Origin of the sequence: Pseudomonas sp., from assembly GCF_030150285.1 — a bacterium.
Taxonomy (GTDB): Bacteria; Pseudomonadota; Gammaproteobacteria; order Pseudomonadales; family Pseudomonadaceae; genus Aquipseudomonas.
Map to the genome: position 1 here is coordinate 1 of NZ_JASLGE010000094.1, position 95,075 is coordinate 95,075.

The 95,075-nt window shown below is 58.2% G+C and carries 97 protein-coding genes and 2 pseudogenes; 49 read left to right on the top strand and 50 right to left on the bottom strand.

What is annotated here, in order from left to right:
• Positions 1 to 477: 477 nt before the first annotated feature.
• Positions 478 to 2,064 (top strand): ABC transporter substrate-binding protein, encoded by a 1,587-nt coding sequence (locus Q1W15_RS21880; RefSeq protein ID WP_300732346.1) that lies wholly within the window; start codon positions 478 to 480, stop codon positions 2,062 to 2,064.
• Between the two features lie 3 nt (positions 2,065 to 2,067).
• On the opposite strand, the gene radC is transcribed toward Q1W15_RS21880, so the two are convergent.
• A complete protein-coding gene (radC, locus tag Q1W15_RS21885) occupies positions 2,068 to 2,742 on the bottom strand; it encodes a DNA repair protein RadC (RefSeq protein ID WP_300732349.1) in 675 nt (224 codons plus the stop codon).
• A gap of 122 nt (positions 2,743 to 2,864) precedes the next feature.
• On the opposite strand from radC, the gene coaBC reads away from it, so the two are divergent.
• From coaBC to argB, 4 genes and pseudogenes are all read left to right on the top strand, one after another.
• On the top strand, positions 2,865 to 4,073 hold the full coding sequence (coaBC, locus tag Q1W15_RS21890; protein ID WP_300732352.1) for a bifunctional phosphopantothenoylcysteine decarboxylase/phosphopantothenate--cysteine ligase CoaBC: 1,209 nt from the start codon (positions 2,865 to 2,867) through the stop codon (positions 4,071 to 4,073).
• A 5-nt stretch (positions 4,074 to 4,078) separates the two neighbouring features.
• Entirely contained in the window at positions 4,079 to 4,534 is a 456-nt protein-coding gene (gene dut / locus Q1W15_RS21895) for a dUTP diphosphatase (RefSeq protein WP_300732355.1), read from the top strand.
• A 71-nt stretch (positions 4,535 to 4,605) separates the two neighbouring features.
• A pseudogene (locus tag Q1W15_RS21900) lies at positions 4,606 to 6,009 on the top strand (phosphomannomutase/phosphoglucomutase); the annotation flags it as partial.
• Between the two features lie 25 nt (positions 6,010 to 6,034).
• Positions 6,035 to 6,940, top strand: coding sequence for an acetylglutamate kinase (gene argB, locus Q1W15_RS21905; protein WP_300732358.1), 906 nt, complete (start codon positions 6,035 to 6,037; stop codon positions 6,938 to 6,940).
• Between the two features lie 79 nt (positions 6,941 to 7,019).
• Here the strand turns inward: argB and pyrE are convergent, their stop codons facing one another.
• A complete protein-coding gene (pyrE, locus tag Q1W15_RS21910) occupies positions 7,020 to 7,661 on the bottom strand; it encodes an orotate phosphoribosyltransferase (RefSeq protein WP_300732361.1) in 642 nt (213 codons plus the stop codon).
• Positions 7,662 to 7,744: 83 nt separating this feature from the next.
• Between pyrE and Q1W15_RS21915 the strand changes: the two genes are divergently transcribed.
• Entirely contained in the window at positions 7,745 to 8,524 is a 780-nt protein-coding gene (locus Q1W15_RS21915) for an exodeoxyribonuclease III (protein ID WP_262201981.1), read from the top strand.
• 503 nt (positions 8,525 to 9,027) lie between these two features.
• Here the strand turns inward: Q1W15_RS21915 and Q1W15_RS21920 are convergent.
• Together Q1W15_RS21920 and rph are read right to left on the bottom strand one after the other, a co-directional pair.
• On the bottom strand, positions 9,028 to 9,396 hold the full coding sequence (locus Q1W15_RS21920) for a DUF4870 domain-containing protein (RefSeq protein ID WP_300732377.1): 369 nt from the start codon (positions 9,394 to 9,396) through the stop codon (positions 9,028 to 9,030).
• 35 nt (positions 9,397 to 9,431) lie between these two features.
• Entirely contained in the window at positions 9,432 to 10,154 is a 723-nt protein-coding gene (gene rph, locus Q1W15_RS21925; protein WP_300732380.1) for a ribonuclease PH, read from the bottom strand.
• Between the two features lie 265 nt (positions 10,155 to 10,419).
• Between rph and Q1W15_RS21930 the strand changes: the two genes are divergently transcribed.
• From Q1W15_RS21930 to Q1W15_RS21955, 6 genes are all read left to right on the top strand, one after another.
• Positions 10,420 to 11,283 carry a YicC/YloC family endoribonuclease gene (locus Q1W15_RS21930; RefSeq protein ID WP_300732383.1) on the top strand — a complete coding sequence of 288 codons (864 nt, stop codon included), beginning with the start codon at positions 10,420 to 10,422 and terminating at the stop codon, positions 11,281 to 11,283.
• 13 nt (positions 11,284 to 11,296) lie between these two features.
• The gene (gene gmk / locus Q1W15_RS21935) at positions 11,297 to 11,917 is read left to right on the top strand and encodes a guanylate kinase (RefSeq protein ID WP_300732386.1); all 621 of its coding nucleotides are present in this window, start codon (positions 11,297 to 11,299) and stop codon (positions 11,915 to 11,917) included.
• Between the two features lie 167 nt (positions 11,918 to 12,084).
• Positions 12,085 to 12,348: a DNA-directed RNA polymerase subunit omega gene (gene rpoZ / locus Q1W15_RS21940; protein ID WP_300732388.1), complete on the top strand. Its 264-nt coding sequence runs from the start codon at positions 12,085 to 12,087 to the stop codon at positions 12,346 to 12,348.
• 60 nt (positions 12,349 to 12,408) lie between these two features.
• On the top strand, positions 12,409 to 14,514 hold the full coding sequence (gene spoT / locus Q1W15_RS21945) for a bifunctional GTP diphosphokinase/guanosine-3',5'-bis pyrophosphate 3'-pyrophosphohydrolase (RefSeq protein WP_300732391.1): 2,106 nt from the start codon (positions 12,409 to 12,411) through the stop codon (positions 14,512 to 14,514).
• A 36-nt stretch (positions 14,515 to 14,550) separates the two neighbouring features.
• On the top strand, positions 14,551 to 14,931 hold the full coding sequence (locus Q1W15_RS21950) for a RidA family protein (RefSeq protein WP_019828190.1): 381 nt from the start codon (positions 14,551 to 14,553) through the stop codon (positions 14,929 to 14,931).
• Positions 14,932 to 14,997: 66 nt separating this feature from the next.
• The gene (locus Q1W15_RS21955) at positions 14,998 to 15,735 is read left to right on the top strand and encodes a hypothetical protein (RefSeq protein WP_300732396.1); all 738 of its coding nucleotides are present in this window, start codon (positions 14,998 to 15,000) and stop codon (positions 15,733 to 15,735) included.
• 45 nt (positions 15,736 to 15,780) lie between these two features.
• On the opposite strand, the gene Q1W15_RS21960 is transcribed toward Q1W15_RS21955, so the two are convergent.
• Complete coding sequence (locus Q1W15_RS21960; RefSeq protein WP_300732398.1) at positions 15,781 to 16,632, bottom strand: SDR family oxidoreductase; 852 nt, start codon at positions 16,630 to 16,632, stop codon at positions 15,781 to 15,783.
• A gap of 187 nt (positions 16,633 to 16,819) precedes the next feature.
• Here Q1W15_RS21960 and exbB point away from each other — a divergent pair, with 187 nt between their 5' ends.
• The 6 genes from exbB (at position 16,820) to Q1W15_RS21990 (ending at position 23,713) form a co-directional block, all read left to right on the top strand.
• Entirely contained in the window at positions 16,820 to 17,803 is a 984-nt protein-coding gene (gene exbB, locus Q1W15_RS21965; RefSeq protein ID WP_300732401.1) for a tonB-system energizer ExbB, read from the top strand.
• 6 nt (positions 17,804 to 17,809) lie between these two features.
• Positions 17,810 to 18,235, top strand: a complete 426-nt coding sequence (exbD, locus tag Q1W15_RS21970) for a TonB system transport protein ExbD (protein WP_019828186.1) — start codon at positions 17,810 to 17,812, stop codon at positions 18,233 to 18,235.
• A complete protein-coding gene (locus Q1W15_RS21975; protein ID WP_300732411.1) occupies positions 18,232 to 18,978 on the top strand; it encodes an energy transducer TonB in 747 nt (248 codons plus the stop codon). The genes exbD and Q1W15_RS21975 overlap by 4 nt, the downstream gene beginning before the upstream one ends.
• Positions 18,979 to 19,228: 250 nt before the next feature.
• Positions 19,229 to 20,149, top strand: a complete 921-nt coding sequence (locus Q1W15_RS21980) for a hydrogen peroxide-inducible genes activator (RefSeq protein WP_300732414.1) — start codon at positions 19,229 to 19,231, stop codon at positions 20,147 to 20,149.
• An 8-nt stretch (positions 20,150 to 20,157) separates the two neighbouring features.
• Positions 20,158 to 22,233 (top strand): ATP-dependent DNA helicase RecG, encoded by a 2,076-nt coding sequence (gene recG / locus Q1W15_RS21985; protein WP_300732417.1) that lies wholly within the window; start codon positions 20,158 to 20,160, stop codon positions 22,231 to 22,233.
• A 79-nt stretch (positions 22,234 to 22,312) separates the two neighbouring features.
• Positions 22,313 to 23,713, top strand: a complete 1,401-nt coding sequence (locus Q1W15_RS21990) for an aminoacyl-tRNA deacylase and HDOD domain-containing protein (protein ID WP_300732420.1) — start codon at positions 22,313 to 22,315, stop codon at positions 23,711 to 23,713.
• 37 nt (positions 23,714 to 23,750) lie between these two features.
• Here the strand turns inward: Q1W15_RS21990 and Q1W15_RS21995 are convergent, their stop codons facing one another.
• The 4 genes from Q1W15_RS21995 to Q1W15_RS22010 form a co-directional block, all read right to left on the bottom strand.
• Entirely contained in the window at positions 23,751 to 24,131 is a 381-nt protein-coding gene (locus Q1W15_RS21995; protein ID WP_300732422.1) for a helicase, read from the bottom strand.
• Between the two features lie 194 nt (positions 24,132 to 24,325).
• A complete protein-coding gene (locus tag Q1W15_RS22000) occupies positions 24,326 to 24,601 on the bottom strand; it encodes an HU family DNA-binding protein (RefSeq protein ID WP_300732425.1) in 276 nt (91 codons plus the stop codon).
• Positions 24,602 to 24,790: 189 nt separating this feature from the next.
• Positions 24,791 to 25,939, bottom strand: coding sequence for an FAD-dependent oxidoreductase (locus tag Q1W15_RS22005; RefSeq protein ID WP_300732427.1), 1,149 nt, complete (start codon positions 25,937 to 25,939; stop codon positions 24,791 to 24,793).
• Positions 25,940 to 25,974: 35 nt separating this feature from the next.
• Positions 25,975 to 26,142: a rubredoxin gene (locus Q1W15_RS22010; protein ID WP_003437744.1), complete on the bottom strand. Its 168-nt coding sequence runs from the start codon at positions 26,140 to 26,142 to the stop codon at positions 25,975 to 25,977.
• A 203-nt stretch (positions 26,143 to 26,345) separates the two neighbouring features.
• Here Q1W15_RS22010 and Q1W15_RS22015 point away from each other — a divergent pair, with 203 nt between their 5' ends.
• Together Q1W15_RS22015 and ubiA are read left to right on the top strand one after the other, a co-directional pair.
• Complete coding sequence (locus Q1W15_RS22015) at positions 26,346 to 26,909, top strand: chorismate lyase (RefSeq protein ID WP_300732431.1); 564 nt, start codon at positions 26,346 to 26,348, stop codon at positions 26,907 to 26,909.
• Positions 26,909 to 27,799: a 4-hydroxybenzoate octaprenyltransferase gene (gene ubiA, locus Q1W15_RS22020; RefSeq protein ID WP_300732434.1), complete on the top strand. Its 891-nt coding sequence runs from the start codon at positions 26,909 to 26,911 to the stop codon at positions 27,797 to 27,799. Before Q1W15_RS22015 ends, ubiA begins: the two co-directional genes overlap by 1 nt.
• Before the next feature lie 151 nt (positions 27,800 to 27,950).
• Here the strand turns inward: ubiA and Q1W15_RS22025 are convergent, their stop codons facing one another.
• Together Q1W15_RS22025 and Q1W15_RS22030 are read right to left on the bottom strand one after the other, a co-directional pair.
• Positions 27,951 to 30,338, bottom strand: a complete 2,388-nt coding sequence (locus Q1W15_RS22025) for a penicillin acylase family protein (RefSeq protein ID WP_300732436.1) — start codon at positions 30,336 to 30,338, stop codon at positions 27,951 to 27,953.
• Positions 30,335 to 30,931 carry a DUF6436 domain-containing protein gene (locus Q1W15_RS22030; RefSeq protein WP_300732439.1) on the bottom strand — a complete coding sequence of 199 codons (597 nt, stop codon included), beginning with the start codon at positions 30,929 to 30,931 and terminating at the stop codon, positions 30,335 to 30,337. Before Q1W15_RS22030 ends, Q1W15_RS22025 begins: the two co-directional genes overlap by 4 nt.
• Positions 30,932 to 31,039: 108 nt before the next feature.
• Here Q1W15_RS22030 and Q1W15_RS22035 point away from each other — a divergent pair, with 108 nt between their 5' ends.
• Positions 31,040 to 31,981, top strand: coding sequence for an alpha/beta hydrolase (locus tag Q1W15_RS22035; RefSeq protein ID WP_300732442.1), 942 nt, complete (start codon positions 31,040 to 31,042; stop codon positions 31,979 to 31,981).
• A 55-nt stretch (positions 31,982 to 32,036) separates the two neighbouring features.
• Here Q1W15_RS22035 and Q1W15_RS22040 read toward each other — a convergent pair whose 3' ends face one another.
• Positions 32,037 to 32,789: a hypothetical protein gene (locus Q1W15_RS22040; RefSeq protein ID WP_300732445.1), complete on the bottom strand. Its 753-nt coding sequence runs from the start codon at positions 32,787 to 32,789 to the stop codon at positions 32,037 to 32,039.
• 151 nt (positions 32,790 to 32,940) lie between these two features.
• Between Q1W15_RS22040 and Q1W15_RS22045 the strand changes: the two genes are divergently transcribed.
• The 3 genes from Q1W15_RS22045 (at position 32,941) to Q1W15_RS22055 (ending at position 34,846) form a co-directional block, all read left to right on the top strand.
• Positions 32,941 to 33,576, top strand: a complete 636-nt coding sequence (locus Q1W15_RS22045; RefSeq protein ID WP_300732451.1) for a 2OG-Fe(II) oxygenase — start codon at positions 32,941 to 32,943, stop codon at positions 33,574 to 33,576.
• Entirely contained in the window at positions 33,573 to 34,067 is a 495-nt protein-coding gene (locus Q1W15_RS22050) for a DUF523 domain-containing protein (protein WP_300732454.1), read from the top strand. The genes Q1W15_RS22045 and Q1W15_RS22050 overlap by 4 nt, the downstream gene beginning before the upstream one ends.
• A 65-nt stretch (positions 34,068 to 34,132) precedes the next feature.
• Positions 34,133 to 34,846 (top strand): carbonic anhydrase, encoded by a 714-nt coding sequence (locus tag Q1W15_RS22055; RefSeq protein WP_300732456.1) that lies wholly within the window; start codon positions 34,133 to 34,135, stop codon positions 34,844 to 34,846.
• A 42-nt stretch (positions 34,847 to 34,888) separates the two neighbouring features.
• Here Q1W15_RS22055 and Q1W15_RS22060 read toward each other — a convergent pair whose 3' ends face one another.
• Positions 34,889 to 35,536 (bottom strand): hypothetical protein, encoded by a 648-nt coding sequence (locus Q1W15_RS22060; RefSeq protein WP_300732459.1) that lies wholly within the window; start codon positions 35,534 to 35,536, stop codon positions 34,889 to 34,891.
• Positions 35,537 to 35,953: 417 nt separating this feature from the next.
• Between Q1W15_RS22060 and Q1W15_RS22065 the strand changes: the two genes are divergently transcribed.
• On the top strand, positions 35,954 to 36,592 hold the full coding sequence (locus tag Q1W15_RS22065) for an SCO family protein (protein WP_300732462.1): 639 nt from the start codon (positions 35,954 to 35,956) through the stop codon (positions 36,590 to 36,592).
• 56 nt (positions 36,593 to 36,648) lie between these two features.
• Here the strand turns inward: Q1W15_RS22065 and Q1W15_RS22070 are convergent, their stop codons facing one another.
• The 7 genes from Q1W15_RS22070 to Q1W15_RS22100 all read right to left on the bottom strand — a co-directional run bounded on the left by Q1W15_RS22070 (position 36,649) and on the right by Q1W15_RS22100 (position 42,233).
• Positions 36,649 to 37,419: a MetQ/NlpA family ABC transporter substrate-binding protein gene (locus tag Q1W15_RS22070; RefSeq protein ID WP_300732464.1), complete on the bottom strand. Its 771-nt coding sequence runs from the start codon at positions 37,417 to 37,419 to the stop codon at positions 36,649 to 36,651.
• A 78-nt stretch (positions 37,420 to 37,497) separates the two neighbouring features.
• Positions 37,498 to 38,172 (bottom strand): methionine ABC transporter permease, encoded by a 675-nt coding sequence (locus tag Q1W15_RS22075; protein WP_300732466.1) that lies wholly within the window; start codon positions 38,170 to 38,172, stop codon positions 37,498 to 37,500.
• Complete coding sequence (locus Q1W15_RS22080) at positions 38,172 to 39,179, bottom strand: methionine ABC transporter ATP-binding protein (RefSeq protein WP_300732469.1); 1,008 nt, start codon at positions 39,177 to 39,179, stop codon at positions 38,172 to 38,174. The genes Q1W15_RS22075 and Q1W15_RS22080 overlap by 1 nt, the downstream gene beginning before the upstream one ends.
• Positions 39,180 to 39,427: 248 nt before the next feature.
• Complete coding sequence (locus Q1W15_RS22085; RefSeq protein ID WP_300732472.1) at positions 39,428 to 40,144, bottom strand: PA5502 family lipoprotein; 717 nt, start codon at positions 40,142 to 40,144, stop codon at positions 39,428 to 39,430.
• Between the two features lie 37 nt (positions 40,145 to 40,181).
• Positions 40,182 to 40,970, bottom strand: a complete 789-nt coding sequence (gene znuB / locus Q1W15_RS22090) for a zinc ABC transporter permease subunit ZnuB (protein WP_300732476.1) — start codon at positions 40,968 to 40,970, stop codon at positions 40,182 to 40,184.
• Positions 40,963 to 41,751, bottom strand: a complete 789-nt coding sequence (gene znuC / locus Q1W15_RS22095) for a zinc ABC transporter ATP-binding protein ZnuC (RefSeq protein ID WP_300732479.1) — start codon at positions 41,749 to 41,751, stop codon at positions 40,963 to 40,965. The genes znuB and znuC overlap by 8 nt, the downstream gene beginning before the upstream one ends.
• Positions 41,751 to 42,233 carry a Fur family transcriptional regulator gene (locus Q1W15_RS22100; protein ID WP_300732482.1) on the bottom strand — a complete coding sequence of 161 codons (483 nt, stop codon included), beginning with the start codon at positions 42,231 to 42,233 and terminating at the stop codon, positions 41,751 to 41,753. The genes znuC and Q1W15_RS22100 overlap by 1 nt, the downstream gene beginning before the upstream one ends.
• A gap of 66 nt (positions 42,234 to 42,299) precedes the next feature.
• On the opposite strand from Q1W15_RS22100, the gene znuA reads away from it, so the two are divergent.
• The gene (gene znuA, locus Q1W15_RS22105; protein WP_300732485.1) at positions 42,300 to 43,220 is read left to right on the top strand and encodes a zinc ABC transporter substrate-binding protein ZnuA; all 921 of its coding nucleotides are present in this window, start codon (positions 42,300 to 42,302) and stop codon (positions 43,218 to 43,220) included.
• A 519-nt stretch (positions 43,221 to 43,739) separates the two neighbouring features.
• On the opposite strand, the gene Q1W15_RS22110 is transcribed toward znuA, so the two are convergent.
• Positions 43,740 to 44,690 (bottom strand): homoserine kinase, encoded by a 951-nt coding sequence (locus Q1W15_RS22110; RefSeq protein WP_300732488.1) that lies wholly within the window; start codon positions 44,688 to 44,690, stop codon positions 43,740 to 43,742.
• Between the two features lie 58 nt (positions 44,691 to 44,748).
• A complete protein-coding gene (locus Q1W15_RS22115; RefSeq protein WP_300732494.1) occupies positions 44,749 to 45,039 on the bottom strand; it encodes a DUF2782 domain-containing protein in 291 nt (96 codons plus the stop codon).
• 74 nt (positions 45,040 to 45,113) lie between these two features.
• On the opposite strand from Q1W15_RS22115, the gene polA reads away from it, so the two are divergent.
• A complete protein-coding gene (polA, locus tag Q1W15_RS22120) occupies positions 45,114 to 47,885 on the top strand; it encodes a DNA polymerase I (protein WP_300732497.1) in 2,772 nt (923 codons plus the stop codon).
• 263 nt (positions 47,886 to 48,148) lie between these two features.
• Here the strand turns inward: polA and yihA are convergent, their stop codons facing one another.
• Positions 48,149 to 48,793 (bottom strand): ribosome biogenesis GTP-binding protein YihA/YsxC, encoded by a 645-nt coding sequence (gene yihA / locus Q1W15_RS22125; protein WP_300732500.1) that lies wholly within the window; start codon positions 48,791 to 48,793, stop codon positions 48,149 to 48,151.
• 191 nt (positions 48,794 to 48,984) lie between these two features.
• Between yihA and Q1W15_RS22130 the strand changes: the two are divergent.
• The 7 genes and pseudogenes from Q1W15_RS22130 to Q1W15_RS22160 all read left to right on the top strand — a co-directional run bounded on the left by Q1W15_RS22130 (position 48,985) and on the right by Q1W15_RS22160 (position 55,255).
• Positions 48,985 to 49,274 (top strand): annotated as a pseudogene (locus Q1W15_RS22130) (cytochrome c5 family protein).
• A 45-nt stretch (positions 49,275 to 49,319) separates the two neighbouring features.
• Positions 49,320 to 49,940, top strand: a complete 621-nt coding sequence (locus tag Q1W15_RS22135; protein ID WP_300732503.1) for a c-type cytochrome — start codon at positions 49,320 to 49,322, stop codon at positions 49,938 to 49,940.
• A gap of 201 nt (positions 49,941 to 50,141) precedes the next feature.
• The gene (locus Q1W15_RS22140) at positions 50,142 to 50,771 is read left to right on the top strand and encodes a thiol:disulfide interchange protein DsbA/DsbL (protein ID WP_300732506.1); all 630 of its coding nucleotides are present in this window, start codon (positions 50,142 to 50,144) and stop codon (positions 50,769 to 50,771) included.
• Positions 50,772 to 50,784: 13 nt separating this feature from the next.
• The gene (locus tag Q1W15_RS22145) at positions 50,785 to 51,663 is read left to right on the top strand and encodes an endonuclease/exonuclease/phosphatase family protein (RefSeq protein WP_300732509.1); all 879 of its coding nucleotides are present in this window, start codon (positions 50,785 to 50,787) and stop codon (positions 51,661 to 51,663) included.
• A complete protein-coding gene (locus Q1W15_RS22150) occupies positions 51,660 to 53,669 on the top strand; it encodes a diguanylate cyclase (protein ID WP_300732512.1) in 2,010 nt (669 codons plus the stop codon). The genes Q1W15_RS22145 and Q1W15_RS22150 overlap by 4 nt, the downstream gene beginning before the upstream one ends.
• A 281-nt stretch (positions 53,670 to 53,950) precedes the next feature.
• Positions 53,951 to 54,352 carry a hypothetical protein gene (locus Q1W15_RS22155; RefSeq protein ID WP_300732515.1) on the top strand — a complete coding sequence of 134 codons (402 nt, stop codon included), beginning with the start codon at positions 53,951 to 53,953 and terminating at the stop codon, positions 54,350 to 54,352.
• 120 nt (positions 54,353 to 54,472) lie between these two features.
• Positions 54,473 to 55,255, top strand: coding sequence for an N-acetylmuramoyl-L-alanine amidase (locus tag Q1W15_RS22160; protein ID WP_300732650.1), 783 nt, complete (start codon positions 54,473 to 54,475; stop codon positions 55,253 to 55,255).
• Positions 55,256 to 55,263: 8 nt separating this feature from the next.
• Here the strand turns inward: Q1W15_RS22160 and Q1W15_RS22165 are convergent, their stop codons facing one another.
• Positions 55,264 to 57,054 (bottom strand): ATP-binding protein, encoded by a 1,791-nt coding sequence (locus Q1W15_RS22165; RefSeq protein WP_300732518.1) that lies wholly within the window; start codon positions 57,052 to 57,054, stop codon positions 55,264 to 55,266.
• Positions 57,055 to 57,064: 10 nt separating this feature from the next.
• On the bottom strand, positions 57,065 to 58,411 hold the full coding sequence (algB, locus tag Q1W15_RS22170) for a sigma-54-dependent response regulator transcription factor AlgB (RefSeq protein ID WP_300732521.1): 1,347 nt from the start codon (positions 58,409 to 58,411) through the stop codon (positions 57,065 to 57,067).
• 434 nt (positions 58,412 to 58,845) lie between these two features.
• Between algB and Q1W15_RS22175 the strand changes: the two genes are divergently transcribed.
• From Q1W15_RS22175 to Q1W15_RS22190, 4 genes are all read left to right on the top strand, one after another.
• Positions 58,846 to 59,130 carry a hypothetical protein gene (locus Q1W15_RS22175; protein WP_300732523.1) on the top strand — a complete coding sequence of 95 codons (285 nt, stop codon included), beginning with the start codon at positions 58,846 to 58,848 and terminating at the stop codon, positions 59,128 to 59,130.
• Positions 59,131 to 59,215: 85 nt separating this feature from the next.
• Positions 59,216 to 59,377, top strand: coding sequence for a DUF1328 domain-containing protein (locus Q1W15_RS22180; protein ID WP_300732526.1), 162 nt, complete (start codon positions 59,216 to 59,218; stop codon positions 59,375 to 59,377).
• 667 nt (positions 59,378 to 60,044) lie between these two features.
• Complete coding sequence (gene gltP / locus Q1W15_RS22185; protein WP_300732528.1) at positions 60,045 to 61,364, top strand: glutamate/aspartate:proton symporter GltP; 1,320 nt, start codon at positions 60,045 to 60,047, stop codon at positions 61,362 to 61,364.
• Between the two features lie 107 nt (positions 61,365 to 61,471).
• On the top strand, positions 61,472 to 62,701 hold the full coding sequence (locus Q1W15_RS22190) for a nucleoside recognition domain-containing protein (protein WP_300732531.1): 1,230 nt from the start codon (positions 61,472 to 61,474) through the stop codon (positions 62,699 to 62,701).
• A 73-nt stretch (positions 62,702 to 62,774) separates the two neighbouring features.
• Here Q1W15_RS22190 and Q1W15_RS22195 read toward each other — a convergent pair whose 3' ends face one another.
• The 7 genes from Q1W15_RS22195 to Q1W15_RS22225 all read right to left on the bottom strand — a co-directional run bounded on the left by Q1W15_RS22195 (position 62,775) and on the right by Q1W15_RS22225 (position 69,741).
• Positions 62,775 to 63,401: an ABC-type transport auxiliary lipoprotein family protein gene (locus tag Q1W15_RS22195; RefSeq protein WP_300732537.1), complete on the bottom strand. Its 627-nt coding sequence runs from the start codon at positions 63,399 to 63,401 to the stop codon at positions 62,775 to 62,777.
• Positions 63,398 to 64,336, bottom strand: a complete 939-nt coding sequence (locus Q1W15_RS22200) for an MlaD family protein (RefSeq protein ID WP_300732540.1) — start codon at positions 64,334 to 64,336, stop codon at positions 63,398 to 63,400. Before Q1W15_RS22200 ends, Q1W15_RS22195 begins: the two co-directional genes overlap by 4 nt.
• Position 64,337: 1 nt before the next feature.
• Complete coding sequence (locus tag Q1W15_RS22205) at positions 64,338 to 65,141, bottom strand: ABC transporter ATP-binding protein (protein WP_300732542.1); 804 nt, start codon at positions 65,139 to 65,141, stop codon at positions 64,338 to 64,340.
• Positions 65,138 to 66,280 carry an ABC transporter permease gene (locus Q1W15_RS22210; protein ID WP_300732653.1) on the bottom strand — a complete coding sequence of 381 codons (1,143 nt, stop codon included), beginning with the start codon at positions 66,278 to 66,280 and terminating at the stop codon, positions 65,138 to 65,140. Before Q1W15_RS22210 ends, Q1W15_RS22205 begins: the two co-directional genes overlap by 4 nt.
• A gap of 67 nt (positions 66,281 to 66,347) precedes the next feature.
• On the bottom strand, positions 66,348 to 67,388 hold the full coding sequence (locus Q1W15_RS22215; RefSeq protein ID WP_300732545.1) for a DUF5924 family protein: 1,041 nt from the start codon (positions 67,386 to 67,388) through the stop codon (positions 66,348 to 66,350).
• 172 nt (positions 67,389 to 67,560) lie between these two features.
• Positions 67,561 to 68,226: a fumarylacetoacetate hydrolase family protein gene (locus Q1W15_RS22220; protein ID WP_300732546.1), complete on the bottom strand. Its 666-nt coding sequence runs from the start codon at positions 68,224 to 68,226 to the stop codon at positions 67,561 to 67,563.
• Between the two features lie 120 nt (positions 68,227 to 68,346).
• Positions 68,347 to 69,741 carry an FAD-binding oxidoreductase gene (locus tag Q1W15_RS22225; protein WP_300732549.1) on the bottom strand — a complete coding sequence of 465 codons (1,395 nt, stop codon included), beginning with the start codon at positions 69,739 to 69,741 and terminating at the stop codon, positions 68,347 to 68,349.
• 207 nt (positions 69,742 to 69,948) lie between these two features.
• Here Q1W15_RS22225 and serA point away from each other — a divergent pair, with 207 nt between their 5' ends.
• Positions 69,949 to 71,178 carry a phosphoglycerate dehydrogenase gene (gene serA / locus Q1W15_RS22230; protein WP_300732552.1) on the top strand — a complete coding sequence of 410 codons (1,230 nt, stop codon included), beginning with the start codon at positions 69,949 to 69,951 and terminating at the stop codon, positions 71,176 to 71,178.
• Between the two features lie 122 nt (positions 71,179 to 71,300).
• Here the strand turns inward: serA and Q1W15_RS22235 are convergent, their stop codons facing one another.
• Positions 71,301 to 71,726, bottom strand: coding sequence for a DUF4399 domain-containing protein (locus Q1W15_RS22235; protein ID WP_300732555.1), 426 nt, complete (start codon positions 71,724 to 71,726; stop codon positions 71,301 to 71,303).
• Between the two features lie 328 nt (positions 71,727 to 72,054).
• On the opposite strand from Q1W15_RS22235, the gene Q1W15_RS22240 reads away from it, so the two are divergent.
• Entirely contained in the window at positions 72,055 to 72,693 is a 639-nt protein-coding gene (locus Q1W15_RS22240; protein WP_300732558.1) for a dual specificity protein phosphatase family protein, read from the top strand.
• Here the strand turns inward: Q1W15_RS22240 and Q1W15_RS22245 are convergent.
• The gene (locus tag Q1W15_RS22245) at positions 72,662 to 73,726 is read right to left on the bottom strand and encodes an aminopeptidase (protein ID WP_300732560.1); all 1,065 of its coding nucleotides are present in this window, start codon (positions 73,724 to 73,726) and stop codon (positions 72,662 to 72,664) included. The two genes, Q1W15_RS22240 and Q1W15_RS22245, sit on opposite strands and share 32 nt — an antisense overlap.
• Before the next feature lie 147 nt (positions 73,727 to 73,873).
• Between Q1W15_RS22245 and Q1W15_RS22250 the strand changes: the two genes are divergently transcribed.
• Complete coding sequence (locus Q1W15_RS22250) at positions 73,874 to 74,290, top strand: hypothetical protein (RefSeq protein WP_300732563.1); 417 nt, start codon at positions 73,874 to 73,876, stop codon at positions 74,288 to 74,290.
• 3 nt (positions 74,291 to 74,293) lie between these two features.
• On the opposite strand, the gene Q1W15_RS22255 is transcribed toward Q1W15_RS22250, so the two are convergent.
• A complete protein-coding gene (locus Q1W15_RS22255) occupies positions 74,294 to 74,527 on the bottom strand; it encodes a DUF1161 domain-containing protein (protein ID WP_300732567.1) in 234 nt (77 codons plus the stop codon).
• Between the two features lie 148 nt (positions 74,528 to 74,675).
• Positions 74,676 to 75,107 carry an OsmC family protein gene (locus tag Q1W15_RS22260; RefSeq protein ID WP_300732570.1) on the bottom strand — a complete coding sequence of 144 codons (432 nt, stop codon included), beginning with the start codon at positions 75,105 to 75,107 and terminating at the stop codon, positions 74,676 to 74,678.
• A gap of 214 nt (positions 75,108 to 75,321) precedes the next feature.
• On the opposite strand from Q1W15_RS22260, the gene Q1W15_RS22265 reads away from it, so the two are divergent.
• Positions 75,322 to 76,326 (top strand): LLM class flavin-dependent oxidoreductase, encoded by a 1,005-nt coding sequence (locus tag Q1W15_RS22265; RefSeq protein WP_300732576.1) that lies wholly within the window; start codon positions 75,322 to 75,324, stop codon positions 76,324 to 76,326.
• Between the two features lie 59 nt (positions 76,327 to 76,385).
• Here Q1W15_RS22265 and Q1W15_RS22270 read toward each other — a convergent pair whose 3' ends face one another.
• Both Q1W15_RS22270 and Q1W15_RS22275 read right to left on the bottom strand, forming a co-directional pair.
• The gene (locus tag Q1W15_RS22270) at positions 76,386 to 76,613 is read right to left on the bottom strand and encodes a DUF1161 domain-containing protein (protein WP_300732578.1); all 228 of its coding nucleotides are present in this window, start codon (positions 76,611 to 76,613) and stop codon (positions 76,386 to 76,388) included.
• A gap of 119 nt (positions 76,614 to 76,732) precedes the next feature.
• Entirely contained in the window at positions 76,733 to 76,948 is a 216-nt protein-coding gene (locus Q1W15_RS22275) for a dodecin (RefSeq protein ID WP_300732581.1), read from the bottom strand.
• A 151-nt stretch (positions 76,949 to 77,099) separates the two neighbouring features.
• On the opposite strand from Q1W15_RS22275, the gene Q1W15_RS22280 reads away from it, so the two are divergent.
• A complete protein-coding gene (locus tag Q1W15_RS22280; RefSeq protein ID WP_300732584.1) occupies positions 77,100 to 77,426 on the top strand; it encodes a YqjD family protein in 327 nt (108 codons plus the stop codon).
• Here Q1W15_RS22280 and Q1W15_RS22285 read toward each other — a convergent pair.
• The gene (locus Q1W15_RS22285; RefSeq protein ID WP_300732587.1) at positions 77,423 to 78,319 is read right to left on the bottom strand and encodes a LysR family transcriptional regulator; all 897 of its coding nucleotides are present in this window, start codon (positions 78,317 to 78,319) and stop codon (positions 77,423 to 77,425) included. The two genes, Q1W15_RS22280 and Q1W15_RS22285, sit on opposite strands and share 4 nt — an antisense overlap.
• A 117-nt stretch (positions 78,320 to 78,436) precedes the next feature.
• On the opposite strand from Q1W15_RS22285, the gene trpB reads away from it, so the two are divergent.
• Both trpB and trpA read left to right on the top strand, forming a co-directional pair.
• A complete protein-coding gene (gene trpB / locus Q1W15_RS22290) occupies positions 78,437 to 79,663 on the top strand; it encodes a tryptophan synthase subunit beta (RefSeq protein WP_300732596.1) in 1,227 nt (408 codons plus the stop codon).
• Entirely contained in the window at positions 79,663 to 80,472 is an 810-nt protein-coding gene (trpA, locus tag Q1W15_RS22295; RefSeq protein ID WP_300732600.1) for a tryptophan synthase subunit alpha, read from the top strand. The genes trpB and trpA overlap by 1 nt, the downstream gene beginning before the upstream one ends.
• Before the next feature lie 70 nt (positions 80,473 to 80,542).
• Here trpA and Q1W15_RS22300 read toward each other — a convergent pair whose 3' ends face one another.
• From Q1W15_RS22300 to Q1W15_RS22340, 9 genes are all read right to left on the bottom strand, one after another.
• The gene (locus Q1W15_RS22300) at positions 80,543 to 81,001 is read right to left on the bottom strand and encodes a transposase (RefSeq protein ID WP_300732605.1); all 459 of its coding nucleotides are present in this window, start codon (positions 80,999 to 81,001) and stop codon (positions 80,543 to 80,545) included.
• Positions 81,002 to 81,183: 182 nt separating this feature from the next.
• Positions 81,184 to 81,399, bottom strand: a complete 216-nt coding sequence (locus Q1W15_RS22305; RefSeq protein WP_003444581.1) for a molybdopterin-binding protein — start codon at positions 81,397 to 81,399, stop codon at positions 81,184 to 81,186.
• 35 nt (positions 81,400 to 81,434) lie between these two features.
• Positions 81,435 to 82,241: an aliphatic sulfonates ABC transporter ATP-binding protein gene (gene ssuB / locus Q1W15_RS22310; protein WP_300732615.1), complete on the bottom strand. Its 807-nt coding sequence runs from the start codon at positions 82,239 to 82,241 to the stop codon at positions 81,435 to 81,437.
• A complete protein-coding gene (gene ssuC / locus Q1W15_RS22315) occupies positions 82,238 to 83,044 on the bottom strand; it encodes an aliphatic sulfonate ABC transporter permease SsuC (protein WP_300732618.1) in 807 nt (268 codons plus the stop codon). The genes ssuB and ssuC overlap by 4 nt, the downstream gene beginning before the upstream one ends.
• A gap of 7 nt (positions 83,045 to 83,051) precedes the next feature.
• Positions 83,052 to 84,200: an FMNH2-dependent alkanesulfonate monooxygenase gene (ssuD, locus tag Q1W15_RS22320; RefSeq protein ID WP_300732622.1), complete on the bottom strand. Its 1,149-nt coding sequence runs from the start codon at positions 84,198 to 84,200 to the stop codon at positions 83,052 to 83,054.
• Between the two features lie 31 nt (positions 84,201 to 84,231).
• Positions 84,232 to 85,209 carry a sulfonate ABC transporter substrate-binding protein gene (locus Q1W15_RS22325; protein WP_300732625.1) on the bottom strand — a complete coding sequence of 326 codons (978 nt, stop codon included), beginning with the start codon at positions 85,207 to 85,209 and terminating at the stop codon, positions 84,232 to 84,234.
• A 100-nt stretch (positions 85,210 to 85,309) separates the two neighbouring features.
• On the bottom strand, positions 85,310 to 85,903 hold the full coding sequence (gene ssuE, locus Q1W15_RS22330; protein ID WP_300732628.1) for an NADPH-dependent FMN reductase: 594 nt from the start codon (positions 85,901 to 85,903) through the stop codon (positions 85,310 to 85,312).
• A 501-nt stretch (positions 85,904 to 86,404) separates the two neighbouring features.
• The gene (locus Q1W15_RS22335) at positions 86,405 to 87,043 is read right to left on the bottom strand and encodes a peroxiredoxin (RefSeq protein ID WP_300732631.1); all 639 of its coding nucleotides are present in this window, start codon (positions 87,041 to 87,043) and stop codon (positions 86,405 to 86,407) included.
• Between the two features lie 291 nt (positions 87,044 to 87,334).
• Entirely contained in the window at positions 87,335 to 88,702 is a 1,368-nt protein-coding gene (locus Q1W15_RS22340) for an OprD family porin (protein WP_300732632.1), read from the bottom strand.
• Between the two features lie 486 nt (positions 88,703 to 89,188).
• Between Q1W15_RS22340 and tauA the strand changes: the two genes are divergently transcribed.
• From tauA to tauD, 4 genes are read left to right on the top strand one after another with little or no spacing between them, the layout of a single operon-like run.
• Positions 89,189 to 90,169, top strand: coding sequence for a taurine ABC transporter substrate-binding protein (gene tauA / locus Q1W15_RS22345; RefSeq protein ID WP_300732634.1), 981 nt, complete (start codon positions 89,189 to 89,191; stop codon positions 90,167 to 90,169).
• 26 nt (positions 90,170 to 90,195) lie between these two features.
• Positions 90,196 to 90,990: a taurine ABC transporter ATP-binding subunit gene (tauB, locus tag Q1W15_RS22350; protein WP_300732637.1), complete on the top strand. Its 795-nt coding sequence runs from the start codon at positions 90,196 to 90,198 to the stop codon at positions 90,988 to 90,990.
• Positions 90,987 to 91,823, top strand: a complete 837-nt coding sequence (tauC, locus tag Q1W15_RS22355; RefSeq protein WP_300732639.1) for a taurine ABC transporter permease TauC — start codon at positions 90,987 to 90,989, stop codon at positions 91,821 to 91,823. The genes tauB and tauC overlap by 4 nt, the downstream gene beginning before the upstream one ends.
• 55 nt (positions 91,824 to 91,878) lie before the next feature.
• The gene (gene tauD, locus Q1W15_RS22360; protein ID WP_300732640.1) at positions 91,879 to 92,712 is read left to right on the top strand and encodes a taurine dioxygenase; all 834 of its coding nucleotides are present in this window, start codon (positions 91,879 to 91,881) and stop codon (positions 92,710 to 92,712) included.
• Positions 92,713 to 92,893: 181 nt separating this feature from the next.
• Here tauD and Q1W15_RS22365 read toward each other — a convergent pair whose 3' ends face one another.
• Together Q1W15_RS22365 and Q1W15_RS22370 are read right to left on the bottom strand one after the other, a co-directional pair.
• Entirely contained in the window at positions 92,894 to 93,565 is a 672-nt protein-coding gene (locus Q1W15_RS22365) for a TetR/AcrR family transcriptional regulator (RefSeq protein ID WP_300732643.1), read from the bottom strand.
• 108 nt (positions 93,566 to 93,673) lie between these two features.
• Positions 93,674 to 95,050: a glutamine synthetase family protein gene (locus Q1W15_RS22370; RefSeq protein WP_300732645.1), complete on the bottom strand. Its 1,377-nt coding sequence runs from the start codon at positions 95,048 to 95,050 to the stop codon at positions 93,674 to 93,676.
• Between the last annotated feature and the right edge of the window lie 25 nt (positions 95,051 to 95,075).

Genomic DNA, 95,075 nt, shown 5'->3' on the forward strand with positions numbered 1-95,075 from the left:
AACCCGGCATGGGTTGGCCGCTTAATCTCTCAGTCATTTGGCGCTAGGCGCCGCGTTTCTTTAAGGGTCTTACCGGCTACACCTACAAACGAAGGAACCGGGCCCCTAGAAAAGAGCGCTGCTTTATACCAGAAAGACTAAAGCGCAACAACAAGCAGTGTGATTTGCTGCGTTGAATCAATCGCCTATTTGTGTGCCAACCGAGAGCAAAGCCCATGTTTGGTGGGCTGCAACCGCTCGTCGCGAGATGAAAGGTTTCAGGTGGTATGAGCCCGCAACGCAAACCGGCAATCGAATTAGAAGCTACCGGGTAGCCGCTTAATTCAAGGCCCTTTCGCGTTTTTGCAGCGTATTTATCAGATTTACCGAGCCATCAGGCGTATTAAAAGTAGTCATTTTGCTATCAGCCAACTAGGGTAGGACTTTTCCAGACTGCGCTTGCAGATGGGCCTCATCGACTTGCAAAGGAAATAGATCATGCGTCTCGCTGCCGCCCCCTTTTTTCTCACGTTGTGCTTGAGCCCGTTGGCCCAGGCGGCCGCGTTGAGTGTGTGTACTGAGGCCAGCCCGGAAGGGTTTGATGTGGTGCAGTACAACTCGCTCACCACCACCAATGCCTCGGCAGACGTGCTGATGAACCGGTTGGTGGAGTTCGATGCCCAGGCCGCCAAGCTGGTGCCTGGCTTGGCACAGAGCTGGTCGGTGTCCCCGGATGGTCTGGTCTACGATTTCAAGCTGCGCCCGGGCGTCAAATTTCACACCACGTCTTATTTCACCCCGAGCCGTGAATTGAATGCCGATGATGTGCGTTTCAGCTTCGAACGCATGCTGGACCCGACCAACCCGTGGCACAAGGTTGCGCAAAGCGGCTTCCCCCATGCGCAGTCATTGCAACTGCCTGAACTGATCAAAAAAATTGAAACGCCGGACCCTCTGACCGTGCGCTTTACCCTCAGCCGTCCGGACTCCACGTTCTTGCCCGCGTTAAGCATGGGGTTTGCCTCGATTTACTCGGCCGAATACGCGGACAAACTGCTCAAGGCCGGTAAACCTGAGTTGATGAACAGCCAGCCGATCGGCACCGGGCCTTTTGTGTTCTCGCGCTTCCAGAAAGATGCGGTGGTGCGCTACAAGGCCAACCCGGATTACTTCGCAGGAAAGCCGGACGTTGACCCGCTGATTTTTGCCATTACCCCGGACGCCAACGTGCGGCTGCAAAAATTGCGGCGCAACGAGTGCCAAATCGCCCTGTCGCCCAAGCCACTGGATGTTGAAGCCGCCGCCAAAGAACCGGCATTGGCGATCGCTAAAACACCGGCCTTTATGACGGCCTTTGTGGCCATAAATAGTCAGCACCCGCCGCTGGACAAGCCCGAAGTGCGTCAGGCGATTAACCTGGCGTTCGACAAAAAAACCTACCTCAAGAGTGTGTTCGAAGACAGCGCGCAGGCTGCCAACGGCATTTTTCCGGACACGACCTGGAGCTACGACAAGGCATTGAAAGGGTATGCCTATGACCCGCAACAGGCGCGTGACTTGCTGGCCAAGGCGGGCCTTAAAGACGGTTTTAAAACCACGATCTGGACACGCCCGACCGGCAGTGTGTTGAACCCTAACCCAAGCCTGGGCGCGCAATTGCTGCAGGCGGACCTGGCAAAAATAGGCGTGCAGGCCGATATTCGGGTGATTGAGTGGGGCGAATTGATCCGCCGCGCCAAGGCGGGTGAACACGACCTGCTGTTTATGGGGTGGGCCGGTGATAACGGCGATCCCGATAATTTCCTGACCCCCCAATTTTCCTGCGCAGCCGTGCAATCCGGAACAAACTTTGCGCGTTATTGCGACAAGACCCTGGACCGCTTGATCAGCGAGGGCAAAACCCTCACCGATCAGGACAAGCGCAGCGCGCTGTACCAGCAAGCCCAGGCGCTGATTCAACAGCAAGCCTTGTGGCTGCCGCTGGCGCACCCGACGGCTTACGCGCTCACCAATAAAAACGTACAGGGTTATCAGGTAAGCCCGTTTGGTCGTCAGGACTTTTCAACGGTCAGTGTTAAGCCGTGAGCGTCACATCCAGCCGTGTTCGACCATCGAAAACGGCTCCCCGTCACCGACGATAAAGTGATCCAGTGCCCGCACCTCAATCAGATCCAGCGCCTCAGTCAGGCGCTGGGTCAGGATGCGGTCGGCCTGGCTGGGTTCGGTGATGCCAGAGGGGTGGTTGTGGCAAAAGATTACTGCGGCCGCGTTATGAGCCAAGGCGCGTTTGACCACTTGGCGTGGGTAAACGCTAGCACTGTCGATGGAGCCTCTAAACAGCACTTCAAAGGCCAGCATTCGGTGTTTGGAGTCCATAAACAGGCAGCCGAACACTTCGTGGGGCTCGTGGCGCAGCAACGACTTCAAGTAGTCGCGCACCGCTTGCGGGCTTTCCAGGGCCGAATCCCGGCGCAAGCGTTCTGCCAGATGCCGGCGCCCCATTTCCAATACGGCCTGCAACTGACTGAACTTGGCAGGCCCCAGCCCGAGCTGCCGGCAGAAGGCGTTCAAGTCCGCTTCGAGCAAGGCCCGCAGGCTGCCAAATTCGGTGATTAAATGGCGCGCCAAGTCGACGGCGCTTTTGCCTGAAACCCCGGTGCGAAGAAAAATGGCCAGCAACTCGGCATCGGACAGGCTGGCCGATCCCTGCTCTAAAAGCTTCTCGCGTGGCCGCTCGGCGGCGGGCCAATGTCTGATACTCATAACACCTCCGTGTGAGTGAGCGCCGCTGTTCCCTTGCAGGCGCTGTGTTATCTTAGCCGATCATTTAAGCGTGGCATTTGGCCATTTTCCGCGCAGTTATCATTGAACTAAAAGGCAGGCCTATGCAGCGGCTGTATCGAAAACGCATTGTTTTGGGCGTCGGCGGCGGCATTGCTGCTTACAAGAGTGCAGAGCTGGTTCGTCGCCTGCTGGATCAAGGCGCTGAAGTGCGCGTGGTCATGACCCGCGGCGGCAGCGAATTCATCACGCCGCTGACGATGCAGGCGTTGTCTGGGCACCCTGTTCACCTGGATTTGCTGGACCCGGCGGCAGAAGCCGCCATGGGGCATATCGAGCTGGCCAAATGGGCTGACCTGGTGCTGATTGCGCCCGCCACGGCTGACCTGATCGCCCGTCTGGCTCAGGGCATTGCCAACGATTTACTGACCACCCTGGTGTTGGCCACAGACGCGACGGTGGCCATCGCCCCAGCGATGAATCAGGCCATGTGGCGTGACCCGGCGACCCAAGCCAACACCCAGTTGCTCCAGAGCCGTGGCCTGAAAGTCTTTGGCCCGGCCTCCGGTAGCCAGGCCTGTGGCGATGTGGGCTTTGGCCGGATGCTGGAAGCCGATGACCTGGTGAATTGCGCTGCCGAGTGTTTTCAGCGCTTGGTACTGACCGGCAAGCATGTCTTGATCACGGCAGGCCCGACCCAGGAAAACATCGACCCGGTGCGCTACATCACGAACCACAGCTCCGGGAAAATGGGCTTTGCCCTGGCCGAAGCAGCGGTCGAAGCCGGTGCCCGTGTGACCCTGATTACCGGGCCCGTGCATTTGCCCACGCCGGACCGGGTGACGCGTATCGACGTGGTCAGCGCCCGGGACATGCTTGCGGCCTGTGAAGCGGCGATCCCGTGTGACGTATTTATTGCGTCTGCGGCGGTCGCGGATTACCGCCCGGAAGTCGTTGCCCCACAAAAACTCAAGAAAGACCCTGCCAAGGGTGACGGCCTGTTGTTGCAGATGGTGCGCAACCCCGACATTCTGGCCACCATTGCGACGCGCCCTGACCGCCCCTTCAGTGTGGGTTTTGCCGCAGAGACTGAGCACTTGCTCGACTACGCGGCACGCAAGCTTAAAGACAAAAACCTCGACCTGATTGTGGCCAACGATGTGGCGAACCCCAGCATTGGCTTCAACAGCGAGGAAAACGCGTGCAGTGTGATTGACCGTCAATTGCATGCCACCGTGTTTGCCCAGACCAGCAAGGGCAAGATTGCCCGTCAGTTGGTCACTTTTATCGCCGAACGTCTGAACCAGGTTTAACTCGAATGCACGCTTTACAAGCCAAAATCCTTGACCCCCGCATTGGTAACGAATTTCCGCTGCCGCAATACGCCACCCCGGGCTCCGCAGGCCTGGACTTGCGCGCCATGCTCAAAGAAGACACCGTTCTGGAACCGGGCCAGACCCTGCTGATCCCGACCGGTCTGTCGGTGTACATCGGTGATCCCGGCCTTGCCGCGCTGATCCTGCCGCGCTCTGGCCTTGGCCACAAACACGGCATCGTGCTGGGTAACCTGGTCGGCCTGATCGACTCGGATTACCAGGGCGAACTGATGGTGTCGTGCTGGAACCGCGGCCAAACGGCGTTCAACATCACCATTGGCGAACGTATCGCGCAATTGGTGTTGGTACCGGTGGTGCAGGCGCACTTTGAGCTGGTCGAAGCGTTCGACGAAAGCCAGCGTGGCGCGGGTGGTTTTGGTCACTCCGGCAAACTCTGATTTCGCAGTGCCCGGCCAGGCATTCTGCTTGGCCTTCAGTGCCTTACTGTTTTCTCTGAGCGTGGAGTCCCCCTGCAATGAGTAGCCCCGCTGCGGTCCCGCCTGTACTCCCTGACAGCATTTTTCGCGCTTACGACATTCGTGGCGTAGTTCCGGCTACCTTGAACGCTGAAACCGCCTACTGGGTAGGCCGTGCGGTGGGGGCCGAGAGCCTGGCCCAGGGTGAGCAGAATGTGGCGGTGGGCCGTGATGGGCGCCTGTCGGGCCCGGAACTGGTCAAACACCTGATACGTGGCCTGGCGGACAGTGGCTGTAATGTCAGCGATGTTGGCCTGGTGCCAACGCCTGCGTTGTATTACGCCGCGACCGTGCTTGAGGGTAAGTCGGGCGTGATGTTGACCGGCAGCCACAACCCACCGGATTACAACGGCTTCAAGATTGTGATCGCGGGCGATACGTTGGCCGACGAACAAATTCAGGCGCTGCACACGCGGCTGAAAAAAAACGACCTGACGTGGGGTAAAGGCCGCATTGCTGCCGTCGATATTCTGCCGCGCTACAGCGCTGAAATAACCCAAGGCATCACGCTGGCCAAGCGCCTTAAAGTGGTGGTGGACTGCGGCAATGGCGTGGCGGGCGTGATTGCGCCGGCATTGATCGAAGCCTTGAATTGCGAGGTGATCCCACTGTTCTGCGAGGTGGACGGTCACTTTCCGAACCATCATCCGGACCCGGGCAAGCCCGAAAACCTGCGGGACCTGATCGCCAAGGTCAAAGAAACCAGGGCTGATATCGGGCTGGCCTTTGATGGCGACGCCGACCGTGTGGGCGTGGTCACGGACGCGGGCACGGTGGTGTTCGCCGATCGCCTGTTGATGCTGTTCGCCCAGGACGTGTTGGCGCGTAACCCGGGTGCCGACATCCTCTTTGATGTGAAATGCTCGCGCCGCCTGATTCCGCTTATCAAGGACCATGGCGGCCACCCGGTGATGTGGAAGACCGGCCATTCATTGATGAAAAAGAAAATGAAAGAAACCGGTGCTTTGCTGGCCGGTGAAATGAGCGGGCATATCTTCTTCAAGGAACGCTGGTTCGGCTTCGATGACGGTATTTATAGCGCTGCGCGCCTGCTGGAGATCCTCAGCCGGCAGTCCGTCACGGCTGAAGCGCTGTTTCAGACCTTCCCGAATGATATTTCGACGCCCGAGCTCAATATCGATGTGACGGATGAGCGCAAATTCCGCATCATTGAGGCTCTGCACGATGCTCAATGGGGTGAAGCCGCCGAGCTGACCACCCTTGATGGTGTGCGGGTCGACTACCCCTATGGCTGGGGCCTGGTTCGCGCGTCCAACACCACGCCGGTGTTGGTGCTGCGATTTGAGGCGGATACCGAAGCCGAACTGCAACGCATCAAGGCCGTTTTTCGCGCTCAACTCAAGCGTGTCGTGCCTGATCTTCCACTACCGTTTTGACCGACTTGTTCTACCGGAGCCCTGAATGACCCTCGAACGTGATGCCGCCTCCAACGTCGCCAAGGTTTTGTCCGAAGCGCTGCCCTACATCCGCCGCTACGTCGGCAAGACGCTGGTCATCAAGTACGGCGGCAACGCAATGGAGAACGATGACCTGAAAACCGGTTTTGCCCGTGACATCGTGTTGATGAAAGCCGTGGGGATCAACCCGGTTGTCGTGCACGGTGGCGGCCCGCAAATCGGCGACCTGCTCAAGCGTTTGTCCATCGAAAGCCACTTTATCGACGGCATGCGCGTGACCGACTCCGAGACCATGGATGTGGTTGAGATGGTGCTGGGCGGCCATGTGAACAAGGAAATCGTCAACCTGATCAACCGTCATGGCGGCAGCGCGATTGGCCTGACCGGCAAGGATGCAACGCTGATCCGGGCCAAGAAAATGCTGGTAACCCGCCAGACACCTGAGATGACGCAGCCAGAAATCATCGATTTTGGGCATGTGGGTGAGGTCACCGGGATCAACACCGATTTGCTGGATATGCTGACCAAGGGCGATTTCATTCCTGTCATCGCGCCAATTGGTGTGGGCCCTAACGGCGAGTCCTACAACATCAACGCCGACCTGGTGGCGGGCAAAGTGGCCGAGGCGCTCAAAGCCGAGAAGCTTATGCTGTTGACCAACATCGCCGGCCTGATGGACAAGGAAGGCAACGTGCTGACCGGGCTCACCACTGCCCAAGTGGACGACCTGATCGCGGATGGCACCATTTACGGTGGCATGCTGCCCAAGATCCGTTGCGCGCTGGAAGCGGTGCAAGGCGGCGTGACCACGGCGCATATCGTTGACGGTCGTGTGCCGAACGCCGTGCTGCTGGAAATCTTCACCGACACCGGTGTTGGCACGCTGATCACCAACAGCAAGCCTGCTTAAGCCCGTCGGGCCAAAAAAATCCCCCGTCCGGTTTGCCCGGGCGGGGGATTTTTTATGTGCGGGTAGGGCGCAAACGCAATCAGATACCGTATTGCGCCCGGTACGCTTCAACCGCGGGCAGGTATTGCTTGAGGGTTTCGTCTTCGGCCAGGAACTGCAGAACCTGGTTCAAGGAAACGATGCTGACAACGGGAATACCGAAGTCGCGCTCCACTTCCTGAATGGCCGATAGCTCACCGTTACCACGCTCCTGACGGTTCAACGCAATCAGCACGCCTGCTGCTTTTGCGCTTTGGCTCGAGATGATCTGCATGACTTCACGGATGGCAGTGCCCGCCGTGATCACATCGTCAATGATCAAGATATCGCCTTCAAGGGGCGAACCCACCAGGCTGCCGCCTTCGCCGTGAGCCTTGGCTTCTTTGCGGTTAAAGCACCAGGGCACGTCGCGCTCATGATGCTCAGCCAGTGCGACGGCCGTAGTGGCAGCCAGTGGGATGCCCTTGTAGGCCGGGCCAAACAGCACGTCGAAGGCAATACCGCTGTCGACAATGGCGGCCGCATAGAAGCGCCCCAGTTGAGCCAGCGCGGAACCTGTATTGAACAGGCCGGCATTGAAGAAGTAAGGGCTGGTGCGCCCGGACTTCAGGGTGAACTCGCCGAAGCGCAAAACGCCGCGATCGATGGCAAAACGGATGAAATCGCGCTGATACGCTTGCATGAAAAAAAGCCCCTGATACCGCGGATTTAGCTAAATAGTAAGACGGCGTGTATCATACACTCACGAGATTTTTGGGGCCATTTATGCGGATCATCAGTGTGAACGTTAATGGTATTCAGACGGCAGTCGAGCGCGGTTTGCTCAGTTGGCTGCAAGCTCAGAATGCCGACGTTATTTGCCTGCAGGACACCCGCGCCTCCGCCTTTGAATTGGACGATCCGGCTTACCAGCTGGATGGCTACTTTCTTTATGCCTGCGATGCTGAAGTGCCCGCCCAAGGCGGCGTGGCTTTGTATTCGCGGTTGCAGCCGAAAGCAGTCATCACTGGGCTTGGCTTTGAGACGGCTGATCGCTACGGGCGCTACCTGCAAGCCGATTTCGATAAGGTCAGCATCGCGACCTTGCTGCTTCCTTCGGGGCAGAACGGCGATGAAGACTTGAATCAAAAATTCAAGTTGATGGACGACTTTGCACGCTATCTGGATAAACAGCGTCGCAAGCGTCGCGAGTACATCTACTGCGGCTCGCTGTATGTGGCGCAGCAAAAGCTCGACATTAAAAACTGGCGCGATAGCCAGCAATCACCGGGTTTCCTGGCACCTGAACGGGCCTGGATGGACGAGATTGTCGGCAATATGGGCTATGTTGATGCTCTGCGCGAAGTCAGTCGTGAAGGCGACCAGTACAGCTGGTGGCCCGATAACGAACAAGCCGAGATGCTGAATCTGGGCTGGCGTTTCGACTACCAACTGTTGACGCCGGGCTTGCGCCGCTTTGTACGCAGCGCCCGTTTGCCACGTCAGCCGCGCTTCTCGCAACATGCGCCATTGATCGTGGACTACGACTGGACACTGACGATTTAAGTGTTTTTCGTGGTCAATAAAAATGCCCGTATTGAACGATACGGGCATTTTTTTGGCCTAAGCAAAGGTGGCAGCGAGAGGCTAAACAGAAGCCGTCCAACTTTTTGGGCGCACTTCAGGCACCTGTAGGAGTGAGCTTGCTCGCGATCTTTTGATCTTTAAAAGCTCAATGACAGCCGCGCTATCGTGCAGCAATCTTATCCATTGCTGCGGCGTCCTGCCGGGTTACCCACTGCGCAAAACCTGCGTTCGGCCAGCGTGGCTTAAGGGGGCCCTTTTAGATCAAAAGCCAGATCAAAAGATCACGAGCAAGCTCGTTCCTACAAACTCTGCTATCCGTAGGAGGGGCCCCGTCTTCGACGCCGCGCTGTCGCGCAAAGAACCAAGGGTACGCCGCAGTGATCGATACCTAAAAATGAGTAAAAAATGCATTTTCAGGATCAATGACTTAGCGTTTTTTTTATAGAAGCGGCTAAACGCTCTGGCTGCAGGTGTTCACAGGGTTACTTGATCAGGCGCCAGGTGAAAGGATAGCGGTAGGCCACCCCGTCATTGGCCTTGACGCCTGCAATCACGACCAGCACGACTGCGCCGATCAGTACCAGGCCAAGCAAGGCGAAACCCACCAGGACGAACATCAGCACGTAGCAAATGGCGGAGACAAGGGCGACCGTGATCTGAAAGTTCAGGGCCTCCTTGCCTTGCTCGTCAATAAAGGGATCGCTCTCGCGCTTTACCTGCCAAAGGATCAGCGGGCCGATCAGGTTGCCAAACGGAAACCACATCCCCAGGAAAGCTGCAAAGTGACAAAACATGGCCCATTTTCGAGCTTCGCGGCTCGGTTTAGGGTTTGAAAGGTCTAATTCGCTCATGGTGCTCTCCGGGTGATGATTGACGGTTTAGACCCTCAATCGGCCAATGCGGCTTGCTGCAAGGCAAAAATTTCTGTCATGCCTTTTTGAGCCAGTGCAAGCATGGCATTGAGCTCTTCAGGCTGGAACGGCGCGCCTTCGGCGGTGCCCTGAACTTCAATGAAGCCGCCGGAGCTGGTCATGACCACGTTCAGATCGGTTTCGGCAGCCGAATCTTCAGGGTAGTCCAGGTCGAGTACCGGCACGCCTTGGTACATGCCCACCGAGACAGCTGCAATCATTTGTTTTACAGGGTCGCCGCCCTTGAGGCCGCCCCGTTTCTTGATGACTTTCAACGCATCGACCAGAGCAACCATCGCGCCGGTAATAGAGGCTGTGCGGGTGCCGCCGTCGGCCTGGATGACATCGCAGTCGACGTACAGCGTAATGTCGCCCAACTTGGACATGTCCAGAGCGGCGCGCAGCGAGCGGCCGATCAGGCGCTGAATTTCCAGGGTGCGGCCACCTTGCTTGCCACGGCTGGCTTCGCGCTGGTTACGCTCGCCAGTGGCGCGTGGCAGCATGCCGTATTCGGCGGTCAGCCAGCCTTGGCCCTGGCCTTTGAGGAAGCGCGGAACGCCGTTCTCGACGCTGACGGTGCAGATGACTTTGGTGTCACCGAACTCGACCAGTACAGAACCCTCTGCGTGTTTGGTGTAGTTGCGGGTGATGCGGATCGAGCGTAGCTGATCGGCAACGCGACCACTTGGACGTTTCATGTGGGATACCTGTACGGGACGGAAAACTGCCGAGCATTATAAAGGCCGCGATCGATCAGGGCACATTTAAAACGCACACCTGAAGCCGCAGTCGCTGCCGAAGGGCTGCGCAGCAACCATTTTTCCAGAGCGCGCCGCCATCGCCATCGGCCTTTATCTTTAGTGCTTTACGACAGACGTCATTTGGGGCACCCGCTGCACTGCGTTACAATCCGCCGCCTTAATGGCCATCAGGCTTCATTCATTGAATTGCGAGGTACCGTCCATGGTGCACAGCATGACCGCCTTTGCCCGTGTTGAAAGCGCTGGCACTCAGGGCACCCTGAGCTGGGAGCTACGCTCGGTCAACAGCCGTTACCTGGAACCGCACCTGCGCTTGCCTGAATCGTTCCGCGACCTTGAAGGTGCCGTGCGAGAGGCTCTGCGTCAGGGAATATCCCGAGGCAAACTCGAATGCACGTTGCGTTTCACTGAGGAAACCACGGGCAAACCGCTGCAGGTCGACCGTGAGCGTGCGGCACAACTGGTCGCGGCGGCCGAAACCATCGCCAGCCTCATCCAGCAGCCTGCTGCACTCAACCCGCTGGAAGTCCTGGCCTGGCCCGGTGTGTTGGTGGCGGATGCGAGCGACCCCCAGGCGTTGAACGCCCAGGCGCTTGCACTGTTCAAGCAAGGGTTGCAAGAGTTGAAAGATGGCCGCGAGCGTGAGGGCGCAGAGCTGGCTCGGTTGATCAGCGAACGCCTGACGTCGATCGAAAGCGATGTTGAGACCTTGCGCGAGTTGGTGCCTCAGATGCTGGCCACCCAGCGCCAAAAAGTGCTCGACCGCTTTGCCGATATGAAGGCAGAGCTGGATCCGCAGCGGCTTGAGCAAGAAATGGTCATGCTCGCGCAAAAAAGCGATGTGGCTGAAGAGCTTGACCGTCTGAGCACCCATATTCTGGAAGTGCGCCGCGTGTTGAAATCCGGCGGTGCCGCCGGCCGTCGTCTCGACTTCCTGATGCAAGAGCTTAACCGTGAGGCCAATACCCTGGGCTCAAAAGCATTCGATCCGCGCAGCACCCAAGCGGCGGTCAACCTCAAAGTGTTGATCGAGCAGATGCGCGAACAAGTACAGAATATTGAGTAAGGCTCTCCCTGACATGACCCACAGTACTGGCACCCTTTACATTATTTCCGCCCCTTCCGGCGCGGGGAAAAGCAGCTTGGTCAAGGCGCTGATCGACGTTGAGCCACAGATTCGCGTTTCAGTCTCGCACACCACCCGAGCCATGCGCCCCGGTGAAGTGAACGGCGTGCATTACCATTTCGTCGAGCGCGAAGACTTCGTGAAAATGATCGAGCACGGTGATTTTCTGGAGCGTGCGGAAGTATTTGGCAACCTTTATGGCACGTCGCAGAGCTACTTGCAGCAGACCCTGGATGAAGGGCACGACCTGATTCTGGAAATCGACTGGCAAGGTGCCGAGCAAGTCCGCAAATTGATGCCCCAGGCGCGCTCTATCTTCATTCTGCCGCCGAGTCAGCAGGCTTTGCGTGACCGGCTGGACAACCGCGGGCAGGACAGCGCCGAGATCATTGACGGGCGCATGCGTGAGGCCGTGAGTGAAATGAGCCACTACGTCGACTACGACTACCTGATCATTAACGACGATTTTGCGGTAGCGCTTGATGATTTGAAGGCCATTTTCCATGCCAATCGACTAAAGCAGAAACGCCAGCAGCAGCGTTTCGGTAAATTGCTGGCCGAATTGCTTGGTTAAACAACGCTTCACAAAGGCCCTGTAAGGGCTTTACATTGGCGCTTGTAGAGGTTTTGGGAGCGTGCTCGAAAAAACAGCGCTTCCCTAATCGCTGGTGATTTTTTAAACTGTTGAGTCCGCTCGCCCATCCGGGCAGCGCGCATATTGCATTTGCTACGAGGAAGACCATGGCCCGCGTAACCGTTGAAGACTGCCTAGAACACGTGGATAACCGCTTTGAGCTGGTCATGCTGTCTACCAAGCGTGCCCGCCAACTGGCCACCGGTGGTAAAGAGCCTTTGGTTCAGTGGGAAAATGACAAGCCTACCGTTGTTGCCCTGCGTGAAATCGCAGAGGGCCTGATGAGCTACGAGTTTATCGCCAACGCTGAAATCGTCGAAGACGAACCGCTGTTTGCAGCGTTCGAGGACGAGAACAACGAGGCGAACTAAGCCTATGCCCGGTCGACGTAGTACGGCGAAGGGTTCACAGTTTTGGCAGGAGGCTCCCTCGTGCCGAGCATAGACGCCCTCGCCGATCGCTTGTCGGCCTACCTCAGTGCGGACCAGGTCAATCTGGTCCGACGAGCGTATTTCTACGCAGAACAAGCCCACGACGGCCAACGCCGGCGTAGCGGCGAACCTTACGTTACGCACCCGCTGGCAGTCGCCAATATCCTTGCCGATATGCACATGGACCATCAAAGCCTGATGGCGGCCATGCTCCATGACGTTATCGAAGACACGGGTATTGCCAAGGAAGCGCTGGTTGCGCAATTTGGCGACACGGTTGCCGACCTGGTAGATGGGGTCAGCAAACTGACCCAGATGAACTTCGAAACCAAGGCCGAAGCCCAAGCGGAAAACTTCCAGAAAATGGCAATGGCCATGGCGCGGGACATTCGCGTCATTCTGGTAAAGCTGGCTGATCGCCTGCACAACATGCGGACGCTCGAAGTGTTATCCGGCGAAAAGCGCCGGCGCATTGCCAAGGAAACCCTGGAAATCTACGCGCCCATCGCCAACCGGCTGGGTATGCACAACATTCGTATCGAATTTGAAGATCTCGGTTTCAAGGCGATGTACCCAATGCGCTCCGCGCGCATTTACCAGGCGGTCAAACGTGCCCGGGGCAACCGCAAAGAAATCGTCAATAAAATTGAAGAGTCGCTCAGTCACTGCCTGGCCGTCGATGGCATTCAAGGTGAAGTGAGCGGTCGCCAAAAGCACATTTATGGCATCTACAAAAAGATGCGCGGCAAGCGTCGTGCCTTCAACGAAATCATGGACGTGTATGCGTTCCGGATCATCGTCGACAAAGTAGACACCTGCTACCGTGTGCTGGGCGCTGTACATAATTTGTACAAGCCCCTGCCGGGGCGCTTCAAGGACTACATCGCGATTCCTAAGGCCAACGGCTATCAGTCGTTGCATACCACGTTGTTTGGCATGCATGGCGTACCGATCGAAATCCAGATCCGTACCCGTGAAATGGAAGAAATGGCCAACAACGGCATCGCCGCCCACTGGCTGTATAAATCCAGTGGCGACGAGCAGCACACCGGCACTCACGCCCGGGCGCGACAATGGGTCAAGGGTGTGCTGGAAATGCAGCAGCGCGCCGGCAACTCCCTCGAATTTATCGAGAGTGTGAAAATCGACCTGTTCCCGGACGAGGTCTACGTTTTCACCCCCAAAGGCCGGATCATGGAGTTGCCCAAAGGCTCCACAGCGGTCGATTTTGCCTATGCGGTGCACACCGACGTGGGCAACAGCTGCATTGCGTGCCGTATCAATCGCCGCCTTGCACCGTTGTCTGAGCCCCTGCAAAGCGGTTCCACGGTCGAGATCGTCAGCGCGCCGGGTGCACGCCCCAACCCGGCCTGGCTCAACTTTGTGGTCACCGGCAAAGCCCGTACGCACATCCGCCATGCCCTCAAGCTGCAGCGTCGTTCTGAATCGGTAAGCCTGGGTGAGCGTTTGCTCAACAAAGTGCTGAACGGTTTCAACAGTGCGTTGGACAAAATTCCGGCCGAGCGCATCCAGGCCATTCTCAGCGAATACCGGCTTGAGCAGGCAGAAGACCTGCTTGAGGACATTGGCTTGGGCAACCGCATGGCCTACGTCGTGGCGCGGCGTTTGCTGGGCGAAGGTGAGCAATTGCCAAGCCCTGAAGGCCCGCTGGCCATTCGCGGTACTGAAGGCCTGGTGCTTAGCTACGCCAAGTGCTGCACGCCGATCCCGGGTGACCCGATTGTGGGCCATCTGTCGGCAGGCAAAGGCATGGTTGTGCACCTGGACAACTGCCGCAATATCAGTGAAATCCGGCATAACCCCGAAAAATGCGTTCAGTTGTCGTGGGCCAAGGACGTGACCGGCGAATTCAACGTTGAATTGCGTGTCGAACTGGAGCATCAGCGTGGCCTGATTGCGCTGCTGGCAAGTAGCGTCAACGCGGCTGACGGCAATATCGAGAAAATCAGCATGGACGAGCGGGATGGTCGCATCAGCGTGGTCCAGCTGGTGGTCAGCGTACACGACCGTGTGCACCTGGCCCGCGTGATCAAAAAACTGCGTGCCCTTGCCGGGGTCATTCGCATCACTCGCATGCGTGCGTAGCTCGCTCACAAAGCCGCTCATTACAAGGAGTCATTCATGACCAAGACTGTTATCACCAGCGACAAGGCACCTGCTGCCATCGGTACTTACTCCCAGGCAATCAAGGCTGGCAACACGGTCTATATGTCGGGTCAGATCCCGCTGGACCCAAAAACCATGGAGTTGGTTGAAGGCTTTGAAGCGCAGACCATTCAGGTGTTTGAAAACCTGAAGTCGGTGGCTGAAGCTGCCGGTGGTTCGTTCAAGGACATCGTCAAACTGAACATTTTCCTGACGGACCTGAGCCACTTTGCCAAGGTCAACGAGATCATGGGCACCTACTTCGAACAACCTTACCCCGCGCGCGCAGCCATCGGCGTTGCAGCCCTGCCGAAGGGTTCGCAGGTTGAAATGGACGCTATCCTGGTGATTGAGTAACACCCTCGGCGCAGCGCCTTCATGCTGCGCCAACCCCCCGCTCTCTCGCGTTAAAAGGATCCCACCATGCGCCATGCGCTCGCTCTCTCATTGCTCACCCTTTTTCTGAGTGGCTGTGCCAGCGAACCCGCCAACCGCGATATCAGTGGCGTTTGGGTCAATCAGGCTGCCATCGATGCGGCGGCAAAGGGTGGTCATTTGCGCGAAGCCCTGCTGGCCAACGGGCCTACGCTTGAGTGGGACATCGACACCCAAAGTGCCCAAGCCCGCTATACCAACGGTTTTGAAAACGTCGAAGGCAAGCTGACACCAGAGGCCCGTGATACCTGGCAGGTCAGCTTTTATGGCAGCTCGGCTACGACGTTGTCCCTGGAGGGCGATGAATTGGTTCAGGCCGCGTCAGAGGCGGATCCCCAGCAGGTGTTTCGCCGTTCGGCGGCGAGCGTCGCCCGCGAACCTTTGGGAACGCGTTTTGATACAGCACTCAAAACGGCTTATCTGGGCGGGCAATGGCGTGTTGTCAGTGGTCAGGGGCAAGGCCGTTCGGTGACGTTCATGCCGAGTGGCCAACTTGTAGGGCTACCGGGTATCACGGCTTACGCGCTGTGCCTGGCGGGGGACTGTGCGTCAATGAGTGGCGAGTACGACAGCCTTTGGCTGGAGCAGGGCTCGACCGGCGCGGCGCATCTCTTTGTGCGAAAGGGTCGTCAGTTAGAGATTTTCGAAGCGCTGGATGCTTCTGAGCCAGACGAAATGCCTCAGTTTTACCCCGGTAAACGCGAGTGGTTGCTGGAGAAGCAGTAGCCGCCTACGTCAGCAGGAGCGCCATTCAGCGCTCATGCACAGGCTTCAACCCTTCAATATCTCGGCATAGCCTTCGCGGTAGCTTGGGTAGCGCGGCTCCCAGCCCAATGCCTTGGCGCGTGCATTGCTGCAACGCTTGCTGCCTGCCCGGCGGATGCTCGCCTCTTCAGCCCATTCGGTAACACCCAGGCGCTCACGCAGCCAGCCTACGACTTCGGCCAAAGGGGCCGGGTCGTTATCGACGCCAATGTAACAATTTTCCAGCTTCAGGCCTTTTCGGTCAGCCTCAAGCAAAAACGCAAGTAACCCGCCAGCATCGTCTGCGTGAATCCGGTTGGCATAGACCGGTGGATCGACCGCGACGCGGTAGCCTTTGCGCACTTGGCCCAGCATCCATTCGCGGCCCGGTCCGTAGATTCCGGTCAGGCGCACAACCGTAGCAGGCAGGCCGCTTTCAAGCGCTACGCGCTCAGCGTCTAGCATGATACGGCCTGAGTAATTTGTCGCTTGGGCCGGTGATGCTTCATCCACCCATTCAGCATTTTTTTGTACATAAACCCCGCTGCTGGACACAAACAACAGGCGTTTGGGGTGCTGGTCGTGTTGCTTTAGCCAGCTCAGCGTATGTTGCAGGCCGTCCACGTAAGCCGCTTGGTAACCTGCCTCATCGTGAGCGGTGGCGGCCGTGCTGTACACCACGTAATCGATAGGGCCCGTTGGCCACTGTGCTGGGCACTGAGTGTCGAACAGGTCGCCCGCGATGCCGTGCACGCCGGCCGGCAAGCGGTCGATGGAGCGTCGCAGCCCGTAGACATGCCATTCATTGGCCAGCAATTGAGTCGCCAGGCGGCTCCCGATATCACCGCATCCAACGATCAAAACAGACGGTTTGGACATTCAAAACTCCAAATGAGGGGTCACAAAACTGTAGGAAAAGCTTCGACCTTGGTAGGTCATTTCGAAAAAAACAAAGGCAATTGCTTTTGTTAACAAGAATTACTTGCAATAATAACGCATCGTTTGCCCAGGGTATTAAGCCGCGTTGTAGGGCAGTTCATCTATTCTCTCTTCAGGTCCGGCTAGCATGACACGCAATCAACCCACCGCTTCGCCAACCCCGCTTTCGAGCCCTAAACGCGTCTGGCGTGGGCTTGCAGTGCTGATGTTCAGCCTGTTGCTGGCACCTGCTGCCACCTTCGCCGACGAGCCGGCGGCGGCCGCTGCACAGCCGACGACTGAAGCCGTAGCCCCGGCACCGGCCTTGGCTGCTCCGGGTGTTGCTGATCCGGCCGAGTCTGAAGGCTCTGTAGTCTCTGGTGAAGATGCGCCTCAAGTGATCGCTGAAGAAGACAACAGCTTGGGCATGGCCCATGATCTGTCGCCTTGGGGTATGTACAAAAACGCTGACATCGTCGTGAAAATCGTCATGATCGGCTTGGCGATTGCATCGATCATCACTTGGACCATCTGGATTGCCAAAGGCTTTGAAGTCTTGGGTGCCAAGCGTCGTTTGCGCGCCGAAATCGTAAGCCTCAAGAAAGCCCGCACACTGAAAGAAGCGAGCGAATCCGCTACAAAAGAAGGTACGTTGGCGCATCTGTTGGTGCAAGACGCCCTGGAAGAGATGCGTTTGTCGGCTAACAGCCGCGAAAAAGAAGGTATCAAGGAGCGCGTAAGCTTCCGTCTCGAGCGTCTGGTAGCGGCGTGCGGTCGTAACATGAGCAGCGGTACGGGCGTCCTTGCGACGATCGGTTCGACAGCACCGTTTGTCGGTCTGTTCGGTACGGTATGGGGCATCATGAACAGCTTTATCGGCATCGCCAAAACCCAAACCACCAACCTGGCCGTTGTGGCTCCTGGTATTGCCGAAGCGCTGCTGGCCACGGCTTTGGGTCTGGTTGCCGCCATTCCGGCAGTGGTGATTTACAACGTATTTGCCCGCTCCATCACCGGCTACAAAGCCCAGGTGGCAGACGCGTCGGCCGAAGTGTTGTTGTTGGTCAGCCGTGACCTCGACCACTTGCCGCCCGAGCGCAACTCGCAACCGCACATGGTGAAAGTGGGGTAATCGGCCATGGGCCTGCATTTAAAAGAAGGCGATGACGATCTCGCCGAGAACCATGAAATTAACGTCACCCCTTTTATTGACGTGATGCTGGTGCTCTTGATCATCTTCATGGTGGCTGCCCCGTTGGCCACTGTGGACATCAAGGTTGACCTGCCCGCTTCGACCGCCAAACCGGCGCCTCGGCCTGAGAAACCCGTGTTTCTCAGCGTCAAGGCTGACCAGCGGCTGTACCTGGGCGAAGAACCGGTCACGGTTGAAGCGCTGGGCCCGACCCTGGATGCCAGGACGCATAACAACAAAGACACGACGATCTTCTTCCAGGCCGACAAAGGTGTGGATTACGGTGACTTGATGAGCGTGATGGATGCATTGCGCGCAGCCGGTTATTTGAAGGTGGGTCTGGTCGGACTTGAGACGGCAGCCAAGAAATGACCATAGCGCGCCAACAGACGACGCGTTACGGACTCAGCCTGGTCGCGGTGTTGGCTGTCCATGCAGTGGCGGTGATCCTTGCCCTGCAATGGTCCAACCCGCGGGCTATCGAACTGCCACCGCAAGCGATGATGGTTGACCTGGCACCGATGCCAGCACCGCCACCGCCGGCGCCGCCAAAAGTGGTGACACCACCACAACCCCCGGCCCCTGTGGAAGAGTTGCCGATACCCAAGCTGGCCGAAGCGCCCAAGCCGAAGATTGCGGTTCCGAAACCGGTCAAACCCAAGCAGAAGCCTCAACCGCCCAAGCCTGTGGAAAAACCTGATCCGGTCAAAGAGAAGCCTTCAGAAGAGAAACCCAGCGACGCGACGCCCACCAAGGCACCGAGCGAAAAGTCTGCAGCACCGGCCCCAGGGCCGTCACCGCAACAGTTGGCGGCTAAAGCCAGTTGGGAAGGCACGCTGCTGGCTCATTTGGGCAAGTACAAGAAATACCCGCCAGCCGCTCAATCGCGAGGCAAGGAAGGCCTGAACCGTCTGCGCTTCGTCGTCGATGCTGAAGGCAAGGTGTTGTCCTACGAACTGGTAGGCCGCTCAGGCAACGCGGATCTGGACCGGGCCACCCTGGAAATGATTCGCCGGGCACAACCCTTGCCCAAGCCACCGGCTGATATGTTGACCAATGGCAGCATTGAAATCGTTGCACCCTTCGTTTACTCCATTGATAAACGGCGGCGTTAACACCAAAAAGGGCACCTCAGGGTGCCCTTTTTGCCTATCGGATCCGTCCTTGTAGTTGCTGCCGAGGGAGGAAGGCTGCGATGCAGGTTGTAGGGCCGCCGTCCGGGGTCGCTTGGTAACCCCTCGCAGCCTCATGCTGGGTCCGCGACGACAAGGGCTGCTGATTAAACCTTGTGTGGGCATTGTCTGATAACGTGCGTCTATCGATTGCAGCCGTTATGCTTGGCCCGTCAATACAGGGACGCCCGCTATGACTCTTACCGAATTGCGCTATATCGTTACGCTCGCCCAGGAACAACACTTTGGCCATGCCGCCGAGCGTTGCCACGTCAGCCAGCCGACGCTGTCGGTGGGCGTGAAGAAACTGGAAGACGAACTCGGTGTGCTGATTTTCGAGCGCAGCAAAAGCGCTGTGCGTCTCACTCCTGTGGGTGAAGGCATCGTTGCCCAGGCGCAAAAGGTACTTGAGCAAGCCCAAGGGATCCGCGAGCTGGCTCAGGCCGGCAAGAATCAACTGACCGCACCGCTGAAAGTGGGGGCGATTTATACCGTCGGCCCGTACCTTTTCCCTCACCTTATTCCGCAACTGCATCGGGTTGCCCCGCAAATGCCGTTGTATATCGAAGAAAACTTCACCCACGTGCTGCGCGACAAGCTGCGTAATGGTGAACTGGACGCGATCATCATCGCCTTGCCGTTCCAGGAAGCCGACGTGCTGACCTTGCCGCTCTACGATGAGCCGTTCTACGTGCTGATGCCGAGTGAGCACCCGTGGAGTAAAAAAGAAACTATCGACGCCAGCCTGCTCAACGACAAGAGCCTGCTGTTGCTGGGAGAAGGTCACTGCTTCCGCGACCAGGTGCTGGAGGCGTGCCCTACCCTGACCAAAGGCAGTGATGGTGCCAAGCACACCACGGTGGAATCCAGCTCCCTGGAAACCATCCGCCACATGGTCGCCTCGGGCCTGGGCATTTCGATCCTGCCGTTGTCGGCTGTCGACAGCCATCACTATGCGCCGGGCATTCTGGCCGTTCGCCCGCTCACCCCGCCAGTGCCGTTTCGTACGGTGGCCATTGCCTGGCGCGCCAGTTTCCCACGGCCCAAGGCGATTGAAATCCTCGCGGACTCTATCCGCCTGTGCTCGGTGGCTAAACCGCCGGCGGCGAAGTAAGCCTGCCGATGACCGAGTTGTCGAAGGTGTCGGTCACTGCGCTCAAGGGCGTGGGCGAAGCCATGGCCGAGAAACTGGCCAAGGTGGGGTTGGAAACCGTACAGGATGTGCTCTTTCACCTGCCGTTGCGCTATCAGGACCGCACCCGTGTGGTGCCGATTGGCGCGCTGCGCCCAGGCCAGGATGCCGTGGTCGAAGGCCGGGTGATTGGCGTCGATGTTGTCATGGGCAAGCGCCGCAGCCTGCTGGTACGCATCAACGATGGTACCGGCGGCTTGAGCCTGCGTTTCTACCACTTCAGCAATGCGCAAAAAGAAAGCCTTAAACGAGGCACTGAAGTGCGCTGCTATGGCGAAGCGCGGCCCGGTGCTTCAGGGCTGGAGATTTATCATCCGGAATACCGTGCTATCACCGGCGATGAGCCGCCCCCGATCGACACGACCCTGACGCCGATTTACCCCACCACCGAAGGCCTGACCCAACAACGCTTGCGCCAGCTCAGCCAGCAAAGCCTGGCGATGCTGGGCCCGCGCAGTCTGCCGGATTGGTTGCCCGCAGAACTGGCCAAAGAGCATCAATTGGCACCTTTGGATGAAGCCATCCGCTATTTGCATCAGCCGCCCGCCGATGCGGATGTGGAAGAGCTCGCGCTGGGTCATCACTGGGCGCAACATCGCTTGGCATTCGAAGAGCTGTTGACGCATCAGTTGTCGCAACAACGACTGCGCGAGAGCCTCCGTTCCCAACGCGCGCCCGCCCTGGCCTTGGCCCGCCAGTTGCCCAAACAGTTCCTAGCCAACCTGGGCTTCCCCCCCACCGGGGCGCAAGTACGGGTCGGCAACGAAGTGGCCTACGACCTCAGCCAGCCGGAACCCATGCTGCGCTTGATCCAGGGGGATGTGGGCGCGGGCAAGACCGTAGTGGCCGCTTTAGCCGCTTTGCAAGCGCTGGAGGCCGGTTACCAGGTGGCGCTGATGGCCCCGACCGAGATCCTGGCGGAACAACACTTCATCAACTTCAAGCGCTGGCTGGAACCGTTGGGGCTTGAAGTGGCCTGGCTGGCGGGCAAGCTCAAGGGCAAGGCGCGAGTGGCGGCGCTTGAGCACATCGCCGACGGTGCGCCCATGGTCGTCGGCACCCATGCCCTGTTCCAGGAACACGTGCAGTTCAAGAACCTGGCGCTGGTGATCATCGATGAGCAGCACCGTTTTGGCGTTCAGCAGCGTCTGGCCTTGCGTAACAAAGGCGTGGGCGGCGTGATGTGCCCACACCAGTTGATCATGACCGCCACGCCGATTCCGCGCACGCTGGCCATGAGCGCTTATGCCGACCTGGACACCTCGATCCTCGATGAGTTGCCGCCGGGGCGCACGCCGGTCAATACCGTGCTGGTGGTCGACACGCGCCGCGTCGAAGTGATTGAGCGCGTGCGCGCGGCCTGCGCCGAAGGCCGACAGGCCTATTGGGTGTGCACGCTGATTGAAGAATCTGAAGAGATGACCTGTCAGGCGGCTGAAACTACATTCGAAGACCTGTCCAGTGCGCTGGGTGAGTTGCGCGTAGGCTTGATCCACGGGCGCATGAAGGCGGCTGAAAAGGCGCAGGTCATGGCCTGCTTCAAGGCGGGTGAGTTGCAGTTGCTGGTGGCGACGACGGTCATCGAAGTGGGCGTCGACGTGCCGAATGCCAGTTTGATGATTATTGAAAACCCAGAGCGCCTGGGCTTGTCCCAGTTGCATCAATTGCGTGGGCGTGTCGGTCGGGGCAGTGCCGTTAGCCATTGTGTGCTGTTGTATCACCCGCCGCTGTCGCAAGTCGGTCGTCAGCGCCTGGGCATCATGCGTGAGACCAACGACGGCTTTGTCATCGCTGAAAAAGACCTTGAACTACGCGGCCCGGGCGAAATGCTGGGCACGCGGCAAACCGGTCTGTTGCAATTCAAGGTCGCGGACCTGATGCGTGACGCCGACTTGCTTCCTGCCGTGCGTGACGCAGCGCTGACCCTGATTGAGCGTTGGCCGGCCCATGTCAGCCCTTTGCTTGATCGTTGGCTGCGCCATGGTCAGCAATACGGGCAGGTATAAAAGACCGTTCAGTAAATTGAACTGCGGCCGATCAAGTAGCCGGTTATCCAATTTGAGTTGCAGGAATCGAATGCAGAGCATGAACGAAGTCTCCCGCGCCCCAACCGTTCCCGATACGCCTCCCGCTGTGCAGCGCCTGCTCGATGAGTGGGCGATTCCCTACGCCAAGGTTGTTGATCATCCTGCACTTGATCCGGCCAGCAAAGTGCAGGCGGTGTTGCTGGATGACGCCGTAGGCGTCTTGATGGTGCTGTTTGCGCAAAGCCATTTGCTTGACCTCAACCGCTTGGCTGACTTGATTGGGCGTCGCATGACGGCAGTGGTGCCCGAGCGCCTGCAGCGTCAGCTCGACCGGCATGCACTGCGCCAGTTGCCCGGCCTACCGTTGCTCAGCGGCGCGTCCTGCCTCTACGAAGAGCAACTGATGTTACAGCCGCAGTTGTTGATCAGTTCAGGAGAGCCGGGGCTGCTGCTGGGCATCGCCCGCGAAGACTTCAAACGTGTGTTGCGCAACGCTTCGGCGGGCCGCTTTGCAGAGCCGCTGGACGCGATCAGGCTCAGCGGTGCCGGCCCGGATGACGACGGTGCGGCCATTACACAAGCCGTTCAGGTGTTTACGGCGCGGCGTATCCAGCAACGGCTTGAAGCCACCATCGAGATCCCGCCGCTGGCCGAGAGCGTGCGCAAGATCATGCGTTTGCGGGTGGACCCCGACGTGTCTATTGATGAGATCACCAGTGTTGTCGAAATCGACCCGGCCTTGGCAGCGCAAGTCATGAGCTGGGCGTCGTCTTCGTACTACGCTTCGCCGACCAAAATCCGTTCGGTCGAAGATGCCATTGTGCGTGTGCTGGGGGCTGATCTGGTCATTAACCTGGCGTTGAGTCTGTCGTTAGGCAAAACCTTGAGCCTGCCCAAGGATCACCCGCAATCAAGCGCGCCTTACTGGCAGCAGTCGATTTACACCGCCGCCGTGATTGAAGGCCTGACCCGTGCCATGCCGCTTGCGAAACGGCCAGAAGCCGGCCTGACGTACTTGGCCGGTTTGCTGCACAATTTTGGCTACTTGCTGTTGGCCCACGTGTTTCCGCCGCACTTCTCGCTGATTTGCCGCCACCTGGAAGTCAACCCGCATGTGAGTCACTGCCTGATCGAGCAGCATTTGTTGGGTATCAGCCGCGAACAAATGGGAGCCTGGCTGATGCGGTATTGGGGCATGCCGGATGAACTGGTCAGCGCGTTGCGTTTCCAGCATGACTCGACGTACACCGGCACCCATGCTGAATACCCGAACCTGGTGTGCGTGGCGCTGGAGTTGTTGCGCAGCCGCGGGATCGGCCACGGCGCGAGTAGCCCGGTGCCTGATGCGCTGCTTGAGCGGCTAGGCGTGACACGTGCCAAAGCAGAAGATGCCGTCAATAAAGTGCTCGAGGCTGAACTGCTGCTGCGTGAACTGACACATCAGTTCAGCCCGGCGTGAATCCATAAGAAGCCCCTGTCGCAAGGGGCTCTTGGCCTTACGCTTTCGGCTTTTTACGCGGTTTGAGGTACTTGGTCAGGCCCTGGAACCAGATCACCAGCGCGGGATTGCCCTTGATCTGAATCGATTTGTCTTGAATCCCGGTCATAAATGCCAGTTGCTTGTTCTTCGCTTGCAACGTGTCGAAACCGTAGGCGGCGTCTTTAAAGGCAATGGCGAAGGCCGGCTCCGGGTAGAGGCCCGAATGGCTGGTGATACGCTGGTCTTTCACTTTGAAGTGACGGGCGACGGTGCCGTCCAGGGTTTGCAGTTGGAAAACCAGGTCTTTGTCGACCAATTGCTGCGCAAACGCCGGGTTTTTTCGGCTGGCCTTGCCCATCAAGTAGCCTAGCATCCAGAGCAGGAAGCGAAATTTCATGTACACGGCCTCGGGGAATAAATGAATGGCCGGCGAAGTTTAACGATTTGAAAAAAGAACGCTACAGATCTGTAGCGATAGGCGTAGATGGACGGCTTTTTGCCACTTATGGCCGCATAATTGGCCTTGTCATCGTAAAGAATGGGCGTGTTGCCCATTCTTCAAAGCCCTGCAGGCAGTGGCCGGTCACGATATTAAGGATTGACGCTGTCTTTAAGGAACTTGCCCGGCTTGAATGCCACGGTGTTGCTGGCCTTGATCTTGACCGGCTCACCGGTTTGCGGGTTTTGCCCGGTACGCGCCCCACGGTGGCGTTGAATGAAGGTACCGAAACCGACCAGCGTGACGCTGTCTTTACGGTGCAGGGCATTGGTGATTTCTTCGAGCACTGTATTAAGCACGCGGCTGGCTTGCTCTTTGGTGAGGTCAGCTTTTTCAGCAATGGCCGCGGCGAGATCTGGTTTACGCATAGGTGAAGCCTCTTTGACGGTTTTTTGTTGTTATGTCCGTGCTGCTCTCTGTGGAGCAGCGCTAAGGCACCGCAGGCTCTAAACTGCGGCAGACCGGTGTGAGAATGGCACGGGGCCAAAGCCTGCGCCAGTCTCTGCGGGGGCTTTGTTGAGGCAGGGCAATGCCAAGTATGACAAAAGCTAGGGCATTTACGCCAAAAGTGCTGGTAGCGCTTTGTTCAGCGCCAGTTTCTCGCGAACGGCCTCGCCCGTCAGGGCATAACCCAGCAGCTTGCCGTCGGCGTCCCGGCACAGGGCTTTGATGTCTGCACCATGGCCTTCCACCTGCCATTGGCCTTCGTAGCCGCGCGGCACGGGTGACACCACCACCGGGCATACGGGCGTTTTAACCGTAATTGGCATCGGCCCGTAGCTGACAGCGGTGGGTTTGCCGGCCAGGGTTTGTGCCAGTGCTCGCGCGCTGCTCATCAGGGGCATCACGTACAGCAGGTTCAACCCGTCTACTTCAGCGCAGTCACCCAGGGCGTAAATATTGTCATGGGAGGTTTTGAGGGTGCGATCGACCTCAATCCCCCGGTTGATGCGGATGCCGGCAGCGGCAGCCAGGTCGGTGCGCGGGCGCAGGCCAATGGCCGAGACCACGACATCACAGGCGATCACGCTGGCGTCAGACAAATGGGCTTCGAGCCCTGTGTCTGTTCGGTGCAAGCGCGTCAATACCGGGCCCAGATGAAACCGCGCGCCCAAGCCTTCCAGGCCGTCCTGCACCGCGGCAGCAGCAGCGGGTGGCAGCAGCGTCGGCATGACTTGCTCGCACGGTGCCACCAGGTCGACCTCGTAGCCGCCGGCGATCAGGTCATTGGCGAACTCACAGCCGATCAGCCCGGCCCCGAGTATCAACACACGACGTTTGCCGGCGGCAGCAGCCCGGAAGCGGGCATAGTCTTGAAGGTCATTGATCGGGTAAATGGCGTCCTGTGCATCGCCTTGCACCGGCATCTGTACCGTTTGCGCGCCCCACGCCAGAATCAGGTCGCGGTACGGCACCGCTTCTTCACCGATCCACACGTGCTTGTGGCCCGGGTCAATCCCGCTGATACGGGTGTGAGTGCGCACCTGGGCCTTGAGTTGATCGGCCATGGCACCCGGCATCGCCATGCTCAGTTCATCGGCCTGCTTGTTCTTGCCAAAACCGGTGGACAGCATGGGCTTGGAGTAGGAGCGCCCGTCATCGGCGGTGATCAACAGCAACGGGGTGTCGCTGTCCAGCTTGCGAAACTCCCGGGCCAGGTTATAGCCAGCCAGGCCGGTGCCGATGATCACGACGGGTGCGCTCATTTCAATCTCCAACGGGGTGAGTGGTTAAAAAACGATCAGTTGATTTCGATCATCTCGAAATCCATTTTGCCGACGCCGCAGTCCGGGCACAGCCAGTCTTCTGGCACGTCCTGCCACAGCGTACCGGGGGCAATGCCGTCATCCGGCCAGCCGTCGGCTTCGTTGTAAATCAGTCCACACACAATGCATTGCCATTTTTTCACGGGGTTACTTCCTCAGGTTCAGGTCGATACAAGGCCACAGGCGTTTTAAGGTCTGCCGGGTCGCTCGTTGAATTTCAGGGCGTTTTGTACGGATCCGCGTCGGCAGATGCAAGTGCGATTGCAGCCGGCGCGCCCTAGGCCGCGCATACGATGACCAGCATGATAAGCTCGCGGGCCTCAATGGTTGCCAATTATGACCTACCGTGCCGCACATAACGTCTCCGCTGATCTCCCCTGTCTGGCTTGAACAACGCCGCCTGGCGGCCTTGCCCCCGGCCCAAACCCTCGACTGGCTATTCGATGAAGGCTCACTCACTCGACGTCTTACAGCACTTTCAGAAGGTGCCTTCAGTGTTTTGCCACTTTTTGAAGGTTGGCAGCCGCTGCGCCCGGATGAATGTGCCGGGCTTGAATTGCCCGATGCCAGCGTGGGTTGGGTGCGTGAAGTGCATCTGTGCGGGCATGGGCAGCCGTGGGTGTTTGCCCGCAGCGTTGCCGCCAAAAGCTCGCTGGAGGGTGGCGGGCTGAACATGGATGAACTGGGCACTCGCTCTTTGGGTGAACTGCTGTTCAGTGATCACGCTTTCGAGCGCGGTGAATTGCAGGTGTGCCACTACCCGAGCGCTGCATTGCCGCTTGCTGACCGAGCCGACAACCTGTGGGCCCGCCGCTCATGTTTTGTGCGCGGCGCGCTGAGTGTGCTGGTGGCTGAAGTCTTTTTGCCCAACCTGTGGGTTGCTTTGAGCACCCGGTCGGAGAACACCTGATGTACGTCAAATTGCTGAAATCACTCAACCGTTTGAACCCAAGGGCCTGGGACTTTATTCAGTTGACTCGCATGGACAAGCCCATCGGCATTTATCTGCTGCTGTGGCCGACCCTGTGGGCGCTGTGGGTGGCGGCTAAAGGCGTGCCGTCGTTGGCCAACCTGTTGATCTTTGTGTTCGGTGTGATCCTGACCCGCGCCGGTGGCTGCGTGATCAACGACTTTGCGGATCGCAAGGTCGACGGCCATGTAAAACGCACGGAACAGCGACCTCTGGTCAGCGGAAAAATCAGCAGCAAAGAAGCCTTGGTGTTTTTTGCGGTGCTGATGGGGGTCAGTTTCCTGCTGGTGCTGTGCACGAATGCACCGACCATTTGGTTGTCGTTCGGCGGTCTGGCGTTGGCGGCGAGTTACCCGTTCATGAAGCGCTACACCTATTACCCGCAAGTGGTATTGGGCGCAGCGTTTTCATGGGGCATGCCGATGGCCTTTACCGCCGAAACCGGCAGCCTGCCGGCGGCGGCCTGGTTGCTGTACATCGCCAACTTGCTGTGGACAGTGGCTTACGACACGTACTACGCCATGACCGACCGCGACGATGACCTGAAAATCGGCGTCAAATCCACCGCCATCCTGTTTGGTGATGCCGACCGTGTGATCATCCTCACCTTGCAGGGGTTGGCGTTGGGGTGCCTGTTGCTGGCGGGTGCGCATTTCGATCTGGGCGGCTGGTTCCACCTTGGCTTGCTGGCCGCGGCGGGCTGCTTTGTGTGGGAATTCTGGTACACCCGCGACCGTGATCCACAGCGCTGCTTTAAAGCCTTTCTGCACAACCACTGGGCGGGCTTGGCCATTTTCGTGGGCATCGTGCTGAACTACGCGCTGGCGTAAACGGCCGTAGGAACGAGCTTGCCCGTGATCGGTTGATTGTTAAAAGATCGCGAGCACGACCAGCCCGCACCGCGACCCTGTAGGAACGAGCTTGCTCGTGATCGGTTGACCTTTAAAAGATCGCGAGCAAGCTCCTACAACGCCATGACCATTAGCCCGCTGGGCTGGGCACCAGCCGCAGGGTGCTGCGGGTGTTGAGCTGGATCTCGGTTTCGTCCAGATGAGGCTTGTCATAGTCGCCCTGGATGAACGACTCGGCCTGGTCGCGATAGTGCTTGTCGAACGGCACGCCACTCTGGCCCACGGGGTTGATGGTGAGGCTATGGGCCGGGTTGGCGAAATCGATCAGGCGCCGCGTCGACGGCCCGTAGCTCACCGCCCATGGTGCATTGCCCGGTTTGGCGCTCAGGTTGTTCGGCACTTCGTGACTGCCGGGGGCGGCGAAAGGGCCGACGTTAAGCAGCCAATCCAGCGGTTTTTGCTTACCGAGCGGGTGCTCGTGGGTCAAGGTATGGGCCCGCCCCCAGCGCCATTGCGCCGGGTCATCGCCCTGGGTGGCTTTGAGGTGAGCAAGGCTGGCTTGCCAGGCCGCTTTGACTGTGTCGGCGCGCGTTTCTTTATGCGCCGTATGGCGGTTGTTCCACCACGGCGAGTCCGGGTCCGCCGCAAGGCGCGGTAACACCTCGTCAATAAGCCGGGTGGACAGCAGCATGTCGAAGTAATCTTCGCCCAATTCGTCCCGCATTGACGCTTCGGCCAGGTTGTAGAGGAACTGGTTGAACAGCGTGGCCGCCGTTGAGTCCAGCGGGTAATCCCCTTCCCAGCGCTTGAGTTGCGTTAATAGCTTACGTTCGCCGGGGTCGCGTACTACGTCGTTTAGCACCGGCAGCAGCGGTGCGAGTACGCGCGGGCCGTAATCAGTGGTGGTACCCAATTGCAGTGCCTGGCTGTTTTTCAGGTTCCATTTGACGCGAGCATCGCTTAACTGGCGGTCAAGTTGCTGGCCGCGATCAGCCAGATTGTAGTAGCCGGGTATCTCAACCCCCGCAGGCGATACCGGCTGGAAGTTGGCCGAGACGATATAGCCGCGTGGCGGGTTTTCTTCTTGAGGGTTGGCGCTGAACGGGTAGAAACCGTCTTTATCGGCCTGGCCGGTGCTGCCATCAAGGATGAACGCCGGGTTGACCCCTGCGGGCCGTTTGGGCAACTGTGCAGCCGCCCACCAGCCGATATCGCCCTTGGCATTGGCCCACACCAGGTTCAGGCCCGGCGCGTGAATCAAGGCTGCGGCGGTGCGGGCTTTGGCCAGCGTGTCAGCGCGGTTGAGCTGGTAGAACGCTTCAAGGATCGGGTTTTGGGTCTCCAGAAACCCCCACCACATAGCAATGGGCGTATCGCCCGCAACAGTGCCCAGCACATCGTTGACGATGGGGCCGTGGGGCGACTGGCGTAGCGTAAGCGTGACAGGGGCTTGGCCTTTGACCGCAATCTGCTGCTCGGTGTGGGTCATGTCGACCCATTGGCCGTGGTACCACACCTGATTGGGATTATCGGGGTTGGTTTTTTCAGCGATCAGGTCCAGGTCGTCGTTCTGGAACATGGTCAGGCTCCAGCCGAAGTCTCGGTTGTTGCCCAAAAAGGCAAACGGCACCAGCGCCTGATGGTAGCCATACAGCTCAACGTCAGGCGCTGACAGTTGCGCCTCGTACCACACCGAAGGCACTGAGAAGCGAATATGCGGGTCGCCCGCCAGCAACGGTTTGCCACTTTGCGTGCGGCTGCCCGACACGACCCAGGCGTTACTGCCTTCAAACTGCGGCAAACCAGCCTGGCTCAAGGCCTGCTCGCTCACTTGGGCCAGCGCCCCCAAGGCTTGCCAGTCGTTGGCCGTCAGCGCTTGAGTCAGCACCCCTTGGGGCTGCCAGGCGAGGTCGAAGACCTTTAGGTAGTCGCTGCCCAATTCATCGCGTACGTAAGTCAGCAAAGGTTCAGTGCGAAAGGCGGCGGCAAAGCTGTAGGCCATGTAACCGGCAATACTGAAGGTATCTTCAGCGGTGAACGGACGCGGCGTTATGCCCAGCAGGTCGAATTCCACCGGGCGAGCGCGGGTGTTCTGGTAGTGATTGATCCCGTCGAGGTAGGCCTGTAGCGCCAGCCACGACGGGGACCGAAGGTCCTGCTCGGCGACGTAACGGGCCGCCCGTTCGCGAATGCGCAAGCTGCGAAACAATGTGTCGGTGCCCAGCAGTTTGGGCCCCAGCACTTCGGCCAGTTCGCCGCGAGCCAGGCGGCGCATGATCTCCATTTGAAACAGGCGGTCTTGCGCGTGCACATAGCCGAGAGCGCGGTACAGGTCGTTCTGGTTGCTCGCGCGGATATGCGGCACGCCGCGCTCGTCGTAGCGCACTGTGACCGGCCCTTGCAGCGCAGAGAATGTGACCTGCCCTTGGCGTTCCGGCAGTTTGCTCTGCACATACCAAAGGCCGCCCGCCGCTGCGGCAGCGACCAGCAGGGCGATAACCGTCAGGCTGCGTTTCATGGCGTTGCTCCTGGTGTTACCTCGTCATTTCGCCACGGGCAATAACAGCCCACGGCCATCGTGTGCGTGGCTTTCACGGGGCGGCCTTCACTCAAGGCCTGCAAGATCGGCTCGATAAAGCTATTGCTGGCGTTGCAGGTCGCGCCTTCGCTGTAAGGGCCGAAGTAGGCCAACTGGCCGCTGTGATCCCAAATGGCAACCGCCGGGCTGGCGCTCAGGTGCTGCGCTCCGGGGAGGTCGGGCAGGGGCTTGATGGCGCTCAGCGTGGCAGGTAACGGGGCCGGGTTGCCGGCTTTTTGGACGACGTAGAACTCGACACCCTGTGGCCTGTAGCGCGTCAGCAGTTCGCCCAGGTGCTGTTGGTTACCGACGTTACAGGGGCAGGCGGGGTCCCGGAAGTGCACCACCCGAATCGGCCCAGGCCCGGAGAGCTCGGGCGGCAGGCGCAGCACGTCACCAGCAAACAGCGCCGTCTGGTCACTGAACGCCCGGATATAGCGGCCTTCAAACCACTGGTAAGCCGCCCACAGGCCGACGGCGCAGATCAGAGCCAGCACGTAGGCAAATACGTTTTTGACGGTGGGCAAAGGCATGCAAATAGGTCCTTGAGGGCCGCGTAGCTTGCCATGCTTGGCCGGACAGATGAATATCGTGGGTCTATAAAGCGTGTTTGCCGCCCCTGTTCTGCCTGGAAACCCCCTATGCCCGCCCCGTTTTCTCCCGATTCCTTACGTGCCAGCCTGCAGCCCTTGGCCGCGAGCCAGCCGTTATCGAGTGAGGCCTTGGCGTATCAGCGGTTTTACGGGCTGGACTTTGTGCCGCGCCAGGTCGCGGTGCGTCGGCAATTGGGGCGCTTTAGCGCCGGTGGCTACGATCTGGTCAGTCAGGTCTGGTGGCCTGCTTCTGCGCCGGTGGCCACCCTGTTTGTGGTGCACGGCTTTTACGATCACATGGGGCTGTACCGGCATGTGATTGAGTGGGGGCTGAACCGAGGCTTTGTGGTCATCGCCTGCGACCTGCCGGGGCATGGCCTGTCCAGTGGCGAGCGAGCCAGCATCCAGGATTTCTCGCAATATCAGGAAGCGCTGCAAGGGTTGTTTATCGAGGCACAATCGCTGGCATTGCCGCAGCCTTGGCACCTGTTCGGGCAAAGCACAGGCGGGGCGATTGTGCTTGATCATCTGTTGCGCCAGGGCGATCACAGCCCGGCCCAGGGTCAAGCCATTTTGATGGCACCGCTGGTGCGGCCCAAGGATTGGAACTGGTCAAAGTTTAGCTATTACCTGTTGCGCCCGTTTGTTAAAGGCATCGAGCGCCAGTTCAGCGAGAACACGAACGACCCGCAGTTTTTACCCTTTCTGCAGGCAGACCCATTGCAGGCACATCGTTTGCCGACGGCGTGGGTGGGCGCGATGGCGCGCTGGATTTCACGCATTGAGGCGGCCCCGGCCAGCGCGCGACAGCCTTTGGTGGTTCAAGGCGAGGCCGACAAAACCGTGGACTGGGAGCACAACCTGAAGGTGCTGAATACCAAATTCAGTCAGCCCCAGGTGCTATTGCTGCCCGAAGCCCGGCACCATTTGGCGAATGAAACCGTGGCGATACGCGAGCAGTATTTCGCGTTTTTGGATCGTTTTTTCTGAACTGAGCATCAGCCTGCCGTTGCAGCTAAAGACGCCAGTGCGCGGTATTGCTGGGCTACCGGGTCAGGCTCGATGTGCTCTGGCCAACCGCCAACCCTGCCCGAACGGCGGCCAGGGCGGCCTGATAATAGGTCTGCCCATCAGGTGACTCGGCGAAGGTCACAAACTCTTCAAGTTCCGGGTCAGACAGGTCGCGATACACGTAAAGCAACGTGTTATCCATCTCGGCGGCAATCTGTTCCATCAAGCGCTGGCGTTGGCCATTGAGCATGCTTTGCGCCTGGCCGGCCCCCAGCAAGCCAGGAATCATTGAACTGAGCCCATCAGCGGCCACACCCGCAATTGCCAGGCTCACTTCTGCACCGGCTTCACGCACGGGCAGCGCGCGTGACAAGTGGTTGATCAACAACTGGCGAGTGGCAGAGGCTTCGATACGTGGCAAACCTTGCGCGTGTTGGGCCAACTGATCACGGCGGGTGGCCAGCACTTCGGCCGCCACGATCTTGTACCCCAGTGGCGATTTAAAGAAGGCGAGCGCGGGGGCGGGACGGGGCAGGTTTGTGCGCATTTGCGCTTTCGCACGGCGGTCCATGGCGGCGGGTTCAAAGCGCTGGCTGCTGCTGTTCACCAACGCCTGATACACCGCGGGCGGCAAATTGTTGCGATAGCGCTCCTGGGCACCGGTGAGGGCATCATTAAAGTGAGCGCGTTGTTCTGGCCAGCCGGCCGCAGAGAACAACTCATCGAGCGTGTCAGCCCATGCAGGCAACGTGCAAAACATCATTAACAGCAAAAACATGCGACGCATGAGGGGCTCCTGTCAGCAGGTCGCTATTGTCCGGGTGTGGTGTAGGACTTGTCGAGAATTCGTCTACTCTCGCGGGCTTTAAATGACCGGATGAACTATTTCTGCGATGCCGGCCAGACGGCGCTGTCAGATTTTCAGGCACCTCGATATTATGCGCGTCATGCACATACCCTTTGATCACCCGCTGTTGCTTCGCATCGTCGACGACCTGTACGCGCAGGGCTGGTCGCAGCAAAACATCTTTCTCTCTGAGGCTTTGACGCTCGAACTGGCGGCTGAGTGCCATAAACGTTCCGCGCAAGGCGAGCTGACCCCGGCCGCGGTGGGGCGCGGGGTGGCTCAGGAGGTTCGCGAGGGTATACGGGGTGATCATATTCAATGGCTGGAGCCGGGAGAGGCTCCAGCCTGCGACAGTTATCTAGGCTTAATGGAAAGCCTGCGAATCGCTATGAATCGCAGGCTTTTTTTGGGCCTGGAAGACTTCGAAAGCCATTTTGCCCTGTACCCACCCGGTGCTTTTTACCTCAAGCACCTGGACCGTTTTCGCGACGATGACCGGCGCATGGTCTCCGCCGTGGTGTACCTCAATGAGGCGTGGCTGCCAGAACACGGCGGGCACTTGCGCATGTACCTGGAAGGCAATGTCGACTACGACGTGCTGCCGACTGGCGGTTGCCTGGTCGTGTTTCTCTCGGGCGAAATCCCCCACGAAGTCATGCCGGCCACCCGTGATCGACTGTCGTTGACGGGCTGGTTTCGCCGCCGGGCCACGGAGGTGTTTTTATGAGCCACAAAGTGTTGGTCAGTCGCTGCCTGTTGGGCCACCCGGTGCGCTACGACGGCGGTGCCAGTGGCCCGTATGACCGGCTGGCGCAGTGGCAAGCCCAAGGCCGCGTGGTTGCGTTGTGCCCCGAAGTGGCGGGCGGGTTGCCCACGCCGCGTGCGCCGGCGGAAATACCGGGTGGCCAGGGCACGGCCGTCCTCGATGGCACCGCACCGGTGGTGACAATCGACGGTGACACGGTGACCGAGGCGTTTGTGTCCGGTGCGCATCAGGCGTTGGCATTGGTGGAGCAGCACGGTATTCGCATTGCTATTCTCAAGGCCCACAGCCCGTCATGCGGCAACCTGTTGACCTATGACGGCAGTTTCAGCGGGGTTAAGGTGCAAGGCCAAGGCGTGACGGCGGCCTTGCTGATGCGTGCCGGTGTGCAGGTGTTCAGTGAGTTGCAATTGGCGCAAGCGGCGCAAGCACTGGCCGCATTGGAGCACCCTTGACCGCCTGTAGAGCGTGTAAATGAGTTCAGGTAACATCCGGTGCCATTTTGCCCAGGGGATACACCATGAGTGACAAGTCCAAACCGACGTTTGCGGCCGCTTCAGATAGCGCCGATGCTGCCTTGCACCATATCGTGGATGGTTTTTTACACTTCCATCACGAAATCTTTCCCGAGCAAGAAGCCTTTTTCAAGCGACTCGCCACGGCGCAAAACCCGCGTGCGATGTTTATTGCCTGTGCCGATTCGCGCATCGTGCCGGAGCTGATTACCCAGAGTTCGCCAGGTGATCTGTTTGTGACCCGTAACGTCGGCAACGTCGTGCCACCTTACGGCCTGTTAAACGGCGGTGTGTCGACGGCGATTGAGTACGCGGTACTGGCACTGGGTGTGCAACACGTGATCATTTGCGGGCATTCGGACTGTGGCGCGATGCGCGCAGTGCTGAACCCGTCTAGCTTGAAAAAAATGCCGACGGTCAGGGCTTGGCTGCAGCACGTTGAAGTCGCCAAAACAATGGTGCAAGACAATTGCAATTGCGCCAATGAGCTTGAAAGCATGCACGTACTGACCGAAGAGAACGTGATTGCTCAACTCCAGCACTTGCGGACTCACCCGTCGGTGGCGTCACGCATGGCCAGTGGGGATTTGTTTATTCATGGCTGGGTGTACGACATCGAGACCAGTGAGATCAAAGCCTACGATGCCGATAAAGGCGAGTTCCTGCCGCTGGACGGTACCAGCCCGATCCCGAGTGCAACGCCTAAAGCGCGGTATTGAACGCCCGTTGCAGGGGAGCCGCGGGCGTGCCATCGCAAAGCGCTAGAGTGAGCTGGACAGCTCCAGGTTAATGCCCAGTTGCTTGGACATGCAGGGCCAGCGGCTCCAGGCTCTGCCGGTGTCCGGGCTGCTCAACGTTTGGCGGTAAGCTTCAACGGACTCCAGCGCAAAGCTGTCGTCGTTCAGCATCTCATCCACCGCGTGGTGCACCACTTCATCCAGTTCGTTGGCGAATGCTTCGCCAATCAACTGGTGCGCAATCACGTTGGCCACTGTGGTATCCAGCGGGATCAGCGGTTGGTTGAAGTGCTTGATGTAGAGGTCGTTGACTTCCTCGACCAGGCGGTGCGCCAGGTACGCCTCGTCCAGCAGGCTTTCCAGGCCTGTGTGGCCTTCCAGCATGTGTGGCGGCTGCGCGAAAAACTGTTCAGCGATTTTCAGCACCGGCTTGATCTGTGACTCAATGCCAGCTTCGCGAGCGACCGCGTTGGCGGCGTCGAGCAAATCCGGGACCTGGTCAATATAGGCGTTGATAAAGCGCGCCATCACCGCATTCTTATCACGCTCAGGCAGCGAAATGGCGGCGTGCAGGTGCGGCAGTTGCTCTGTTAGTTGGCGAGCGAGCAGGCCCGTGTCGGCCTCATGTTGTTGGGCACGCGAGATCTGCTCGCGAATGGCGGCGGTGTTCATGGGAACTCCAGGGGGGCGCAGAAACTGGGGAAGACTGGAAAGAAGCCTGCGTCAAAGGACGGGTCTTATCCAGAATGTATATTGTTAATCATTTTGTAACTGGGTAGTGAGTGCCATCTGTCGCGGGAGGCCCATTCTTAAGGATTAGGCCCCCAAATGACGGGGTATGGACTCGCTTAAACGCTAACGTTTAAGTGTTTAATGATAGTGGCTATTTGCCTGTATGCAATACCGCAGCAGCTTTCAGCGTGGCTAATATGAAAGTTCTTACTGTTTTGGTGCTGCTTTGTGCATTTGCCTGGGTGTTGTACCGTGGCACCCAGTTGCACGCGGGATCCCTACACGCAAGGATCCTACCCCCTACTTGTGGTTGTTGCTTTTCGCGCTGCCTGTCGATCATTACTCCGTGTGGAACCTATGACTAAATCTCAAAAAACCGTCTATATCCTGGTTGCGCTTATAGCGTTGGTCATGGGGGTGGCGTTCAACAAGATGATGCCGGGCAAGCCGAACTCGCCCGACGTCAAAGCGCTGACTGAAGCAGGCATTATTTTGCTGCCGCAAAGCCGTCAGCTACCGGCTATCACCCTGATGAACCAGGACGGGCAGCCGGTGGTGATGAATGAGTTGAAAGGCAAGTGGAGCCTGTTGTTCTTCGGCTACACCTTCTGCCCGGACATTTGCCCGACCACCCTTGCCCAATTGCGCCAGATCAAGAGCGAATTGCCCAAAGAGGTGCAGGACAAGCTGCAGATTGTGTTGGTCAGCGTCGACCCGAACCGCGATTCGCCCCAGCAGCTCAAGCAGTACCTGGGTTACTTCGACCCTGACTTTGTGGGCCTGACACCCGATTCCGTCGATTCGCTGCAAACGTTGGCCAATGCGGTGAGCATTCCGTTTATTCCGGCAGATACCCGCAAGCCCAATTACACGGTTGATCACAGTGGCAACCTAGCGTTGATCGGCCCGGACGGTACTCAGCGAGGTTTCATCCGCGCACCGTTCAATAACCAGAAAATGGTTGCTCAGTTGCCGGGGGTAGTGGAAAGGAACTAGAGAGAGGGTGACTGTGATCGCTGCCGCACGAAGCGGCAACGATTACAGCGAGATGCTTAGAACGCTGGAAGGATGGCACCCTTGTACTTCTCTTCAATGAATTTCTTCACTTCAGGGGTGTGCAGTGCGTTAACCAGCTTCTTGATGTCGTCCGAGTCCTTGTTGTCCGGGCGAGCGACCAGAATGTTCACGTAAGGCGAGTCGCTGCCTTCAATGAACAGAGCGTCTTCTTGCGGGTTCAACTTGGCTTCCAGCGCGTAGTTGGTGTTGATCAGCGCCAGGTCAACCTGAGTCAGTACACGTGGGATCGTCGCTGCTTCCAGCTCCCGGAACTTCAGGTTTTTAGGGTTGGCGTTGATGTCTTTGAGCGTCGACAGAATGTTCTTTGGATCTTTGAGGGTAATCAGCCCTTCTTTTTGCAGCAGCAACAGGGCGCGGCCACCGTTGGTGGCATCGTTCGGAATGACGACGTTGGCACCGTCCGGCAGGTCAGCCAACTGCTTGATTTTGCTGGAGTACGCGCCCAGTGGTTCCAGGTGCACGGCGGCAACGCTGACCAGGTGAGTGCCCTTGGCCTTGTTGAACTCATCCAGGTACGGTTGGTGCTGGAAGAAGTTGGCGTCCAGGCGCTTCTCAGCGACTTGCACGTTAGGCTGCACGTAATCGGTGAATACCTTGACCTTCAGGTCAACGCCTTCTTTGGCCAGCGCGGGTTTTACAAACTCCAGGATCTCGGCGTGAGGCACTGGCGAGGCCGCTACAGACAGCTCGCCCGCGTGGGCCGAAAACGCCGCAACGGCAGCCACAGCAGCAAATAACTTCTTCATTCAACAACTCCTTGGAAGTGATTTCAGGTATCTGCCAGCGACTGGCCGGCGATCAGGTTTTCAAACTCGGGATCGGGCTTACTTACGCGAGAAGTGCACCACCAGTTTGTCGCCAACTGTTTGCAGAATCTGCACCAGGATCAGCAACAGTGCGACGGTGACAATCATCACGTCGGTCTGGAACCGTTGATAGCCGAAGCGGATTGCCAGGTCACCCAGGCCACCGGCACCGACCACGCCTGCCATTGCGGTGTAGGACACCAGCGTAATGGCGGTCACGGTAATCGCGGCAAAGATGCCCGGGCGTGCCTCAGGCAGCAAGGCGCTGGTAATGATTTGACGCGTGTTGGCCCCCATGGCCTGTGTGGCTTCAATGATGCCGCGGTCCACTTCGCGCAGGGCCGTTTCGACCAAGCGGGCAAAGAACGGCGTGGCCCCGACCACGAGTGGCGGTATGGCCCCGGCGACGCCCAGCGAGGTGCCGGTGATCAGAACGGTGAAAGGGATCATCACAATCAACAGGATGATGAATGGCAGCGACCGCAGAATGTTCACCGCCAACGACAGCAAGCCGTACACGGTTTTTTGTTCGAACAGTTGACGCGGGCTGCATAAAAACAGCAGCACGCCCAGCGGCAGGCCCAGCACAATGGTAAACAGCAGCGAACCGCCGAGCATCATCATCGTGTCGCCGGTGGCCAGCCAGATTTCGTACCAGTCAATGTTGGAGAAAAAGCTCAAGAAGGATTCCATTAGCGCAGCACCTCCATATGCACGTCTGCGGCGGTGAAGCGCGCGAAAGCAGCGTCCATGTCACCACCGGTGATGGCGAGGGTCAGTTGCCCATAGGGAGTGTCTTTGATGCGGTCGATACGGCCCGCGAGGATGCTGTAATCCACACCCGTTTCACGGGCAACGGTACCCAGCAAGGGGGCGTAGGTCGCATCGCCCTGAAAGGTCAGGCGCACGATGCGGCCTGGAACATGGGCAAAATCGTCTCGCTGCTCGCTTTCGTCGATTTGCTCATCTTCCTGCACGAAACGCTTGGTGGTTGGGTGCTTGGGGTGCAAGAACACGTCAGCGACGGGGCCCTGCTCGACAATGGTGCCGGCATCCATCACGGCGACTTCGTCACACACGCGGCGAATAACATCCATCTCGTGAGTGATCAGCACGATAGTCAGCTTCAACTCGCGGTTGATCTCGGCCAGCAATTGCAGAACCGAGGCTGTGGTTTGAGGGTCGAGGGCGCTTGTGGCCTCGTCGCACAACAGCACTTTGGGTTTGGTCGCCAAGGCGCGGGCAATGCCCACTCGCTGCTTCTGGCCGCCCGAGAGTTGGGCCGGGTATTTTTTTGCGTGGTCTGAAAGGCCAACCCGCGCAAGCAACTCGCTGACGCGTTGATCGATTTCACTGCGCGACAAATCACCGGCCAGTGCCAGCGGCATCGCCACGTTATCGGCCACGGTCTTGGAGGCCAGCAGGTTGAAGTGCTGGAAAATCATGCCGACCTGTTGACGGAAACGGCGCAGGCCGTTGGCGTCCATAGCCGTCACGTCTTCGTTGTCGACGATGATCTGGCCGCCGCTCGGTGTTTCAAGGCGGTTAATCAGGCGCAGTAATGTACTTTTGCCCGCGCCGGAATGACCAATCAGGCCAAACACCTGGCCGCTCTCAACACGCAAACTGGTGGAGTGCAGCGCAGGAATGTCCTTACCAGCGACCCGGTAAGTTTTATGAACGTTATGGAACTCAATCACGTAGCGAACCTTGTGGGGCGCGTAAAAGAAAGTCAGCGGTTAGCCGGGAGCGCATTTTAGCGTGTCCGTATAGATTTTATTAGCATTTATTTCCGTCTAAACCTTCGATTTGGGAATAAGAAACCTAAGGGCTAGAAATAAGAAACGTGCATACACGTTCAGTGCTTGAGCGCTCCGACTGAAGGTCGAAGGCTACAGCTATTCCGGCGGTGAGACGGCGGTTTGCAGGAGCGGGTTCGCTCCTGCAATTACGATTTGCCAGGGATCAGCACCATCTGTGCGGGCACGTGGCGGATGATCTGGCGTTCCAGTTTGAGATCGAACGCCGGGTCGAGCTTTTTCACGCGCTTGTTGATCAGGGTGGCCAGCCACGGGTAATCAGCCGTACGCGGGACTTGCAGGCTGACCGCGCATTGGTAATTGACGATGTCCTGCGCGATCAAGTCCAGTTGATGGCGAAGTTTCGCAATATCGGTGATGTTTAGCGTCACGGTAGTGCTTGGGGCTGCCGGGTCAATCACCTTGGCAGGTGGTCGGGCTTCGGCGGCTTTGAGGGCCGCTTCGGCTTTGTCCAGCTCGGCCTTACGCGCCTGAGCGATGGCGCTGTTAACGCCGCCGGTCAGTGCGGGTGCTTTGGGCATCAAGGCGCGAGCGCGGCTAAGTGCGGTTGCCGCCGCGTTGACATCGCCTTTTTGCAGGACGATCTGGCTGCGCTGCAAGTAGGCTTCAGCCAATTGGCGCTGGTACTGAACCAGTTGCGGGTCATCCGGCGTTTGAGCCTGTAAGGCCGCCAATTGATCTTCGGCGGTCGCGAGTTCGCTGCTGGCCAAGTTTTGCTCCAGCGTGGCGATGGCCTCGGCACGCGCATCCGGGACAGGGTTGTCAGCGGAAGGGGTGCTTTGGCAGGCCCCCAGCAGCAAGGTAAATGCGGCCAGGAGCAAGTAACGGGAGTTGAACAGCTTCATTCCTGCGGCTCTCTAAGTGCGCAAAAAACGAGCAAGTCTACACCCCTCGACGGGGCAGAACAAAACTCAGCAGAAACAGTGCAGCAGCACAGACCACAATCGAAGGGCCTGCGGGTGTGTCCTTGATCCATGACAGTGCCAGCCCTCCACACACGGCCAGCATGCCCAAAAGACTGGCACCCAGGGCCATTTGCTCCGGTGAGCGCGCATGTCGCTGGGCGGCCGCGGCTGGAATGATCAGCAAGGAGGTGATCAGCAGCACGCCGACAATCTTCATGGCCACAGCAATCACGACCGCGATCAACAGCATCAGGGTCATGCGTAACGCAGCCACTGGCAGGCCTTCAACCATAGCCAGTTCCTCGTGCACAGTGATGGCCAACAAAGGTCGCCACATAGCCGCCAGCGCCACCAGCACCGCTGCACTGCCGCCCATGATCCACATCAGGTCGGTCGGGCTGATCGCCAGCAAGTCACCAAACAGATACGCCATCAGGTCAATCCGCACTTCGTGCATGAAGCTTAGTACGACCAGCCCAAGGGACAAGGTGCTGGGCGCGAGAATTCCCAGAAGGGTGTCAGAGGCAAGCGGTTGGCGTTGTTGCAACGTGACTAATAGCACCGCAAGCAGCAGGCAGCCTACGGTGACCGCAAGGGTCGGGCTGACATCCAGCAGGAACCCCAGCGCCACACCCAGCAAGGCCGCGTGGGACAAGGTATCGCCAAAATAGGCCATGCGGCGCCACACCACAAAAGACCCCAGGGGGCCCGCGACGACGGCCAGTGAGAGGCCTGCCAACAAGGCGTAAAACAGAAAATCAGCCATGTTTGCAGCCTTCCCCATGAACGTGTGCAGTCGCCGGCGTGGCATTGTCGGTGACCACGGAGCCATGCAAGTCATGGGCGTGATCGTGGTGATGGTGATAAATCGCCAGGCTTTGTGCGTTTTTGCCGAATAACTCGACAAATGCCGGGTCACCGCTGACGTGTTCAGGGTGGCCCGAGCAGCACACATGCCGATTGAGGCACACCACCTGATCGGTGGTACTCATGACCAGGTGCAAGTCGTGGGAAACCATCAGCACGCCGCAGCCATGGCGGTCGCGCAGGCGGGTAATGAGGCTGTACAGCTCAGCCTGACCTGCCACGTCGACGCCTTGAACGGGCTCATCCAGCACCAGCAGTTCAGGTTTGCGCAACAACGCACGGGCCAGCAGCACGCGTTGCATTTCACCGCCCGAGACGCTCTGCACCGGGCTGTCGATCACTTTTTCTGCGCCCACTTCCTTGAGTGCAGCGAGGGCCTGGTCTCTGTCCACGCCGGGTACCAAGCGTAAAAAACGCAGTACCGATAACGGCAGCGTCGGGTCGACATGCAGCTTTTGCGGCATGTAACCGACCCGCAGCCGGGGCTTGCGCCACACACTCCCGCTTGTCGGTTTAAGTAGCCCCAGCACCGCTTTGACCAGCGTGGTTTTGCCTGCGCCGTTGGGGCCGATCAGGGTCACGATCTGGCCCGGTTCAACGCTCAGCTCAATGTTGTCGAGCACGTTTTGCCCGGCGAACGTCACGCACACCTCTTGAAGACGAATCAACGCAGTGCTCATCAGGCCTCCCGGCAACCCGAACACAACCCCACTACCTCGACGGTTTGGCCTTCGACAGTAAAGCCGACATCGCGGGCGCTGCTGATAATGGCGTCGCTGATGGCTTTTTGTTCAAGCTCAATAGCGGCGTTGCAGGTGCGGCAAATCAGGAATTGGCCCTGATGTGCATGCTCAGGGTGGCTGCAGCCAATGAAGGCGTTAAGGGAGGCGATGCGATGCACCAAGCCGTTCTCGAGCAGAAAATCCAGCGCTCGATAAACAGTAGGGGGTGCTGCGCGTCGACCGTCCTGCTCGCTGAGCACGGCCAAAATATCGTACGCACCCAGTGGCTTGTGGCTTTGCCACACCAACTCCAGCACGCGGCGACGCAATGCGGTCAGGCGCAGGCCTTTCTGCGCGCACAACACGTCCGCTTCGGACAGTGCGCTGTGGACGCAGTGGGAGTGGTCATGGGGACGACTGGCAAGGGGTGTTTTAGGCATGAGTGGCGACGAGTTTTGAGAGAGACGTTATTATGTTACCTGTTTCAACCACCTTGAGTGCCTATTGTGCCCCGTCTTTTTGCGTTTTTTATTGCGTTATCCACCAGTTTTCTGGTGATAAACCCGGCCCATGCCGAGGTCAACGTATTAACCAGCATCAAACCTTTGCAGTTAATTGCAGCGGCGGTGCAGGACGGCGTGGGTAAGCCCGAGGTGTTGTTGGCCCCCGGCGCTTCGCCGCACAACTATGCGCTGCGGCCTTCTGACGTGCGGCGTGTACAGTCCGCCGATCTGTTGTACTGGATTGGTCCGGACATGGAAGGCTTCATGCCGCGTGTCATCAAGAACCGCACCCTGCCGTCAGTGGCCATCCAGACGCTGCCTGATCTAAAACTTCGCCACTTCGCCGAGGATAGCCACTCGCATGAAGAAGATACGGCCGAACATGACCATGATCATCGCCCTGGCACCCTGGATGCGCACCTGTGGTTGGCACCGGACAATGCCCGCGTGATCGCCGCTAAAATGGCCGCCGACCTGAGCGCCAAAGACCCGGGCAATGCAGCGAAGTACCAGAGCAACCTCAAGGCATTCAACGAGCGGCTGGATGCGCTGGATCAGCGCCTGAAAGCCCGTTTGGCAGGGATTGCGGGCAAGCCGTTCTTTGTTTTCCATGAAGGGTATGACTACTTCGAAAGTGCCTACGGCCTTCAGCACGCGGGTACGTTCAGTGTCGCATCGGAAGTTCAGCCGGGTGCTCAGCATGTGGCGGCCATGCGCAAACGCTTACAGGAAGTGGGTAAAACGTGTGTGTTCAGCGACCCGCCGTTGCGGCCCCGCTTGGCTGAAACCCTGGTCGCCGGGCTGCCGGTGAAACTGGCCGAACTGGACCCCTTGGGTGGCTTCACCGAGGCGACCGCGCAGGGTTACGAGCAATTGCTGGAAAAGCTGGGCAATGACCTGGCAGGCTGCCTGGAAAGCCTCTAACCCGGCGCGTACGTCTTCGACGCCGGGCTGTCGCGCAAAGAACCGGGGGGTTGTAGGAGCAGCCGGTCGACGCTCGATTGCTCGCGATCTTTTGATCTTAAGAAGCTTCGGCCTATCCATTGCTGCGGTCGCGGCCACTTAAGGTTGCGGCCTTACGCCGTGTTACCTTGATGGATCAAAAATCAGATCAACAGATCACGAGCAAGCTTGTTCCCACAAACGCTGGCATCCGTAGGAGCGAGCTTGCTCGCGATCTTTTGATCTTTAAGAAGCTTCGGCCTATCCATTGCTGCGGTCACGGCCACTTAAGGTCGCGGCCTTACGCCGTGTTACTTTGATGGATCAAAAACCAGATCAACAGATCACGAGCAAACTCGTTCCTACAGGCTTTGCTCCGTGGGCCCGCCACTGCGCAAAACCTGCGTTCTGCCAGCGTGGTTTAAGGGGGCCCTTGGATCAACAGATCGCGATCAAGCTTGCGCCTGTACTGTTGTTTGCCGAGCCCGCTGTATTTCAGGCTTAAAGCACAAGCGGCAAATGCAAGGTGACAATTTGACGCTTTTTCAAGCGGGTTTCAAACTCGCCCGGGTCGTGAATCAGCACGTCTTGCCCGGCGAATGCCTGAGCGGCGATCAGGCGTGACAGCCAGAACCGGACGCACGCGACGCGCAACAGGGTTGGCCACAACTCGGCTTCACTCGCGGTAAACGGCCGTAATGCGGCGTACGCGCCCAACAAGGCACGTGCCCGTGGGGCGTCAATCGTACCTTCGTCATCCGCGCACCAATCGTTCAATGCAATGGCCACGTCGTACAGCATGGGGCCAGAACAGGCGTTGTAAAAGTCGATCAGCCCGGTCAGGTGCGTGCCTTCAAACATGGCATTATCGCGAAACAGATCACCGTGCAAGTTGGCCTGTGGCAGCGCGAGAATTTGCGACTTGTGTTCTGTAATTTCGTCCAGCGCGTGCTTCAGCAAATCAGCGGACTCTGGCTGCAAGCCTGCTATCTGTGCAGGGCCTTCAGCCAGCATCCAGTCCAGGCCACGGTCGGTTTTGCGTACAAGCACTTTGTCGCGGGTGGCCAGGTGCAAATGGCCGAGCAGATCACCGACCTGGGCGCAATGCTGCGCATTGGCGACGCGAATATGCTTGCCTGCCAGGCGGGGTTGCAGCAGCGCCGGCTTGCCTTTGAGGTCGCGCAAGGCCACGCCGTCTTGAGTGCGCAAGGCATAAGGCACCGGCAGGTCGGCCTCGTGCAGCACATCCAACAGGTCGATAAAAAACGGCATTTCGTCGACTGGACCGCGCTCAACCAGTGTCAGGACAAACTCTCCCTTCTCCAGGCTGATGAAGTAGTTGGTGTTTTCGCTACCCGCGGCAATCCCCTGGAAGTCCAGCAGGCGGCCAAGCCCGTAAGGCGCAAGAAAAGTGTCCAGCTCGGGGCGAGTCAGGGGGGTGAATACAGACATGGTTTAAAACTGCCAGTACGGGCACCGCGTTGAGGCGGTGCCGATTAAAGTTAAGACGCTACTTCCACTCGAAGATTTTCCACGAAGGAATCAGCATATCCGGCTGGTCGGAACGGATGTAATTGGCATCGGTGCCATCAGCGCGTACCAAAAAGTACGGTTTGCCCCCTTTTGGGGTGACCTTGATGGCATACAGGAACCCGTTTTGACGATATTCCTGAATGGTTTTGTCGCCTTCCGTGCGAATGGTGACATCCGGGTCTGCGGACGGGGCGTCATCTGCCGCGAAGGTTACCAGCGGAATGGCTGCAATCAAGCCGGTGAGCAACAGGCGATTAAGTGTGCGCATGATAACCTTGTCCCTTTGTCGTCATTGGTCCGGACATTCTAGCGCCGGACTCGCCGAAAAGGTTGATCCTGCTCATGAGCCAAGCTCCCCTCGTCCTGGTGGACGGTTCTTCATATCTGTATCGCGCTTTCCATGCGCTGCCACCGCTGACCACGTCCAAAGGGCTGCCAACGGGTGCCGTGAAGGGCGTGTTGAACATGCTGAAAAGTCTGCGCAAGCAGTACCCGGACAGCCCTTTCGCGGTCGTGTTCGACGCCAAGGGCGGGACATTTCGCGATGACATGTACGCCGAGTACAAGGCCAATCGCCCCAGCATGCCCGATGACATGCGGGTGCAAATCGAGCCGTTGCACGCCAGTGTGATTGCGTTGGGCTTTCCGTTGCTGTGCGTTGAAGGCGTTGAGGCGGACGATGTGATCGGTACGCTGGCCCGCAGCAGCGCCGCGGCCGACCGCCCGGTCGTGATCTCGACCGGTGACAAGGACATGGCGCAACTGGTGGATGGCCACATCACGCTGGTCAACACCATGACCGGCAGCGTCATGGACGTAGAGGGCGTGAAAGAAAAGTTCGGTGTCTCCCCCGAGCAGATCATTGACTACCTCGCCCTGATGGGCGATTCGTCCGACAACATTCCGGGTGTTCCGGGCATTGGCCCCAAGACGGCGTCTGGCCTGTTGGTGGGCGTGGGTGGCGGCCTAACCGACCTCTACGAAAAGCTTGATATCGTGCCGACGTTGCCCATACGAGGCGCTAAAAACTTGCCGGCCAAGCTCGAAGAACACCGGGAAATGGCGTTCTTGTCGTATCAGTTGGCTACGATCAAGGTCGATGTACCGCTGGACATTGGCCTGGAGGACTTGCACCTCAAAGACCAGGATTGTGAAAAGCTGATTGAGCTGTACACCGAGCTGGAATTCAAAAGCTGGATCGCGGAGGTCGAGCGGGAAGCCAAGCGTGCGGGCCAGGTGATCGCTCAGGAAGCACCGGCGGCTGCGGCCGAAGAAACTCAAGTGCAGTACGAAACGATTCTGGATCAGGCGCGTTTCGACGTATGGCTGAAGAAGCTCAAGGATGCGCCGCTGATCGCTTTTGATACCGAAACCACCGGTCTCGATGCGCAGCAAGCGCAATTGGTGGGCTTGTCATTCGCGGTCAAGCCGGGTGAGGCGGCCTACCTTCCGTTGACGCACTCTTATATGGGCGTACCCGATCAACTGGACCGCGACACGGTTTTGCTCGCCCTTAAGCCCCTGCTGGAAGACCCGGCCAAAGCGAAGGTCGGTCAGCACGCCAAGTTCGACATCAATATTTTGGCCAACTGTGCCATTGGGGGTGATCCCGCCTGCGCAATCACGGTTCAGGGCGTGGCGTTCGATACCATGCTGGAGTCTTATGTGCTCGACTCTACCGCCACGCGTCATGACATGGACAGTTTGGCGCAGAAGTACCTGGGCATTACGACCACCAGCTTCCAGGATATTGCGGGTAAAGGTGCCAAGCAGCTGACATTCGACCAGATCTCACTGGAGCAAGCCGGCCCGTATGCGGCTGAAGACGCCGATGTCACCCTGCGTTTACACCATGCGCTGAGCGAAAAACTGGCCGCGATTCCTAGTTTGAACACGGTTCTTACGGATATAGAGATGCCGCTGGTACCCGTATTGGCGCGCATTGAGCGCCAAGGGGCGCTGGTCGATGCCAACCTGCTGGGTGTGCAGAGTGTTGAGCTGGGCGACAAATTGGTCGCGCTTGAACGTGAGGCCTTTGAAATTGCGGGCGAAGAATTCAACCTCAGTTCGCCAAAACAATTGGGCGTGATCCTGTACGAAAAATTGGGCCTGCCGATTATCAGCAAGACGGCCAAAGGTCAGCCTTCTACCGCTGAAGCCGTCTTGGCCGAGCTGGCTGAACAGGACTTCCCCCTGCCGAAGGTGTTGATGCAGTACCGCTCAATGAGCAAGCTCAAGAGCACCTACACCGATCGCCTGCCTGAGCAGATCAACCCACGAACAGGTCGCATTCACACGTCCTACCATCAAGCCGTCACGGCCACCGGACGCCTGTCATCCAGTGATCCAAACCTGCAGAACATTCCGATTCGTACAGCCGAAGGCCGCCGGATTCGTCAGGCGTTCGTGGCACCTAAAGGCTACAAGCTGCTGGCCGCCGACTACTCGCAAATTGAGCTGCGCATCATGGCGCACTTGGCCAAGGACGAAGGCTTGCTGCATGCCTTCCGCAACAACCTGGACGTGCACAAGGCCACTGCGGCCGAAGTGTTTGGGGTTGAGTTGGACGCTGTCACTACCGACCAGCGCCGCAGTGCCAAGGCGATCAACTTCGGGCTGATCTATGGCATGAGCGCCTTTGGCCTGGCCAAGCAGATTGGTGTCGACCGCAAGCAGTCTCAGGCGTACATCGACCGTTATTTCGCGCGCTACCCGGGCGTGTTGGACTACATGGAACGCACCCGCACTCAAGCGGCTGAGCAGGGTTATGTCGAGACCATTTTCGGTCGTCGCCTGTACCTGCCTGACATCAACGCGAAGAACCCGGCCTTGCGCAAGGGAGCCGAGCGCACCGCGATCAACGCACCGATGCAAGGGACCGCCGCCGACATCATCAAGAAAGCGATGGTGGCGGTGGATCACTGGCTGAGCGCGTCCGGCCTTGATGCCCGCGTCATCCTGCAAGTGCACGATGAATTGGTGCTTGAGGTGCGTGAAGACCTGGTTGACCAGGTGCGCGATGAGATCCGCGTCCACATGAGTGAAGCGGCGACACTTGAAGTGCCGCTGGTGGTTGAGGTGGGGGTTGGCAACAACTGGGATGAGGCGCACTAAGCCTCAGCGCTTGCCGGGATGAAGCCAGAGCCTGCAGCCAGCGATGCTGCAGGCCTGCTTTGTTCCTCAGGTCTTGCAAGGCTCAGGAACTAAATCAGCGAAGCACCAGTCAGAGTCTTTGAATGGCGATGAAGCCCTTCAAGCTCCTGATAGTTGTGTTAAGTGTTGGCAGATAGCTGAACCTCGCCCTAGCGGTTCAGTCCTTGAACCCCGAACTTCCCCCTCCCCCTATGAAGTCCGGGGTTTTTTTTGCCCGTTATTTGTTACTCGCCGGCGTCTTCTTCGCCCTTGTTGGGCAGTTCCAACCAATTGGCAAGCACGGTGTAGGCTTCTTCCAGGCCCAGGCGTTTCGGGGCCGAGAACATCTGGATGGTGATTGCATCGCCCCAGCCCTTACGAATTTGCGACTGCACTTTCAGCAGTTCGCCCTTGGCTGCGCCGTAAGTCAATTTGTCGGCCTTGGTCAACAAAATATGCATCGGCATGCCGCTTTGCACGGCCCAGTCGAGCATCAGCTTGTCGAAGTCCGTCATGGGATGACGAATATCCATCATCAGAATCAGACCTTTGAGGCTTTCCCGACTGCCCAGGTAGGCTTCCAGGTGGCGTTGCCAGTGCAGTTTTAGCGGGATAGGTACCTTGGCATAGCCATAACCTGGCAAGTCGACCAGGCGACGGTCTTCATCCAGCTGGAAGAAGTTCAGCAGTTGGGTACGGCCTGGCGTCTTCGAAGTGCGGGCCAGGCTGGCGTGGGTCAAGGTGTTCAGTGCACTGGATTTACCCGCGTTGGAACGGCCGGCAAACGCCACTTCGAAGCCTGCGTCGTCGGGGCATTGATCGACTTTGGCTGCGCTGAGCATGAATTTAGCCTGTTGGCACAGACCGAGGATGGGGTTCTTGAGTTGCATGGGGTTTCCGATGTGAGCGGTGCCAGGAATGGACACGGCAAGCGGTGTCGTTTCCGTTTCAGTAGCGCCAGTATATAATGCCGCAGATTTTGTGTGCGCTTTGTCCCAGCGAAGGATGAAGAATACGGGAGCGATAGACCCAGGTTGCGCATTAGAACGCAGCAAGCTCCCAACCCTGAAACGGTCGTTTTATGACGAAATGGCTGCTTGCTGCCGGTGCCTTGATGCCACTTTAACAGCGCTCAGGCTACACAGGATCCGGAAGCCGTGTACAACCGCGTTTGTTTTGTCTGCCATGCAGGTCCGCTATCAACGGCACCGAAGTCGGGTGAGCCGCAAGCCAAGGCCAGGGTTGGAGCAAGGTACGCAGATGCCGGTACGGCACGAGACCAGGGTTTACAAGGCGATGCCGCCGCGTGGTTTGTGCATGGACTGCAGTGTCGAGGATTACCGACCTATCATCCACAGGATGAACGAGTAAGCCCGGCCCATAACTCTTAACCCTTAGCCGTAGTTGGATTAGCTGATGAACAAATTACTCGTGAGTCTGCTGTTGACCTTGGGTGTCACCAGTGTTGCCCAGGCTGCAGGCACCGTGCTTGCAGGCGATGCTGCTGCAGGTCAGGCAAAAACCGCTGTATGCGCCGCGTGCCACGGGCCGGACGGCAACAGCATGGCCCCTAATTTCCCCAAGCTGGCCGGGCAAGGCGAGCGTTACCTGCTCAAGCAGTTGCACGATATTAAAGATGGCAAGCGCGTGGTGCTGGAAATGACCGGCCAACTGACCAACCTGAGCGATCAGGACCTTGCCGATATTGCCGCTTACTACGCCAGTCAAAAGAGCTCAGTGGGCGCTGCCGATCCTGCATTGGTTGAGCGCGGCCAGGCGCTGTTCCGTGGTGGGGACATTGAAAAGGGTTTGCCAGCTTGCATCGGCTGCCACTCACCTAACGGCCAAGGCAACATCGCCGCAGGGTTCCCGCATGTGGGCGGCCAGCACGCCAGTTACATTGAAAAACAGCTTACCGACTTCCGTGAAGGCGATCGGACGAACGATTCCGATACGATGGTCATGCGCAGTATCGCCGCCAAGCTGAGTAACAAGGACATCAAGGCGTTGGCCAGCTATATTCAAGGTCTGCACTAATGGTTTAGGCAATCCGTGTTTTCAGGGCTTCAGGCCTTGGGCCACGTTAACGATTGTTTAATCTTTGAATGTGAACCTGAAAGGGCAGCTTGAGCTGCCCTTTTTCATGTTCTGTGCCGTTACACTAACGAACTCAAGCCGGATCGGACCTGTCTGAATGCAGGTCACGTTAAAGCGACCTTATTTGCCCAGGAGTAAAGCATGCGTAATCTGATTCTCAGCGCCGCACTCGTCAGTGCCAGCCTGTTTGGCATGAGCGCTCAAGCCGCCGAGCCGCTTGAAGCCGGTAAACAATATGTAGAGCTGAGTAGTGCCGTGCCGGTTGCCGTGCCTGGCAAAATCGAAGTGGTTGAGCTGTTCTGGTACGGCTGCCCGCATTGCTATGCGTTTGAGCCGACCATCAACCCGTGGGTAGAAAAACTCCCTTCTGATGTGAATTTTGTGCGTATTCCAGCCATGTTCGGTGGTATCTGGAATGTTCACGGCCAATTGTTCATTACCCTTGAAGCCATGGGCGTTGAGAACAAGGTCCATAAAGCGGTGTTCGAAGCGATCCACGGCGGTAAAAAGCTGGCAACGCCAGAGGAAATGGCTGAGTTCCTGTCAGGCGAAGGCGTCGACAAGGACAAATTCCTGAGCACCTACAACTCGTTCGCCGTTAAAGGCAAGGTTGAAGAGGCCAAGAAAAAAGCCCAGGCCTATCAGATCTCCGGAGTACCTACCCTGGTGGTCAATGGTAAATACCGCTTTGACCTCGGCACCGCCGGTGGCCCTGAGGGCACGCTGAACGTGGCTGATCAACTGATCGCCAAAGAACGGGCGGCTAAATAATCGGGTCTTTTCCATGCGGCGCTGGAAGAACGAACGAATCGTTGGCCTGCATGAGCCTCAGGTCAACGAAGATCATCTGGCAACCAGCGGGTTGCCGGAAGACCGACGGCTGCGTTTGCTCAGCTTCAATATTCAGGTGGGTAACAGTACGCAAAGTTACCGCCACTACCTGACCCGCAGTTGGCAGCATGTGCTGCCGCATAAAGGCCGGGTCGGGAACCTGGACAAGATAGGTGACCTGCTGAGCGATTTCGATCTCGTCGCTTTGCAGGAGGCCGACGGTGGCAGTCATCGATCGGGCTACATCAATCAGGTTAAATATTTGGCCCAGCAGGGCGAATTCCCTTACTGGTATCAACAACTCAATCGCAATCTTGGGCGTTTGGCGCAGCACAGTAACGGTGTGCTAAGCCGGTTACGTCCCTCTGCGATTGAAGATCACCCCCTGCCCGGCCCTGCTGGTCGTGGTGCCATTCTGGTGCGTTTCGGTGAGGGGGCCGATGCGCTGGTGGTCGTCATGATGCACCTCGCGCTGGGCGCTAAAACCCGAACCCTACAGTTGGGGTATGTGCGGGAGCTGATTGAGGGCTACCAGCATCAGGTCTTGATGGGAGATATGAACACCCACGCCAGCGACCTGCTGCAGGCCTCGCCGTTGCGCGACCTTGGGTTACTGGCACCGCAGACGGAGGCGACGTTCCCCAGTTGGCGTCCGCAGCGCTGCCTTGACCATATTTTGCTAAGCCCCAGCCTGACCCTTGAGCGTGTACAAGTGCTGGACCAACCTATTTCCGACCATTTGCCTGTGGCAGTCGAAATCCGCCTGCCTGGCTCTGTGGGCGTCGATTCGCTACCGGCGTTGAGCCCTTCTGACGCTGAGTTCCCGGCATGAGCGCCGGTGACGCCGAACGCTGGAAAGAAAAATACCTCAAAAGCATCGAGCAGCAAGACAAGCTCGAACGCCGCTGGAATGCGCGGCTCGATTTGTTGCGTCGCGGGCTTGTCCGCAGCACCTTGGCGGCCGAAGGCGCGGACAGGACCGTCGACCAATGCATGAAGGAAATGCGTGAAGTCGTACGCACGGATGACATGGATGCCCCGTTGGCCGCTTTGTTGCCGCGTCTTGAAAAAGCGGTGCTCGACTCCGAGCAGCGCCGTGAAACGCGTGTGGAGCAAATAGGCGTTGCACTGTCGTCCCTGGTGGCGCAATTGCAAGCCCTGCCGTTACCTCGTGATGTGAAGAAGCCACTCAAGGCATTCGCCAAGCGGCTCGACGGCCGGGTGGCCCAAGCGCGAGAAATGCCCCTGTTGTTGGGTGAGCTGAGTGACTTGCAAGGGCGTGCTCTGGCCCCCCAATTCAATGACCCTGAGCCCTCCAAACCAGGGCTATTGCAGCGACTGTTCGGAGCCCACGACACGAACCCGAGCGACAGGGTGGCCAGTGAAGCGCCCGCGGCCCCATTGCCTGTTGCTGTGCCCCCGTCCCCTGCGGTGCACGCGCCTGCCGCCCGCCAAGATGTGGAGCCTCAGGTGTCGCTGGAGCCTGCACACGGCTCTGTACCTCAGGCCGATGCTCAGCGCGTACCTTCTCTGGCAGAGTTGCCACTGCTGCCTTCGGTGGAAGAAAGGCCTGCACCTGAAGAGCAAGATGAGTCGCGGGGTGCGCTTGAGTCGGTCGTAGCCTTGGTCGATACCGAAGTTCAGCGGCTTGAAGCCATCCCCGAGAGCCCGCAAGTTGAACCACCGGGCTTTCCTGAGCCTGATGAACGGCCCCTTATGGCGCAATCGTCGGCTGAGCCCGAGCCGGTCGAGGCTGATGCCGCCTATGGTTTACCTGAAACCGCCGAGCCTACGTATAGCTCGGTGGCGGAACATATTGAGTCCACCCTGCTCGGTTTGCTCAGCGACCTGTCGTTGCCCGAGCACCACCGGCCCATGGCCGAAGCGATGCGTCGGCGTTTAGAAAAAGGGCTTAATTGGTACGAACTGCTACCGATCCTCGATGATCTTGCTGTTTTAATGCTGGCCGTCACCGACAGTGGTCAGCATGAGTTCCAAACCTACCTCAAGCAACTCAACGGGCGACTGGAGTCTTTCCAGAACAATCTTCAGGCGGCGACAGCTGGCCACGCCGAAGGCAAAACCGCTGCTGATGATTTGCACAGCCAGTTACGCGTGCACGTCGATGAACTCCAACACAGCATGCAAGGTGCCGTGGATTTGAACAGCCTCAAGGGCATTCTGGAGGGCCGTCTTGAAGGGCTGTTGAGTACCATGGAACAACACCGCCAGCAGCGCGATGCACGCGAGCAAGAGGTATCGGTCCTTTTGCAAGGGCTGGCCGAGCGGGTGGTTCACATGGAGCAGCAGGCGCTCAATTATCGCGAACACCTTGAAGAGCAGCGTCAGAAGGCGTTGGTCGACCCGCTCACCGGCTTGCCCAATCGTGCGGCCTGGGGCGAACGGCTTGCGGTTGAGGTCGCTCAGTGGAAAACACAAGGCACCCCCTTGTTGATCGCCATGCTCGATCTCGATCACTTCAAACGCATTAATGATGGTTATGGCCATTTGGCGGGTGACAAGGTGTTGAAAATCATTGCCGCCCAATTGCAAAAGCACCTGCGCACCAACGATTTCATTGCCCGTTTTGGTGGCGAGGAATTTGTGCTGTTGATCGCTGATACGCCCTTTGAGAAGGGCGTGGCGTTGATCGAAACGTTGCGGGCGGCTATCGAAGCGTGCCCGTTCCATTTCAAGGGTGAGCGTGTGACGATCACGGCGTCTATCGGGCTGTCGGCGTTCAACAGCGGCGATCGCAGTGAGGCTGTACTCAAGCGGGCGGATGACGCGTTGTATCGTGCCAAAAGCAAGGGCCGTAATTGTATTGAGTCGAACTAATTCTCTATTTTTCTCATGTCGTTACAATCCTACCCAAGAGTAGTACTTTTCTTTTATGCTGTTTATTGGCCTTTGCTTTCTTGACGCTGCATGAGTTGGCGACTTAGCTAACATAACAGCGTGCGAGAAGGTGGTAAGTGTCTTGAAGTTGAGTGTTTAAGCTAAAGGCATTTTACGTGTTATTTAATGGCACTGCCGATGTCTGTATTGTTAACCACCTTTTCCACACGCTGTCATGTAGGTTTATCGGCAGGATGCCCTCGATGAGTTTAGGGAGTGGTATGAGAAAAGTCATTGTAATGTGTTCGATGTTTATGTTGATATCAGGGTCTTTTTCCGCATTGGCGGCGGCTAAAGGGCACGAATACTCGGCCAGAATTGATGCGCAAGGTAAGGTCGAGGCACAGTCGGCGCACTGGATAGAGTCTGTTGATCACGTCAGTCAAACTAACTATGGCGCCAGTTATAAGGTTAATATTGTGCCAGGTGCGTTTCAGAAAGAACCCAAGTATTGTCATGTATCGACCTACGATAATTCAACGTATGAACATACCTTGTATGGGATTGCGAAGTTGTCGAGCAAGCCAACGCGTGAAACAGTTAATGTTATCGGTTTAATGCTTGGTCTTGATAAGCCTTCTGGCGATTCATCCATGAGTTTTTATCTGGTGTGTGGTAAGTAAGCGTCGCTTCCCTGCTCTCGTAGAGCAGGGATTTATACCGCAGCGAATGTCGCCCCACGATATAACTCAGCTCAGTAAGGTATGCTTGCTCGCTTACTGATACCTGTGCAGCCCATGCCTATGAAATTTCCCGCCTTTATTTGTGTTCTTTTACTACTGGCCGGTTGTGCCAGTGGCCCTCGTATGGACACCAGCCACCCGTCGGTCAACCACGATAGCCGTGTGCAGTTTATCGTGCTTCATTACACCTCAACCTCGCTGGAGCGTTCGCTGGAACTACTGACCCGTGGGCCTGTGAGCAGCCATTACCTGATAGGTGACACGCCACCGACCCTGTACAAACTGATGGATGAAAACCAGCGAGCCTGGCACGCCGGGGAAAGCCAATGGAAAGGCCGCACTTGGCTCAACTCAAGCTCCATTGGGATCGAAATCGTTAACAAAGGGTTTGAAGACACCCCGAATGGCCGGGTCTGGTACCCCTACACGGAAGGCCAGATACAGGCTTTGATTACGTTACTCAACGATATTTCGACCCGGTACAAAATCGATCCGCAGAACATCATTGGCCACAGTGATATTGCGCCGCTGCGCAAGCTAGACCCGGGTCCGTTGTTTCCCTGGAAGCGTTTGGCTGAGGCAGGTTTTGGTGCCTGGCCAAATGCACAGAGCGTAGCCCGTGAGCAGGCGCTGTTTAACCAGGCTTTGCCCAGCGTGACATGGTTCCAGCAGCAGCTTGCGATACTGGGTTATGAAACGCCGCAGACCGGTGAGCTGGACGTTGCTACTCGCCACGTGCTGGCGGCCTTTCAGATGCACTTTCGGCCCTCACGTTTCGACGGAGTACCCGATGCTGAAAGTGCAGCCATTTTGAAAGTGCTAAACACGCAAAAGAACGGCTAGGCCTCGGGTCAAGCTAGAGGTAGCGCCATGTAAAACTGTGTGCCTTGGCCCGGGCGAGAGAACACGCCTATTCGCCCGCCATGCAGTTGCACAATCTCTTTGCACAGTGCCAGCCCAAGCCCGGCCCCGCCTTTTTTGCGCCCTACTTGTACAAAGGGTTCAAATATCCGGCCTTGCTGGCTATAGGCGATGCCTTCGCCGTTGTCTTCAACGCTGATAATGACCCGTTCGCCATGCCGGCGGGCTTGCAGTCGGACATGCCCGTCACAGGCCGTGTGGCGCAATGCGTTGTCGAGCAGGTTATCCAACACGCGGTCCAATTGCGCGTGATCGGCATTCAACTCAGGCAGCAACGGTTGCAAGTCGATAATCAGGTCCACCTTTTTGGCGCTGGCACGTTCCATAAAGCGGGCGCGGGCGTGCTCTAACATCATTTCCAGATTGCAGGGGCTCAGGGTCAGTTTTTGCATGCCGTTTTGATAGCGGGAAAAATTCAGCAGGTCATTGATCAACTGCATCAGCCGCTGCATTTCTTCGTTGACGGTGTTGAGCAAGTCCATCTCCCGCGATTGCGGGTCGAAGTGGGCGCGCTCCAGAAATAACCCGAATGCCATATGCATACCCGTGACCGGGGTGCGCAGCTCATGGGAGGCGCGCAGGACGAACTCGCTGCGTACGCGCTCGAAGGCCCGCTGCTCGGTCACGTCATGTAACACCATCACAGCACCAAGAATAGGCCCTTTCGGTTGGCTGACCGGTGTGAGGCTATAGGTCAGCAGGCGGGTTTCCCCTCCGGCATTGACGCTCAAGTCTTCCGGTACGCGCTCAAGGCTGCCGCCGCGTAGCACGGTCAGCAGCAATTGGTCGAGCTCCGGGCGCTGCAACGCCTCGCCCAAGGACTGGCCGAGTGAACGCTCGTCCCAACCCAGCTGACGTTGCGCGACGGGGTTCAAATGCTCTAGCCGGCCTTGATGGTCAATCATCAACAAGCCGTCATCAATGCTGTCGAGTACGGTTTGAAAACGCTGCTGGCCTGCTCGCATTTCGTCGACATTGGTTGCCTGATGCTGGCGCAAGGCTTCTGCCATGATCCCGAAGCGCCGGGTCAGCAGGTTCAACTCGGTGGCTGAAGACAGGGGTAACACCACCTCAAAATTACCTTTGCCGATGTTGTCAGCCGCTTTGGCCAATGCTTCGATCGGTGCCCCGAAACGCCGAGCGATACCGTGCGCTGTAATAAAGCCGATGGCCAGCACTGCCAGCCCCACCAGCCCCAGTAGCGCGGCGATAATCATGGCTCGGTCATGGGCAGACGATTGAGCGTTGTAGATATCGTCGAGCGCCTGACGATGCTCGACCAGCAGGCCGCTGCGTAATTGGTCGAAGCGGTCTGCAAGCTCGCTGGGATTGCTCAGGTCAATGCTGGCGTTGTCTGTGTTACTGAGCGCTTGCAAAAACTGCTGATAATCCGCGTAGGCTTTAGCGAAACCGCTTTGCAGGTTGTTCTTGCGCTCATGCTCGATACCTTGCTCAAGCAGTTTGAAATACTCTTGGGTTGAGGCCTGCAGGGCTTTGAGGTCATTGGGGTGGCGAAGAATCAGGATTAACTGATCACCCAGGCTTTGGCGCATCTTGAGGTCCAGATCAAGGGTGATGAAGTTGTTCTTGATCAGGGCTTTTTGGGTTTTGGCCATTTGCATCACACTGACAACCCCGAGCAGCAGGCCGAGCAGCGCGACTGTAATCAGCGCTGAAATGCTTAAAAACAGTCGGGTGCGCAGTTTGATTGCCAGTTTCATCGCAGGCCACTCATAGGTTGTACTGTTTGCGTTTGCGATAAAGCGTCGAAGCATCAATGCCAAGGGTCTTTGCCGCTTGGTCCAGGGTTTCACTGGTAGCAAGTACTGCGCCAATGTGCGCTTTTTCCAGTTGATCCAGGCTCAGGGCGGCTCCTATCCGTGGTGTGTTCGGTGTGCTTTGCTCTGCCATGCCCAAGTGGCTGACTTCGACTATTTCCTGTGGGCAAATAATGCTCGCCCGTTCAACCACGTTACGTAGCTCGCGAATGTTGCCCGGCCAACGGTAGTTGGCCAGCGCTTGGCGGGCTTCCGGGCTGAAGGCTCGCGCGGGGCGGGCATACTCTTTGACGAACCGTGCCAGGAAACGGTCCGCCAAGGTCAGGATATCTTCACTGCGCTCGCGCAGAGGGGGCAGATGCAAGGTGATGACGTTCAGGCGGTAGAGTAAGTCCTCTCGAAAACGTCCGTCGCGCACCATGTCTTCGAGGTTGAGGTTGGTCGCGGCCAGAATGCGCACATCAGCCCGGCGGGTGACGGGATCGCCTACCCGCTCGTAGGCTTTGTCCTGAATAAAGCGCAGTAGTTTTGGCTGCAGTGTCAGCGGAAAATCGCCTATTTCGTCCAGGAATAAAGTTCCGCCATCGGCCTGATTGACCCGCCCCAGTGTGCTTTCGCTGGCACCGGTAAAGGCTCCCCGGGTATGGCCAAACAGTTCGCTTTCCATCAGTTCAGCGGTCAGTGACGGGCAATTAATAGTGATACAGGACTTTTTGGAGCGTTTGCTCCACCCGTGAATCGCTTGTGACAACTCGCCTTTACCCGTTCCGGATTCGCCGAGGATCAGAATATTGGCATCGGTCCCGGCGACTTGGCGGGCGGTTTCCAGTACCACCATCATGGCCGGGCTGTGGGAGTCGAGGCCGTCCTTGGGTTTGCGGGCTTCACCTTCAAGGGCTTCGAGACGGGCGGATAACTGACGAACTTCCAGTTGCTTGGCTGCGGCAAGACGCAATTGATCCGGGCTGCAGGGTTTGACCAGATAGTCTGCCGCCCCGGCCTGAATGGCATCGACCGCGGTGTCGACGGCGGAGTGGGCGGTCACGATCACCACCCGCATCCACGGCGCTTGAATGCGCATTTGCGCCAAAACGTCCAGGCCATTGTCTTCACCCAGGCGCAAGTCCAGAAAGCACACGTCGAACACCTGGCGCTGGATCAGGGCTTCGGCTTGTGCCGCGCTGCTGGCGGTAGCAACGGCGTATCCCTCGTCTTCAAGGCAATAACGGAATGTACGCAGGATGGCGGACTCATCATCAACCAGCAGAATGCGACCCTGGTTCTCTTTGGCGGCTTCCATTTCCTGCGTTCCTTAGCGAGTGATCTTGGTTAGTGTCGGAATATTCGTGCAAGTTGCATGATTTTTACGAATGTTTCAGCGCACAGTCTGACTTTTCCGATTCTTAATTTATAAAATGTTGATTTTAAACAATTTAATGATCTGTCAGACGGCTCATTGGCACCAAAGGAGCGTTCCTTACGGGCCGTATTGAAATTTAACCTGAATGCCCGGCCATCGTCTGTCGCCGATCGTGCAGAACGCCCGACGGTTTAAAAGGCTATCGTGCAGGATGCGCGTCATCGCGATTTCTTTGATCTTATAACTATATGATTTATATAGGTTTTATTCGTTTGTGAAGCTGGCATGCGGCCTGCAACTACAGAAGTATTGAAGCGGCTAACGCCTGTAAGGGTGAGTGGCAAAAAACGATACTGAGCAGCAGGAGTTTAAGCATGAATCGTCAAGGATTAGCCAGCATGCATGTTTCCCCACTGCACCTGCAGCAAGGCGTGATGGCCATGCTTGCGCTTCTAGTGACGTTGATTGCAGGCCAGCAGTGGGCCCGGTGGGAGCAGGTACAGCCCCCTGCCCCGCAGGTCATGCGCTCAGTCGTCGTGCACCATCCTTTTAGCGCGTTCAAGTCAGCGTCGCAGGTGAGCGGCCACTACGACCGCGTCGCTGATGGGGAAACGCGAACGGCAGATTCGCAACCTGTGCCGCAAAGCTGGGTGTTTTAACGCTTCACACGTTTGATGCCCTGACGCGGCTTCCAATCGCATGACCGGCATCTCACTTTTTCGCACCGTAATAAGGAGAGACACCATGTTAAGTTGGGCAATTACCTTTCTGATTATCGCCATCATCGCAGCTGTTCTGGGTTTTGGTGGTATTGCGGGCACCGCGACCGGTATCGCCAAGATTCTCTTTGTTGTGTTTTTGGTGATGTTCGTTGTGTCGTTCATTTTTGGTCGTCGAGGGCGCTAGGCGCATTTTCGGCATACATCCAGCCTCTCAGGACTGCTCGCGATTGAGCCAACGCCAAAGGAGTGGCGTTGCGTGTTGACTCAATCGCGAGCAGGTCCGTTATGTCAGGTCTGAAAAAGCGTTTGGACACGCGCGTCAGGAATAAAAAAGCCAAGGGTTAGCCTTGGCTTTTTTGCGTTTACGAGTCAGGTCTTTCACCCGTAACACCCTATCGTGACTGAATTTTTAACGAGCATGTGGCTTGAGAGGCCTCTGAGAGCGTCGACCGTATATCGACAAAACCACAAAATCTTTTCTTCATTAATTCCGATTTATATTGTCGGATTTTTCCTCGGTGCGGAGTGGTTCTCTTCCATTTGAGGAGGAGCAAAAATACCTTGAAATAGCCGGCTGACGGCGCTTATGTCGTCTATTCTGAAGTCAATCCCATGTGGGTTGAGGGCGTCTTGTCGGACAAAACTCATGCCGATTCGGCATAGGGTAGGCGTTTACGGCATTAGACGGTTACGCCTTGCATGGGAATAGTTGCGCCTTTTTTCGCCTGCCAAAGAGCCTGTATGGCTTGATTTGGGCGACCTTCTACGGGGGTTCAGGTCGGGTGTTTTTGCGCTCTTTGGCGCTTTAGTCCGAGCCTGTGCCCGAGTCCACTTGAAGTAAGGGTAATGACATGAAGAAGGCAAAACTTAGCCTCGCCTGGCAGATCCTAATCGGTCTGGTTCTGGGTATTGCAATCGGCGCACTGCTCAACCATTTCAGTGCTGAAAAGGCCTGGTGGATCAGTAACGTTCTGCAACCTGCTGGCGATATCTTTATCCGTCTGATCAAGATGATCGTAATCCCAATCGTGATTTCATCACTGGTTGTCGGGATTGCAGGCGTGGGAGATGCGAAGAAGCTCGGTCGCATCGGTCTAAAAACAATTATCTACTTCGAGGTGGTGACCACCATCGCGATTCTGGTCGGGCTGGTACTCGCTAACGTGTTCCACCCGGGTGCCGGCATCGACATGAGTACGCTGGGCACGGTCGATATTTCCAAATATGAGGCCACCGCTGCAGAAGTTCAGCATGAGCATGCGTTCATCGAAACCATCCTCAACCTGATCCCTTCCAACATCTTTGCGTCCATGGCTCGCGGCGAAATGCTGCCGATCATCTTCTTCTCGGTGTTGTTTGGTCTCGGCTTGTCGAGCCTGAATGCCGAATTGCGCGACCCGCTGGTGAAAACCTTCCAGGGCGTGTCCGAGTCGATGTTCAAAGTCACTCACATGATCATGAACTACGCGCCTATCGGTGTGTTTGCGCTGATCGCCGTGACCGTCGCCAACTTCGGCTTCGCCTCGCTGGTACCCTTGGCCAAGCTGGTGGTGCTGGTTTACGCCGCCATTCTGTTCTTTGCCTTTGCCGTACTGGGCCTGATCGCCAAGCTGTTTGGCTTCTCGGTGATCAAGCTGATGCGCATCTTCAAGGATGAACTGGTACTGGCTTACTCCACTGCCAGCTCCGAAACCGTGTTGCCGCGCGTGATCGAGAAGATGGAAGCCTACGGTTGCCCGAAAGCGATTTGCAGCTTTGTGGTACCGACCGGTTACTCGTTCAACCTCGATGGTTCGACCCTGTACCAGAGCATCGCGGCGATCTTTATTGCCCAGCTGTACGGCATTGACCTGTCCATCAGCCAGCAACTGTTGCTGGTATTGACCCTGATGGTCACCTCCAAAGGTATCGCCGGTGTACCGGGCGTGTCCTTCGTGGTGCTGCTGGCTACCTTGGGCAGTGTGGGCATCCCGCTGGAAGGCCTGGCCTTCATTGCCGGTGTTGACCGTGTGATGGACATGGCGCGTACCGCCCTGAACGTGATCGGTAACGCCCTGGCGGTACTGGTGATTTCGCGCTGGGAAGGCATGTACGACGATGCCAAGGGCGAGCGCTACTGGAACTCGCTGCCGCACTGGCGCAGCAAGGAAGCCCTGCCTAAAGGCGAATAATCGCCGCAGATTGCATCCTGTTCTGACAAACCCCGGCCCTGTCCGGGGTTTGTTGTTTTTGGGCGATGGCCGCTATCATTCGCCGCATCTTTGAGGAGTACATCCCGATGCTTAACGGCCTTTGGCTCAGCTTTTTCGTTGTCGCCACCGTGTCGGCATTTGCCCAGTGGCTGGTGGGCGGTAATGCCGGGATTTTTGCGGCGATTGTTGAAAGCATCTTTGCGATGGCCAAGCTGTCGGTCGAGGTCATGATCCTGCTGTTCGGCACCCTGACCTTGTGGCTGGGCTTTCTGCGCATTGCGGAAAAAGCCGGCATCGTTGATTGGTGCGGCAAGGCGCTGGGCCCTCTGTTTACGCGGCTGATGCCTGAAGTACCGCCCGGTCACCCGGCGCTGGGGCTTATCACCCTTAACTTCGCCGCCAACGGTCTGGGCCTGGACAACGCCGCTACGCCCATAGGCCTGAAAGCCATGCGCTCGCTGCAAGAACTCAACCCGAGCCCCACCAGCGCCAGTAATGCGCAAATCCTGTTTTTGGTATTGAACGCGTCTTCTCTGACGCTGCTGCCGGTGACGATCTTTATGTACCGCGCCCAGCAGGGTGCGGCAGACCCGACGCTGGTGTTCCTGCCGATCCTGCTGGCGACCAGCGCCTCGACCCTTGCCGGCCTGCTCTCGGTGGCCGTGATGCAGCGTTTGCGGTTGTGGGACCCTGTAGTGCTGGCGTATTTGATACCGGGTGCCCTGATCCTGGGCGGTTTCATGGCGCTACTGGCCGGTTTGTCGGCCACGGCGTTGGCCAGTTTGTCGTCGATCATGGGCAACCTGACCTTATTCGGGTTGATCATGCTCTTTCTGGTGATCGGGGCGCTGCGCAAGGTCAAGGTCTACGAAGCGTTTGTCGAAGGTGCCAAAGAAGGTTTCGACGTCGCCAAGAACCTGCTGCCTTATCTGGTCGCGATGCTGTGTGCGGTAGGGGTGTTACGGGCTTCGGGCGCGCTGGACTTCGGCCTTGACGGAATACGCCACACGGTTGAGTGGCTGGGCTGGGACACGCGCTTTGTGGATGCATTGCCGACGGCGATGGTCAAACCGTTCTCTGGCAGTGCGGCCCGAGCCCTGTTGATTGAAACCATGCAAAACCAGGGCGTGGACAGCTTCCCGGCGCTGGTGGCCGCGACGGTGCAGGGCAGCACCGAAACCACGTTCTACGTGTTGGCGGTGTACTTCGGTGCCGTCGGTATTCAGCGGGCCCGGCATGCCGTGGGCTGCGCCTTGCTGGCCGAGTTCACCGGTGTTGTGGCAGCCATCGGCGTGTGCTACTGGTTCTTCGGCTAACCTGTACCCCGAGGGCGCACGATCGGTTGTTATCTTTAAAAGGCGCGGCGCACCCGCCTCCGCGCCTCGGGGCTCAGTGCTGTGCTTGCCCTTGCTGCAGCGTCCATTGCACCACCTGTGGCATCAACACGTCTGACGCTCGCCCAAAGCCTTCTACCACTGACGGTACCAGCGGGCTGCTCAGTGGCTGACGTACTTCAAAGCGTTTGGAGCCGATCACACGCTGATCGCTGTTGCGCACCAAGCGTGCGTTGTACTGGACCAGCACTTCGGGGTTCTTGCCGTTGTAGTGTGTTTGAAATGCCAACAACTCACCGCCCAATTCATAATCGGACTGCAAGTTACTGTCATCGGTGCTCAGCCCTTGTATCCGGCCATCCTGCAAGAAGGCATCCAAGAGCCGATTACGCAGCAGCGCTGGCGCAGGGTCGCTCCAGCGGGCACCTTTGTAGCTGCTGATCAAGTTGCCTTCGGGCACTACGGCGATGTTCTGGCTGTTCAACACATTGCTGCTCATGGGCTTGTCGAGACGCAACGACCACTTAACGGGTGCCTGGGCGCTGGTGGCGATCGGCGCTTGCGCAGACGGCAGCCTGTAGACGTCGACCTGTTCAGGCGCGGGAAAAATCGAGCAAGCGCTGATCAAACTCAAACTGACGGCAAGGGCGAATGAACTGGCCAGGCGATAAGTACGGCTCATGGGGTGAATTCCTTGTTCTGTTCGCGGCCCAGCAAATAGCCGCTCGGGTTGGCTTCCAGGCGTCGCGAAATCGAGCGTAGGGTGCTGAGGGTCTCACGTAATTCATTGACCGCCGGGCCCAATTGATTGAGCCCTTGAAAGCCATTGTTCAATGACTGTTCATTGTTGGTGAGCAAGGTGTTGATGGTGTTCGTGCTTTGCTCGAGAGACTTCATTGCCTGCTCGCCGCTGCTGAACATTTGCTTGCCCTGAGTGTTGAGCAGGCCGTTAGCGTTGCGCATCAGCACGTTGGTTTGTTCCAGCGTTGTGCTGGCTTGTTTACCTACCTGAGACAGTTGTTTGAGCATCTGGCTGAGGTCATCGCGCTGGCTGGAAATGGCAGAGGTGGTTTGCTCAAGGTTATCCAGGGTCTTGCCAACGCGGTCGACATTCTCGTGGGAGAACAGGCGATTGGCGTTATGCAGCAGGATGTTGATATTGGCCAGCATGTCATTGCCGTCGGTCAGCAGGCGAGCAATCGGGGAGGGCGCTGCCACGATTTCTGGCAATTTGCCGTCCTTGCCCTTGAGGGGCGGGCTGTTCGGGTCGCCACCACTGAGTTGAATGATGGACGTGCCGGTTACGCCGGTCAGGGCCAGTTTGGCCTTTGTGTCGACCTTGACCGGTGTGCCGGCGGCCAGACGAATACGCGCCAGTACCCGGCGAGGGTCTTTATCGTCCAGTCGCAGCTCGATCACGTCACCGACCTTGATGCCGTTGTATTGCACCGAACTGCCTTTGGACAGCCCGCTGACGGCCTCATTGAACACCACCTCATAGTCCTTGAAGGTGTCATCCATGCTGGCCTTGGCCAGCCACAGGCCAAACAGCATGGCACCCACGATGACCAGCACGCTGAACAAGCCGATCAATACATGATGGGCACGAGTTTCCATGTCATTGCTCCTTAAGCTGGGTTGCCGCTTCATACGCGGCGCGGCCACGGGGGCCATGGAAATATTCATGAATCCACGGGTCGTCGTAGTCTTCGACTTGCCTGATGGGTTCGGCAACCAGCACTTTCTTTTGTGACAACACGGCCACCCGGTCGGTGATGGTGTACAGCGTGTCCAGGTCATGGGTGACGAGGAACACGCTCAGGCCCAACGCATCGCGCAGGGTCAGGATCAGTTGATCAAAGGCCGCCGCGCCAATGGGGTCGAGCCCGGCAGTCGGCTCGTCCAGAAACAGAATGTCCGGGTCGAGTGCCAGCGCTCGGGCCAACGCGGCGCGCTTGACCATGCCGCCCGACAATGACGACGGGTACTTGTCGGCGGCTGACAAAGGCAGGCCGGCCAGTGCCAGCTTAACCAGTGCCAGGTGCTCGGCGTCCGGGCGGCTGAGGCCGGCGTGCTCGATCAAGGGCAGGGCGATGTTTTCCGTCACGGTCAGCGACGAAAACAAGGCACCCTGTTGAAACAGCACACCAAACCGTCGCTCGATCAGCGAGCGTTTGTCCTCTGGCAGGCTCATCAGGTCTTGGCCAAACACCCGGACCTGGCCCTCGGTGGGGCGTCGCAGCCCGACAATGCTGCGCAGCAACACGGATTTACCCGTGCCCGAACCGCCCACCACACCCAGAATCTCACCCTTGTACACATCCAGGTCCAGGTTTTCGTGAACGGTCTGTCTGCCGAATCGGTTGCACAGGCCGCGCACTTCAATCACCGCCTCGCGGGGCGTCTGTATTGCCGTACTCACCAGCCCATCTCCATAAAGAACAACGCGGCCACCGCGTCGAGAACGATCACGATGAAGATCGACTGCACCACGCTGGAGGTGGTGTGGGCACCTACCGACTCGGCACTGCCGCTGACCTTGAAGCCTTCAAGGCAGCCCACGGCCGCGATCAGAAAGGCGAAGAAGGGCGCTTTGGCCATACCGACCAGGAAGTTGCGCACGCCAATGTCCGAGTGCAGCATGGAAATGAACATGTCGGGCGAGATGCCCAACGACACCACGCACACCACAGCCCCGCCTATGATGCCCGACATCATGGCCAGGAATGTCAGCAGGGGCAGGGCGATCAACAGAGCCAGCACCCGAGGCAGCACCAGCAGTTCCATTGGGTCAAGGCCCAGTGTGCGAATGGCATCGATCTCTTCATTCGCCTTCATCGAGCCGATTTGCGCGGTAAAGGCACTGGCCGTTCGGCCCGCCAGCAAAATAGCCGTCAGCAGCACACCGAATTCACGCAAGAACGAGAAGGCCACCAGGTCGACGGTAAAAATCCCGGCCCCAAAATTGGCCAGCACCGTGGCCCCGAGAAAGGCCACCACTGCGCCCACCATAAAGGTCAGCAACATCACAATAGGGGCGGCGTTCAGGCCGATTTGCTCGATTTGCGCCACCACCGGGGTGATGCGCCACTGTTTTGGGCGAAACAGGTTGCGGGCCAAGGTTTGCAGGATCAGGCCGATAAAGCCCAGCAGCTTCATCGTGTCTTGCCAGAGCGTGTCGACCGCCCCGCCAATGCGGCTCAGTAGCAGAATGCAGGTGTTCTGCTCGGCTTCCTTGATGGGTACGCAGAAATCGCGCATGGACGAATACACCGTCTCCAACAAGGCGCGGTCGGCGGCGGGCAGTTTGGAGGAGGAGCCCGCCAACTCACCGAGCCGCTCGGTCCCCAGCAACTCGACCAGCAGCGAAGCCCCGGCTGTGTCGAGCCGCGTCACGTCATCCAGGTCGACTGCTGTGCGAGCGTCGTATTGCCCGGCCAGTTGGGCGGTCAATTGTTTGAGGCGCGCGTAATTGGCAAGCGTCCACTCGCCGCTGATACGCAACTGGGGTGGAGTGCTTGAGGTGTCTAATCGGGCGTCGCCAGCCTTAGCAGTAATGATCGTAAGCTCCGAGCTCAGTTCGCTTAAACGCAGACTCTATGTAATAGCACACTCTCGTAAAAGTGCGTCAGTTTGCATTCGTTGGTGTGTCAGATGATTGATCTGGGTTAACCCGAAAACGTAAAACGCCAATCATTTGACCATCCTCTGTCAGCACCCGGACTTGCCAACGTCCTACAGCGTTGGGCGGGAAATTCTGTTTGTGGGTCCAGGCGCGATAGCCTTCCTTGCGCCCGCCACGAATGTCCAGTGCGATGCGGTCGACTTCCTGACCATTGAGTTGCCACACATGGTAAATGCGCTCGTTCAAGCCGCGCGGGGCGTTGATTGAGGTGTAGGCGTAGAGGCCGCGGTGGCGTAGTTCACTGACGCTGATGTGTGTGAGGCTCTCGCCCGGTGTGCGGTCTTGTAGCTGGGTGGTGACGGCGACCTCGGTCATCCACAGGGTCGCGGGCGGTACCCAGGAGCGCATTAACCAGCCGATGCTGCCCAGCGCCAGTACGATCAAGGGCAACACTAGCCAGCCACGCCAGGTTTTAAGGGGCAGGCTCACGGCCAGGCTGGGGATTGAAAGCAGCACGGCCGTTCCCAGCGCCAGTTTGTAGCTCTCGGCAGTGGTCAGGTTAAGGATGATCGGCAGCGCGGTCAGCATCGCGGCGAACAGGGCAAGGGTGTGCAGCGCCAAAAACAGCCAGCGTTTGGGAGCGAGCCATTTGTAATACAGCGGATCGGTGATCGTGATCAGCGCACTCGCCCCGAGCAGCCCGGTAAATACCAACTGGCCGCTGTTCCAGGTGGTGGTGATGAAGAAGAAAGGCAGGACAAAAAACAGGCTTTCCTGGTGGATCATCTGCGTGGCATAGCGCAGCAGTGGCGGCGGAATTTCGCGTTTGAATACGCGAGTAAACAACTGCGTGAAGCTGTTCTCGAGCATCAGCCAGACCCAGCTCACCAGCAGGATCACAGCAATCCAGCGGGCCATGCCTTGTTGACGGTCCACCAGAATGAAACTGCCTACACCTGAGCAAAACCCGAACAGCGCGATCAGCCCCGGATAGCGCTTCATCAACTCAAGGATGCGCTGTACGTAGTGGTTCCAGTTTGGCATTCGGTGGTTCACATTCTGCGTAGGAAAAAACCTCTACAGAATAGCGGTTTAGCGGGGCGGGCGTCCGGGATGATTGCGCCTTATAAAAACGGTAGTCGCTGTCGAGGTACGAGGCTGCGATGGGTTGCCAAGCCTCGTACTTCGTCAGCGACTACAAGGATTGTGTGCTCGATCAGCGCACGCTGCTTTCGAAGCGGCTTGCCCCCGGCAATTCCAGCACCAGTTCATCGCCCACATTCAGCGGGCCAACCCCCACCGGGGTGCCGGTCATGATTACATCGCCGGCTTGCAGCGAGAAGCAGGCGGCCATGTGCTGGATCATTGGCACGATCGGGTTGAGCATCAAGGCGCTGTTGCCGTCCTGGCGCACTTCACCGTTGATGGTCAGGCGGATGCCGATGTGGGTCAGGTCGGGGAATGTGCTGGTTGAGACGAATGGGGCCAGTACGCAGGCACCGTCGAACGATTTGGCGATTTCCCACGGCAGGCCTTTGCTTTTCAGCTCGGCTTGCTTGTCGCGCAAGGTCAGGTCAAGGCCCGGAGCGAAGCCTGAGATTGCGTCCAGTACTTCTTCAACACTGGGGTTGTTCGACAGCGGTTTGCCCAGCAGCACCGAGATTTCAGCTTCGTAATGCACGGAGCCGCGCTCGGCCGGGATAGCAAAGCCACCCTCAAGCGGAACAACACAGCTGCCCGGCTTGATAAACAGCAGCGGTTCCGTCGGGATCGGGTTGTCCAGCTCTTTGGCGTGTTCGGCGTAGTTACGCCCGATGCACACCACTTTGCCAATAGGAAAGTGAATGCGGGTACCGTCGACATACTGGTGTTGATAGCTCATGGGGGGCTCCTTTGGAGTAGCTGCAAGCTTCAAGTTGTAAGCTTCAAGAGAACAACGCAGAGCTGCACCAGACCCGCTTCAAGCTTGCGGCTTGAAGCGTGCCACTGGCAGCCGCCTTGTTCACAAGGCAAAAATCTTGCCCGGGTTCATGATGCCGTTCGGGTCGAACGCCGCCTTGATGGCCTTCATGTACTCAATCTCAACCGGCGAACGGCTGTAGGTCAGGTAGTCACGCTTGGTCATGCCCACGCCGTGCTCGGCCGAAATCGAACCGTTGTACTTCTCAACGGTTTCAAACACCCACTTGTTCACCGTCGCGCATTTGGCGAAGAACTCGTCTTTGCTCAGATTTTCTGGCTTGAGAATGTTCAGGTGCAGGTTGCCGTCGCCAATGTGGCCAAACCAGACAATTTCAAAGTCCGGGTAGTGTTGGCCGACGATAGCGTCAATTTCCTTGAGGAACGCAGGTACTTTCGACACGGTGACCGAGATGTCGTTTTTGTATGGCGTCCAGTGAGAAATGGTCTCGGAGATGTACTCGCGCAGTTTCCACAGGTTCTGCAGTTGGGTTTCGCTCTGGCTCATCACGCCGTCCAGCACCCAGCCTTGTTCCATGCAGTGCTCGAAGGTTTGCAGCGCCGCGTTGGCCACTTCTTCAGTGGTCGCTTCAAATTCCAGTAAGGCGTAGAACGGGCAGTCTGTCTCAAACGGCGAAGGCACATCACCCCGCGCCATGACTTTTGCCAGTGCCTTGTCGGAGAAGAACTCAAAGGCGGTCAAGTCCAGCTTGCTCTGGAAGGCGTGCAGCACCGGCATGATGGAATCGAAATCAGCGGTACCCAGCACCATGGCGGTCAGGTTTTTCGGCGCTCGGTCCAGGCGCATGGTGGCTTCCACCACCAGGCCCAGGGTGCCTTCGGCACCGATAAACAACTGGCGCATGTCGTAGCCGGTGGCGTTTTTGATCAGGTCTTTGTTCAGCTCCAGCACGTCACCTTTGCCGGTCACCACCTTTAGGCCCGCCACCCAGTTGCGGGTCATACCGTAGCGAATAACCTTGATACCGCCGGCATTGGTGCCGATATTGCCGCCAATTTGGCTGGAACCTGCCGAGGCGAAGTCTACCGGGTAGTACAGGCCGTTTTCTTCAGCCACATTCTGCAGGTGTTCAGTCACCACGCCCGGCTGGCACACCACGGTGCGGTCTGTCAGGTTGATGTCCAGCACCTGGTTCATGTAATCGAATGACACCACCACTTCACCGTTGGCCGCCACAGCCGCCGCCGACAGGCCCGTGCGCCCGCCGGACGGCACCAGCGCGACGCTGTGGGCGTTGGCCCACAGCACGATGGCCTGCACTTGTTCGGTCGTTTTCGGGAACACAATGGCCAGTGGGGCAGGCGCGAAATGCTTGGTCCAATCCTTGCCGTAAGCTTCAAGGGAGTCGGCGTCAGTCAGAACCTTGCCAGGCTCTACCAGGGTCTTTAGCTCATCAATCAAGGCAGGATGGGTCATCAACAGAACTCTCGAACAATTCATGGTCATCCTGAGAACGCTTCACGTCGCAGGAATGGGTGTTTAGCGGGGCGCTTATGCTAGCATATGACCCCCCCGTAGAATCGCGACGTAGGACGATTCTCGGTGCCGGCGTTCACGTCGGCCAGGTCAGCTCTCGCTGTCCATTTCCCTGCCATTTTTTCTCTGGGACACAGGTTTACGCAGATGAGCAAGACTTCTCTCGATAAGAGCAAGATCAAGTTCCTTCTTTTGGAAGGCGTCCACCAATCCGCTGTAGACGTACTCAAGTCTGCTGGTTACACCAGCATCGAGTACATCACCAGTTCCTTGCCTGAAGCCCAGTTGAAGGAAAAGATCGCTGATGCCCACTTTATTGGCATCCGTTCTCGTACTCAACTGACCGAAGAAGTGTTCGATTGCGCCAAGAAACTGGTCGCTGTTGGTTGTTTCTGCATCGGCACCAACCAGGTCGACCTCAACGCTGCTCGCGAACGCGGTATCGCTGTTTTCAACGCCCCTTACTCCAACACCCGTTCGGTGGCTGAGTTGGTGTTGGCTGAAGCGATCCTGTTGCTGCGCGGCATCCCTGAGAAAAACGCTTCCTGCCACCGTGGTGGCTGGATCAAAAGTGCGGCCAACTCCTTTGAAATCCGCGGCAAAAAACTGGGTATCGTGGGTTACGGCTCGATTGGTACTCAGTTGTCGGTACTGGCCGAAGGCTTGGGCATGCAGGTGTTCTTCTACGACACCGTGACCAAACTGCCGCTGGGCAACGCCACTCAGGTCGGCAACCTGCACGAACTGTTGGGCATGTCCGACATCGTGACCTTGCACGTGCCTGAAACCGCCGCCACTCAGTGGATGATCGGCGAGAAAGAAATCCGCGCCATCAAAAAGGGCGGCATTCTGATCAACGCCGCACGCGGCACCGTGGTTGAGCTGGATGCCCTGGCTGACGCCATCAAGGACAAGCACCTGATCGGTGCCGCCATCGACGTGTTCCCGGTTGAGCCGCGCTCCAACGATGACGTGTTCGAAAGCCCGCTGCGTGGCCTGGACAACGTGATCCTGACCCCGCACATCGGTGGCTCCACCGCTGAAGCGCAGGCCAACATCGGCCTGGAAGTGGCAGAAAAACTGGTCAAGTACAGCGACAACGGTACATCGGTTTCGTCCGTCAACTTCCCGGAAGTGGCCCTGCCGGCACACCCTGGCAAGCACCGTCTGCTGCACATCCACGAAAACATTCCGGGTGTGATGAGCGAGATCAACAAGGTGTTCGCCGAAAACGGCATCAACATCTCCGGCCAGTTCCTGCAAACCAACGAGAAAGTTGGCTATGTGGTGATCGACGTCGACGCCGAGTCTTCCGACCTGGCGCAAGAGAAGCTGCAAACCATCAACGGCACCATCCGTTGCCGGGTTTTGTTTTAAAGCAGCTTCAAGCTTCAAGCGGCACGTTCAAGGCAAAAGCAGGTCTGCGCTTGCTTGCCGCTTGTAGCTCAACGCTTGCAGCTCGAATAAAAAAAGGGAGCCCCTTTCAGGGGCTCCCTTTTTTATTTCACATTCACGGTGATTTTCTTCGACACGATGACCGGGTCGAATGCCTGGTGACCCATGTCACCCAGTTCCAGTTGCAAGGTGTGCGTGCCCGGCGTCAGTGTGAGCTGGGTTTCAGTCTGTGCTTTGCCGAAGTGTACGTGGTGATCATCTGTCGGGATGACCTGGCCTGGGGCAATCGGTTGGTCGACGTCGATCAATAAATGGTGGTGGCCAGAGTGCGGGGCTGGGTCACCAGCGGGTTTGAGGTCGATGCCTTCGATGCCGAATTTCACCGTGAAGGTCTTATCCACCGTGGCCCCATCCGCTGGGGAGATGATGGAGACTTTTGCGCCTTCAGGTGCCGGGGTGGCCGCCATGGCCATGACCGAAGCGCCCATCAGTACAGAAGCCAGTGCAACGCGAGACAGTAGAGTGTTCATGTGTTTCTCCGATGTTATAGGGAACCGGGTAATGCCCGTTCAGGCAGGTGCCCGGCGCCGTCATTGACCACACGCTTTGACCCCTCAACGTCGGGATCGGTTCGATTTCAGCTAACCCTACGGTTATACCCGTGCGTAGACGATTGAGCATGAAGAATAGCCGGCCTCTGTGGCTGGGATGATTTAAGGACGGAGGCCGTATTCCCGCACGCCCAGAGGCTCTGTGCCGGGCATGACACTTTTTTGACAAACGGCTCACAGAGTTTTTATCCGCCAGACCTCAAGCTTTAGATCCTCTTCCTACGCACGACTACGTGGCCGACCTGATATGCAGAAACCCCGGATTTTTCCTGCGCTATGCCTGACGCTGTTTGCGTTGATTACCCTGCCTCAGGCCCACGCGGACGACCTGGCAACATCCCGGCCGGCGCAGTGGGCGGTGCCCGTGCAAGCGCAGTACAACCTGTATCAAATGTCCCCGACGCTCTATCGCAGCGCCCTGCCAGACGCTGCTGCCGAACCCTTGCTGAAAAAGTTGCAGATCACAACGGTGATTAATTTTCTGCCTGAGGCCGATGATGCTTGGCTGAAAACACCGGGTGTCAAACAGGTTCAGTTGCCTTACCGCACTAACCATGTAGACGATGCTGACGTGCTTGCTGCGTTACGAGCCATTCAAACGGCACAAGCCCAGGGGCCGGTGTTGATGCACTGCAAGCATGGCGTGGACCGCACGGGGTTGATGGCGGCCATGTACCGTGTCGTGGTACAGGACTGGAGCAAGGAAGAGGCGCTGAAGGAAATGACCGGCGGCTTTGGTGAGAACTCGCACTTCAAGGATGGCGCGAAATACATGATGCAAGCGGATATCCCGAAGCTGCGTGAGGCCTTGAGCAGCGGCGCGTGCAGCACCCGCCCGTTTGCGTCTTGCGTGGTCATGAACTGGTTGAAGCCGCAGAAGACATAAGCGACTGCAAGGCTGCCTTGCGTTGCTCCGGTGCCAGCCGGGCGACGCGCTCTACCTCGGCATAGAACTGTGGCCATTGGCTGGCGTTCTGCTTGAACAGCGCTGCAAACGCCGGCACCCAGCGCTCGTACAAGCCAAAAGGCAATAGCTTGGCATTATTCATTGGCGCGTCTATCCAGGCATCGAAACGCGGGTTGGCACCCCATTGTTGGTCTCGCAACTGACGATACTCGCGGCGCATGCGCTCAAATTCTGCCGCTTTCAGCTCACGCAGGCGCGGCTCCGGCAAGGGCTGTGCGTAGAGTGTTTGCAGCCGTTCGCGGGTATCGAGTACCAGCCCCACAAATTGCTCGTTTTGGCGTGCCGCGTGACGGTCAGCCGGCGGTAAGCCCTGTTGGGCCCGCCATTGGCGCAGGCCTTGTTGTTCCACGAAGCTGGCGAAGGACTCGTTGAACGCGGTGTCATCTTTGACGTACACCTGTTGGTGCGCCAGTTCGTGAAAAATCAGCGCGGCGACCCGGTCATCCCCCCAGCCGAGCATGCTGTTAAGCAGCGGGTCATCAAACCAGCCCAGGGTCGAATAGGCCTCAACCCCGCCGATGTACACGTCTTTACCCTGTTGGCGCTGCAAGGCCGCTTCGCCCCGTGCGCCCCCTGGCGTGTAGTACCCCCGATAGGCCACGCACCCGGCAATGGCAAAGCAATGAGTGACGGGGTTGAGGGAAAACTCTGGGGTGGCAAACACATTCCACACCACGTAAGGCCGTTTGAGGTCAGCGTACAGGCGATAGCTCGCGTTGTCGGGCAAGTGCAGGTGCTGGCTGGCAAACGTGCGTGCGGCCTGGGCCTTGGCTAATTGTTGGCGCAAGGCGGCAGGGCGTTGCGGGTCAGCGATGATATCGGCCACAGGCTCCCGGGCCTTGAGCAGTTGCCATTGCCCTGACGCCAATTGTGAGTAATACCGGGTGCTGGAGCAGCCATTGATCAGCGGTAGCAGGATAAGAACCAGGAGACAGCGGACAAACGGCGTCATAGAACAGTCCACAGAAGCGAGGTGCAAGAGCGATCTTTTGCTTTTAAAAGACCAATAAATCACGTGCAAGATCGTTTGCACCGATTGGGATTCGGGTAAGTCAGAAATCAGCGTTATGCTTGTAATCCACATTCGCGGGATATGTCTATGCGCCACTTCTTGGCAATGCTCATGGCTTTGACGTTGAGCGCTTGCGTCAGCACGCCATTACCGCCTGCTGATCCCGGCAAAGCCTGGATCGACCTGGAGACCCAAACCGGCAAACTGGTGATGGCTGAACGTCTGGATAACCAACGCTTGACTGACGGCCGCTATTTTCAGGTCGCACCCGGCAGTCATGAGTTGATGGTGCGCTTTGACTTTGAAGTGTTTGTGGGCGGTATGGGCATGTTCAGTGACCCGCAAGAACGCTTGTGCTACCTCACCCTCGACTATGCGGATTTTCAGCCTGGCCAGCGTTACCGGCTACAAGCACGCTCCTTGGGGTTTAACGCCTATGCCCGGCTGTACAACGCCGAGGGCAACGTGGTGGCCGAGGAGCGGCTGGTCAATTGCCTGCCGTGAAGATCAGGTGTCGTTCTTCTGATAGATGATCTTTTTGGTGCCGTTTTCACAGGTGCCGACCACCAGATTTTCGTCGTGCACGTCTTCGTTCGCGACGATTTCCAGTGTGTATGACGACACGTTGTTAGCCTGAATCTTGGTTTCGATTTCAGTCTTGAGCTCTTCACACGGTTTGGGTGCCGCCAGGGCGGATGTCGCCAGGGTGCAGCCGATAACAAACAGCGCGAAACGTTTCATGGTGGAACTCCCTTGATGCAGTACGCAATGTGATGGTCTGAGGTGATCAGTGGTCATTCGATCACATTCGGTTCAGCTTGCGAACTGCCCGGGTGAACGCCGCCCCATTCACCGCGAACGGGGCGTGCCTGTGCAGGGGTAGCCTGCTTCAGCTCAACAGGGTAGCGTCGAGCGTAATGGTGGCGTTGAGCACCTTGGAGACCGGGCAGCCTTCTTTGGCCTGGGTGGTCAGTTCGTCGAACTGCTGCTGGGTTGCCCCCGGAACTTTGGCCTTGAGCACCAGGTGCACGGCGGTGATCGCAAACCCGCCGTCCACTTGGTCCAGCGTGACTTCGGCCTGGGTGTCGATGCTGTCGGCCTTGAGCCCGGCATTGCCCAGAATCATTGACAGCGCCATTGAGAAGCAGCCCGCGTGGGCGGCTCCGATCAGTTCTTCAGGGTTGGTGCCTTTGCCGCCTTCAAAGCGTGCCTTGAAGCCGTAGGGCGCTTCGCGCAGTACGCCTGTCTCGGTGGAGATGGAGCCGAGACCGGTTTTAAGGTCGCCTTCCCAATGAGCCGATGCTTTCTTTTTGATACTCATGCGTGCCTCCTGAAGAGCGGCGTGAAGGTTTCACGCCTTGCTTGAAGTTGTGAGGGTAGTCGGTGCCCGAAAGTTCAGCTCGTCAGACCAATCGTCTTTTTCTGTGGCTCAATTCATAGTCTGCTATTGAAACTCGGGTATATGCCCATATTGCAAGATCACTGGCAGGTTTTGGCGAGCGTCATGGCCTGCGTCCTCTCTGGAGAGCCAACTGATGACTCGCTTGTCTGAAACAAAATTCTCGACCCTCGATTTGGTGCCCGTTCGCGAAGGGGGCAGTGCCGCCCAGTCGCTGCACAACTCGCTGGACTTGGCTCAGCATGTAGAAAAGTTTGGCTACAACCGTTTCTGGGTGGCGGAACACCACAATATGGACGGTATTGCCAGTTCAGCGACCTCGGTGCTGATCGGCTATCTGGCGGGTGGCACGTCAACCATTCGGGTGGGGTCAGGCGGGGTGATGCTGCCCAATCATGCCCCGCTGGTGATTGCGGAGCAGTTCGGCACCCTCGAAAGCCTTTATCCGGGCCGCATTGACCTGGGCCTTGGGCGAGCACCCGGTTCCGACCAGATGACCGCACGCGCCTTGCGCCGTGAGCGTTCGGGCAGCGCCGATGATTTCCCGGAAGATGTTGCCGAGCTGGTGCGTTACCTCGGGCCGCGTACCCCGGACCAGCGGGTCATTGCGATGCCCGGCACCGGTACTCAAGTACCGGTCTGGCTGCTGGGCTCCAGCCTGTTCAGTGCGCAGTTGGCCGGTGAGCGCGGCTTGCCTTACGCTTTCGCTTCCCATTTTGCACCGCGTTTGATGCATGAAGCGATTCGCGTCTACCGCAATCACTTCAAACCGTCGGCGGTGCTGGACAAACCCTACGTGATGCTCGGGGTGCCACTGGTCGCGGCCGACACCGATGAACAGGCGCAGTACCTGGCAACCTCGGTGTACCAGCGCATTCTGGCGTTGATGCGGGGCCAGAGCCTGGTGCAGCGCCCGCCGGTAGCAACAATGGATGGCCTGTGGCTGCCCCATGAAAAGGACGCCGTGATGAGCTTTTTAGGGTTGGCGATGGTGGGCAGCCCGCAGAAAATACGCGCCAAGCTGGAGGCACTGGTGGAGCAGACCCAAGCCGATGAGCTGATTTTTACCTGTGACTTGTACGAACATGCGGACCGCATTCATTCGTATGAATTGCTGTCGCAGGTGATGAAAGCAAACTGACGGAGCCCCTGTAGGCGCGAGCAAGCCCGCGCCTACGGGCCTACGAGGTTGCGCGGTGATTAGCCGCGCTTGTAGGCGATCTCTTTAGTGCCGGCCTCGCACGATCCCACCACGGTGTGATCGCTCGGCGTTGTGCCTTTGTCCACGACTGTCAGCGTGTAGTGAGGCACGTGATTGGCATCAATCTTTGCTGCAATTTCGCTTTTCAGCTCTTCGCAAGGCTTGCCCGCCGCGAAGGCGGTGCCCGCCAGGCTCAACAAACCGGCTGCCAGTAGAATTTTTTTCATCCGTCACATCCCCTGTTCAAACAAAAAGGGTGCGGCGTGTATGTGCCACGTCGCACCCAGACGGTGTAGCGGAGTTTATGGCAAACGGCCAGTCCATTAGTTCAAATGAATGATTTCGCTCAACTGCTGGCGATACGGAAACCAACCTTGAGCGTGACCTGATAGTGCGCCACTTTGCCGTCCTTGATGTGCCCGCGGGTGTCGACCACTTCGAACCATTCCAAGTGTTTGATGCTTTTGTTGGCTTCGGCCAGTGCATTACCGATGGCGTCTTCTATGCTGCTCGGGGACGAGCCTACCAGTTCGATTTTTTTGTAGGTGTGATGGTCAGACATAACATTCTCCTTTGTCGAAGATCAAAGCCTAGCAGCGATTGCGCTCTACACTCTGTGACCTTTCGTACAGGAATACTTCAGGTTTTCTGCACTTTCTGAAATCGCTGGAGTCGGACTTAACACACTCACTCATCACTGCAGGAGAGCCACAATGGCTAGCAATTCTTTACGTAAAGCCTCATTGCAAAGCATGGAAGCTGAGATCGAAAGCCTGCTTAAGTCTCTGGAAAGCCTTAAGGACGATGCTTCGGACGAGTCCAAAAAAACCCTCAAAGCGCTGAAAAGCAATGCCGAGAATGCGTTGAAGCATTCGCGTCACCTGCTCACTGATGCGTTTGAAGACGTGAAAGACAAGACCCGCGAAACCGCTATCGCCACCCGTGACTACGCGCAAGAGCACCCGTATGCCACGGCCGGTGTCGCGATCGGGGCATTGGGCCTGCTGGCGGCCTTTTTGATGTGTAAGCGCGGCAACTAATCCACGTCACGGGCCAGCTCGGCTTTGAGCCATTGCGCCAATTGCCGGGCTCGCCCGTCGGCGGCGCGTTTAGGCAGCCACAACGCCAGCTGCGCCGGGGTTTCCTTGAAGCCCCACGGCGCAGCCAGGCGTCCCGCCCGCAAGTCCTCGGCCACCAGTGGCTCGGGCGCTATCGCCACCCCCAAGCCCGCGACTGCGGCTTCAAGCAAATAGTACAAGTGCTCAAACCCCTGACCGTACTGCAATTGCCCGGCATCCAGTGCGCTGTGCCGCGCCCAGCTGGGCCATGCCTGTGGCCGTGAGGTGGTGTGCAGCAGGCGTTCATTGCACAAGGCCTCGGGCGGGGCATGGCGCAAGTGTTCGTAATGGGCGAAGCGCGGGCTGAGCACCGGGCCGATGCGCTCACTGCCCAGCTCATATACCTGCATGTCGGCAGGCCAGGGCGGTTCAGCGAACACCAGCAAGGCGTCCAGACCGGGCCTGCGCGGGTCGAGATCGCCCTCGCCGGCGGACAGGTGCAGGCGCAGGTCCGGCAAGTCGGCATTCAACCGGCCCAAGCGCGGAATAAACCAGCGCGCCAATAAACTCCCGGAACAACCCAGCACAAACGGTGCGTCGACATGGCGTTGCGTGAGTTCATTGCATACATTGCGCAAGCGGTCGAAGGCTTCGCTGCTGGCATCGCGCAGGCGCAGTCCGGCATCGGTCAGCTTGAGCCCGCGCCCTTCCTTGGTAAACAGACTGACCCCCAGGTGTTCCTCCAGCACTTTGAGCTGTCGGCTGACTGCGCCGTGGGTGACGTTCAGTTGCTCGGCCGCCAGGCTCACACTGCTTAAGCGGGCGGTGGCTTCGAAGGCGCGCAAGGCGTTCAGGGGTGGCAGGTCGCGGCTCATGGTATGTGTGAGTTTTCCTGACAGGTTGTGTCGATCTTATCGGTTTTCATCCCGGCCTGTCGCGGGTAAAGTCGGACCCAGTTCTCGACCTTCGTACCTTTTTATCTGGAGCGTCACATGACCCAATCCACTTTGCGTAACGGCCCCGATGCCAATGGCCTGTTCGGCTCATTCGGCGGCCGCTATGTGGCTGAAACCCTGATGCCGCTGATCCTGGACCTGGATCGCGAGTATGAACTGGCCAAGAAAGACCCGGAGTTCATCAAGGAACTGGCCTACTTCCAGCGCGATTATGTCGGCCGGCCAAGCCCCCTGTACTTTGCTGAGCGCCTGACCGAGTTCTGCGGCGGTGCCAAAATCTACCTCAAGCGCGAAGAGCTGAACCATACGGGCGCGCACAAGATCAACAACTGTATCGGCCAGATTCTGCTGGCGCGGCGCATGGGCAAAAAACGCATCATTGCCGAGACCGGTGCCGGCATGCACGGCGTGGCGACGGCCACCGTTGCCGCCCGTTTTGGCTTGCAGTGCGTGATCTACATGGGCACCACCGACATTGAGCGCCAGCAGGCCAACGTGTTCCGCATGAAGCTGCTGGGGGCTGAAGTGATCCCGGTGGTAGCCGGCACGGGCACCTTGAAAGACGCGATGAACGAAGCGCTGCGCGACTGGGTGACAAACGTTGACAGCACCTTCTACCTGATCGGCACCGTGGCCGGCCCGCACCCGTACCCGGCGATGGTGCGCGACTTCCAGGCCGTGATCGGCAAGGAAACCCGCGAGCAGATGCAGGCCCAGGAAGGTCGCTTGCCCGACAGTCTGGTGGCGTGCATTGGCGGTGGTTCCAACGCGATGGGCCTGTTCCATCCATTCCTGGATGACACCGACGTTGAGATCATCGGCGTGGAAGCCGCGGGTTACGGCATCGAAACCGGTCAGCACGCTGCCAGTCTCAATGGCGGCGAGCCGGGGGTGTTGCACGGTAACCGTACCTTCTTGCTTCAGGACGACGACGGTCAGATCATCGACGCGCACTCGATTTCGGCCGGTCTTGATTACCCCGGTATTGGCCCGGAACACGCGTGGTTGTATGACATCGGCCGGGTCCAATACACCTCGGTGACGGACGACGAAGCCCTGCAAGCGTTCCACAAATGCTGCCGTCTTGAAGGCATTATCCCGGCCCTGGAAAGCGCCCACGCATTGGCCGAAGTGTTCAAGCGCGCGCCGACCCTGCCTGCCGACCACCTGATGGTGGTTAACCTGTCCGGCCGAGGCGACAAAGACATGCAAACCGTGATGCACCACGCTCAACAACAGCAGTCCCAGCAGGAGAAACACTGATGAGCCGCCTGCAAACGCGTTTCACCGCCCTCAAGGAACAAAACCGCGCCGCGCTGGTGACCTTTGTCACCGCCGGTGACCCTGGCTACGACATCTCGCTGGCTATTCTCAAAGGCTTGCCGGCGGCGGGTGCTGACGTGATCGAGCTGGGCATGCCGTTCACCGACCCGATGGCCGACGGCCCGGCCATTCAGCTGGCCAACATCCGTGCGCTGGGGGCCAAGCAAAACCTGGCCAAAACGTTGCAGATGGTGCGCGAGTTCCGCGAAGGCAACAGCGACACACCGCTGGTGCTGATGGGGTACTTCAACCCGATCCACCACTATGGCGTGGCCCGTTTTATTGCCGAAGCCAAAGAAAGCGGCGTAGACGGCCTGATCGTGGTGGACATGCCGCCCGAGCACAACAATGAACTGTGCAACCCGGCGCAAGCGGCGGGCCTGGACTTTATCCGCCTGACCACCCCGACCACCGACGACGCTCGTTTGCCGACCGTCTTGGCCGGCAGTTCGGGGTTTGTTTACTACGTGTCAGTAGCCGGTGTAACCGGGGCGGGTTCTGCGACCACCGAGCAAGTCAGCGCGGCGATCGAACGCCTGCGTCGTCATACCGACTTGCCGATCAGCGTCGGTTTCGGCATTCGCACCGCGGAACAGGCCGCTGCCATAGCGCGCCTGGCCGACGGCGTGGTCGTGGGCTCGGCCTTGATCGACAAAATCCAAAACGCAGCCACGCCAGAACAAGCCGTGGATGGCGTCTTGAGCCTGTGCGCGTCCCTGGCTGAAGGCGTACGCACCGCCAGGCATTGATGTTGCAGTAGGGCGGGCTTGCCAATCGCGTGCAAAGATCGCGAGCAAGCTCGCTCCTACAGGACGAGGTTCACAGCCAAATGGCATCCCAATGCGGGTAGTCCCCCAGCCGCTTTGCCAGCCCTGCGCGTAATGGATTGGCGACTAGATAGCGCGCCACAATGACAATGTCTTCGTGACGGCGAATTGCTCGTTCATGAAAACCGTGCTGCCAGAAAGGTCCTTTGCTGCCGCTGGCCGTATTGATCGCTCTGGCGCTGCGTGATTTTGTACGTTGCAGGACCGTCGACAAACAACGGCCTCGCAGCTCGATCAGCCAATGAAAATGATCGGGCATCACCACCCACGCCAGTGATGTCACCGAGCCTTCTGTTTGTGTCCGCCTGAATTCATTAATCAAAAGACGACTTAAATGAAAATCATTGAAGGGTCGCGCTCGGTTTTTAACCATAGCGGTCACTGAATAGACACGACCCGTCTCGGAAAACCGGCCCCGACGAAGCCGACATGCATGAGCAGCGCTTGGCATTCCTTAACCCCCGACGCAAAGGGGGAAGGCTAGTGTGACTATCCAAAGGCCGTATGATAACAGTGGTGCCGGATATGTCGTGCTGTCGTAGGAGCGAGCTTGCTCGCGATTTTTTGATCTTTTTTAACCACAAAAAAACCCCGAAGGGCTCGCGCCTTTCGGGGGTGTGGGTAACCCACGGTTTAGAGCTTGGCGATGGACACTTCGGTGGATTTAACGAAGGCGATCACTTCGCTGCCCACCACCAGTTCCAGCTCTTTGACCGAGCGGGTGGTGATCACGGAGGTGACGATGCCGGAAGCGGTCTGTACGTCAATTTCAGACAATACGTCGCCCAGCACGATTTCCTTGATGTGGCCTTTGAACTGGTTGCGAACGTTGATGGCTTTAATGGTCATGGTGTCGATTCCTGTCTTGGGATAGAAAAGTGAGGTTATTGCGCCCAACGCAATTGCGTGGGCAGCGGTGCGACGGGTTCTGGCTCAGGCGGCGAGCCAGGGAGTGAAAGCACGCGGTTAAGCACTTCGGTTTCCAGCGCTGCCAGCCTGTGCGAGCCCCGTACACGGGGGCGTTTGAGTTCAACGATGAGATCGAGCCCGACCTCGCCGTCTTCGATCAGGATCACGCGGTCGGCAATGGCAACGGCTTCACTGACGTCATGGGTCACCAGCAACACGGTAAAACCGTGCTGGTGCCACAGGCGTTCGATCAGTTGCTGCATTTCAATTCGTGTCAGCGCGTCCAGAGCACCTAGCGGTTCATCCAGCAGCAGCAAGCGCGGTTGGTGAATCAAGGCCCGAGCCAAGGCGACGCGCTGCTTTTGCCCACCCGACAGGGCAGTCGGCCATTCATTGGCACGTTCGGCCAAGCCCACTTCTTCCAGCGCCTTGAGCGCTTTGGGGCGCCAGTCGCCGGTAAGGCCCAGGCCAACGTTGTCGATGACTTTTTTCCAGGGCAGCAAGCGCGCTTCCTGGAACATTAGCCGTGTGTTGTCGTGAGCGTCTTGCAGCGGTGCGCTGCCCGCCAATAACTGCCCGGCAGTGGGCTGGTCGAGGCCGGCCAGCAAGCGCATCAAGGTGCTTTTGCCGCAGCCGCTGCGGCCTACCACGGCCACGAATTGCCCGGCCGGGATATGCAGGTTGATGCCTCGCAGAACCTGGCGTTCGCCAAAGGATTTTTGCAGCCCCTTGATCGCCAGCGGGATGCCTTGGCGCAAGTGGGGAGGTTGTTGAGCCGTCATGCTGCACCGCCTTTCGTCACTTGATACGCCGGGTGCCAGCGCAACCACACGCGTTCCAGCCCTCGGGCCGCGCTGTCAGCCAATTTGCCGAGGACCGCGTACAGAATAATCGCCAGTACCACCACGTCGGTTTGTAAAAACTCCCGGGCGTTCATCGCCAGGTAGCCAATGCCGGAACTGGCAGAAATGGTTTCGGCCACGATCAGCGTCAGCCACATAAAGCCCAGCGCAAAACGCACACCGACCAGAATGGAGGGCAAGGCTCCCGGCAAAATCACTTGGCGAAACAGGCTGAACCCGGACAAACCGTAGCTGCGGGCCATTTCCACCAGCGCCGGGTCGACGTTACGGATGCCGTGGTAGGTGTTGAGGTAGATGGGGAACAACGTGCCCAGCGCCACCAGAAAAATCTTCGCAGACTCATCAATGCCGAACCACAGGATCACCAACGGGATCAGCGCCAGGTGCGGCACGTTGCGGATCATTTGCACCGAACTGTCGAGCAGGCGTTCGCCCCACTTCGACAGCCCGGTGATAAAGCCCAGCGCCAGGCCGATGCTACCGCCAATCAAGAAACCAACGCCGGCCCGCCAGCCGCTGATGGCCAGGTGTTTCCAGAGTTCGCCGCTGCGGACCAATTCCACACCGGCCTCGATCACGGCGCTGGGAGCGGGCAGGATGCGGGTGGACAACCAGCCCGCCGACACCGACAACTGCCACACCGCCAGCAGCAACAGTGGCAAGGCCCAGGGTGCCCATTGATGAGCGATGCGTGAGAGGCGCGAAGCCTTTGCCGTACTCATGGCCGCCTCAGCTCTGCGACGCGGCTTTAGGGATAATGTCGTTGGCGACCATTTCGCCGAACGGGCTCACGTAACCGGCGCTTTTGGGTAGCTCCGGGCGCTCGATATCCAGGTGCGGGAACAACAACTCAGCCACGCGGTACGATTCTTCGAGGTGCGGGTAGCCCGAGAAAATAAAGGTATCGATGCCCAGGTCGGCGTATTCCTTGACCCGTGCGGCCACGGTTGGGCCATCACCGACCAGTGCCGTGCCTGCGCCGCCGCGTACCAAGCCCACGCCTGCCCACAGGTTAGGGCTGACTTCGAGGTGGTCGCGGCTGCCGCCGTGCAGCGCGGCCATGCGTTGCTGGCCGACGGAGTCGAAGCGCGCCAACGAAGCCTGGGCACGGGCAATGGTGTCGTCGTCCAGATGCGAAATCAGTTTGTCAGCAGCCTTCCAGGCCTCTTCGTTGGTTTCACGCACGATTACGTGCAGGCGAATCCCGAAGCGCACAGTGCGCCCGAGCTTGGCGGCCTTGGCGCGCACCTGTTCGATTTTTTCGGCAACGGCGGCCGGCGGCTCACCCCAGGTCAGGACCATCTCGACCTGCTCGGCGGCCAAGTCCTGCGCGGCTTCCGACGAGCCGCCGAAGTACAGCGGCGGGCGCGGCTGCTGGATCGGCGGGTAGAGCAACTTGGCCCCTTTGACCTTGATGTGCTGGCCGTCGTAGTCAACGGTTTCGCCTTCCAGTACGCGGCGCCAGATACGGGTGAACTCCACCGATGCCTGGTAGCGTTCTTCATGGCTCAAAAACAGGCCATCCCCGGCCAGTTCGTCCGGATCGCCGCCGGTCACCAGATTAAACAGCGCCCGCCCGCCGGACAGCCGGTCCAGCGTGGCCGCCTGACGCGCCGCCACGGTGGGCGAGACAATGCCAGGGCGCAGAGCCACCAAGAATTTCAGACGCTGAGTCACTGGGATCAGCGACGCGGCCACCAGCCACGAGTCTTCGCATGAACGCCCGGTCGGGATCAGCACCCCACCAAAACCCAAGCGGTCTGCGGCTTGCGCCACTTGTTGCAGGTAGCCGTGGTCTACCGCGCGTGCGCCTTCGGAGGTGCCAAGGTAATGGCCGTCACCGTGCGTGGGCAGGAACCAGAAAATATTGAGGCTCATGGAGTGGTCTCCTAAATGGGTGCAGCAAGCATTAGTTGGCGTTGGCGTTGGCGTTGGTCACGTCAGCGGCCGGTGTCCAGATCACGTCTTTGATCACTAACGGCTTTGGAATCAGCTTGAGCTGATGGAAGCTGTCAGCGATTTTTTGCTGCGCGTCGATCACTGCCGGCGTCAGGAATTGCGCGCCGTAGCCCTGGCGTTTAACCGAGGTCAGGGTGATGTCTGCGGGCAGGCCAAGGATCGGTGCCACTTGACGGGTTACTTCATCCGGGTTGGCCTTGGCCCATTCACCGACATTGCGCACTTCGTCGACCAGGGTTTCGATGACCTTGGGGTGTTGTTGGGCGTAGGGCTTGGTCGCCAGATAGAACTGGTGGTTGTCGGCAATGCCGGTGGCATCGCGCAGGGTGCGTGCTTGTAACTGTTGCTCGGCGGCGGCCTGGTACGGGTCCCAGATGACCCAGGCATCGACGCTGCCGCGCTCAAATGCTGCGCGGGCATCGGCCGGGGGCAGGAAGACGGTCTGGATATCGGTGTATTTCAGGCCCGCGTCTTCAAGGGCGCGCACCAACAAGTAGTGAACGTTGGAACCTTTGTTGAGCACCACTTTTTTGCCTTTAAGGTCTTTCACTGAGGTGATCGGTGAATCCTTGGGCACCAGAATCGCTTCGCTGGTAGGCGCTGGCGGCTCATAGGCGACATACAGCAGGTCGGCCCCCGCGGCCTGGGCAAATACAGGGGGTGTTTCACCGGTGACGCCGAAGTCGATTGAGCCGACGTTCAAGCCTTCCAGCAATTGAGGGCCGCCAGGAAACTCGGTCCATTTCACGTCAACGCCTTGCTCGGCCAAGCGCTTTTCCAGCGTGCCCTTGGCTTTGAGCAGCACCAGCGTGCCGTACTTTTGATAACCAATGCGCAGGGTATCGGCTTGAGCCTGGGTGACGGCACCGAAGGACACCGCTGCTGCTAACAGGGCGACCAGGCCGCGACGCAAAATGACAGGGCGCATGGCGCTCTCCTTTGTTATTGGGTTGTACGGCGTGTGGGAGCGAGCGTGCTCGCGATCGTTTGATCTTGAAAAAAGCGCGAGCAAGCGGGTGCCTCCAGGTTCAAATACTCCAGCGAGCCGTGACCAGGCGCTCGTTGAGGATGTTGGGGTCCAGCGGTTTGGGGCGGCGGGCCAGAGCGCTATAGAACTGCTCCAGAGACTCGCTTAAACGCTGCTCCAGCACCGGCACCAACTGCGCGGGAGCCCCGCCTTCGCCATAGGCAATCTGGCTGTCCTCGGCAAAGATGCCCTGCAGCATTTCCTGGGCCTTAAGCGCCGACAGCACCGGTTTGAGGGCGTAGTCCACCGCCAGCATGTGCGCGATGCTGCCGCCGGTGGCAATGGGCAACACCACTTTGTGGCTCAGTGCGCGCTCAGGCAGCAAGTCGAGTACGGTCTTCAGGGCACCGCTGAAAGAGGCCTTGTACACCGGGGTCGCAATGACCAGGCCATCGGCATTGTCGATCTGTTGCAACAAGTCGATAACGGCCGGGCTGTCGAAGCGGGCGTGCAGTAAATCTTCAGCAGGAAAGTCCCGTACTTGGTAACTCACCACTTCGACGCCTTTCTGGTTGAGCCAGTGTTTGGCGCGGTCCAGCAACACCCCGGAGCGGGATCGTTGGCTGGGGCTTCCTCCGAGTGTGACGACCAGCATCTAGGATTTCCTTGAATGATTGGGTGTAAGCCGTTGTCAGCGTTTTCGCTTTGATGGGCTGACATTAACAGGTGATTTATATATCCATAAATCATATTTATTCATTTGTTTATTCCTTAAGTGCATATGTGAGTGACCTGTTTTCGGGCGAAAAAAAAGGCCGTTAAAACGGCCTTAAACCCTGTTGCACTTGAAGACGGTAAAACGCGGCAGGAGCCGCCAGTCGGCCCTCGATTGCTCGCGAGCGTTCCAAAAAAAATCAAAAGATCGCGAGCAATCGAGCGTCGACCGGCTGCTCCTACGGATCACGGATGGCAGCGTTTGTAGGAACGAGCTTGCTCGTGATCTTTTGATCTGGTTTTTGATCTAAAGGGCCCCCTTAAACCACGCTGGCCGATCGCGGCGGCCCACGGCGTAAAGCCGGAACCTTAAGTGGCCGTGACCGCAGCAATGGATAGGATTGCTGAACGACGGCGCGGCCCCTCTTACGGGGAGGTTGGGTTATTTGTTCGGCTGTGGGGTCAGGCGCAGGTAGGGCTTCACGGCGCGGTAGCCCTTGGGGAAGCGTTTCTTGATGTCGTCTTCATCCTTGAGCGACGGCACGATCACCACCTCATCACCGTCCTGCCAGTTGGCCGGGGTGGCGACTTTGTAGTTGTCGGTCAGTTGCAGCGAATCAATCACTCGCAAAATCTCGTTGAAGTTGCGGCCTGTGCTGGCCGGGTAGGTAATGGTCAGGCGAATTTTCTTGTTCGGATCAATCACGAACAGCGAGCGCACCGTCAGGGTGTCACTGGCATTGGGGTGAATCAGGTCATACAGGTCGGAAACTTTGCGGTCGGCATCGGCCAGGATCGGAAAATTGACCACGGTGTGCTGGGTTTCGTTGATGTCGTCGATCCACTGGTGGTGCGAGTCCACCGGGTCAACCGACAGCGCGATAGCCTTGACGCCGCGCTTGGCGAACTCGTCCTTGAGCTTGGCGGTAAAGCCCAGTTCGGTGGTGCATACCGGCGTGAAGTCTGCCGGGTGCGAAAACAGCACGCCCCAACTGTCGCCCAGCCATTCATGGAAACGGAGGGTGCCGGCGCTGGAATCCTGTTCGAAGTCGGGGGCGATGTCGCCGAGTCTGAGGCTCATGGTGCAGCTCCTTTTTAGAGGGAAGGGCAGGGCGTGATGGGTTTACTCTGCCTGTGCCATGAGTAGATTAAAAAGAATAAATATTGATTTAATTAGAACTTAAAAGAATATTAAAAACTGTTTCATTGGACGCGGCCCAGCCGTGGGAGCACCCTGAGTTCAGGTTTAGGCAAGGGTTCAGCAGGACGCTGGCGGTTTTAATGTGTTGCGAATTGATTGTGTCGATCGTCGGTCAACACCCTGCCCGGCATTGCGCCGGGCAGGGCTTTTTAACCTTTTGCTACAACCGGCTTACAACAACGGGATCGAGTAGCTGACGATCAGACGGTTTTCGTCCTGGTCGCGCTGGCCCGCAATGTCATTGCGCCACATGGCGTTTTTCCACATGAAGCCCAGGTTCTTCAGAGCACCTTCCTGGACCACATAGGCCAGGGTGATGTCACGTTCCCACTCGGTGGCACCATTGCTGGTTTGTTTTTTGCCGCCGTAGGTGTCGATGTTGTCGCCACGCAGGTACACAACGCCAGCCGTCAGGCCAGGAACGCCCAGTTTGGCGAAGTCATACGAGTAGCGGCCTTGCCAGGTACGCTCGCCCGCACGGGCAAACTTGGAGATTTGCGAGTCGGTGGTGATGTAAGCCGATGCACCGTCGCCCTGGTTCAGGAACGGGAAGTCGCTGCTGCCGTTGCTGGACTGGTAGCCGCCACCGAAGGTGTGGCCTTCAACGGTGTACAGGAACAAGCCGCTCCACAGGTTGTTGTCGACTTTGCCTCTGCCGTTACCCAACGAGCTGTTGGCGTAGCTGCCGGTGGTGTAGTACAGCGGATCGTGGCCATTTTTGCCGTCATCGCTGCTGTTGAAGTAGCGCAGGTCTGTCTTCAACACGCCCGGGCCGATGGACCAGTTGTGTACCAGGCCCAGGAAGTGCTGCTTGTAGAAGTCTTCCAGGTTGCCGTAGTAGTACTGCAGCAACAGGTCTTTGTTGACCTTGTAGTCAGCGCCGCCGTAGTAGAACTTGTTAACAAACTTGCCCGAATTGTAGTTCGAGCCCGCGTTGGCACCGGCAATCGACAGGCCTTCGTTGTTGCTGGAGTTACGGCCTTTGGCGTGTTCGATTTGACCACCGATGAAGGTCAGGTCCTTGAACTCGTTGGAGGTGATCTGACCGCCCTGGAAGGTTTGCGGCAGCAAACGGCCATCGTTGGTCACGATTACGGGCAGTTTTGGCTGCAGCGTACCGAGGCGCAATTCAGTTTCGGAGATTTTAGCTTTGGCGGTCAGGCCCAGGCTGGAGAAATCATCGGCAGCCTTGTTGCCGTTGCTTGGAAAGACCGAGCCGCCCGACGCGGTGCCGCTCGGGTTGCCGTGTTTGCCAGCGCTGGAGTCCAGTTTGACGCCCAGCAGACCAATGGCATCCAGACCGAAGCCCACGGTGCCTTGGGTGAAGCCGGAAGTGAAGTCCAGCTGGAAGCCCTGGCCCCATTCTTCAACCTTGCTTTGTGCGCCAGCCGCTTTGGTACCCGAGTCACGGTTATCGTTGTTGATGTAGAAGTTGCGCAGTTTCAGCGTGGCCTTGCTGTCTTCGATGAAGCCAGCTGCGCTCGCTTGCTGTGCCAACAAACCCAAGGCCACGGTAATGGCCAACGTGGATTTATTCATTGTCCTGCTCCTTTACGTTTCTAATTTTTGTAGTTCTTTAGCCCAAGGTCTAATGCCTCGGGTCTACAGATGCGCGATTAGCGCCAGACAGCGACTGCCAAGTCAATCGTAACCAATCATGTCTACGACCTTTGTCTAATCATTTGTCATTGGCGGTGCAGAATACGGGCTTTCCCATAAACCCAAAAATAATTATTTCTGAAGTTTTCATTCCATAAATGAATATGGCGGGGGCCTTTCCTACGCGCGGCGAGAATGCTATCCATTTTTGGTCTAATGCCTAAACAGAATTTCATGAAACTTTTAATAGCCCTGCGTGCTTAAAAAAGGTGCACGGTCGGGCGGACCCAAAATGGCGTGTGCAGGAGGACGCGTGAGGTGTCGGAACTTTATAAGCTAATGCTTAAAGGTTATTTATTTACGCTTTCTTAGATCATTTAATCTAGCTTCCTGCCGATACCCGGCAGCCTGTCGAGGAGCTTGACCATGAAACTGCGTTTTCCCTTGCGCCTTTTTGCCGCGTTGTCCCTGGCAGGTGCCAGCTTTTTTGCACAGGCCGCCGCGGATGTCACCGTTGCTTACCAAACCACGGTTGACCCGGCCAAAGTCGCTCAGGCCGACGGTGCCTACGAAAAGGCGACCGGGGCAAATATCAAGTGGCGCAAATTTGATAACGGCGCAGACATCATTGCCGCTATCGCCTCGGGTGATGTGCAGATCGCCTACTTGGGTTCAAGCCCGCTGACGGCTGCTGTTACCCGCAAGGTGCCGGTCGAGACGTTCTTGATCGCCACCCAGCTGGGCGGTTCTGAAGCGCTGGTGGCGCGTAATGGCGCAGGCATTACCACCCCGCAAGACCTGGTCGGCAAAAAGGTTGCCGTGCCGTTTGTCTCCACGGGCCACTACAGCCTGCTGGCAGCGTTGAAGCACTGGAATATTGACCCGTCGAAAGTACAGATTCTGAACCTCGCACCACCTGCCATTGCCGCCGCCTGGAAGCGCGGCGATATCGACGCCACCTATGTGTGGGACCCGGCACTGGGTGTCGCTAAAGAAAACGGCAAGGTGCTGATTACCTCGGGTGAGCTGGGCAAGCTCGGCGCTCCGACCTTTGATGCCTGGATCGTGCGCAAGGATTTCGCCGAGAAAAACCCGCAAGTGGTTAAGCAATTTGCCGACGTGACACTGGATGCCTACGCCGACTACCGCAAGGACCCGAAAGCCTGGTTGGCCAATCAAAGCAACATCGACAAAGTCGCGAATCTTTCGGGTGCCAAAGCGACGGATATTCCTGTGCTGCTTGAAGGCAACGTCTTCCCGTTGGCGGCTGATCAAGTCACCTTGCTGGGCGCGCCTACCACTAAAGCCTTGGCTGACACCGCTGCCTTCTTGAAAGAGCAGAAAAAGGTTGATGCCGTACTGCCGGACTACGCACCGTCGGTTACCGCCAAGTTCATCACTCAATAACTTACGCCCCGCAGGAGTCTACGGTCATGGCCTTGTTATCACTGGAGCGCATCAGCGCACAGTACCCGGGCGCAGCTGAGCCGGTGCTGTCGGACATTTCCGTCAACCTCGGCCCTCAGCAGTTGCTGGTCGCACTTGGCCCTTCAGGCAGCGGTAAAACGTCGCTGCTGAATTTGATCGCAGGCTTCGTCGAGCCAAGCGCCGGGCGTATCACGCTCGATGGTGCACCGGTCAAAGGTCCGAGCGCCGAGCGCGGCGTGGTGTTTCAGGACGACGTGCTGCTGCCGTGGCAAGACGTGCTGGCCAACGTGGCGTTCGGCCTTGAACTGGCAGGTGTTGCGCGAAGCAAACGTGAAAGCCGTGCCCGCGAAATGTTGGCGCTGGTGGATTTGTCGGGCTTCGAGCACCGCCGCGTGTGGGAACTGTCGGGCGGCCAGAAACAACGCGTAGGCCTGGCCCGTGCCTTGGCTGCCGACCCGCGGGTGTTGCTGATGGATGAGCCGTTCGGTGCCCTCGACGCTTTTACCCGTGAGCAGATGCAAGAACTGCTGCTGCAAGTGTGCCAGCGCACAGACAAACCCGTCTTTCTGATTACCCACGACATCGAAGAAGCGGTGTTCCTGGCCACAGACCTGATTCTGTTGGCCCCGAACCCCGGCCGTATCGTTGAACGCCTGAGCCTGGATTTTGGCAAGCGTTACAACGCGGGTGAGTCGGCCCGTTCGATCAAGTCCGACCCTCGTTTTATCGAAACCCGTGAACACGTGCTTGAGCGCGTGTTTTCACAACGTGGTGCCGCTCAGCGGCAGGAGCGCGCATGAGCATTTATGAAGCGGTTCCAGCCGCCCCGGTGGCGGCACCTCACGCGCCGCGCCCGGCCAAGCGCAGCCTGAGCACGCGCTGGATCAGTGTGCTGACCCTCGTCACGTTGATCGCTATCTGGTGGGCGGTGACGGCCACCGCAATGATCGAGCCGCTGTTTCTGCCGCCTCCCTCGGCGGTGCTGCAAAAAGCGTGGCTGCTGATGACTGACGGCTATATGGACTCTACGTTGTGGCAGCACCTGGCCGCGAGTTTGAGCCGTATCGGCCTGGGCTTGGGGTTTGCGATTTTGACCGCAGTACCGGTGGGCATTGCCATTGGCTACAACCGCATTGCGCGTGGCATTTTCGACCCGTTGATCGAGTTCTATCGCCCCATTCCACCGCTGGCGTACCTGCCCCTTATCGTGATCTGGTGTGGCATTGGTGAACTGTCAAAAGTGCTGCTGATTTACCTGGCGATCTTTGCCCCGATTGCCATCGCGACCGCCACCGGCGTGCGTACCGTCGACCCGGCCAAGGTACGAGCCGCGCAATCGTTGGGGGCTACCCGCTGGCAGTTGATTCGCTACGTGATTTTGCCAAGTGCCTTGCCGGACATTCTCACCGGCGTGCGCATTGGCCTGGGTGTGGGCTGGTCGACGCTGGTGGCCGCCGAATTGATTGCCGCCACCAGCGGCCTGGGTTTCATGGTGCAGTCCGCCGCGCAGTTTCTGGTCACCGACGTGGTGGTACTGGGGATTCTGGTGATTGCCATTATCGCCTTCGCCATGGAAATGGGCCTGCGCGCCCTGCAACGCAAGCTGGTGCCGTGGCACGGCCAGGCTCACTAACCCTTTTGAATACACCACGACGCTGATCAATCGGCGCGCTGAAAAAGAGACGACCATGAGCCTGACCATTACCCCGCTTAGCGCTGCCCTGGGTGCCCAGATTGACGGCGTTGACCTGACCTTACCCTTGAGCCTGGAGCACCGCGATGCCATCGAACAGGCCTTGCTTAAGCACCAGGTGATTTTCTTCAAGCAGCAGTCCATCACCCCGACACAGCAAGCGCGCTTTGCGGCTAATTTCGGGGACCTGCATATTCACCCGATCTACCCCAATGTGCCGGAACAACCTGAAGTGCTGGTACTGGATACGGCGGTCACGGATGTGCGCGACAACGCGATCTGGCACACCGACGTGACCTTCCTGCCGACGCCCGCGCTGGGCGCGGTGTTGAGCGCCAAGCAGTTGCCGGCCTTTGGTGGCGACACCTTGTGGGCCAGTGGCATCGCGGCGTTTGAAGGGTTGTCCAAGCCACTGCAGGCGCTGCTGGACGGGCTGACCGCTACCCACGATTTCACCAAGTCCTTTCCGCTGGAGCGTTTCGGCTCGACCCCAGAAGACCTGGCGCGTTGGGAGCAGACGCGTAAAAGCAACCCGCCGCTGTCACACCCGGTGGTGCGCACGCACCCGGTGAGTGGGCGCAAATCGCTGTTCGTCAACGAAGGCTTCACCACGAAAATCAACGAACTGTCAGACACTGAAAGCGCGGCGATTCTTGCGTTGTTGTTCGCCCACGCGACCCGCCCGGAGTACACGATTCGCTGGCGTTGGCAGGAAAATGACGTGGCCTTTTGGGACAACCGCGTCACCCAGCATTACGCCGTTGACGATTACCGCCCGAACCGCCGCGTCATGCACCGCGCCACCATTTTGGGCGATGCCCCGTTTTAACCCCCCTGTAGGAGCGAGCTTGCTCGCGATCTTTTGATCTTTAAACGCTCAATGACGCCACGCTGTCGTGCAGCAATTCTATCCATTGCTGCGGTCACGGCCACTTAAGGTTCCGGCTTTACGCCGTGTTACTTTGATGGAGCTTTAAGGGGGGCCTTCGATCAAAAACCAGATCAACAGATCACGAGCAAGCTCGTTCGTACGATGTTGGGGTGTGGCGTTTGGGTAAAAACGGCGGCAGGTACAACCCCAAATACGCATCCACCACCCGCATGCCTTCTTCGGCCATGCGCGGGGTGATGTGTTCGTGCAACTGGATGGAGCGCGCGTACACGCGGTCGCCCAATTCCATCGCCAATGCAAACACATCCACGTCGTCGGGCAATACGGGCAGCTCAAAGTGGCGCATAAATACCGCATGCATCAGTTGGCCCAGTTCGAGGTCGTGCTGGCGGTCGGCTTTGTTCACTTCGGTGAGCCCGTGTTGGGCCAGAATCAATTGCCGCGCTGCGGCGTCTTCGCTGTAGAGGCTCAGCATGCGCTGTTCAATCAGGCGTGACAGGTCACGCCAGCCGCTTAGTTGCTCGTGCTCGATGGGGGCCTGCAAGCAGGCGCGGAAGGCGGCGTGTACATCCCCCGTCAACGCTTCCAGCAGTGCAGGCACCCCGGCAAAAAAGTGGTACACCGACGAGGGCGGGATCTCGGCGCGCTCGGCCACGCTGTAAATCGACAGGCTGGCCACGCCGTCAGTCGCCAGCAAGGTGCGGGCCGCCTCAAGGATCAGGTCGATCCGTTCCTGGCTGCGTGCGCGGGGCTTGCGGGGGGTGGCGCGTGGGGCGGGTGGGCGCGTCATGGGTGTCTCCAGCAGGGCAGCCAGCATTGTACGAGCCGGGTAAAGGCCGCGCCCATAAAAAAACGCCGCTAACCCTGAGGTTGGCGGCGTTTTCGGGGCAGCAACCGTTTATACGGTATGCAGGTACCAGTTGTACTCGAGGTCGGAGATGGAGTGTTCAAACTCTTCCAGCTCGCTCTCTTTGCAGGCTACAAAAATATCGATGTATTTCGGGTCGATGTATTTGGCCATGACTTCACTGTCGTCCAGCTCACGCAGGGCATCACGCAGGTTGTTCGGCAGGCTTTGTTCGTTCTGCTCGTAGCTGTTGCCTTCGACGGGCGCGCCCGGCTCGATCTTGTTGGTCAGCCCGTGGTGGATGCCGGCCAATACAGAGGCCATCAACAGGTACGGGTTGGCATCGGCACCGGCGACCCGGTGTTCGATACGCACCGAGTCGGCCGAGCCGGTTGGCACGCGGATGGCCACGGTACGGTTGTCCAGGCCCCAGCACGGCGAGTTCGGCACATAGAACTGTGCGCCAAAACGACGGTAGGAGTTCACGTTAGGGCAAAGGAACGCCATCTGCGCCGGTAGGGTCTCCAGCACACCGCCGATTGCATGGCGCAATGCGGCGTTCTGCTCGGGATCCTCGCTGGCAAAAATGTTTTTGCCGTCTTTATCCAGAATCGAAATATGAACGTGTAACCCGTTGCCCGCCTGGCCTGGGTAAGGCTTGGCCATGAAGGTGGTGTCCATTTCATGGTCGTAGGCGATGTTTTTGATCAGGCGTTTGAGCAGTACCGCGTAGTCACAGGCCTTGATTGGGTCGGCGACGTGGTGCAGGTTCACTTCGAACTGCGCCGGGGCACTTTCTTTAACAATGGCGTCAGCGGGAATGCCTTGCTCTTTGGCACCTTCCAGAATGTCCTGGAGGCAGTCGACGTATTCGTCGAGGTCGTCAATCAGGTAGACCTGTGTCGAGTGCGGGCGTTTGCCGGAAATCGGTGAGCGGGGAGGCTGTGGGCGGCCGTTCACGTTCTCCTGGTCGATCAGGTAGAACTCCAGCTCGAAAGCAGCGCAGATGGTCAGGCCAAGATCGTCAAATTTGGTAACAACTTGACGCAGTACTTCGCGCGGGTCGGCGAAGAAAGGTTCACCTTCAAGTTCGTGCATGGTCATCAGCAGTTGCGCGGTTGGGCGCTTTTGCCAGGGTTCATTGCACAGGGTGTCGGGGATTGGATAACAGATCCGGTCAGCATCACCGATGTCCAGGCCCAGGCCGGTGCTTTCCACCGTAGAGCCGTTGATATCCAGAGCAAATAAAGAGGCAGGCAGGTTAATGCCCTTCTCGTAAACCTTGTGGAGGCTGGTGCGTTCGATGCGCTTGCCGCGCACCACACCATTCATATCCGCAATTAGAAGGTCTACGTACAGAACCTCAGGATGATCCTTAAGGAACGCGTTCGCTTCGTTAAGCTGAACGGCACGCGGGGGTACCGACATGATGCAACACCTTTGTTGTTAAAAA

Excerpts from the sequence above, each read along its gene's own strand:
- Q1W15_RS21880 (WP_300732346.1), top strand. The coding sequence starts at position 478 with ATGCGTCTCGCTGCCGCCCCCTTTTTTCTCACGTTGTGCTTGAGCCCG.
- radC (WP_300732349.1), bottom strand. The coding sequence starts at position 2,742 with ATGAGTATCAGACATTGGCCCGCCGCCGAGCGGCCACGCGAGAAGCTT.
- coaBC (WP_300732352.1), top strand. The coding sequence starts at position 2,865 with ATGCAGCGGCTGTATCGAAAACGCATTGTTTTGGGCGTCGGCGGCGGC.
- dut (WP_300732355.1), top strand. The coding sequence starts at position 4,079 with ATGCACGCTTTACAAGCCAAAATCCTTGACCCCCGCATTGGTAACGAA.
- argB (WP_300732358.1), top strand. The coding sequence starts at position 6,035 with ATGACCCTCGAACGTGATGCCGCCTCCAACGTCGCCAAGGTTTTGTCC.
- pyrE (WP_300732361.1), bottom strand. The coding sequence starts at position 7,661 with ATGCAAGCGTATCAGCGCGATTTCATCCGTTTTGCCATCGATCGCGGC.
- Q1W15_RS21915 (WP_262201981.1), top strand. The coding sequence starts at position 7,745 with ATGCGGATCATCAGTGTGAACGTTAATGGTATTCAGACGGCAGTCGAG.
- Q1W15_RS21920 (WP_300732377.1), bottom strand. The coding sequence starts at position 9,396 with ATGAGCGAATTAGACCTTTCAAACCCTAAACCGAGCCGCGAAGCTCGA.
- rph (WP_300732380.1), bottom strand. The coding sequence starts at position 10,154 with ATGAAACGTCCAAGTGGTCGCGTTGCCGATCAGCTACGCTCGATCCGC.
- Q1W15_RS21930 (WP_300732383.1), top strand. The coding sequence starts at position 10,420 with ATGGTGCACAGCATGACCGCCTTTGCCCGTGTTGAAAGCGCTGGCACT.
- gmk (WP_300732386.1), top strand. The coding sequence starts at position 11,297 with ATGACCCACAGTACTGGCACCCTTTACATTATTTCCGCCCCTTCCGGC.
- rpoZ (WP_300732388.1), top strand. The coding sequence starts at position 12,085 with ATGGCCCGCGTAACCGTTGAAGACTGCCTAGAACACGTGGATAACCGC.
- Q1W15_RS21950 (WP_019828190.1), top strand. The coding sequence starts at position 14,551 with ATGACCAAGACTGTTATCACCAGCGACAAGGCACCTGCTGCCATCGGT.
- Q1W15_RS21955 (WP_300732396.1), top strand. The coding sequence starts at position 14,998 with ATGCGCCATGCGCTCGCTCTCTCATTGCTCACCCTTTTTCTGAGTGGC.
- Q1W15_RS21960 (WP_300732398.1), bottom strand. The coding sequence starts at position 16,632 with ATGTCCAAACCGTCTGTTTTGATCGTTGGATGCGGTGATATCGGGAGC.
- exbB (WP_300732401.1), top strand. The coding sequence starts at position 16,820 with ATGACACGCAATCAACCCACCGCTTCGCCAACCCCGCTTTCGAGCCCT.
- exbD (WP_019828186.1), top strand. The coding sequence starts at position 17,810 with ATGGGCCTGCATTTAAAAGAAGGCGATGACGATCTCGCCGAGAACCAT.
- Q1W15_RS21975 (WP_300732411.1), top strand. The coding sequence starts at position 18,232 with ATGACCATAGCGCGCCAACAGACGACGCGTTACGGACTCAGCCTGGTC.
- Q1W15_RS21980 (WP_300732414.1), top strand. The coding sequence starts at position 19,229 with ATGACTCTTACCGAATTGCGCTATATCGTTACGCTCGCCCAGGAACAA.
- recG (WP_300732417.1), top strand. The coding sequence starts at position 20,158 with ATGACCGAGTTGTCGAAGGTGTCGGTCACTGCGCTCAAGGGCGTGGGC.
- Q1W15_RS21990 (WP_300732420.1), top strand. The coding sequence starts at position 22,313 with ATGAACGAAGTCTCCCGCGCCCCAACCGTTCCCGATACGCCTCCCGCT.
- Q1W15_RS21995 (WP_300732422.1), bottom strand. The coding sequence starts at position 24,131 with ATGAAATTTCGCTTCCTGCTCTGGATGCTAGGCTACTTGATGGGCAAG.
- Q1W15_RS22000 (WP_300732425.1), bottom strand. The coding sequence starts at position 24,601 with ATGCGTAAACCAGATCTCGCCGCGGCCATTGCTGAAAAAGCTGACCTC.
- Q1W15_RS22005 (WP_300732427.1), bottom strand. The coding sequence starts at position 25,939 with ATGAGCGCACCCGTCGTGATCATCGGCACCGGCCTGGCTGGCTATAAC.
- ubiA (WP_300732434.1), top strand. The coding sequence starts at position 26,909 with ATGTACGTCAAATTGCTGAAATCACTCAACCGTTTGAACCCAAGGGCC.
- Q1W15_RS22025 (WP_300732436.1), bottom strand. The coding sequence starts at position 30,338 with ATGAAACGCAGCCTGACGGTTATCGCCCTGCTGGTCGCTGCCGCAGCG.
- Q1W15_RS22030 (WP_300732439.1), bottom strand. The coding sequence starts at position 30,931 with ATGCCTTTGCCCACCGTCAAAAACGTATTTGCCTACGTGCTGGCTCTG.
- Q1W15_RS22035 (WP_300732442.1), top strand. The coding sequence starts at position 31,040 with ATGCCCGCCCCGTTTTCTCCCGATTCCTTACGTGCCAGCCTGCAGCCC.
- Q1W15_RS22040 (WP_300732445.1), bottom strand. The coding sequence starts at position 32,789 with ATGCGTCGCATGTTTTTGCTGTTAATGATGTTTTGCACGTTGCCTGCA.
- Q1W15_RS22045 (WP_300732451.1), top strand. The coding sequence starts at position 32,941 with ATGCGCGTCATGCACATACCCTTTGATCACCCGCTGTTGCTTCGCATC.
- Q1W15_RS22050 (WP_300732454.1), top strand. The coding sequence starts at position 33,573 with ATGAGCCACAAAGTGTTGGTCAGTCGCTGCCTGTTGGGCCACCCGGTG.
- Q1W15_RS22055 (WP_300732456.1), top strand. The coding sequence starts at position 34,133 with ATGAGTGACAAGTCCAAACCGACGTTTGCGGCCGCTTCAGATAGCGCC.
- Q1W15_RS22060 (WP_300732459.1), bottom strand. The coding sequence starts at position 35,536 with ATGAACACCGCCGCCATTCGCGAGCAGATCTCGCGTGCCCAACAACAT.
- Q1W15_RS22065 (WP_300732462.1), top strand. The coding sequence starts at position 35,954 with ATGACTAAATCTCAAAAAACCGTCTATATCCTGGTTGCGCTTATAGCG.
- Q1W15_RS22070 (WP_300732464.1), bottom strand. The coding sequence starts at position 37,419 with ATGAAGAAGTTATTTGCTGCTGTGGCTGCCGTTGCGGCGTTTTCGGCC.
- Q1W15_RS22075 (WP_300732466.1), bottom strand. The coding sequence starts at position 38,172 with ATGGAATCCTTCTTGAGCTTTTTCTCCAACATTGACTGGTACGAAATC.
- Q1W15_RS22085 (WP_300732472.1), bottom strand. The coding sequence starts at position 40,144 with ATGAAGCTGTTCAACTCCCGTTACTTGCTCCTGGCCGCATTTACCTTG.
- znuB (WP_300732476.1), bottom strand. The coding sequence starts at position 40,970 with ATGGCTGATTTTCTGTTTTACGCCTTGTTGGCAGGCCTCTCACTGGCC.
- znuC (WP_300732479.1), bottom strand. The coding sequence starts at position 41,751 with ATGAGCACTGCGTTGATTCGTCTTCAAGAGGTGTGCGTGACGTTCGCC.
- Q1W15_RS22100 (WP_300732482.1), bottom strand. The coding sequence starts at position 42,233 with ATGCCTAAAACACCCCTTGCCAGTCGTCCCCATGACCACTCCCACTGC.
- Q1W15_RS22110 (WP_300732488.1), bottom strand. The coding sequence starts at position 44,690 with ATGTCTGTATTCACCCCCCTGACTCGCCCCGAGCTGGACACTTTTCTT.
- Q1W15_RS22115 (WP_300732494.1), bottom strand. The coding sequence starts at position 45,039 with ATGCGCACACTTAATCGCCTGTTGCTCACCGGCTTGATTGCAGCCATT.
- polA (WP_300732497.1), top strand. The coding sequence starts at position 45,114 with ATGAGCCAAGCTCCCCTCGTCCTGGTGGACGGTTCTTCATATCTGTAT.
- yihA (WP_300732500.1), bottom strand. The coding sequence starts at position 48,793 with ATGCAACTCAAGAACCCCATCCTCGGTCTGTGCCAACAGGCTAAATTC.
- Q1W15_RS22135 (WP_300732503.1), top strand. The coding sequence starts at position 49,320 with ATGAACAAATTACTCGTGAGTCTGCTGTTGACCTTGGGTGTCACCAGT.
- Q1W15_RS22140 (WP_300732506.1), top strand. The coding sequence starts at position 50,142 with ATGCGTAATCTGATTCTCAGCGCCGCACTCGTCAGTGCCAGCCTGTTT.
- Q1W15_RS22145 (WP_300732509.1), top strand. The coding sequence starts at position 50,785 with ATGCGGCGCTGGAAGAACGAACGAATCGTTGGCCTGCATGAGCCTCAG.
- Q1W15_RS22150 (WP_300732512.1), top strand. The coding sequence starts at position 51,660 with ATGAGCGCCGGTGACGCCGAACGCTGGAAAGAAAAATACCTCAAAAGC.
- Q1W15_RS22155 (WP_300732515.1), top strand. The coding sequence starts at position 53,951 with ATGAGAAAAGTCATTGTAATGTGTTCGATGTTTATGTTGATATCAGGG.
- Q1W15_RS22160 (WP_300732650.1), top strand. The coding sequence starts at position 54,473 with ATGAAATTTCCCGCCTTTATTTGTGTTCTTTTACTACTGGCCGGTTGT.
- Q1W15_RS22165 (WP_300732518.1), bottom strand. The coding sequence starts at position 57,054 with ATGAAACTGGCAATCAAACTGCGCACCCGACTGTTTTTAAGCATTTCA.
- algB (WP_300732521.1), bottom strand. The coding sequence starts at position 58,411 with ATGGAAGCCGCCAAAGAGAACCAGGGTCGCATTCTGCTGGTTGATGAT.
- Q1W15_RS22175 (WP_300732523.1), top strand. The coding sequence starts at position 58,846 with ATGAATCGTCAAGGATTAGCCAGCATGCATGTTTCCCCACTGCACCTG.
- Q1W15_RS22180 (WP_300732526.1), top strand. The coding sequence starts at position 59,216 with ATGTTAAGTTGGGCAATTACCTTTCTGATTATCGCCATCATCGCAGCT.
- gltP (WP_300732528.1), top strand. The coding sequence starts at position 60,045 with ATGAAGAAGGCAAAACTTAGCCTCGCCTGGCAGATCCTAATCGGTCTG.
- Q1W15_RS22190 (WP_300732531.1), top strand. The coding sequence starts at position 61,472 with ATGCTTAACGGCCTTTGGCTCAGCTTTTTCGTTGTCGCCACCGTGTCG.
- Q1W15_RS22195 (WP_300732537.1), bottom strand. The coding sequence starts at position 63,401 with ATGAGCCGTACTTATCGCCTGGCCAGTTCATTCGCCCTTGCCGTCAGT.
- Q1W15_RS22200 (WP_300732540.1), bottom strand. The coding sequence starts at position 64,336 with ATGGAAACTCGTGCCCATCATGTATTGATCGGCTTGTTCAGCGTGCTG.
- Q1W15_RS22215 (WP_300732545.1), bottom strand. The coding sequence starts at position 67,388 with ATGCCAAACTGGAACCACTACGTACAGCGCATCCTTGAGTTGATGAAG.
- Q1W15_RS22220 (WP_300732546.1), bottom strand. The coding sequence starts at position 68,226 with ATGAGCTATCAACACCAGTATGTCGACGGTACCCGCATTCACTTTCCT.
- Q1W15_RS22225 (WP_300732549.1), bottom strand. The coding sequence starts at position 69,741 with ATGACCCATCCTGCCTTGATTGATGAGCTAAAGACCCTGGTAGAGCCT.
- serA (WP_300732552.1), top strand. The coding sequence starts at position 69,949 with ATGAGCAAGACTTCTCTCGATAAGAGCAAGATCAAGTTCCTTCTTTTG.
- Q1W15_RS22235 (WP_300732555.1), bottom strand. The coding sequence starts at position 71,726 with ATGAACACTCTACTGTCTCGCGTTGCACTGGCTTCTGTACTGATGGGC.
- Q1W15_RS22240 (WP_300732558.1), top strand. The coding sequence starts at position 72,055 with ATGCAGAAACCCCGGATTTTTCCTGCGCTATGCCTGACGCTGTTTGCG.
- Q1W15_RS22245 (WP_300732560.1), bottom strand. The coding sequence starts at position 73,726 with ATGACGCCGTTTGTCCGCTGTCTCCTGGTTCTTATCCTGCTACCGCTG.
- Q1W15_RS22250 (WP_300732563.1), top strand. The coding sequence starts at position 73,874 with ATGCGCCACTTCTTGGCAATGCTCATGGCTTTGACGTTGAGCGCTTGC.
- Q1W15_RS22255 (WP_300732567.1), bottom strand. The coding sequence starts at position 74,527 with ATGAAACGTTTCGCGCTGTTTGTTATCGGCTGCACCCTGGCGACATCC.
- Q1W15_RS22260 (WP_300732570.1), bottom strand. The coding sequence starts at position 75,107 with ATGAGTATCAAAAAGAAAGCATCGGCTCATTGGGAAGGCGACCTTAAA.
- Q1W15_RS22265 (WP_300732576.1), top strand. The coding sequence starts at position 75,322 with ATGACTCGCTTGTCTGAAACAAAATTCTCGACCCTCGATTTGGTGCCC.
- Q1W15_RS22270 (WP_300732578.1), bottom strand. The coding sequence starts at position 76,613 with ATGAAAAAAATTCTACTGGCAGCCGGTTTGTTGAGCCTGGCGGGCACC.
- Q1W15_RS22275 (WP_300732581.1), bottom strand. The coding sequence starts at position 76,948 with ATGTCTGACCATCACACCTACAAAAAAATCGAACTGGTAGGCTCGTCC.
- Q1W15_RS22280 (WP_300732584.1), top strand. The coding sequence starts at position 77,100 with ATGGCTAGCAATTCTTTACGTAAAGCCTCATTGCAAAGCATGGAAGCT.
- Q1W15_RS22285 (WP_300732587.1), bottom strand. The coding sequence starts at position 78,319 with ATGAGCCGCGACCTGCCACCCCTGAACGCCTTGCGCGCCTTCGAAGCC.
- trpB (WP_300732596.1), top strand. The coding sequence starts at position 78,437 with ATGACCCAATCCACTTTGCGTAACGGCCCCGATGCCAATGGCCTGTTC.
- trpA (WP_300732600.1), top strand. The coding sequence starts at position 79,663 with ATGAGCCGCCTGCAAACGCGTTTCACCGCCCTCAAGGAACAAAACCGC.
- Q1W15_RS22300 (WP_300732605.1), bottom strand. The coding sequence starts at position 81,001 with ATGCCAAGCGCTGCTCATGCATGTCGGCTTCGTCGGGGCCGGTTTTCC.
- Q1W15_RS22305 (WP_003444581.1), bottom strand. The coding sequence starts at position 81,399 with ATGACCATTAAAGCCATCAACGTTCGCAACCAGTTCAAAGGCCACATC.
- ssuB (WP_300732615.1), bottom strand. The coding sequence starts at position 82,241 with ATGACGGCTCAACAACCTCCCCACTTGCGCCAAGGCATCCCGCTGGCG.
- ssuC (WP_300732618.1), bottom strand. The coding sequence starts at position 83,044 with ATGAGTACGGCAAAGGCTTCGCGCCTCTCACGCATCGCTCATCAATGG.
- ssuD (WP_300732622.1), bottom strand. The coding sequence starts at position 84,200 with ATGAGCCTCAATATTTTCTGGTTCCTGCCCACGCACGGTGACGGCCAT.
- Q1W15_RS22325 (WP_300732625.1), bottom strand. The coding sequence starts at position 85,209 with ATGCGCCCTGTCATTTTGCGTCGCGGCCTGGTCGCCCTGTTAGCAGCA.
- ssuE (WP_300732628.1), bottom strand. The coding sequence starts at position 85,903 with ATGCTGGTCGTCACACTCGGAGGAAGCCCCAGCCAACGATCCCGCTCC.
- Q1W15_RS22335 (WP_300732631.1), bottom strand. The coding sequence starts at position 87,043 with ATGAGCCTCAGACTCGGCGACATCGCCCCCGACTTCGAACAGGATTCC.
- Q1W15_RS22340 (WP_300732632.1), bottom strand. The coding sequence starts at position 88,702 with ATGAATAAATCCACGTTGGCCATTACCGTGGCCTTGGGTTTGTTGGCA.
- tauA (WP_300732634.1), top strand. The coding sequence starts at position 89,189 with ATGAAACTGCGTTTTCCCTTGCGCCTTTTTGCCGCGTTGTCCCTGGCA.
- tauB (WP_300732637.1), top strand. The coding sequence starts at position 90,196 with ATGGCCTTGTTATCACTGGAGCGCATCAGCGCACAGTACCCGGGCGCA.
- tauC (WP_300732639.1), top strand. The coding sequence starts at position 90,987 with ATGAGCATTTATGAAGCGGTTCCAGCCGCCCCGGTGGCGGCACCTCAC.
- tauD (WP_300732640.1), top strand. The coding sequence starts at position 91,879 with ATGAGCCTGACCATTACCCCGCTTAGCGCTGCCCTGGGTGCCCAGATT.
- Q1W15_RS22365 (WP_300732643.1), bottom strand. The coding sequence starts at position 93,565 with ATGACGCGCCCACCCGCCCCACGCGCCACCCCCCGCAAGCCCCGCGCA.
- Q1W15_RS22370 (WP_300732645.1), bottom strand. The coding sequence starts at position 95,050 with ATGTCGGTACCCCCGCGTGCCGTTCAGCTTAACGAAGCGAACGCGTTC.